The sequence below is a fragment of the Chryseosolibacter indicum genome (assembly GCF_018598585.1).
GTDB lineage: Bacteria > Bacteroidota > Bacteroidia > Cytophagales > Cyclobacteriaceae > Chryseosolibacter > Chryseosolibacter indicus.
On record NZ_JAHESD010000006.1, the window covers coordinates 1 to 115,343 of the forward strand.

Here is a 115,343-nt window from a genome sequence, read left to right on the forward strand (position 1 = left end):
TATCTACACCGTGCTGACTCGGCCCCCTAGATCTTAATAACCACACGTTTACCATATTCTTTCACGAAATTGCACACTTCCGACTTTCTTTATAGACCTTTAACTTGGGTCTTTCCCCAATATTTCTTAATTTAAATGCCTTAGTTACAGCATTTTCTGTAACCTTTTCATAATTTTTTAGTCTTACATGCAACTATTCACCCTTTATGGAGTATCTATTGTTGTGTGGATCAATGACCGAACCTTTAAAGAATAAAATATGGCCTTCTTAGAAAAACTACTCGGAAAAAAGAAACCAGAATTGAAAGCGCGTTGCCCGATTACCAAAGAGCAGATAGAAAGTGGTTTCGGATACCTGCTTACAACAGCACAGGTAGTAGCCTCGAAGAAATACTGGGATATGATCATGACTGAACCTGAAACTATATCATATTCTGTTTCTCACTTTAAAAATCAGCAAAGTGGAACACAGATGCGTACACTGATATTTGAAAAGTACAGCAACATTGAAAAGCCATGGATGATCTCAGATTCATGTATCAACCTGTTTGAAAATATAGATCGCAAGTCAGCAAAAGAAATGGCAAAGAGATGGTGGGAAAGCGCTGGCAACTTCGCTCCCGAAAATTCAGGTCCTGCTTTTAAAGCGCTTGAGCCTTCTGACTTCCAATCCTGGAAAGATTACGCTGTGTTAGAAGCAGGTAGAAGTAAAGTAATTTTAAGTTAAGAAAGCATACACTAGAATTTCTCATAGATTTAGGTTAAGAAAAGCCGTTTCTGTCCCCCAGAGCGGTTTTCTTTTTTTATAATCCACCTGCGCATTTTCCTTCAAATTCCGATGGCCTTTTGGCTACCATTATCCAACCTATAGAAGATAAGTTATAGGTAGACTAATCCAGTTCCGGTTCTTAGAGGAGTTACTTCTATAAAGTATTGTACTATAATTGGGTGACGAGAACGGTTAAACTACGCTGCACTAACTTAATTAGTCCTGTCTATAGTAAACTGCACTAACTGCTCAAGAGAGTTACGATAGGGAGACTCGGGAAGTGTTCTTAATATAGCTATCGCATCCTGGTGGTAGCTTATCATTTTCTGAACGGCATATTCAATCCCGCCCGACTTCTTCACATAAGTGATAACCTCTTTTACTTTTTTAGGCTTATTGCTTTCGTTTTTGACAATGCTGATGATCCTGCGTTTTTCAAACCAGTTCGATTTGGAGAGCGCATATATCAGCGGAAGCGTCATTTTCTTTTCTTTGATATCTATGCCAACAGGTTTTCCAATTTCCATTTCACCATAATCGAAAAGATCGTCTTTGATCTGGAAAGCCATCCCTATCTTCTCACCAAATTGTCGCATCTTCTCAATAACCTCATCACTTGAACCTGCCGAGCTTGCTCCTACAGCACAGCACGAAGCTATCAGTGATGCCGTCTTCTGCCTGATGATATCGTAATAAACATCTTCAGTAATATCCAGCCTGCGCGATTTCTCCATTTGCAACAATTCTCCCTCGCTCATCTCACGAACAGCATGAGTTACAATGGTAAGTAAATTAAAATCTTTATTTTCAACTGATAAGATAAGCCCGCGAGACAAAAGGAAGTCCCCGACCAGCACAGCTATTTTGTTCTTCCAAAGGGCGTTTACTGAAAAAAAACCTCGTCTGTAATTGGCCTCGTCAACCACATCATCGTGAACGAGTGTCGCTGTATGTAGTAACTCAATAAGCGAGGCCCCTCGAAAGGTAGATTCATTAATTCCACCACATGCACCCGCACTCAAAAAGACAAACATCGGTCTCATCTGCTTTCCCTTGCGCTTTACGATATAGCTCATAATCTTATCCAGCAGCAAAACCTTGGTTTTCATGGAAGCCCTGAACTTAGGCTCGAATTCCTCCATTTCTTTCGCTATTGGTGCTTTTATGTCTTCTAAACGTAACGGCATGCAGCGCAATAATACACAACGTTTTTTAATCCACTATAATTTTTTGCTCAGTTAAGGCTTATATATTCATTAAATTCCTGTTACTTATTGCCCATTTTCATTTCGTGTTGACTCCTACTATACCTTTATTATTTTAGAACCATGAAGTTACTTGGCAATAACTGGGATTATGTCATTTTCGCGATTATTGTCCTCATCATTGCAGTGATTGTAGGTCGTGTTCTACGATACATTATAGGTGAAGGTGTTAATGGAGCCTCCCGTAAACTAAAAATTGTCGACCAGACACAGTTCAACTTTCTGAAAAACGCTGTTGAGTTTATAGTCTATATCATTGCCTTCATTGTTATCTTCGATTCCATCCCTCAACTAAAAAATTATGGAACAGCACTTTTTGCCGGTGCTGGTGTTATTGCCGCTATCGTAGGCTTTGCTTCTCAGTCTGCGTTTTCTAATATCGTAAGCGGAATTTTTATTGTAATGTTCAAACCTTTTAGTGTAGGAGATCGGGTTAGAATAGGCCAGCTCTACCAGGGTGATGTTGAAGACATTACTTTAAGACATACAATTATTAAGGATTTTGAAAACAGAAGAATTGTTATCCCCAATAGCGTAATGAATAATGAGACCATCATTAACTCAACGCTTACGGAAGAAAAAGTGCGGATGTTTATTGAAATTGGAATCACCTACGAAAGCAATGTTGACCATGCCGTAGAGATTATGAGAGACGAGGCACTGAAACATCCTGAATGTATTGACAACAGAACCGCAGAAGAAAGGAGCAATGATAAACCACAAGTAGAAGTACTGCTTATATCATTTGCTGACTCGGCACAACAATTACGTGCCTATGTGTGGGCCAAAAACCCATCAAGTGGTTTCAATATGAAGTGTGATTTGCTTAAATCCATTAAACACCGGTTCGATATAGAGGGTATTGAAATTGCTTATCCTCATCGCATAGTTTATTTAAGAGAAACACCCACGGCTGATAAAGTACTATGACTGCAAAGCATTTGCACCTCGCTCACGTAGATGAAGTGCCAAAAGATAAGGTAATACTGGAACTCATTACCTACAATAAGGAAAAGTATAACAAAGTTGAAAAATTTTCAGTAGAAGAGCTAAGTAACAATATACAGGAAGATTGTATAAACTGGATTAACCTCGACGGTCTTACCGACACTAAGATAATTGACAAGCTTCAATCCCACTTTAAACTTCACTCACTGCTTGTTGAAGATGTCTTGAATAATCAGCGTCCCAAGTCCGAAGAGTATGATGATCATCTCTTCGTTACCATGAAAATGTTATACAAGATCAACGGACCTGACGTAGACTATGAACAGATAAGCTTTGTATTAGGAAAAAACTACCTCCTCACGTTCCAGGAAAAGGAAGGTGACTTGTTTGATACTTTTCGCGAAAGAATAAGACTTGACCAGGGAAGGGTAAGAAAAAAGCAGGCTGACTATTTGTTGTACAGGCTGATGGAAATTATTGTAGAGAGCTACTACAACGTTCTGGACAATATCGGCGAACAGATTGATGATATAGAAGATGATATTCAGCAGGAAGCTTCTCAAAATACATTTACAAAAGTTCAACTCATCAAACGAGAATTAATCTACCTTCATAAAGCACTCTATCCATTGCGGGAAGCCATTAGCCGGATTATTAAAAACGAAAGTGATTTCATCCGTGACGAAAACATCCGCTTCTTCTCCGACATCAACGATCATGTTATTCATATGATTGATCTCCTGGATACGTATAGAGACCTTGCTGCCACACTTACCGATCTGCATATTAACATGCAAAATCAAAAACTAAACGAAGTTATTCGCATACTCACCATCATATCCACCATCTTCATACCCCTAACGTTTATTGTAGGTGTTTACGGTATGAACTTCGAGTATTTTCCTGAGCTTAAATGGAAATACGGGTACTTTGCTGTATGGGGAGTAATGGCAGTAATAGCAGCCTCCATGGTAGGATACTTTAAATACAAAAAGTGGTTGTAGGTCAATATCATTCCAGATGCTATTGCTCACAACCACTTTCAATGAGTAAAGAAATCTTAGTAAAACTTAATCTACAGGTTCAGCAACATACCTGTCTATTACATCAACAAGTATTATCTGGTTCTTTATTCTTTTTACTACCGTAAATGTGTAATCATCAAAGTTTATCGTCTCACCCACGTTCGGTATCCGACCTACAATGTCGATTAACATTCCTGCAAGTGTAACATAAATATCATTTTCAGGCAGGGGTCGTGGAAGCTCCTCATTTAATGCCACCAGTGTAACAGATCCCTGAACGCGGAATTTCTTATCATCTACCCGCTCTATTAAAGGTGTTTCTGAATCATACTCATCCTGTATCTCACCCACTAGCTCTTCTAGTATATCTTCCATGGTAATTACACCTTCCGTACCACCAAACTCATCAACCACTATTGCAAATTGAATGTGCTGCTTCTGAAAATCCTTCATTATATCGATAAGCTTCTTGTTGGAAGCGATATAGTGCGCGGGGCGCATAATATCCTCTATCTTCATCTCCGAACCGTTTATCAGTTTAGGAAGAAGATCTTTGGTAAAGATAATACCAACAATATGGTCAATGGTACCTTCATATACCGGTATACGGGAGTACCCATTCTCCAGAATCTTATCTATACTTTGAGCTATCGGCAACGACTTGTTAATACCAAATACATGCGTACGTGGCACCATTGCCTGCCTTGCAGAACGTTCTGCAAAATCAAACGCATTTCTGATGATCTCATACTTTCTCGCTTCAATAACACCGCTTTTCTTTCCCTGCTCTACCATCATCCTCAGCTCTTCAGGTGAGTGAACCTCTGCTTCCTTTAGAGGAGTAATACCTATTAACCGAAGTATAAAGTTGGAAAATCCATTAAGAATAAATATAAAAGGTTTGAACAACCAATAGAAAATATTCAGAGGAGCTGCCAACCAAAGCGTTGTACTTTCAGGTCTTTGTATTGCAAAAGATTTTGGGGCAAGTTCTCCGAAAACAATGTGAAGTATAGTGATAAGAACAAAAGCAGAAGGCACTGCTATTTTATGTGCAGTTTCGACATCAAGCTCAACCCCAAAGAAATGCAAGGTTCCTATCAAAATATCAGCAACAACAGACTCCCCTACCCATCCTAATCCAAGACTTGCTATAGTTATTCCTAATTGTGTAGCAGAAAGATAAGCATCAAGGTTATTTACTATGTTCTTCGCAAGGCTGGCCATCCGATGACCTTCTTTTGCTTTCAGATCCAGCTGCGAAGATCGCACCTTTACTATCGCAAATTCTGCCGCAACAAAGAAAGCATTGAGTATAACAAGAAATAATGTAAAAAGAATACTAATTAACATATAGCAAAATAAAAAGGGCTGCTAATAAACAGCCCTATAAATATCATCAAAATCTGAGAATATCAAAGACGCTTCTCAAGCTCATCAATTTTAGCCTGCGCTTCATTCTTCCCTAAAGAAAGAGCTTTCTTATACAACTCAACCGCCTCTTTAAATGTTTCCTTCTTCTTTCTAGGGGCAAGTTTTGTCCGGTTAGCCGCTTCTTCTACAGCCTGAGCCCGTGTGTAATAAGCATCTGCTTCGCTTACTTTAGATTGAATCATTAACTCTTGTACGCGTGCTTCAATAAGCGCAAGCTCTTGCGCCTTTGCATCAATCTGTGCCTGCTTGTCTGCTATCTCTGCTTCCTGCAAACCAACTGTATTGATTAGGTTTTCATTCTCGCTTCTGTATTTCTCAACTTGCTCTTGCAGCATAGCAATCTCCTGCGTACGTGTTTCAAGATCAGCTTTTAGTTTCTTGATAGTTTTAGAGAATACACTGCTGTTTGCTTTTGAATCCTTTAACGATTTCTCTAATTCAGCAATCTTTCCTTGTGTTTCTTTCACATAAGAGTTAAGGTCTTTCATACGGGCAGAATAGTCGCCGTAGGTTGTACCTTCTACCATATTAACACGAAGTAGCTGACGGCTGGCATCAATGGAATCCATCAATGTGCCTACTTCTGTTAGCGTTTCAGCCATTCTCTGGCTAGTTTCAAGTTGTTGTCTTAGGGAGTCTACCTCGGTACGTAATTGTTCTTTTTCCTTAGTATCGCAGCTTACAATCATTCCAGCTACTGAAAGCGTTAAAACAAGCTTTTTAAGCATATCCTATTTGAATTTGGGGTTATGAAAGGCAAAAATACGGGATTTTAAGATAACGAACGGTTAAGTCATCTAAAATAATAAGTAACCGTCGCTTAAGTGCATTTCGTTTCTGTTAGAGCCTCAAAATCAACATTCTAATGAAATCATTTTGCGATTGATTAAACGCATTTAAATTTGCCACCGTTTAACAACTAAGTATTTAGTATACTGAATGCCCAACTTAATTACCACGCGTATTGCTGATCTGGGCAAACCTCGGGTTATCGTTATTGGAGGAGGTTTTGGAGGATTAGAAGTAGTTAAAGGACTACAAAAAACTCAAACTCAAATCGTACTTTTCGATAAGTACAATCACCATACTTTTCAGCCGCTTCTTTATCAGGTTGCCACTTCAGGGCTGGAAACAAGCTCGATCGTCTTCCCATTTAGAAAGCACTTTTCAGGAAATACCAATTTTCATTTCAGGTTGGCGGAAGTCCAGTCCATTGACGCTGAGAAAAATTGCATAGCTACCTCTATAGGTACTATAAAATATGATTACCTGGTGTTAGCTACCGGAGCAGAAACTAATTTTTATGGACTTAAAGATGTTGAGCAGCATGGCTATCCCATGAAAACCATCATTGACTCCATAAAACTTAGAAACATCATTATCAGAAACGTTGAAACAGCACTATTGATTGAAGATAAGGAGTTAATGAACAGTTACCTCGATGTAGTAATTGTTGGAGGGGGACCAACAGGTGTAGAGCTGGCAGGTGCTGTTGCTGAATTAAAAAAATATGTATTTCCTAAAGACTATCCTGAGTTAGAGCTCGGCCACATGGACATTCATCTGATTGAAGCAACACCCCGTTTGCTCAATGGAATGTCAGACATTGCCGGAAGGAAGTCACTTGAATACCTGCAGGAGATGGGCGTTAAAGTTCATCTCAACTGCGCCGTGAAGTCTTACGACGGCCATCAGGTTGTTTTTAATACAGGCGAGAAACTCATCAGTAAAACTTTAATCTGGGCAGCGGGTGTTAAAGGAAACCCTGTTGATGGGTTAAACGCCGAGAGCCTGGGAAAAGCATCACGTATAAAGGTAGACGAATTTAATCGTGTAAAAGGTTATAACAACATCTTTGCTATTGGTGACGTGGCCCTGATGGAAGGCGATCCCCTCTATCCAAACGGACATCCGATGATGGCACCTCCTGCAATGCAGCAAGGTAAACTGGTCGCCAAAAACATTAAAAGGCTAATGAATAATCAGTCTTTAAAAGCATTCCGCTACAAGAATAAAGGAGCAATGGCTACCATTGGTCGAAATAAAGCTGTAGTCGACCTTAAAACACTCAAGTTTCAGGGCTTCTTTGCCTGGTTGGTCTGGATGTTTGTACACCTCATCTCAATAATTGGATTTAAAAATAAATTCTTTGTTTTTATGAATTGGCTGTTAAGCTACTTCTCATATGACAAGAGTAACAGATTGATTATAGCGCGACCCAAAGACGGAGTCCAGTAAAATGAATGAGGCAAATAGTTATAATAAGCATCTAACACCACTTTCAGCTGCAGGTGTTTTAATATCCCTGGGAATAATTTACGGGGACATTGGGACATCTCCAATTTATACTTTCCGCTTTATTGTCGGAACGCAGGTCATTACCAAAGAATTGATCTATGGAGGTCTTTCCTGTGTCTTCTGGACTTTAACCCTCATCACAACTGTAAAGTACGTCTACCTTGCATTAAGTGCTGACAACAAAGGCGAGGGTGGAATCTTCGCTTTGTATGCGTTGGTGAGGAGATACAAAACTTCCTGGGTTATCTATCCGGCGATCATTGGCTGTGCTACCCTCATTTCGGATGGGTTCATCACACCTGCGATGAGTGTTACTTCGGCTATAGAAGGACTTAAAGTTCTTTACCCTACAATTACCACCAATACGATTATAACAATCGTCATTATTATTCTTGTGCTGCTGTTTGTTTTCCAGCAATTTGGAAGTGGTGTAGTAGGCCGCACCTTTGGCCCCATTATGCTGTTGTGGTTCGGTTTTCTCGCCGTAACAGGACTTGCCCACCTTGTTCATAAGCCTGAGATATTAAAGGCGATAAATCCTGTTTATGCTTTCGATCTTCTTGTAAAATATCCGGGTGGTTTCTGGATTCTCGGTTCAGTGTTTCTTTGTACTACGGGTGCTGAAGCAATGTATTCAGATCTCGGCCACGTAGGGAAAGGTAACGTAAGAATAAGCTGGGGTTTTGTAAAAGTAGCGCTTCTTTTAAGCTATTTCGGCCAGGGTGCGTGGTTGCTTGAACATGAATCAAAAGTGTTAGGTAATGCCATTCCATTCTTCGAAATACTTCCGCAAACAGAAGCATTTCTTATTTTCAGTGTTTTACTGGCAACGCTGGCCACAATAATTGCCAGCCAGGCTTTGATATCCGGAACATTTACGTTGGTGAATGAAGCCATGAAACTCAAGCTATGGCCTGCTAGTCGTGTTCGCTATCCAAGCCAGGTAAAAGGACAAATCTATATTCCAGCCATTAACTGGATCCTCATGCTGGGATGCATTGGTGTTGTACTCATCTTTAAATCTTCACCACGCATGGAGGGAGCTTATGGTCTCGCCATCACCTTTGATATGCTCATGACTACATCTTTGCTGATGTATTATTTCTCGATATCAAGAAAGTCTACATTCCGGGCGCTCACACTCGCAATTGTATTTTTTTCCATTGAAGGCGCGTTTCTCATTTCGAACCTTAATAAATTTCCTCATGGTGGGTGGTTCACCTTCACCATCGCTTTCCTGTTCTTTGTAATGATGTACATTCTTGTACACGCACGGAAGCTACGCGATCGCCATACAGAATTTGTTGATTTGAAGCATTACGTAGGAATGATTCAGGATCTGCAAGCCGATACAACGGTACCTAAAGAAGCAACGAACCTTGTATTTCTTGCAATGGCAGATACCAAGCGTTATATAGATTCAAATATCATTTACTCGATCTTTAAGAAAAGGCCAAAACGAGCCGATGTTTATTGGTTCCTGCATGTTGATACAGTTGATAGTCCGTTCACCAGTAAATATGTAGTTGATACTATTATCCCGAAGAGGTGTTTCTTTGTAAGAATAAAACTAGGTTTCAAAACAGATCATCGTGTTAACCTCATATATAATAAGGTTTTACACGAGATGGCCGACTCAGGAGAAATAGATCTTACAAGTCCCTATCCCTCACTACATAAGTACAGTATGATGGCCGATTTTAAATTTATCATACTCCATTCGTGGGCTTCTTCAGACAGTGAGATTTCTAATTTCGATCGTCTTATTATACAAGGTTACAGGGCACTAAAAAAATATAGCCTTTCAACAGAAGAATTATACGGTATAGAAGCTGCCAACCTTGAACTTGAAAAGGTTCCTATACAGGTTGGGCCACAGGCAAAAGTAAAGATAAAACGAGAGCGCGAGGGTTAATGCTAGAACAACCTAATCAGCGGCCTACTCGTAAACGGCGAGAATGCCCATGGGATAGAAAGAAATATGATCACCAAAGCAATGGTAAACCAGATGGCCATGGTCTTAAACTTCTCCTTATCCGTTTGCCTGCGTTTGGTTTTAGAAGAGCCTATTGTAACAATTATAATGGCTATGACCATCATGGTAATATGTTCCATTCCAAAAAACCGGATATGGCGCTCGTGCACTGCGTGACTAAAGTTATGCAGGAAGTAGTCTACTACAGGACTCACCAGGTACAACCACACTCCTATTCCAACCTGGATATGTGCAATAGTTACCGCTGTTATTCTGATTGTATCATCAAACTTCAAATATCTGCGATTGGATAACCATCCTCTATAAGCATTAATAACAGCAATAAGCAAACTTACTAACACCAGCCAGCGAACCAGGGAGTGCGACGCTAAAAGCGGTAAATACATCATGACAATAATTCTTCAATAAGCAAATTAACTTTCAATATCATTAAGAGAAAAAACAAAACGCATCATTTCTGATTTTTTATTGTTACACTTACTCCCTTTCTTAATGTATTATGTATTTCTGCAATGGTATCCACATAATGGATAAGATCATCTATCTCCTGCTGCGAGTTACCTGATGATTTTACTTTAGTTTCATATACAATATTAGAACCTGGCTCTCCCTCTTTACCAAAATTGCCCGACACAAAAACTTCTACTGAGTCAATAATCATTTTTCTCTTTGCAGCCTCACGGTAAATATCATTGCAAAAGCACGTGGCGAGTGACAAGAACAATAGCTCACCGCCATTCACAGAAGAACCGTAGCCTTCTGTCTTTCCGGGTATTGTTATCTTTTTTTCATTATTATCTGTAGAGACAGTTATGTTGTTCTCGCGATAACTATTTTTAATGGTTGCAGTGATAATCATGGTAAGGGTCTTTGTTTTGATGATAGCTAAGGTCGGCAATTAATTGTTTCAAAACCATGCTGATACAAAAAAACCGATGCGGATTGCATCGGTCTTATTAAAACATCTTTCTAAAGAATTACCTATTGGCAATCAAGGCACATCCATTCAACAACACCAGAGCCTGAACCAAAACGTTGCATGGTGTATTTTTCAATATCAATAAGGAAACCAATGCCCCCGGCATCTGCATTTTGTGTACAGCATCCGCCGCAGTCTGAGTCAGCACACATGTCATATACTTTTACATCGATTTGCCGTGTTCCCTGTCTTAGACGTAGAGTCTTCAACCGATACGCTCCGGCATCTCTTGAATGCACTGCTGCAATGTTGTTTGCCATTACCCAGCTCTCTGGTTGCTTACCTGACACAAACGCGAACTGGCCTGCCCAAGTACATCCGTTGTACTTAATACACTCTTCACTATTAGGATCAGGGTAAGACTCAAAGTTGGTAAGGTTAGCACGGCGCCATGTTCCATCTACCGGAGGTTGTGTAGTAGTTGTACTGGTTGAAAATTTCTCCCACGCGTCTGCAACGGTTCTGTTACATGTCATGGCGGTAGTTCCATTCTCTGACGAAATGTACCTGTTGTTATTACCTCTGAATGAAACGGTATTATCAGCATTGTTCACTAACGTGAATTTCTCCCAGTCTCCTATGGTTGTGCGATTACACGTAATGGGCTGTGTTCCGTTCTCTGATGAAACATATTTACCCATACTCCTAAGGGCTACTTTCCCATTACCTGCGTCAACAATCGTGAATTTCTCCCATTCATCAGCTACTGGTCTGCTACAACGCATAGGCTCTGTTCCGTTTTCACTGCTTACATACAATCCATTTGGACCTTTCAGGGTAACTGTTTCATTAACAGCTACACGACCAGCTGCCTTAAACTTCCCCACATTATCCTTCGTGTAGTCACTACCCTCTTCCAGTTTAATTGCATCATCAGGATTTACCTTTTCATTACAGGCAAATAAAACGGACAGGATTGCCATGAATGCAAGTCCCTGCCATGAAATCATAAGTTTCTTCATAAGTTTGATAACGTTATTGGTGGCTTACTAATATTAATTACAGTTTCTCACTGTATGGGTAATTAAGATGTGGGAACCGTTGTTGTTTATCAAACTACTTTCGACTATTGACATCAGTCAATTATTAAATGGCAAGGTAAAATTATTGAAAGGTAATTCAGGCAGCTATTATGTATATACCATGCGTTGCAACACTTAGTTCAGCTCACAGCTTACCTTACTATTTTGCTATTTACGTTGAGCAATCATGTAAACATGACTTAACGGATATTGATCAAGTTCAAGGTGCCTACACAGGCAATCATTATCAATGATCACCTTCTGGTTGCCTTCTATTCCTATAGTACTGTAATAAAACTTGTCGTTGTGCCAATCGCTCTCATGCTCTCCATAATCATCTCCAAAGGTATGGATGAGAATACCTCCTCGTTCGAGCATATTGCATAGCTTTGTGAGAACAGGAACGTGCATCTTAAAGGGTAAATGAAAGAGGCTGTCCCAAGCAACAATCAGATCATACTTCTTTTCGGACTGCCAGGTACAAATGTCTCCTACAACAAAATCAACATCGGGATGGTTTGCTTTCGCGATGCTGATCATGCTTTCCGAAACATCAATCCCTGTTATCTTAAATCCCTCTTTCAGCAACTCGGTAGTAATTCTTCCTCCGCTGCCACAGCCCACGTCTAAGGCAGTACCGTGATTTTTGCAATAGCGAATGGCCCTCTTCACCTGTGCAAGACCATATTCTGAATGAATATGTGTGCTACTCCACCAATGGGCAATCTTGTCATATTTTTTACCTGTAAGAAGAGGCTCCATACACTAGGCTTCATTTTCCTTTAAGGGATGTCTAAAAAACACAACAGCAAAGCATACTGCAAAAACAATGTAAGCAATTGTCGGGATAAGAAAATAGCTATTATTGATTGAGGTATAGCCTTTGAGTAAAGCGAGACTACCTATAGTAAAATGAGCAAGGTTACCGATAGCAATAGGCCTTCCGTAAATCCCTCCAATTAAATTTGCCTTTGCTGTCCAGTTCACCATAGCAAAAGCAAAATACAAAGCTCCTAGTATTTGTACAGTGAGCACTTCTGTTTGAACAGGTGTTGTTTTATTAAAATACCCAAGTAGCTCTTGTGGCAAAAATGAAAGAACAATTCCTGCTACTCCCATTACCACAGCACTTAAGGTCATCAATATTTTTGTATTCATTATACTTGCTAATCAATAATTTAAAATTCACCTATATCCACGTGGCTGTCCAGGCTAATATTTTTGAAGCCGGAAGAAAGAGTATCTGGGCCAGCAGCGTACCAAGCAGCCGTGCAATCATTGTATAAACAATGTGTTTTTTGAAAGTATCCTGAGAACATGTACCCAGAATAACATCATCCGTCATTGAGGACAGATATGGATCAATAAAGGTAAACAGGATGATGGTGGCAAACCCATTGATGAATGCTGACAGGTTGCTGGCTGTTGTTCGGTAATCAGGATTTGAATAGGAGGCATATACAGCTGATAAAACCCCTATGGTAAGAATGCCTACGGCCACTACATTTAGAATAAATATCTTCCAGGGAAAATCACGATCGAGCTTTATACCGGTGATATTCTCCTTATTTGGCATCGTAAGATTTTCTCTGAAATAAATGATTCCGCCTTTGGATAGTCCGTGAAGTATCAACTTCGGGATTGATCTATGTTGACTAAAATTCATTACTGCTTTGGATAAAACACGTTGAAAGGTAGGCACCAGTAAAGCCCCAATGATGGTTCCTACAGAACAGGATAAGATAATAAGCCGAAAGAGCTCTTCATTGTGCGATACACCATTCTTTATATCATTCTCTACCGTCTTGGCAAGCAGAGGTGCCTGAAACCCGTTGGCGGTTCTTGATATAAGGACAAGAATGTTAAACAACGCAAATGAGATGGCTACCCGTCCGGTGCGCACGCCTACAATTCGCACTGCATACGAAAGGGTACTTATAAGGTTAATTACAAACGTTAAGACCAGTACGATTACTACCTGAGTACTCATTTACTTCTTTTGAGCTATAAGTTTAACATATTTATAATGCCCCTACAATTATAATATTGCCTTATCCTGGGCAGAGGCCTGTTTTCCCCTAGCTCAAAAATAGAATAGCACCAGGCAACCAGTCTGCCTAGTGAAAAATATTTCTACCTTTTTTAGGTGTTTTTAACCCGTGTTTTTCAATTCATCTTTTTGAAAAGTAGCGGTTATCCTCGGGATATCTACGGGATATCCTGGGGATATCCTGCGGTTATCCTGCCAACAAGGTGGGAATATTGTCTGAATAAGGGTTAAAGCGGAAAGAATTAGGAATATACTATTCGCGGATAGCGGAGCGCTTTCCTTCAAGCTATATGGAAGCTGTGAAAAAACAAAAGCTTTTAAATAGCATGGCTGTTCGCAGGCACTATTTAAAAGCTTTTTAAATTAAGCTAAATACGATTAGTTATCGAGGATAGTAAACTCCACCCTTCTGTTTTCTGCTTTACCCGCCGCTGTTTTGTTAGAAGCTACAGGTTTGTTAGAGCCATATCCTTTTGCAGACACACGGCTCTTGTCAATTCCTTTACTTACGATAAAATCGGCCACAGCCTGTGCCCTGCCTTGCGACAGCTTCTGGTTCGAAGTTGCATTTCCAACATTATCAGTATGCCCAGCTATTTCAATTTTTATCAGTTTGTTGTTGTCCAGGAAGTCTGCTACCCTTTCAAGTTCTGCATATGACTCCTTCTTCAATACTGATTTTCCTGCGTCGAAGAAGATGTTCTTAATCTTGATTGACTGCCCTACTTCAACGGGAATAACAGCCAGGTCTTTTGAAATCTTTAAATTTCCTGACGCAGAGGCCAGGTCAATGGTTTCGAAGACAGGATAGAATCCTGGTGCTACTACGCTCACTACATAACTTCCTTTAAAAGGAAGACGAAGCTCATAAATCCCCGTAAGGGTATCAATTTCAGGTACTGCAGCTTCAAATCCTTCAACCACAATTTTTGCGTTCTTCAGGTTTTCTATTTTACTCTTTGTTTTGGAATTGATAACTACACCAGAAATAATCGCCATCTTTTCTTCCAGAACAAATAAGTCTGCGTTGATTTCTTTATACTCATTTACAGAAGATAAATCTACTGTCTTTGCAACCGACTCATGCTTTGCAGCTTGCAATTTAAACTGATAAGAAGTACCATGATTTAATTTAACTTCATAAGTACCCTGTTGAATATCGGTTTTTAATGAATCTACTACGGTATTATTAATCGTAATCTTTGGATTAAATTGGCTGTCAAGAGGCTTGCCTGTATCCTGTACAAGCAATTTACCCTTCACCAACACATAAGGGAGTGGTGTAATCCTTAGGTCAGCGTTCTGCTTGGAGAACTCTTTCACTTTAGAAACATCAATAACCGTTGCTGATGATGTATAGTTATCAACTACTGCCTTTAGCTCATATACCTGACCAAGTCGGAGTTGTATTTTGTAGGTACCTGACTCGTTATCAATAACCAAAGAATCTGGTTTACTTCCGTTGACTGTTATAGAAGCATCATGCCCTACTAACGCTGCATCTGTTTTTGAATTTCTAATTGTTCCTTCTATAACCACAACTGGGTTTTCCTCAAACAATTTGATTTGAAACAGATCGGCATTGGTTCCGCTTTTAGCAGTAGATGAAAAATATCCCCAGCTACCGGTGTTGTTCGTTTTAAAATAAGATTCCCATCCCGGTGAGTTAATGGTATCACTCAGTACAACAGGTTTCGACCATTTCTTCATCTCGTTTCCAGTACGGGTAGCCCTATAAATGTTATAATTACCTTTCTTTGCCCTGTCGCTGGAAAAGAAAAGTGTTTTGCCATCTACAGAAAGGAAAGGTGCTTCTTCATTGGCGCCACTGTTAACACCCTTGAGTTTATGGGGTCTGCTCCATCTGCCACTCGTCTTCAGACGTGTATAGTAAAGGTTGTTCTTATTGCCATTAAAAGCTTTTGAATAGCTTAACAAAATAAACTTACCATCGCCTGACATTGAAGCGCTGCTTCTCATCCCTCTGTTCTTCTTAGAAAGTTTACTCACTTTAAGCTTCTCCGGTGAAGACCAGCTTTCTCCGTTTTTGCGTGAAACAGATAAACCGCGCTTCTTCCAGATATTTCCTTTCTTATTATATATTCCGTTTAAAAGAAGCGTATTGCCATCTGCTGAAACAGACAAAACAGAATTATACCTTCCAATATTCAACTCATGAATTCTTGATGGCGTGCTCCAGATGCTATCACTTACCCTAGACGCATACCATATATCCTCGCTGTCATCACTTCCAAACTTATTCTCCGGATGGTTTACACGAACAAAGTATAATGCTTTTCCATCGGAAGAAATTACCGGGTTAATTTCATGATAATCAGAATTAACAGACGGCCCCAGGCTTTTAGGCATAAATGAAGACTGTGCGTTTGCAATGCTAACAAGCAAAACAAATCCAATTAATAGCGTAAATCTCATCTCTATTTATTTTTAGGATAGGGTTGTTTTTCCTGTACCTTGTCTCTTCCAAAAACGAAGTTGATACCGGTGCGAAAAGTGAAGTATTGTAAACTGTTAACATAGCCATTTAAATTCTTATCAGCCATTAACATAAAAGGCGCACGAAGAAGATTGTCACCAACAAAGTAAATCTGAATTGGTGCAAAGTTTAGAGATAGCCCTGCCCCAATATTGTTAAATGAATTATTGGTAATCGTATAACTCAAGGATGTAGCAACCCTTCTACCAAATTCTTTGTTTAATGAAGCAGTGAAGCCTGTCATAAGTCTTCCTCTGAAACGCTCTGCAAAAATTAACGCACCTGCCGTCAGTGTCTTCTTCAGCTTGTAAGTACCTGTGATATACATTTTAGCGGGTAACGGAGTACGATAACTTCCGATACGACCTTCTTCGAAATCAAACTTAGCTTCCAGTGAATCTGATAATTGACCTTCGTAATCATCATCGCCATCATCGTCGTTAAACAGCCTATCCAGGTCCAAACCTTCAAAGGTATATTGTGCCTTTAAAGGGTCCAGGCTGTAACCATACAAATCGTTCTTCCATTTAATAGCTCCAAGGTCCAACAAGCTAAGTCCAACAGTAAGTTTATCATTTACTTTGTATGTAGCACCCAGATCAACTGCAAAGCCGTTGTTACTTGTAAAGTCTCTCCAATTGTCTTCTACTTCGTAATCAATATCAGAATCTTCAAAGTTATGAATACCTGACGTGCGGATATCGGCATCTCCTGTAATTGTCATCGCATACTCTTCCGACATCGAAAGGTTAAATGCTGCGCGTTGTGTAGTAGCGTTTGCAATACCCTTAAGAAGTTTAAATCTCGCGCCAACGGTAAGATCTTTATTAACCGTATACGCTGCCCCAGCACCTATTTCTACATAACTTGTTGTTTCCACCTTAGGTGATAGGGTAGCAGTGCTGTTCACGTACTGGTTTGTGCCTTTAATGATGCCGAAAAAATCTTTCGGCAACATAAGTCTGTTATAGACCTTCGATGATACATTAAAGGTGAGGTAAAGCCTTGCATTAGCTTTCAAGCTTACACGCAATAGCTCTGCTGAAAGATTCGTGTTGATATAATTCTTTTCCCGTAGTGATGAATTCAATTTATCAAGATCAGCAACACGGGTGTCACCCTCTTTCATCACCACATCGTTATACGAAAATCCGTTATTGGAGTACTGCATGAACACTGACGAAAATGGCAACCCAATAGAGAATTTGTATTCCGGTTTAAAGGCAGGGTTATAATAAGTAACCTGTGGCAAACTAGACATGAAGGGCATTGTGCCTTCAACCTGTGCATAGGAAACACTACCTAACGGAAGTATAAAGCACAAAAGAAAAACAAGCTTTAGTAAATTGTATTTCATAACTCTACCTCCAGTTTCAACTTGGCTTGTAAACCAATGTTGATGTTAAGTTTATAATCGGACTTGAACTGAACATAATTTTGTGAACCGTTTGCTTCTTTAGCAGTGTTCATTACTGCCTTAATAATGAGTTGTTGCGCATCGAAGAGCTTCTTAAGTTTTGTATCGCTTAGTGGAATGTTGGTATCTGAAATACCCGCCTCTTTTAACTCGCCTGTTGCTGTTACTGTACTAGGTTTTATGACTGATGTTTTTCCCTCTGCAAAAAGTGAATCGGTGATGATGCCGTGGTCATTTGCGAGGTAGATCTGAAGCACAGCGTCGAGCGGTAATTGATTTGTTGCCTTAATGCGCATTGAAGCGCTTTCTATCTCCGTCTCCTCTGCATCCCCCAGGTCAATATCCATGGTATCACTGATGATGATGTTGTTCGCTTTGGCATACAACGGCAATTCTGCACGTACATTGATGCGCAGCTTGCTCGTATCGGCCAGGAAATTTAATGGAAGTAACGGATCAAACGGATTTTCGATGTTTCCATAGCTAATACCGTATTTGATAGACTCAGGAACAAAGTCAAATATTTCTTTTTCATTTGATACATTTGCTTGAGTAGCTGCAGACCCACCTAAAAACGGAGCGCTTTTAATATTAACCGTACTTCCGTTTACATCTCCACCTTGGAGAAATAGAATAGGCATTTCCTGACCATCATTGCTTATTGCTTCCAATGGACTAAGAAAAATTTTGACGGGTAGTCCATAATCTGACGTAACAGTAAAAGACAACCTAGGATCTCCAAAAGCTACCTCAGCGTCATTTAATGAACTACCAAAAGGTGTAAAACTTATGGTCCGTTCACGTACAGTGTTCGATGGTGTTATTTCACCTAAATAACCTTTAACATATTCGTAATCAATAGAACGGAAACCTGCTTTAAAATTAATGTTTGTTGATTGGGATATTTGCGTTGCTGTTGGATGCGGTCTTTCAAGCAGTTTGACAGTTGCATTAAACTTATTATCATTAAGAATAGCAATATATCCTTGCAATGATATTACTACTTGTTCTGACGCGTTTACTCTCTTCACCAGAGACACTCCGTCTTTTTTGAAATCAGGAAGTGTGACTTCAAGTTCGAGGTAGTCTGTCGCCGGGCTGTAAGGACTGAAATTAAGATCAAGCACTAGTTCAGTACCTTGTTTAAATTTGATTTCTTTTATTAATCGTGGATTGAAATTAAAATCAAAGGGAACATTTTGAGAACGTATCTCTCTTTCTGTTGTTCTTGCAGCCATCGTCTGCACGGGAAGGGACGGAGAAAGCTGTTGTGAAAACTCCTTATCTGGAAATGTTACATGGTCGCGTATGTCCGATAGCTCTTGTGTATCATCGTACAACAGATAGACCAAACCATCGGGGTATACACGAACATATTCAGGTTGTGTAAGCAGATCGCTGATTGAAAGATCGCCAGAGGCTAAAGGAAGCGCCATATCTGACGTAACTTTTACCTGGTCGAGTTCGTATTCATCAGAGTTCAAGATTTCATCTCCGCAGCCGACAAGCAGGGAGGCAAAGAAAAAGACGGACACGGCAAAGAAAACCGGCCCCTTCATTGTAGGGTTCTTCATTCTCTAGTGGGGTTCAATAAATAATCAGGCTATAATATAACCTGAATAACTCAACCACAAAGAACCAGAATAAATGCTATTAGCCCAAACGTTTAAAATTCGTTTTGTCTCAAATCCTTACATAGAAAGTAAAATTACTCACTAATGGGTATTTAAGAAGTAGGGTAATTTGTAAGAATTTCTTATAGCTGCTGTTTTACAGCTTTTAAAAATCTGGGCAAGGAATCATGAGCTTATCTGCAGGAGGTTTACGTGGATTACGCATTGGCCATGTATACACGAGGCTGAACTCATGCGCGCCACCACTGCCAATACCTAATCTGGATACTGTATAGTCGAAGCTATAACCGATGTTAATTGCATCCTTTGCTCCTAACTTTGTAAAGCCAAGTAGTAGTACGATGGATTCATTGTTCACGAAACCTTCTACATTTTTGAAAGGAACGCCGCGATACCATGTTCCGAGGATGAGGGGTTCAAAAGTAAAGTAAAGTCCTAAGTCCATCTGATCAAACTCTCCCTGATGCCTGTATTGAAAGGCAGGTGCAATACTTCGTTCTGCTACACGGGAATAAACACCGCTACCTACTCTTCCTGGTGTCATATAAAATTTGAAACCACCATGCAATGATAACTTCATTGGCAATCTGCTATCCTCGTCAATGAGTGATTGATTCGGTCTGTTCAAATGGCTTGCTGAAATTCCAAGCCAGGCTACTTTGGTAAAGAATACACCCCCGAAGGTCAGATCAAGAAATGTCTTGCTGAAATTGGTATTAAATGCTTCTGCCGTAACAGGATTGATAAACTCACCTGTTTGCGGATCAAACTGATCACCAAAGGTTAATTTATTGAAATTAATGTCTCTGTTATAAAGTGCTACCTGAGCACCCGGTCTGAAACCCAGGTATTCGGTTAATTGAAATTCATATGCATATTGTAAGCCAACACTAAGAGAGCGAAGCCCGGCGAGGCCCTCCATATCTCTCATGAGCAATACCCCAATCCCGCTTTTCTTATCCTCGATAAAGTAGTCGAAGTAGGCCGACATAGTGGTGAAGTTTGCATCTATTGCAGGCCATTGCGTGCGATAATTAATACCCGCGCGCGCCTGGCCTGTAGCGCCTGCAAAAGCAGGATTTAAATATAGGGGAGCTGCATAAAACTGCGAAAATTGTGGATCCTGTGCAGTTACCGCACTTTCAGTCACCAGTATTAATAAACATATCGAGAGCAGTCGCGAAAACAAAGACCACAGTTTTGATATAGACAGTGCCGGATAAAACGGTGCGCAGTCAGCTAGAGACTGTGGACTCTTAAAATTGTACATCAAGTTGAATGACTTTAAAGTATGCAATCAAAGCAAATTAACGGTTTTAGAGAAATTCAAACAAAAAATCATTGATTAGTTTAACACTTCTTCGTTGATTGGGAGGAACAAACATGCGAAATTCCTGTTCCTTCCAAGCCCTGATTTTATGTTATTCCCAATCCGTGAGGTTTAGTATCGATTACAAATCAATAACGGATAATTTTAGGCAAATTGTATACTTTAGATGAACTTGGGCGTTTTATTATAAGGTGGTGTTTAGCAAGTAACGTTTTTTTATTCTGATAATCACAATGCAACGAAATTTACTCAGTAGATTATTTTTTATCCTGGCAATTGTTTCTATCTCAACGCCTGAACTTCTCGCTCAGGATCAGACTGATCAGAACTGGTTCTTTGGCAATGGGGCACAGGGAATTCAATTTACGCGGCCGGGAGATACAGCAAGACTTGTAACCAGACCTACTGCCGCTATAGGGAGCTTTGGAGCCAATGGAAGCGCAGTTGCCTCTGATCCTGTTTCAGGTGCATTATTATTTTATACCGATGGCGTTAATGTTTATGATGCTACGCACCGACTTATGCCAAACGGGAGTGCCATCGGCGGCAATGCAAATGGAAATCAACCCGTTGTAATAACAAAGGCACCAGGCCAGCCAGGCAAGTATTATATCTTTACGAATACTGCAACCGCCACAACCGCAGGTGACATCCATTTAACCATAGTCGATTCTGCAAGTAATGGTAATACAGCATTTCCTAATACACTTCCTTTAGGAGACGTTGAAAGTAAAAACCAACCAATAACTCCTACCCCTTTGGTCAGTCAATCTCAGGCAATGATAGCTATACCCCATGAGACTGATAAAAATGCGTTCTGGCTGATAACACAAGACGCCAATACTTCAAGTTTCAGAATAACTACAATTAACGCATCAAGCATCACAGTAAATGCTGCTGTACCCATGCCTACAGGGTTTAATTTTTCTGCTGCAAACTTCACCTACCACCCTGCAACAGGAAAACTGGCAGTTGTACCTTCTGAACCGGGAAGAAATGTAATGATCATGGATTTTGATCCCGCTACCGGAAATCTGACTTTTGATCCTGCTACCGGTTTTGTTTTTAATTCAGCAACAACAGGCACTGCTGTGCCTCCAATTTATGATGTTGAATTCAGCAATACAGGAGATTATTTATATGTATCCCGGCAAGGGGATGGTGTAACGCCAGGAGGTATCTTACAATTTGACCTTACTAATCCTTCAGCTACACCTATTGCTGTAAATACCGGCACTACAGCACGCAGTTACGGATTACAGATTGCACCTGACAGTTCTATATATCATATTTATCAAACTACGGTGGGTGGTCCTTTTCTTGTCGGGCGAATTACTGATCCGGATACCGTCGCCACGGCTGCTAACTATGAGCCTACCCCTTTTGGTACGGTTAATTTTAATTCAAAGCAATTTCCGTCTTTCTTAAAGACATCGCCGCCTGATGTCGATTTGGATTTTACGTATTCCGGAACATGCGCTACCCAGCCTACTACATTCTTTCCTGAAGTAGTGCCTGGCGCCGACAGCCTCGTTTGGAGATTTGGAGACGGCACAGGAACATCGTCTAACTGGAGCCCTACCTACACCTATCAACAAGGTGGCACCTTTGAAGTTACGCTTTCAGCATATGTAAATGGCGTAAGGGTAGACTCAGTTAAAAAGCCTATTACCATAACACAATTTGATCTGCAACTGACTCTGGTGCAAGACACAACAGCTTGTAGTTGCGAGCTAAGGTACCCCAAAGAAAGAACGCCCCCTCCTCCTACTGCATACCCCAATGGACAACCATGTAATCCGTTTACACTAACAGCCCAGGCGAGCGGGCAAGCATCAGATATTCGTTGGTTTGGCCCTGCAGGGGAAATAACCGCGCTACGTGGCAGTCTTACATTAACAAACATAGATTCAGCTGGCTTTTATTATATAAAGGCAAGTGATCAAACAGGGCAGTGCTTTGCATACGCGGGTGTCAACATCAAAGAGTATGGTGTTGAAGACCCGAGAACTAACATCTGGCACTTCGGAAACAGCGCCGGGATAAATTTCAATCCTGATTTCAGACCTTCAACGGGTGCAGATGCAATACAAGGGTTTATTACTGATGGGCCGGAGGGAGTTGCTACTATAAGTGATAGAAACGGACAAGTGATTATCTCTACCGATGGCGAACAGGTTTATGATAGAGCTGGCAATCCTTTATTACCACCAACTCCGCCAGGACCAGGTTTGGGAGGAAGTAAACAATCAACACAATCTTCTTTGATTATTCCGGTAGCTTCGGATCCTACGTTGTATTACATCTTTACAACACAAAATACAGATAACTCTGTTTCAACCACAAATTACGAACTGCGCTATGCCATCTTTGATTTAAAAGCAGGAACCACAAATCCTAATGGAGCTATTATTGATCCAGATAATGACCCTTCGAACGGCGTCAGCAGTGTTCTCTTTACCAGAAGCACAGAACGAATCACAGGTAATGAGAACTGGTTGATAGCACATGAATTTGGTACTAACAATTTCCGAGCGTACCGTATTACGGGAGATGGCTTAAGTGCTCCTGTTATCTCAAGCGCTGGTTCTGTACATTCTATATCGTCAGAAGAAGAGGGCCAGGGTTACATGAAGTTAACTGCAAGTGGTCAGTTAGCTGTGGCATTAAAGAAAGATGGCAGAAATTACGTTGAGATTTTTGATTTTGATAATGCAACAGGTGCGATAACATTAAAGGAACGTGTTGATTTGAATACAACAACCGGACAAGTTTATGGTGTTGAAATATCGCAAGATGGCCAAAAGCTTTATGCCACAACACGCGGGCCGGGATCACTCCACGAATTCTATTACGACAGTACATCATCAAGTTATGTAAAAATAAATCCAGTAATAACACACAGTGCTGATTTAGGTGCTATTGAACGAGGCCCCGACGGACAAACTTACGTGGCGATTAATGGAAGCAATTCATTAGGAACAATTTCTCCAGGAGCAACTCCTCAATCTCCATCAACGTTTAATCCCTCTGGCTTCCCATTGTCACCTACAGTACCTCCTGGTCCAGTAAATCCCACCAGCACACTCGGTTTACCAAACTTCATTCAGAATATTGGCGAGCCAACACAGGCACCTACGATAGATGCTACTGGTTTATGTCATGGATTGCCAACACGTTTTACTGGTTCTGGTTCTGATCCAATAGATACTTTGATATGGGACTTCGGTGACGGTGAAGGTATGCGTGGTGCTAACCTTACAGAGGTTGAACATACGTATGATACGGCGGGCACTTATTACGTTACCTTAACTATCAGAAACCGTTGTATTGGCCCTGTGGATATTCTCAGAGATACGGTAATTATTAATCGTAACCCTGAAGCACTGAGCGGAGCAGCTCCATTGTGTAATGCAAGTGACGCTCCCCTGCAAGCCGTAGCTGCGGGAACTGATCTTTCTGATCTTACTTTCTTATGGTCACCCACCGGCGACACAACTGCAAGCATTATACCTACTATAGAAGCTACTTATGAAGTGATTGTCAGAACCACAGCCGGGTGTGCTGATACAGGTAGATACTTCGTCGGTGACCTGAGGCCTCACGTGAACCTTGGACCCGACTTGACATTATGTGAAGGCGCAGATCCACAGACTTTCAATGCAAACAATCCAGGTGCTGTTTTTGAATGGCGTATTAATGGCACAGTACAACCAGGAGAGACAGATGGTATTTTTACTTTCAATCCTAATGCACCAAGTCCTCCTAATTATCAAATCACTGTAACAGTAACGGACCCGTTTACCACCTGTGTTGCTAATGACACAGTAAATTATATTGTTAACCCCAGACCGGTATTTACAGCAATAGGTGCAAATCCTACAGCGTGCGGACTTCCCAATGGTTATATAAATTTAGACATTACTTCTCCTGGCGATTATTCTTATACAATTGGTGGTACTCCATATTCTGGTACGCTGACAGGACCAACTGGTGTTGTACCTATACCATCACCTCCAGGATTAGTCGCCGGCGCTTATGGTGTCGATATATCAAATCAAACTACAGGTTGTACCAGTACAGAGCTTGTTGCGCTTAATGATACAGGTTTTGACGTAACCATAGATGCTGTTGACGCCTGTGGTGACAACATTCAAATTGATATCACCACTGCAAACCCAGCCCAAGGAAATTATACATATAGAATAATAAACGCTGTAACATCCGAAGAGGCTACATCGGGTAATGAAACAAATGATCCTACTGCAGCGGTTCCTATCGGCACTTATGTTGCTGAAGTAAGAAATAATGCGGGGTGTGTTATTGTATCTCCTGAAACAGACATTGACGAGCAGTTTCCTCGTCTTCAAATTTCCAACTTAACTATAGATGAATGTACAGCAACTGCATCTGCTACTGCAACAGGAGCTGATACCTATCAGTGGGCAGTAGCAGCTCCAATTAATTTTAATAGTACGGCTAACCCTGTAACTCCACTACCTAATGGTGTATATGACCTTATTCTCACAGTGTCTTCCACCGTGGGAAATACTTGTCCGGCGGACACAACAATTTCAGTTGATATAAGTCAAGATCCACCTGCTGATTTAACGCAGGGAGATGCTTGCCAGGATCAGGTAACTCTTTCTGCATCACCAACAGGTGATTATGTTTACAGATGGCTGAGGAACGGTGTGCAGGTAGTAGGCGGACAACAAATCACGGTGCCTTTAGCTGACAATGGTGCTTCTTACCAGGTTGATGTTAGAAGAAGAGATCGTACTTGTTTTTCTTCTGATACCGAAACCATTATCGTCCTCGGCCTACTCACTGTAGACATCTCCAACCCTGCCACCTGCTCGGGACAAAATACACCGTTGACTGCTACTGCAAATCAAACCCCGGACTCCTATCAATGGGCTTATAACAGAGTTGCAATTCCTTCTGCTACTTCCAACACATACACTATCACTGATGGGCGCAGCGGTGTTTATCGCGTGGTAGTGCAACGATCAGCTGCGGGTAGAACATGTGTCGCCCGGGATTCTGTAAGCGTTATTGTTAACCCTAGCACGCCGGGAGGTTTAACTGATACCGGAATAATTTGTCCTGAACATACCGATCCAAGGTTTAGCGAAATAACATTAGATGCAGGTGCAGGCTTCATTGGATACAACTGGTTCAGAGGAGGACGTAATGACCCGGGCAGAACGCCACTAGGTGTAACTGACCAAACCTATACGGCGACAGAAGCTGGCGTTTACTCCGTCGACTTGCTTAATGTTTATAATTGTCCGATCAGTGACGAGACTACATTGGTAGTGGAATGTGATCCTTTAATTGTAGGACCAAATGCATTTCGCCCAGGAGGATTGAATACGGAGTTTTCACTCTTTACATTCTTTATCTCTGACCAGGATTTCGAGATCTATATTTTCAACCGCTGGGGCGAGATGGTTTACTACTCTACTCAAAGAGATTTTAAATGGAATGGCGGATATAAAAATGAAAGCGGTCGTCCTGTTCCTCCTGATACGTACACGTACCTCGTAAAATTCAAGAGTTCGTACAGACCAGAGAAAGGCGTTCAGGAAAAACGTGGTGGTGTGGTCGTACTTCGATAAAGTAATTTTTCTCTTCATTTTAAAATGTCACCCATCGTGGTGACATTTTTTATTTATGTGTGTGCGGCCACATAGATAAAAATTGCTAATTATGTAGCAACCAAACTACTTTAGAAATGCGACGACATATCTACTTACTGGGCTTCTTGCTTGTCATAACTTCGTGTGCAGTAAAGGAACCCGCAGTATCAACACAACCTTTAAGCATAGTACCCCAGCCTGTTCATCTTACACAAGGCAAAGATGAATTTGAATTTGAAGAAAATGTTCAGATTGTTGCAGTAAATGATGAGAGCAAACAAGTTGCATCCCTTTTACAGGATTATCTTAAGAGCAAAAATGTAAATACAAGCATCATTGAAAGCGGAGGAGATGAAGGATCCATCAGACTGAATATTATTCAGGCCGATTCTCTTACCAGAGAGGGATATACATTATCCGTCAACAATACAGGCGTAAGCATCAACGCCAACACAGGTGCAGGTCTCTTCTATGGTTTCCAAACACTTATGCAGATTTTATCTGACGATGGAAAAACCGTTCCTTTTGTTGAGATAACAGATTATCCGAGGTTCTCTTATCGAGGTTTACATCTTGATGTCGGTAGACATATGTTCCCAATTGATTTTATTAAAAAATACATTGATCTTTTGGCGCACCACAAGATGAATACATTTCATTGGCATCTTACTGATGATCAGGGATGGAGAATAGAAATTAAAAAATATCCAAAGCTTCAGGAAGTAGCGGCGTATAGAAAAGAAACCATCATCGGCCATGCCAGCACGGCAACAAGAGGTAATGGCGAAGCCAAATACGACGGCCAACGCTACGGTGGCTTCTATACCCAGGAAGAAGTTAAAGACGTAGTGCAGTATGCAGCAGCGCGGCACGTTACAGTAATACCTGAAATAGAAATGCCAGGGCATGCACAAGCAGCGCTTACTGCGTATCCTAACCTGGGTTGTACAGGAGGGCCATACGAGGTGGCAACAACGTGGGGTGTATTCGAAGAAGTATTTTGTGCAGGTAAAGAAGAAACATTTGCTTTCCTTCAGGATGTACTGGACGAGGTAGTGCCGTTGTTCCCTGGCAAATATGTTCACATTGGTGGTGATGAGTGTCCGAAGACACGCTGGAGAAAATGCCCGTATTGCCAAAAAAGAATTAAAGAAGAAAAACTTCAAGACGAACATGCGCTGCAGAGCTATTTCATCCAACGTATGGAGAAATACCTTAATGGTAAAGGCAAGCAAATTATTGGCTGGGATGAAATTCTTGAAGGAGGTCTGGCTCCAAATGCTACCGTTATGAGCTGGCGCGGAGAAGAAGGTGGAATTGCTGCTGCCAAACAAAACCACGATGTAGTGATGACACCAGGCCCCTGGTGCTATTTCGACAAGTATCAGGATACCACAGGAACTGAGCCCCTTGCCATAGGAGGTTTCCTCCCTGTACGTAAGGTGTATTCTTACGAACCGATACCACCATCTTTAAATGAAGATGAAGCAAAGCATATTCTGGGTGCGCAGGCTAATGTATGGACCGAATACATTAAGACATCTGACCACGTGGAGTACATGGTATATCCAAGAGCATGCGCTTTGGCTGAGGTAACCTGGACAAAGAAGGAAAATAGAGATTATGATGACTTTGTGAGACGAATGGAAACACACGTAAAGCGCCTTAGCGATTGGAAGGTGAACTACGCAAGGCATATCGAAAAAGAATTTACGTCAGAGCCTGTCGAAGCTACTGCGCAATAGACGATGAAAAGCAATTTCTGGAACAGGAGTTGCTTTTCCATTTAACCGGTTATTTATAACTTAGATGTAAATTAAAACTATGAAGTCTACATTAAAACTTTTGGTCATCGTTCTTTTCCTTGTTGCTACAACAGCAGCACAACTTATTAAGACATCACTAAACGTTACCGTTCGCGATGAAACAGGAAATACTGTTGAAGGCGCAACCGTAATGCTGTTTGAAAATGAAGAAGACTATACAAACGAAGCAAATGTTGCAGCCCAAGGTGTTACAGATGCAAAAGGATATGTAAAGATCAAAGAACTGAAGTCAATCCCATATTTTATCATTGTACGTAAAGATGATAAAGACAACGCAGGTGGCGGAGAGAAGACTGAAAAGCTTGAAGCTAAAAAGATCAACAAAGTTACTGTAGTTATTCAGTAATAACAGTCATTTACCGAAAGTGCCAGTATGTTGCGATACTGGCTCTTTTGTTTTTATAACATTACGCATTCCGCAGTCTGTTAAACTGACAAACCCTTCTCTTTAAGTTTCTCTCGCATAAGTACGCTTTTCGAGCACCTATTAACGACCAATAGTCATGAACCAGAGTAGCATCGGTCTGGCATCGGTAATGATTCTGTGAAATTTCACTGTAAATTCAATGATTCTTCTATAAAAAGGCCTTTTTCAGTAAGTTGATAGAAGGATGACAGAAGAATGGCAGAAGCAGTACTGATGCTACTCCGTTCCTTCTCCGGAACAGCCCGGTAGCGATCCTGATTCCCTTGTTCGGGAAAGACCCTTAGCCATTTTCACTCATTCTCAGGCAGAAAGACGGTTTTGTATTTTCCAGGAGATATAATTTACCGCAACTGAAGCTTGATTCGTGATTTTTTCAGACTTTCAGGCGACGTTTAGTAAAGGTACATAATAATCATGAAGACCAGGCTGGAACTTATACAAGCTGTTAAATTATATCGCTCTACATTTGAAGAAGAACTTCTTTTCAAAAAGCTGTTTATCGATCTATTAAACAACCCTCGTGCGTATCATCGCGACCACCTGCCTGGCCATATCACCGGATCAGCCTTTATTGTTGATTCATCCCGTAAGTATGTTCTGCTCACGCATCACGCAAAGTTAAACAAATGGCTTCAGCCAGGAGGTCATGCTGATGGAGACGAAAATGTTATTAATGTAGCTCTGCGCGAGGCCGATGAAGAGACAGGCTTGAAAAACCTAAGATTGATTACCGAAGAGATATTTGACCTGGATGTTCACGCGATTCCTGCAAGAAAAGATTTCCCTCAACACGATCATTACGATGTAAGAATACTTCTTGAAGGTTCAAGAGAAGAACAACTTATTATCACAGAAGAATCAAAAGACCTTGCGTGGGTTTCCATTGATGAAGCAGTGGCTTTAAGTGGCAACAACCATTCTATTGCAAGAATGGTTGAAAAAGTAAAACTGATGTAAGCTGATCTACTTAGAGCTTATCAGCAACAATCCGAAAGCAATAACTACTATCCAGAACTTATAAATGCTTATCGCCGGGATGGCAATCCATCCTAATTGCATCATTACACATAATAAAACCAGGATAACAGCAATGGCTTTAAGAATAGATCTCGTTTTGTTACTCATATTGTGGGGTAATTGAAATTTGTATTCCGTTATTGAGTTAGCTGAAGTACATAAACAGACGGCCAGTATTTTCCTGTCACCAGAAATAGTTTAGTAGTAGGATGATAGGCAATACCATTCAATACGTCGGCACGCGGGTTACGCAAAGATGCGTTCTGTGCAAGAGAAGTAAGGTCCAGACGGCCAATTACTTTTCCTGTTTTTGGATCTATCTTTAAGATACGATTTGTTTCCCATTGGTTTGCATATACATAACCATCTACATACTCGAGTTCGTTTAATTTTTTTGCGGGACTGTTCTCTTCGGTTACGTTTATAGTTTTAACAGTCTTGAGAGAAACTGTATCCACAAAGGTAAGTTTATCAGTACCATCACTCATAATCAGGTGTGTACCATCATGCGTTATACCCCACCCTTCTTTTGTTGGTAATGGAAATTCATTTATTTGTTTAAAGGTTTTAAGATCATAGACAAAGCCAACTTTACTAGTCCAGGTGAGCTGATAGATTTTATTGTTGAGAATGGTTATTCCCTCACCAAAGAATTTATCATCAAGTACAACCTTTTTGTCCGATGTTCCTGTGTTAATATCTACGATACCAATCCACGATTGTTTTTGACCTGTGCTTTCGTAAAGTTTTCCCTCGTGAATTACTAATCCTTGTGTAAAGGCATTTACATCATGCGGCCAGGTAGTTTTTACTTTGTAGGATATAGAAAGAGTGTCAACTTCGGGCTTTTCTTCTTTTTCTTTTTTACACCCTGATACCAGCAGTAAGAGGAATAAACCCGATAGTAAACCAATATTTTTACGCTGCATTATCTTTGATTAAAAACGATATCTGAGATTAAACTAAATACAAAAATGATAAAACATTCGGAAAAAACCTCGATTTACTATTCGAGCGGCGCTTAAATCCATTTTATTTATATTTGAATGCAAGAAGTAATTCTGCGTTTTTTTAACCCAGTTACAGAAATCTATTTCAAGGAATAATGGCTATACAAGTCAGCACCTTTCACGTAGCTTTAGAAACGTTCATATTCGGCATACCGTTAACCCTGCAACATGGCTGAAATTGGCAATGATATTGAAAAGGCGAAGTATCTTCTTGAACAGGGAGAGCTTGTAGCAATTCCTACGGAAACGGTATATGGCCTTGCCGCAAATGCGCTTAATGTTTCGGCTGTCACCAAGATTTTTGAAGTTAAGAACAGACCGCATTTTGATCCGTTGATAGTTCATGTTCCGCATGCGGGAGCTACGCTGCGATATGTTACCGCTATTAATGATAAAGCGAAGCAATTAGCAAACGCCTTCTGGCCTGGTCCGCTAACACTGTTGTTAGAAAAACAGCCTGTAATTCCTGATCTTGTAACTTCAGGTCTGCCTAATGTCGGAATCCGTTGTCCGGCACATCCGCTCACAGGATCATTGCTTGAGGTTTTAGATTTTCCGCTCGCAGCGCCGAGTGCTAATCCATTTGGTTACGTAAGTCCTACCAGGCCTGAACATGTTGAAGAACAACTGGGAAGTAAAATTGCGTACATACTTGATGGCGGGGTTTGTGAAGTTGGTCTTGAATCTACTATAGTCGGGTTTGACAACGGAGAGACTGTCGTATATAGAATGGGCGGGCTGAGTATTGAATCCATACAAAAAGAAATCGGAAACGTCAGAGTACAAGTACACTCCTCCTCCAACCCAAAAGCACCGGGTCAATTGCAAAGCCATTATGCACCGGGCAAAAAGTTAGTAGTCGGTAAGATTGAAGAATTGCTTCAACTCTACCCTGCGCACGAGAGCGGACTGCTTACATTTAATAAAGATTTCAATTCTCCTTATCAGATCATACTATCACCAACCGGAAAACTGGAAGAGGCGGCGCAAAACCTCTTCACTGCTTTACGAGGTTTCGATAAAATGCCCATCGAAGTTATTCTGGCTGAGTTTGTGCCCGACGTTGGCCTGGGAAAGGCCATTAACGACAGGCTTAGAAGAGCATCTGCCGGGCGGTAGTTTCACGAATATCTTTGTAGTTTGCTAAAGTAGTTCTAAACTTAGCACGTAATTGAGCGGGTTTTATAATCCAGAATCAAGTATATATTTACCGGACTAAAGAAATAAAAGTAACATGGAAAAAAAGAAGAAGGTACTTGTACTTACCGGAGGTGGTGATTGCCCTGGCCTGAATGCTGTTATACGAGGCATTGCCAAACGAGCAAAAAGAGAAAAAGATTGGGAAGTATACGGAAGTATTGAGGCTTTTAATGGTGTGTTTAGTGAACCAACAGAAATAATAAAACTGACCAGCGTAAGCACAGGAGGCATCCATGTAAAGGGTGGTACTATATTAAAAACAACCAACAAGAACAGTCCGGTTAAATATCCTGTAATCCAAAGTGATGGTACCGTGCAATTTGTTGATCGCTCTGATGAGTTGATACAAAAAATAAAATCACTAGGGTTTGATGCTGTGATAAATATTGGTGGCGATGGTTCACAAAAGATCTCTAAAGTACTTTACGAAAAAGGTCTGCCGGTTATTGGTGTTCCTAAAACAATAGACAATGATCTTTCAGCTACAGATCTGACCTTTGGTTTTCAAACCGCAGTACAAATAGCTTCAGACAGTTTTGACAAGTTAGTGACTACTGCAGAGAGTCATCATCGGGTTATGATTATGGAGGTAATGGGTCGTGATGCCGGATGGATCGCCCTTCATACTGCCATTGCAGGAGGCGCAGAGGTGTGTCTTATCCCTGAAATACCCTACGATATCAACAAAATCGTAAAGCGCATTAACATGCGTTACAAGAAAGGAAGAGGCTTTGTGAACATTGTTATTTCAGAGGGAGCGAAGCCCAAAGAAGGCACCATTACTTCCACTGCGGGGGAGAAAGGCTCTGAACACGTAAGGCTTGGTGGTGTAGCATACGCATTATCAAAACAATTAAAAGATGCAGGGTGCCAGGCAGAGATCCGCGAAACAGTTTTAGGCCACGTACAGAGAGGCGGAAGTCCTATAGCATTTGATCGTGTGCTTGCCACGTTATTCGGTGTAAAGGCTTTTGAACTGGTATTGGAAAAAGGGTTTGGACGAATGGTAGCATACAAAAACAACAACATCACATCGGTTACGCTAGAAGAAGCCACTAAGGAGTACAACTTTGTGAGCAAAGATTCTTATTTGGTGAAAGCAGCAAAAGGGCTTGGCGTTAGCTTTGGTGATTGAGCCCCATTCCTAACAGCTCAAACGTTTCCGGTAAAAAAGATTGAGATCTTTATGAACTGATTAATGATTTACTAAATTCGTCCCCGCCCAATTCAAATTATACGCTTGCATACTTGCTAAATGAAGGCATATAAAAAGGATGAAGGCGAAACAGATCAACCAAACAAAACCAGATGAAAACAATAAACGACATCAATTTCAAGGGCAAGCGAGCACTCATCAGAGTAGACTTTAATGTTCCTTTAGACAAAAGTTTTAATGTCACAGATGACAACCGCATTCGCTCTACCATTCCTACAATAAAGAAGATTTTGAACGATGGCGGTAGTTGCATTTTGATGTCGCACCTGGGTAGGCCAAAAGAAGGTCCTGAAGAAAAATCATCGTTAAAGCATGCTATAAAAACAACTGAAAAGCTTCTTGGTACTTCTATACAATTTGCTTCCGATTGTATCGGTGACGAAGCAAAGCAAAAGGCCGCGAATTTAAAACCTGGAGAAGTTCTTCTGCTCGAAAACCTTCGCTTTTATAAAGAAGAAGAGAAAGGTGATGTAAACTTTGCTGAAAAACTTTCTAAGCTTGGTGATGTTTATGTAAACGATGCATTTGGTACAGCGCACAGAGCTCACGCCTCTACAACTATTGTTGCCCAATTTTTTAAAGAAAAATGTGCAGGCTATGTAATGGCAGCTGAACTTGATAACGCGAAGAAGGTGATGGAAAAGGCTGATAAACCTTTTACAGCCATTATGGGTGGTGCAAAGATTTCGGATAAGATTCTTATCATAGAGAAACTGCTTGATAAAGTAAATCACCTTATCATTGGCGGAGGAATGGCGTATACGTTCTTTAAAGCACTTGGTGGTAATGTAGGTAATTCTTTGGTTGAACAAGACAAGTTAGATCTTGCAAAAGAACTTATACAAAAAGCAAAAGCTAAAGGTGTAGAGCTTCATTTACCTATTGATTCTGTTGTTGCTGATAAATTTGATGCGCAGGCAAACAGCAGGGTAGCAAATAATAATTCTATTGATGCAGGATGGATGGGACTTGACATCGGCCCACAGGCAGTTCACGTTTTCTCTGATGTTGTTGTAAACTCAAAGACTATCCTATGGAATGGCCCGATGGGTGTGTTCGAAATGGAGAAATTTGCTGAAGGAACAAAGAAGATAGCTGAGGCAGTTGTAAAGGCAACTGAAAAAGGAGCTTTCTCTTTAATAGGTGGAGGAGACTCAGCTGCCGCAGTTGCACAGCTGGGCTTTAGTGAGAAAGTCAGCTACGTATCTACAGGTGGCGGCGCATTGCTGGAGTACTTCGAGGGTAAAGTACTGCCAGGTGTCAAAGCACTCGAATAATTATTGAATGATATTTTAATAAAAAAGTCAGGTTGGATTCAATCTGACTTTTTTATTGCATAAGCTGCATGCCCATGACCATAAGCAAAATCGTAAAACCTATAATCATACTTATTATCTTCCTCGTCATTCCTTTCTTGATTTTAAATGGTTTATAATTCATCTAAGCAAAGCATCATCAGCTTAGATATTATTTATTGTACTGAAGGCACTGCGGTTCTTCCGCTTCTAACGCGCTTAGCAGTTGATGTAGCTTTTTTCTTTTCTTTAGATACAAGAGATTCGAGTTGCTTTACCAACTTCTTTGCTTTCTTATTAATGTTTTTTCTGGTGCGGGCACCTGTTAAAGGAGCAAACAAAAAACCTGTAGCAGTGCCAATAGCAGTACCTATAAAAAATCCTATTAATATTTTTGCAGTTGTATTCATAATTTTCGTTTTGCTCGCAAGGATATAATTATATGCCTGTTGCTGCTTAGACGATATCCATCGATGGAAACGCTGAGAAAGCAGGTGTATACCAGAGGATGTAACTGTTGTATGGGAAAAATCTCTACAGATTTACAGAATTTCTTAAAATTGCTGTCTAAAACTTCTTTCTGGAGTTACTCGAAGTAATTCGTTGATTATTAATTTATAATCAACAACTCAAAGCCCATTTTTTTCATTTTGTCGATGATTCGAATAATCAGAAACGGGCATGGCACGTCTTTCCATATTAAACTGACAAAAGGAAAAATCTAACTAAATTAAAAACAAGATTTAATATGAAAAGGAATTTGAGAAAACTTTGTTTGATGTTTTGTGCAGGCGTTGTTTCAGTGTTGGGTATATCAGAAGCACAGGCACAGGAAAGTCCGCGGGTAGGGTTTAAAGGAGGTTTAAATCTTAGTAATTTATATGTTGACAATGTTGATGACGAAAATGCAAGAGTGGGATGGCATGCAGGTATTTATACACAGCTACTATCAAGTGAAGCCTTTGCTATTCAACCAGAGATTAACTACTCAACAAAAGGAAGTGCAGTTACTTATGTAACTGGTGGAACTAACAATTTACAAATTGATCATGATCAAAAATTCAATTTAGCTTACCTTGATATTCCTGTGTTGGCAGTATTCAAATTAGGTAAAGTTGCTGAGATCCACGCTGGTCCATACTGGTCTTACTTGTTAAGAGCTGAGATTAAAAACAACAACCGCAATCCTAACAATGAATTTACAACTGTTGATCGTGACAACTTCGACAATTGGGATTACGGATTAGTAGGTGGTATTGGTTTTAACTTAGGCGATTACGCACAACTTGGTGTACGTTATAACTACGGCTTAAATAAAATTGCTGAATCAAGAGGTGCAAGAGCATTAATGGGTGATTCTAAAAACCAGGTAGCTCAATTCTTCTTAGCCTTTAACTTAAACGGCGGAAGAAGCGATGATGATTACACCGACTAATTAAAGCAAGCTGAGAAACTTAAAACCCCCTGACGATGAGTCAGGGGGTTTTCTATTTTAATACATTTAAATTATTCAACAGATAAGTAGTAGTAAGTTAACCAACCATCTATCGCACAGCGCGCGCAATTCTTCTTTGTCTTGCTCTGATTAATCTTGATTTTTCTTCGATGTCGTTTACTTCAATTTTAGGAAAGAGAAGCTTTGCCAAGAGGTAAGACGCAGAAACAAAAAGTACATAAGCACTTATTAGGGACAACACGATCATTAGAATGTTCATGGGCTCAAGGATTTGTTACTTCCAACCTTGTAAAATTATGCCAGCAATAGCAAGCGGCCTTATTTGTATTGGATTCGATTCGTTTATGTGTATCCAATCTACAGTTCCTGTAGAAAATTCCACATTTAGGAAGACTAACGAATTCGCGGTCTGCCAGCCATTATAATTAGCAACTGGCACTAATTTTTGAAATGTATTTAAAATTAAAAACCAAAAAAAGCATGAGCGATATACTTTATATTCTCGCAGTAATCCTCATCATCGGATGGATACTTGGGTTCTTCGTATTTAGCGTAGGAAGCCTTATTCATATTCTTCTGGTGGTAGCTATTATAGCTATCTTGTTAAGACTAATCAGAGGAAGAAGTGTATAACAACCGTGGGGCATTATATGAAGACCTTGTTTTAAAAAGACAAGGTCTTTTTAATTTATATCTAATTGAAATGTCTGCATTTATATTCCTTCTATTAAATAATTGAAAGAATAGTTACATTTGAAAAGAGCGACAGTAACTATTTTTCATGCTTAAATCCTTTCATGCAGGTACTAAAGAAGTAAGCTTTATTCTTGGACCATTATTATTTGTTCTCATATTATTATTCGTCCCTTCAGGCTTTGTTTCAGAGCACGCTTACAAAGTACTCGCACTAGCTGCATGGATGATTACCTGGTGGATTTCTGAAGCTGTGCCGATGCCTGTAACAGCTCTCCTACCTTTAGTGATGTTCCCCTATCTGGGTGTAATGAAAATGAATCAAGCCTCCGCCCCTTATGCTAATCCCATTATCTTTCTTTTTATGGGTGGCTTTCTGATCGCATTAGCTCTTGAAAAACATAAGCTTCATTTACGCATCGCCCTTAATCTCATAAAAATAACAGGCACATCAGGTAATGGAATAATACTAGGCTTTATGTATGCTACTGCCTTTATCAGCATGTGGATCAGCAATACCGCAACTGCTATGATGATGTTACCCATTGCTACATCGGTAATCAAGTTATTGAAAAATGAATCTGCACCTGAAAGTGAACTTACCAAAGCAGAAAAAAATTTTGCTCTTGGGCTGATGTTAATGATTGGCTACGCTGCTACTATAGGTGGGCTTGCCACTATCATTGGTACTCCGCCTAATGTAGTTTTTGCGGGACTTCTCGATGACTTCTACCATATCAAACTGGACTTTGGAAAATGGATGCTGGTAGGAGTTCCTGTTATGATCGTACTTTTGTTTAGTACCTATTTTATTATCACCAGGATTCTGTTTCCGAATAGAATTGAGAACATCAAAGGATCGGAAGAATTAATTAAGGATCAACTACAGCAATTGGGAAGGATAACAACAGAAGAAAAACGTGTAATGATTGTTTTTGCACTAACATCATTCTTTTGGATTTTTCAACAATCAATAAACTATCTTTTAGGAAAGGAATTACTGAATGACACAAACATTGCCATGAGCGGCGGGCTGTTGATGTTTGTTATTCCTGCTAAAAACGGAAAAGACAAATTTCTTTTAACATGGAGAGACACGCAAAACATGGCGTGGGGAATCCTTATTCTTTTTGGCGGGGGTTTATGCCTTGCGCAAGGACTCGAAAGCACCGGTATTATTCAGGTTGTTGGTAAAACCATTGCAGCCCAGAGCAATTACAGTATCTGGTTAATATTTATTCTTATTGTTTGTTCTGTTCTGCTTTCTGAAGTCATGAGTAATGTAGCCCTTGTTCAGATATTTGTTCCCGTCATATTTGGGATTGCGAGTGGTTTAAACGTGAATCCGATCTTGTTGGCAATGCCAGTGACATTGAGCGCTAGTATTGGTTTTATGTTTCCTGTTGCAACACCACCGAATGCCATAGTATTTGCCAGCGGCTATATTCATGTTAAGGACATGATGCGCGCCGGATTTCTACTGGATGCTGTATCCATTCTGATTATCTTATTTGCCTCTACCACCCTTGTTGAGTGGGTTTACGGTTAGGTTTTAAGAATTTACAGATTGATTAAATAATATAACGAGCATAAAGTCGTCTTAGCTTTTGAGAGGATTTAAAATTTAATATTTTTAGTTATGAAATTGGCATAAGAATATTTATGCTATAGTCGGTTATCTCTAACTATAAAAATCCAGGTGAAACGTAAAATCCTTGCTGCCCTAGTACTTGCGTTTGTCGCTGTTGTAATGGCCCTTAGCATTACACATTTCTCTTTTAACGAGATGATGAGTACTGTTAACCAACTGTCTACTCCAAATGAGAAATTGGCAAAATTAAATGCAGCGTTCGAGGAGATCACAATGCTCGACCAGCAGCAGAGAACAGAGGCGATTAAGAATCCACTAAAGCCCTACAAATACTTTCTTGATCAATCCGGATATCTTCATTCGATGATTGACACACTTCAAATGCTTCCTTGGGATACTGCTCAACTTATTCGCATAGGCAGCATGAAAGAGATTCTTGATCAACGCAATCAGCTATTTGTGTCTTATCTTAAAGTAAGAGCAGAACTTTCTGACAACCGTGAATTCTCCAAGCAACTGGATACTCTTTCTACCTTGCTTAAGCAAAGCCAAATCGCAGACAGCAGCATTATAACGACGCAGAAGAAAACCATTACCACCTACTTAAAGACAGACAGCGCAGCTGATGACACAAAGGCAGAAAAGAGCTTCTTAAAAAAACTTTTCAGCAAAAAGAAAAGCAAGCCAGCAGGGCCACCTCCGGTTAAGGTACAGGAAGAAACAAATGTTCAGATTGACACGCTAGCTATAGCACACCAGGTAATCGATATTGAGGAGATAGAGCGATTAATGGATGAGCTTGAAACCGATCAGCGCTTGCAACGTCGTAAACTTCAACAGAAAGAGCTTGAACTTATCAATGCAAATAGTCTTTTTATTAACCAATTGTTAAACATTCTGCATGAAGTCGAAAATGAAGAAGTGAGAAATATGCGCGCAAGTAATGCGGACGCTGCCAAAGTATTTCATAATGGTATCTCCAGAATGAATATTCTGATGCTCTCATTTTTTCTTGGCGCCGCCATATTGGTATATCTAATACTTGTTGATATCAGCAAAAGCAATTACTATAAAAAGCAATTAGAGAAGGCAAGAGATCACGCAGAAGAACTTAGTAAAATCAAGCAGCGTTTTCTTGCCAATATGAGCCATGAGATCAGAACACCGTTGCAATCTATTATAGGATTCGCAGAACAATTAAGGAGTCATGCCAATAAAGACCATACTGAGGCTGTAAGTGCTATTCATAGCTCATCCGAGCATTTACTTCATATTGTTAATGAAGTTTTAGACTACTCCAGAATTTCTTCAGGTAGCTTTACATTGTCTAAAGAAAAATTCAGACTGATTCAACTTGTAAAAGAAGTTGAATCAGCAATGCGAATACAGGCAGACCGCAAAAGCTTGAGTTTCATTCTTGACACTGAAAAAACTTCGGATTACAACCTTTTAGGTGACCCCTTCAGATTAAGACAAATCTTATACAACCTTTTGGGTAATGCTATAAAATTTACCCACCAAGGGTTTATAAAACTCACGGTTAAAACCATCGAGATTGATGACTGCATCCAATGCATTTTCGAAATCAAGGACACCGGAATAGGGATGACAAATGATGAGTTAAAAACCATCTTTAACCAGTTTGAACAAGCTAATTCCCAAATTACAAAAACATACGGAGGAACAGGCTTAGGTCTTACTATTGTAAAATCACTAATAGAAGTACAGAATGGTGAGCTTGAGGTAATGAGCGAACCAGGGGTTGGCTCAACGTTCAGAATTTCTCTTGGCTTTGATAAAGCTACTGAAATTCCACAACAAAAAGCACAGCACGCAGAAGCCCACTCAATTGCATTTAATGGTAAAATACTGGTAGTGGATGATGATGCCATGATTCTGAAGTTGTGTGGTTTAATACTGAAGAAGAATAACATTTCGCATACAGCGTTTAATGAAGCAGAAGATCTCTTACGCACTGTAAAAGATCCTGAAGTCAGCCACATATTAATCGACATAAGAATGCCTAAAATGAATGGTGTTGAACTATGCAGGGCATTGAAGAAAGTCTATTCGGAGGGAGTGAAGTTTATTGCGCTTACTGCGCACGTATTACCTGAAGAAAGACAGAGCTTAATCCAACAGGGATTCAATACTGTACTTGCAAAACCCTTTCATGAAAATGAATTACTTACTGCCATCGGCGTAACACCAATTGAAAAAAGATTTATTGAAGAGATGCCAGACTTCTCATCCCTTAAGAAAATGACGATGGGAGATGATGCGTTGTTTTACTCCGTCATGCAACAATTTGTTGAAGAAAGTGAATATGATATTCAGAAACTCCAATCACAGGTAGAGCAGGAAAACAAGAAAGGAATACGTGAAGTAGTCCATAAGCTTGCCGGAAGACTTGGACAACTCGGCGTACATAATCTGTCCACCAGGTTTCGTGACCTGGAACTCAGAATTGTTGAAGGAGCTGGCTATAACGAGCTAACGGATGACCTGATTGATGTTATTCAGGGCACTAAGGAACTATTGAATAGCATCCGCATGAATACGCTGGCGCATTCAAACTAATTCTTGCTATTCAATACCATACTTTTCCATTTTAAGGTAAAGAGTCTTCCTGTCAATATTTAAAATACGCGCGGCCTTTGATTTATTATAGCGTACTTCCTGAAGTGTCTTAATAATCACTTCCCGTTCCTGTGCTTCCTGCAGTGCCTTCAGGTCGTAAACCGGAGCATTTGTTTCCTTATTCTGTTCCATCGTTTTAACCCCATCAACCATTTCCGGAGGGATGACACTCATATTAACTTCATCACCTGTGGTAAGCAGTACAGCACGTTTAATTACGTTACGCATTTCGCGTAAGTTTCCAGGCCAGTCGTATTGCTGAAAAAGTGCTAATACCTCTTTATTAAACTCCTTTACTTTTCTTCCTAATTCGCGATTAGCTTCTTCCCTGAAGTAATTAAGGAACTCATACAGATCCTCTCCTCTATCTCTAAGAGGAGGTACGTCCAATTTAAATTCATTTAACCTATGATACAGATCTTCTCTGAACGTACCCTTTCTCACGCTTTCAGCGAGGTCGTCGTTGGTAGCTGTTAGAATACGAACATCAACCTTTATCTCTTTTGTACTGCCTATAGGTTGAATGATACGCTCTTGAATAGCACGGAGCAATTTCACCTGAACATCGTACGATAAGTTGCCCACCTCATCAAGGAATATGGTCCCCTTATGTGCAGCTTCAAACTGTCCCATCTTATCTGCCATGGCTCCCGTAAAAGCTCCTTTTACGTGTCCGAAAAGCTCACTTCCCGCTAACTCTTTAGAAAGTGCCCCACAATCAACAGCTACAAACGGACCCTTTGAACGTGAGCTTAATCGATGAATAGTTCGTGCTACGTTTTCTTTACCTGTGCCGCTTTCTCCTTGAATAAGTACAGACATGTTAGTTGGAGCCACAAGTCTGATGAACTCCGTAAGCTGTTTTGCGACACTACTTTTGCCTTCAACAAACGTATTATTGCTGGTAACAACAGTATTACCGTTCTCTGCAGGCTTACCCTTGTCAAGTGCCTGTTTAACCACCATGAGTAGTTCATCAGGATTAACAGGTTTAGTAATGTATTCCAACGCACCTGATTTTATAGCTTTAATAGCAGTTCTGATATCATTAAAGCTTGTCATTATTACAACAGGAATATCAGGATTACTATTTTTCATCTCCATGAGGAGATCCATTCCTGTTGCATCCGGGAGTCTGTAATCGAGAAGTACGAGGTCGTATTGCTTATTATTAAAAGCTTTAAGGCCATCCTTTCCCTTGTTTTGAACAGAAACATGATGACCGTGTTTAGAAAGGAAACCGTCAAGTATCCTGGAAAATGTTAAATCGTCTTCTATTAATAAAATGGCCGCCATTGGGCTCGAAAATAAAAAGAAAAGCTGGAAATATCCCAGCTTTTCTATATCGATTGATGTTAATTGGGTTTAACCCTGTGATTTTATTTTTGGTCGTCATTCATACCTGCATCATCCAGCTTCTTACCGTCTTTGTCAAATCTAACGGTTTTTGTTTGAGCGCCATTCTTCAGTTCAACGATGTAAATCTCCTGTGCATAAGCACCTGTAGTACTAGCACTTCCGCTCACACTTGTGGTATCGCTGTTAGTAGCATTTGTTGAACCATCAGTGTTACCAGTAGCATTTGTCGAAGCACCGTCCATTTTATAAGCGCCGCTTACCAACCAACCACGATATTCTTGACTTTCAAGTGAGCTCTTCACTTCTTCTGGCAAGTCTTGTGATTTAATTTTAACTCTGCCATCTTCCTGCATACCCATCGTTGAAGTTGGCGCCTGAGAAGACGTTGGAGATTGCGAAGTAGGGTCAGCTGGAGAAGTAGTAGATGTTGTATCTTGAGCATTTACTACCATCACTCCACCAACAAACATGCTAAGGGCGAACACTAATTTTTTCATGGTTGTATATTTTTAATATTGTTAAAGATTAATTCTCTTCTTGGGATAGATGGAATGTTATGCCACAGGGCTATTTTTAAGTACATAAGTGTTTTAGGCTTAAAACACACCCTTCCTGAACAAGACGTGTAGAATCATTCAACAACCATGTTGATAAAAATTCACGCTAAGGTTATGAAAAAGCAGCTGTTAAATATCACGCTCTTTCTTATTCCGTGCTTCTTCTATAAAATAAGCCGCACCTAAGCCGATGCCTCCGAAGATGAATATCATTGAGAAATAGCCCACTTCTTCCATGTCAAGGCTTCTGTCAAGAAGATAGCCAAGAAGAAAACCGATCCCTACTCCTATCAGCATCAGGGAGGCACGAAGTGTACCTGACACTGCGTGTGCTTTACTGAAAAAATCGGTGCTTATTCCTTTTTCTATCATTGCCATCCTTTCATCATTTTGATATTTTCTGATAAAGATGATCATGACAAATAATCCTATCGTCCCAATAATTGGGATGGAGAGTGCTAATGTACTTTCTGACATATTACTTTGTTTAATTTTGCAGCTATGACGCTTAGTGGTATTGATCTGGTTACATCAATAAAGAGAAATTGTTTTATATTTAATAATATGTAACCTCAAAAACTTTAACAGCGTCAAACGCCCGATGACGATGGACTCCGAGTATGTAGTTATAGACAGAATACTGGAAGGTGAAGCCGCTCTTTATACTGAACTTGTAGATCGGTATAAAGGATACGTGTTCACTATCGCTTATAAGATTCTGCAACATAAGCCAGAAGCAGAGGAGGCAGCACAGGATGCGTTTATAAAAGCATATCACGGACTAAAAGGATTCAACAAAGAATCAAAATTTTCAACATGGCTTTACAGAATTGCTTTTAACACTGCAGTGAGTTATAAGCGAAAGCAAAAACATCAATTCTATAGCATTGAAAATTCAATTATAACGCACCAGCAGGAAGCAGATGGCATTTTAGAGAAAACGGATAAGAAGAAGTACTTGCAGCATGCAATTTCAAGATTGAGCGAGACAGATCAATTAGCGATTTCATTGTTTTATCTTGAAGAACTCTCCCTTGAAGAGATATCTTCCATAACAGGAACAGAAGCCAATACGCTGAAAGTAAAAATTCACAGGGCCAGGATTAAAATAGCAGATGAGTTAAAGAAAATACTAGATAAGGAAGCATTAACTTTGTAATTATGAAGATGGAGGATTTTGAAATTAAAGTGTTAGCGTATCTTGATAATACAATGAGCAAAAGTGACAGGGATGCTTTTGAACAACTCATAGAATCAGAAAAGCACTTAAAGCTCAGGTTTGAAGAAATTCGTCATGTTGATTTTCTTCTGAGAAGCGAGCCTCTTCAACAGCCTCCCAAAGATTTTACAAGTAATGTTATCTCCAATCTTCATCAAAGACCAGTAGAAGCCTCCGCTATTTCTATTGTCAGAAGTCTGCTTCTACTCAGTGGTATAATCATGGTCGTAGTGATTTGCGTTATTCTTGTTACCAATGGTAGGTTTGATACCATGACCGCCTTAGTTGATCTTGGCGATTTGAATTTAGCTTCTAAATATGTTCATAAAAATCTCCCTGCTATCTCTATCGGAGGCAGATCACTTATCAATGTTATAATCTTGTTAAACCTATTATTAGGATTGCTTATTCTTGATAAGGGTATATTAAGGCCATTGTTTCAAAAGCGAATGCATGCTGGTTAATTTTGCGTTATACAGATAATCTTTATCTTGAGGAAGATTAGGATTTAAACATTGATGCAACCAAACACAGCTTTTAGAAATGCAATTGTAGCCGCGCTAGGCGGTTTTCTATTCGGATTTGACACTGCAGTAATATCAGGCGTTGAGAAATCAATACAACAGCTCTGGCATCTGGATGATTTTTGGCACGGGTTTACCGTGGCTTCGGCGCTGGTAGGAACTGTCATCGGCTCCTTGGTTGGTGGACTACCTGCGGAACGCTATGGCAGAAAAAAAGTACTTCAGTGGATCGGTCTGCTGTATCTTGTCACCTCATTATTTACTGCCCTCACCACCACATGGGAGCTCTTTGTCTTATTCCGCTTTTTAGGAGGTATTGGCGTTGGCGCGTCTTCAGTTGTAGGCCCGATGTACATATCCGAAATTTCTCCGGCGCACAGGCGAGGACGGCTTGTTGCATTGTTTCAATTTAATATTGTAACAGGTATTCTCATTGCTTTCTTATCCAACTACCTTTTGTTTGGCGTGGGGGAAGAAGCATGGAGATGGATGCTCGGTGTTCAGGCAATTCCATCACTTCTTTATTTTATTCTTGTATTCTTTGTTCCTGAAAGTCCGAGATGGTTAATAAAACATAACCGGAAGATTGAAGCTGAAAAGGTTCTTTATTCAATCGGAGAACCAGATGCAAAAGCAGCATCTTTAAGAATTGAAGATTCACTTCACTCAGAAGCCGGGCTGGCCAAAGAAAGTTTGTTTAATGGACAGTATAATAAACCTATCCTTTTTGTAGTAGCACTTGCTATGTTCAATCAGCTTTCTGGCATTAACGCCATCATGTACTATGCACCACGGATTTTTGAGATGACAGGGTTAGCAAAAGATACTGCCCTTCTACAAGCTGTTTCCATTGGTGTTACCAACATGATCTTCACATTACTAGCAATTTCAGTAATAGATCGGTATGGAAGAAAAACGTTACTCATCATTGGCTCTTTCGGAATGGTCATTTCCCTCGGCCTCGTTGCCTGGTCCTTTTACACTAAGGACTTTGGAGGATACGCGGTGATGTTTTACCTGGTAGCCTTTATTGCCTTTTTCGCCTTTTCTCAAGGTGCAGTTATCTGGGTTTTCATGTCGGAAATATTTCCAAATAGTGTGCGGGCTAAAGGCCAAACTTTGGGCAGCTTTACGCACTGGATAATGGCTGTGATTATTTCATGGGCTTTCCCGCTTATTGCAGAATCCTCGGATTTGGGAGGCTTCTACTCTTTCCTGCTTTTTGCGCTCATGATGTTCTTACACGGTGTATTTGTATGGAGGGTGTTACCTGAAACAAAAGGTAAATCATTGGAAGGAATTCAGCAGGAACTTCACATTCATTAGAAATCAGGGGAAACCTTTTGGTCTTTATCCTCTTTTACTTCAGGGCACTCGATCTTCCAATCCTTGGAAAGGGCGAGAGTGCCTTCTTTTGCTTTTTGAATCACTTCATCTTTCCTCTTTTCAAACTTACATGCAATATCTACAAACTTGTATTTTGCTCCATCAACCTTAAAGTTGAAATGACACGTGTTGGATGCCTTGTGTTTCTTCAAACAAAAAAATTCAACATTATCTCCCTGCAAGGAAGAGAAGGAAGACATTAACAATATCAGTACGAGAGCGGGCAGAACTGTGCGTGAAATGAATCTCATCTGGCAAATTAAAATGTGAAATTACAGAAACACGGATAAAAAGAAAAAGCCCTGTTTCCAGGGCTTCCGTGATTAAACTTTATCGAGATTAATATCTGTAATAGTCTGGCTTGAAAGGTCCTTGTACCTCTACACCAATATATTTAGCCTGAGATGGACTTAATTCATCCAACTCTACGCCTATTTTCTTCAAGTGAAGTTTTGCAACTTTCTCATCAAGGTGTTTAGGAAGCATATATACCTTATTCTCATACTTACCGTGATTAGTCCAAAGCTCAAGCTGGGCTAAAGTTTGGTTAGTAAATGAGTTAGACATTACAAAAGAAGGGTGTCCCATAGCGCAACCAAGGTTAACAAGACGACCTTCAGCCAGTAAGATAACCTGGCGACCATTGTTCAGGGTATAAATATCTACCTGAGGTTTAATGGTATCTTTCTGACCGTTCTTATTCAACCATGCCACGTCAATTTCATTATCGAAGTGACCAATGTTACAAACAATAGCCTTATCCTTTAATGAAAGAAAGTGACGATCCACTACAATACTGTGGTTTCCTGTTGCTGTAACAATGATATCTGCCTCTTTAGCGGCGTCATCCATTTTCTTTACAGCATAACCGTCCATAGCTGCTTGCAGAGCACATATAGGGTCAATTTCTGTTACGATTACGCGCGCACCAGCACCTCTTAATGAGGCAGCAGAACCTTTTCCTACGTCGCCATAGCCTGCTACTACTGCTACTTTTCCAGCAATCATGATGTCTGTTGCTCTTCTTATAGCATCAACACATGATTCTTTACAGCCGTATTTGTTATCAAACTTTGATTTTGTTACTGAATCGTTGATGTTGATCGCTGGCAAAGGAAGTTTTCCATTATGCATGCGTTCAATCAGACGGTGAACACCAGTAGTAGTTTCTTCAGAGATACCTCTGATACCTGGAACCAACTCTGGATAGCGATCTAACACCATGTTAGTAAGGTCACCACCATCATCCAGAATCATATTAAGAGGCTTGCCATCTTTGAAAGCAAACAATGTTTGTTCAATACACCAGTCAAATTCCTTTTCATTCATGCCTTTCCAAGCATACACCGGAATTCCTGCGGCTGCAATAGCTGCCGCCGCGTGGTCTTGTGTTGAGAAGATGTTACATGACGACCAGCTAACTTCTGCTCCTAATTCAACAAGTGTTTCAATAAGAACTGCTGTTTGAATGGTCATATGAAGACATCCTGCAATGCGAGCACCTGCAAGAGGCTTTTGTTTACTGAATTCTTCACGTGTTGCCATTAAACCTGGCATTTCAGCTTCCGCCAAGCGGATCTCTTTTCTACCCCATTCAGCAAGGGAAAGGTCTTTAACCTTGAATTTAACTTTTTGATCTACAGTCATTTTACTTCTTTTCTGGATATGATGATTACCTTCTAGGTAGGCACAAAAATAATATAAAGGATTCTAATAATCTAAAAGCGTTTAATTAGCAATGAACTATTAATTTTAAAGCTTGGTTGGGAGGTCAAATATCAAATATGAGTAAGCCGATTATTAAAGTTGCTGTAGTTTCTGACGTGGTTTGTCCATGGTGTTACATAGGGAAAAGGAGGCTAGAAAACGCTGTTTCCAGCCTTTCCGATAAGTATGATTTTGAGGTTGCATACTATCCCTTTGAGCTTAACCCTGACTTACCTTTAGAAGGTACAGATCAAAAAGAGTACTTATCGGCTAAATTTGGCGGAGAGCATGAATACGAACAAAAGACCAACCATGTTTCTCAAATTGCTGCAACAGAAGGCCTTGAATTTAATTACAATAAACAATTGGTGTCTCCAAACACCAGAAATGCGCACCGGCTTATTTTATTGGCGAATGAAGAAGGCAAACAAATAGCGCTTGTTGAAGCGCTTTTCAAGGCATACTTTACTGATGGTGTTAACCTTTCAAAAAAGGAGAATCTTGTTGACATCGCTTCATCTACAGGAATGGATAGAGAGAAAGTAAAAGATTTTCTTGATTCTGATACAGGCTTAACAGAGGTTGCTGCTGCCGAAACTGAACTTCAGAGAATTGGCATTTCAGGGGTTCCGTTCTACATCATAAATGACAAGTACGGAGTTTCTGGTGCACAACCTAGTCATGCATTTATTGAAGCTTTTGAAAACATCGGAAAGGAAATGGTCCTCGCGGGCGAGACTTGCGATGTTGAAGCGAAGAATTGCTAATTCCTATTTTTGGAAATACCGATTGCCTTCTACAGAAGGCATATCGTCAATGCATATAGAACACCAGCCTATCAAATCTAATATATTATTAGTGGTTGGTGTTTTATACTTTCAACGTACTTGTATTAGGTTTCTTACTACACCTTATACACGTTTGGATTGTGCAGCTCCATATATACTTCCGGCTTTGACACTCTTGTAAAACCGTATTTTTCGTAAAGCCAGTCTGCTGTTGATGTTAACAAAATCCAACGTCTTAATCCTTGTAGGTTCGGGTGTCCCATGATAACATCCATTAGTTTTTTTGAAAGTCCTTGACCACGATACTCATCCAATACATAAACATCACCTAAGTATGCAATAGTTGAGAAGTCGGAGATTATCCTTGCGAACCCAATTTGTTTATCCTTATGAAGTAGGCCAAAGTTTAGAGAATTGTCAATCGAAGTCTCTACTCTATCAAAAGGAATATTGTCACTCCATCCGGAATGCTTTGATAAAAAATCGTGAATGGCAACAACATCTAACTTGGTTTTGTCTGTGGTGATTAAAAAATCACCAAAAGCGTGTTCAATGATTTTCATAGTATACTTATCCGTTTTTCCTTCCAGGGTTGTCACTACACATTACTTAGCTATAAGACAGGACGTAGTTAGCTAGGCGGTTTATAATTCCTTTTTTTAGTTATAGGTGTTACAAATCAAGTTGCTTCAGCAATTGCAGTCCGTATTCCCAGCTGCCGAGGTTTGAATCTGAATTAATATGACCCGCAGGGCCAATATCAACAAGCTTACTCCCCCATGCGTCAGCAAATTGCTTAGCACGTTTTACTGTTACGTATCTGTCATCAGTACTCGTCACCGTGATAGACGGAAAGTGTAATTTTTCGAGAGGCATTGGCGTAAAGCCCGTTGTTCCAGGAGGATAAGAATCTGCTTCCGTATCACTTGGTGCGACCAATAAAGCACCTTTGATTTTTCGCTTATATTCACAGGACCAATAAGCGATGGCACAACATGCGAGACTATGTCCTACGAGAATAATCTCTTCGGGTTGATATTTTAATACATAAGAATCTATCGTAGCAATCCATTCATTCTTTACAGGATTATCCCATTCAATTTGTTCGATACGGGTAAATTGCGGAAAGCGCTTTTCCCACTGTGATTGCCAGTGCTTCTCCCCGGAGTTATTAAGACCTGGATGAATAAGAACTTTAGAATTGAAATGCATACTCTTTTATTTTGCCTTTACGAGATCTTCATGACTGATGATGGATGTCCATACGCTTGTAACGCCATTATCGATGCGTGTCCATACAGGTGCGATAACGCCTTTGTGTGCCGATATGCTATTGTAATCTCCGATAGAGACTTTTGTGGAAGGTATAAAAGGAGATTCACTGACTTTCACATTTTTAAATGTAGAACCACCATCAGTTGAATAGGCAATGTAAACATCTGTGCGCTCGTCCTCATAATCTCTTCGATCGTAAAACATCACATAGACATAACCTGAAGCCTGATCTACTGCCATCCACGGAACATATTGATGTCTTTTTGTGTTGTCGTTATTTACCTTAGTGGGTATCGTCCAATTGTCGCCACCATTAGCGGATCGCATAAACCAAATATCAGTATTATCTGCGCCGTTACGTTGGTCGGCCCATAAGAGATACAGTTGTCCTAGCGCATTTGTCTTACTGTTATTAGAAAGGAATACTGGCAAACTATTACATCTTTTATGCCCTGGAATGTTCATGTTACTACCTCCTATCTGATCGCCAACAAAAACATCGTTTGAAAGCCACATGTTTCCGCCGTCATAAGACCTGTCCAAATACATCTTTCCTTTGTTAGTCCAGACCACATACATTTTTCCTTCCATACTAATCGCCGGAAAGGCACCGGTATTGGCATTACTATCATCCAAACAATTGCCTTCTGTTTGAGATAAAGTAACGGGCAAGCTCCATTTTTTTCCATTCTTTGACCGACTCAATAAAACGTTAGAGTGACAGTCAGTACCCTGATCGCCATACTTATCGAACTGAGTCCATGCTATAGTGATATTTCCCTTGCTATCAACAACAGGCCGAGCTTTACGTTGACTTTTGGATTCATCTAATCCTATAGATTCGCCTGGGCTCCAGGTAATTCCTCCATCAGAAGATTCGTGAATTACAATATGTGCTTTAGTTGTATCACCAGAGAGATGAAAAAAATAGAAAGTACCTTTTAAATCACAAACTATTGCCGGATCTCCATAACTACCGGAAGATGAAGTCACGTTAATCTTTTGCCAATTTACTCCTCCGTCTTTAGTAGCATAGACACTACCAGAATTTGAAGCTGCGACAACGTTTAATGTGTTTCTTGGGTTGATTGCAATACAAGGCTGATTTACATGTTCCGTTTCCTGGGATTGCTCATCCAGCCTGATATTTTTAAACTGCGCCAGGGAGGTTGATGTGATGATAAGGGTTATGGAAGTAACAAGCAGTGTCAGTAGTTTCATATTTTACTTCTTAACTATGTACAATACTATATAAAACCCAACCGATCAAAAAATAATATTTCCTTAATCTTTTACAACTTATGGTTTTGTAACCTTGCTTCCCATTTAACCAGTACGTTTATGTTAAAATTATTCTTCGTCCTTATATGTATTGTTTCCTTTTACACTGCATACAATCAACCCCACGCCGACGTTGTTATTGCTTTTGGATCATGCTCAAGACAAAGTGAGCAAGAACAACTTTGGGCGGAGGTGTTAAAGCAAAAACCGAAATTATGGGTATGGGGAGGCGATAACATCTACGGCGACTCACACGATATCAATGTACTGAAACAAAAATATGATCAACAAAAGCATCACCCGGATTATCAAAAATTATTAAACGCATGTGCCGTTACTGGAACGTGGGACGATCATGATTACGGAGTTAATGATGGCGGGAAATACTTTTCTAAAAAAGACGAAAGCAAAAAGCTGTTACTCTCGTTTTTAGGAATAGGTCAGAACCATCCTGTTCACAAACATGAGGGCGTTTACCATTCCTATGTTCTGGGAAAAGGGAAACAAAAGATCAAAGTATTGAACCTCGATACCCGTTATTTTCGTGACACGCTCAGAAGGGAATTCTATTATGACGAAAGTCTAAAAGATTCAGTATCAAGGTATAAACAAAATTTAAATGGAGATATTTTAGGAGAAGCACAATGGCAGTGGCTTGAGCATGAATTAAAGAACTCAGATGCCTCCTTACATATTATTAATTCAAGCATACAGGTAATCTCGGCAGAGCATCGGTTTGAGAAATGGGCAAACTTTCCTACTGCAAGAAAACGCCTGCTTGAACTGCTTAAAAAGTATTCCCATAAAGGAATCTTAATTATCAGCGGAGACAGACACATTGCCGAGTTCTCTCAACTCCAGCAGAATGGAGACAACTACCCACTGGTCGATTTCACATCCAGTGGTTTAACGCATACTTGGAATGTAAAATCCAACGACGGCTCTACCCCTGTCGAGACCAACCGACATCGGATTAATGATATGGTTATTCAAAAGAATTTTGGAATCATCAGGTTGAACTGGCGCCGTCATTCTATAAATGTAATTATGGAGATAAGAGGCAGAAACGATCAACTCTTTCACTCTCATTCAATAGACATCCCCAAAGCGTAAGTGTCAGCCGAACTGACGAAATTTGGAGCAGTAAAGCGGCATTATTTCTCCCCAGTCTGTAGAATAATTCATCATGAATTTAAACACAAATATTGTTTGAAATGCAATTCAACGGTTAATTATCGCACTTTAACTTCAAAAAGAACCGATTAAAAATAACACAAACGTTTTATCCATCTTACGCAAATGATTTGTTCTATATGGACCAAAGGAATACAAATTCGAAAAATATGATTAAAAGGTTCATCTTAGGTTTATCCGTAGTAGGATTAATATTTGGCTGTAGCAATAAAGAGAAGGAACAAGCCCTTCAAACACAAGTAGACTCATTAAAAACTGAGTTAAGAACAAGCCAGGAAACAGCACAATCCCTTCAAGAGGTTGGTGTACTTATCGATTCAATTGATGCAAGCCGTCAGTTACTACGTACTGATATGGTAGAAGGTACATCTTATAAAGATTACAAAAACCGTTTGAAGGATATCAGTGATTATGTGAAACAAACACAAAACAAAATCGCTGAGCTAGAGAAGACTGCTAAAAATTCAAAAGTTTATGCAGGCACCATTAAACGTCTTAAAGCAGATCTTGAAGCAAGAACAAAACAAATTGCTGCATTAGAAGAAGAAGTAGCAAGAATTCGTACAGAGAACCAGTCATTGGCGAGAAATGTATCTGAACGTGATTCATTGATCAATGTAAACTCTCAAACAATTAAGATGAGAGAAGAAAGCCTGGCTGCATTAGAAACACGCGTACAGGAAATGAGCGTAGAATCTAAAAACTCTCAGGCTGAAGCATACTTCGCACAAGCTCAAGCTTTAGAAAAAGCAGCAGATCGTACTAAATTTGCTCCTCGTAAGAAGAAAGATACACAACGTGAAGCTTTAGAGCTTTACAAAATGGCACTTTCTCTTGGTAAGACAGAGGCAGAAACCAAAATAGCTGAACTTGAAAAAGATTTGAGCTAATTAACAACAACAACTTCAACATAAAGTATAAAGACCTGGTGAAAACCAGGTCTTTATTATTTTGTGAGTTAGTCGGAAAAGAATTACTTCGCTTTTTGTAATAGCTTCACGCCTGATTCACCTAAGTGCTTTACCAGAATCGACTTGTATTCTTTTGAATTAAAGTAACCACCATTAGAAGCAAAAAACTCTTCTACTACAGGAGCCCAATCACTATTCATAGGCATGATGAAACCAAATTGTTCTGAAGCCTTATCTCCTACTGGATGACGTTTTACAGGCTTTTTCATTTGAACTGCTTCAATGTAAAATGCTAAATCAAGATACGCGAAACCTGTAGGGTCAGCAAAGACTTTTTCAAGTACTTCCTGACTTGTCGTTTCATTAGACACTTTTACTGAAGGATAGTATTTCTGCTTCAAGTCAGCAATGCGCTTTTCATTAAGTGTACCCTTTGCCGTATAGGCAGTAAAGTTTGCGAAGGTTTTGGGAAGATCTTCCAGTTTTGATAAAGTAGGAACACTGGTTTGTGTTATCAGAATAGCAAAGTTGGTGATGAAGGGCTGCGTAAACTTAACTTCCTTTTTGCGTTCTTCAGTAATAGTAATATTTCCTAAACCAATTACACCACCATTTCCTGCTTTGGTCTTGTCGTACATGCCGCGGAAACTTGTTCCATCTCCTACATACTTAGAAGTAAGTTTAACCCCTTTTGCGGTATTGACCCATTTCACAAAATCATTCATAATATCAATACAGATACCAGTAAGATTACCACTCTTGTCTTTGTAGACAAAGCTCGGAGTCTCTACGTATGCGAGTGATAAAGTTCCGGATTTATTAGATTTAACATTTGCCCAGGTATCTCCTGAGTAATTCTGAGCAAAGATAATTTGGATACTTGCCACAAGAGCAAGTAAAGATGCAAGTATAGGTTTCATGGGTTGTCAATTTCACCATGATTATAGCTGTTTTATTTTGAATAATCTGTACCGCTGGTAAAAAAGGAAGCAACAATTTTATTGCACACGATTTTACCAGGAGATTTTCTCTTTATTCAAGAAAGCAGAAATTCCTCTTTGACAATCATCACTTTGTCTCGCTTTTGCATTCATTTCAGATGCAAACGTTAACGCATCGTCAAGTGATAATGACTGCACTTTTGCTATCATCTGCTTTGTTAAATTCATTGAGTATGATGAATTGGTAGTGATGAGATTAGTAGCAAAATTGAATACGTAACTCTCCAACTCTTCTGATGGCGCTACAGCATTTATAAGATTGATTGCATTTGCCTGTTCAGCAGATATCAATGTTCCGGTTAACAATAATTGTTTTGCTTTTGCCTCGCCTATTTTGCGTAGCAGGAAAACCATAACGATAGCAGGCACAAAACCTATCTTCACTTCTGTGTATCCAAATGTAGCGTCGTGAGACGCAAACACAAAATCACAAACTGTAGCCAATCCGCACCCACCTGCAAGGGCCGGACCATGTACCTGCGCTATTACTATCTTCTTTAATTGATATATCTGAAGGAACAGCTCTTTAAGATGAGATGAGTCAGCATAATTTTGTTCATAAGAAAAGCCCTGGAGTAATTGAAGATATTCAAGATCGGCACCTGCACAAAAAGCTTCTCCATTACCAGACAACACGATAATCTTCACACTATCATCTTCTTCAGCTTGTTTAAAAGCTTCCTTCAGTTCGCTTACCAACTCAAAGCTCAGTGCGTTTCTCTTTTCAGGACGGTTTAAAGTAATGTATGCAATGCGATCCTTAATGGAATATTGAAGTGTAGTCATGACTGTTTATCAAATCTATAAATATAAGCGCCCTCGTGTGCAACGGAATGTACGTCAACTTCTAGCGCTTTGGCTTGTTCCAGTATTTTTGTGCTATAGTAATAAGAATTACTGCTATCTAAAATTACAGGTGTTGTTGAACACCATGGTTGTAAGGAAGTAATTGATTCTACAGAATTATTGGCAATGACAATAAGATCAAATTGTACCGACGGGCGGTTAGTTATAAATTTCTTACTGTCGATTATCAATACCTTTTTCCCATTCCAAACTATTAGTCTTGCACCTTCTGTTTCACGACAGACTTCTTTGTTACTCGCCAGTGAAACAAACTCCGTGGCTGTGATTATACGATTTGGATTGATATGAAATTTTATCTGATCCTCATTCTTTACGAGTGTCGTATCTGTTAGAAATAATGCGTGCGTGCCTTGCTTCAGATCTACTGCTGTATGACCAGGAACCTTGTAAACTACAATAGATGAAGCGTTTAATGTAGTGAAGTAGCTGTGCCATGTTGTAGCGCTGTATACAAGAACAAGCAGAAAAGCTGGGTATATGAAAGAGAACTTTCGGTATTGAAACATAAGAATAATAAAACTTATTATTCCCGTAAGAAGTAAAGCCTGAAAGGGCGTTATGTAAACATCTTCTACCAAACTATATGGCATTAATTCTATTACTGATACAATAACGTTCATCAGCTTAATAAAACCAGTAAGAAGATATCCGAGAATATTAGCAATGGCAGGAATAACACTACATGCCAGCACCGCCAGCCCTCCGATAAGTACTGCAAATGACAGTGGTATTATTAAAAGATTTGAAAGCAGAAAATAGTTTGGAAACTGGTGGAAATAAAGAAGTCCTAATATAAAAGTACCAACCTGTGCAGCAACAGAAACGCAGGTAGCTTTCCAAACACAATCCACTACTAAGGCTGAGGGTTGCCATGCGTTGTATATGAAGGGCTGTAGGTAAACTATGGCAAATACAGCCATGTAAGATAATTGAAAACCTACGGACATGATCAGAAACGGATCATACACCAGTAAGCAAAATGCAGAGGCTGCCAGTGTATTATAAATATTTGTATCTCGCGAAAGCGCTTTAGCAATTATCAGAAAGGAAAACATAACAACTGCGCGTAATACCGAAGGAGATAAGCCTGTTATAAAAGCGTAGGCCCAAAGTATAAGGAGACTCACAACTGCAAGAAGCCAAGGTGCTCTACCCTTCTCAACAACAGGTTTTAACATGAAGAGAAGTATGGCATAGATAATACTGATATGCAACCCCGATACTGCCAACACATGCATAGTACCTGTTGCCGCATAGGCATTGAGCAGTTCATTATCAAGCCCATCGGTAACACCCAGTACCAGCGCCGCGGCTATAGCTTTTTCCTGATCTCCAACTGTAAATCGTTCTAGCGTTAGCCTCGACCATTTACGTGCGGCAATTGCGTAAGACATTAACCACGATGGCGGCTCATGTCCTATCATTGTTACCTGATGTGTTTCAAGGAAATGTTGGTGATAAATGTTTCTGAAAGAGAGGTAGCGTTGATAGTCGAATTCACCTGGGTTTGGAGGCGGTGGTACAGGCAGGGGCTTCCCTTTAATAAGCAATATATCTCCGTAATTAAACGGTATTGAAAAATCACTCTTTTTAAAATAAAGTAGTACGTTACCTTCAGCTGGATACCAACTATCGCTACTCACCTTTATAACTCGACCTTCCGCTTTCCACGACTGGCCTTTCTCCTGCGGAGCACTACTTATAACTACTGTATAAGCATCAACGGGAGTAAGAGATGAGGAAAAATGAGTACCTCGAAATATTTCTGTTTTTAACGATACATTGAGATATCCACAGACGAAAATGAATGAAAGGGCAAGGTATCCGGGATTAAAAAAGTATCCTCCTGAAACCCGGCGAAAGAAGACTAACAGGAAATAGGCGGTAGCTAGAAAGATTAACAGAGCAGACGAATAGGCAACACTTAGAAAAGCAGGAGAATATATACCCAACAGGATGCCCGCAATAAAAAAGGCTACTACTCGGATAAAGGTATAAGGTATCCACCGGAACATGGGAGGAAAGTTAATAAATCGGAATTGATAACTTTCCTCTCTGTATTCAGAATTCTATTTCTCGTCTCTTTTGGGAGCTTCTTTATTGTACGCTTCAATTATATCACGTACTAGCCTGTGACGAACAACATCTTTATCAGACAACTCAACAAAACCGATTCCCTTTACATTATTGAGAATACGCGCTGCCTCCTTTAAACCTGACTTTTGGTTGGGAGGTAAGTCAATTTGTGAAGCATCTCCGGTAACAATCATTTTTGACTCAGGTCCCATACGCGTCAGAAACATCTTCATCTGCATAGGCGTAGTGTTCTGCGCTTCGTCTAACAGGATAAAGGCGTTGTGCAAAGTTCTTCCCCGCATGTAAGCAAGCGGAGCGATTTCAATAATCTCCCGCTCCATGTAGAAGCTAAGCTTCTCAAAAGGAATCATATCGTTAAGGGCGTCATATATTGGTCTCAGGTAAGGGTCAATCTTCTCTTTCAGATCTCCCGGAAGAAAACCCAGGTTTTCCCCTGCTTCAACTGCGGGCCTGGTAATAATGATCTTCTTTACCTGCTTGTTTTTTAAAGCCCTTACAGCCATGGCTACAGAAATAAAGGTTTTACCAGTACCTGCGGGACCAAGCGCAAATACCAGGTCGTTATCTCTTACCGCGTCTACCAACTTCTGTTGATTGACAGTTTTTGGCTTTATAGGAGCGCCCTTGGTTCCGAAAAGAATCACATCTTCGTTAGAACCGTCCTGATTTTCGGGCAGCGAGTTAATTTCCTCTTCTTTCGAAACGTAAGCCTGAACATTTTCTTCCGTAACACGCCCATATTTATGGTAGTGTTCAATCAGAGAATTAAGGATATCATTAATCTGGATTATTTCAGAGGAACTTCCTTTAAGAACAATTTGATTACCCCTTGATACAATTTTACTTTTAGGGAAGGCAGCTGACAAAGAATCAATATTTTTGTTCTCGACTCCCAGAAAGTCTATGAGAGATATGTTTTCAAGGTTTACTACTTTTTCTATCAATGATATATTTTGGTTTAAATGAATCTAAAATCTTTATTTTTAGCACTCGAAACTAAACATAATAAAAGCACGCCAGCGTGCAAAAAAATTCCCTATTTACTTAAAATTTAGCTTTCAGGATGGCCATTGTTACGCTTTTGACAGATTCGGGGGAAAGTGACCATTATGTAGCATCTATAAAAGGGAGAATTATAAGCTCCAATCCGGAGATAAGAATCATTGATATATCCCATAAAATACAGCCTTGCGACATAGGACATGCGGCCTTTGTATTGCGGTCTGTCTTTAAAGACTTCCCTAAAGGTACCGTGCATTTAATAGGGGTCGATGCAACAGGAAACAAAGGAGACGTTTTTGTGGCCTTAGCATTGGAAGATCATTTCTTTGTTGGGCCTGACAATGGTTTTTTCGGGTTGTTATCCGAGCAGCTCCCTGCTCAAATTATTCAGCTTGGAGCTGATAACGCTAAAGCCACTACCTTTCCGGAAAGGGAAGTATTTGCTGCAGCAGCTGCAAAGCTTGCGAACGGCACGCCCTTAACTGAGCTTGGCAATCCGCTGCCTGCAGTAAAGAGACTTATCGATAGGCAGGTTAAAGCCACTAAAAAGCAGATCACGGGCAATGTTATACGGGTTGATAACTTCGGCAACCTGATAACCAATATTCCTAAGGTCGCTTTTGATGTATTGAGCAAAAACAAAGCCTTTACCATCCAGTTTGGGGGAGAGAAGTTCAGAAGGATCCATACCGGTTACAATCAAACTGAAGAAGGAGAATGCTTTATTCTCTTCAACAGTCTTGATCTTCTTGAGATTGGAATATACAAAGGCAATGCTTCAGAACTGCTGGGCCTCGCTTACGACAGTGTTGTTAATATCATTTTTGAAGATTAGCTTTTACCATGATCATCAGAGTTGTAAGAATGTATTTCAAAGAAGAAGGTGTCGAAAGCTTTCTCGCCACCTTTAATCTTCATAAAGAGGCTATTCGTTCTTTTCCAGGTTGTACCCATCTTGAACTTCTAAAAGACGCCAAAGACCCAAATGTATTTTCTACTTTAAGCTATTGGATTGATGAAGATAGTCTAGAAAATTACAGGAAATCAGATCTCTTTAATTCCGTATGGGGAAATGTAAAGAAGTTATTTTCAGAGAAGCCCCAGGCGTTTTCGTTGATGAAGTTTATCAAGGTGTAGCATCCTATTCCTTTTTCTTCTCGAAACTTCTGTCTCACATTGCTAATGTTAAAGGAGACTTTTGTTCACAATCTTAAACTTATAGCTTGCACTGCATGTTGAATATAACAAATGATTATGGAAGCTACCTATAGAGTACCTGCGCAAACAAGAATAGGACATGTTCATCTGAAAGTTTCTGATCTTCAACGATCTTTAAGTTTCTATTGTGATCTGCTCGGCTTTGATCTTATTACTATGTATGGCACACAGGCTGCGTTTGTCTCTGCAGGTGGCTATCACCATCACATTGGATTAAATACATGGTACAGCAAAGATGCTCCTCCTGCACCTGTTCATGCTGCAGGTCTATTCCATGTGGCTATCGTATACCCTACCCGAAGAGATCTGGCCGTAATATTTGACAGGTTAAGAAATGCACACTACCCCTTTTCCGGTGCTTCTGACCATGGCGTTTCTGAGGCGCTCTATCTCAACGATCCTGACGAGAATGGTCTTGAACTGTATTGGGACAGGCCCATGGACCAATGGCCAAGAAATGAGGCGGGTAATATTGAAATGTATACACGACCTCTTAACCTCGAAAGCCTTTTAAAAGAGCTATAATCAACATTAAGTTTACTTAACACTAAGTATTCTTCATAATTTGATAACATTGATAACACCAAATAAGCAATAGCATAATTGTATTTTTGAATAGGTAAACATCTTCGTAAATAATTGTTTGGGATTCCCCGGGCTTTTCCCCGGGGGATAGTTTTGACCTCTTCATTACTACTACCTGACAACACAGACAATACTTGCGCAAGAAGGTCTTATCACAATAAACGAAATGACCTGGGATAAATAAATCCATGGGCAGAAAAAAGAAAAGAGAAGTAGATCTGGTTATTCTTTCCGATGTTCATCTGGGCACGTATGGTTGCCATGCTGGAGAACTTCTTCGCTATCTGAAATCCATAAATCCAAAAAAACTTGTTCTTAACGGAGATATTATTGACATGTGGCAGTTTAGTAAACGCTACTGGCCTAAAACACACATGCAGGTAGTAAAGCACATTACAGGTTTACTTACCAAAAATTCAAAGATCATTTACCTTACCGGAAACCACGACGAGATGCTGCGGAAGTTTGCAGGGTTCAGGCTTGGCTCTTTTCAGATAGACAATAAGGTTATCATAAAACTTAATGGCAAGAAAGCCTGGATCTTTCATGGCGATGTTTTTGATGTAACCATGCAACATTCCAAATGGCTCGCAAAACTCGGTGCCATTGGTTATGATACGCTAATCCTTCTGAATACAATTGTGAACTGGCTGTTGACGAAGATAGGTCGTGAGCGGATTTCGCTTTCGAAACGGGTAAAAGACAGTGTGAAGTCGGCAGTGAAGTTTATTAACAACTTTGAAAAGACCGCAGCTGACATTGCCATTGAAAATGGCTATGACTACGTTGTATGCGGTCACATTCATCAACCAGAGCTGCGCAAGATTCGCACAGAAAAAGGTGAGGTATTGTATCTTAATTCGGGTGACTGGGTAGAGAATCTTACTGCCCTTGAGTATCACAATGCTACCTGGAAGATTTACCGATACCATGAAGATACATTAGCCCAATCTATAAAACTTCCGAAGAGGCTTAAAAATGATATGGACAACAATGCTATCTTTAAAGATCTTGTCACACAGTTTCTAACCATAAAGAAGTGAAAATACTGTACGCGATTCAAGGCACAGGCAACGGACACATTGCAAGAGCTGAAGACATTATACCCATTCTGCAAGAGTATGGCGACTTGCACTTATTTGTCAGCGGTGCGCAGGCAGACATCAAACTCTCCTACCCTGTTAAGTATAAATCCAAAGGGCTAAGTTTCTTCTTTGGCAAATCCGGCGGTATAGATCTTTTAAAGACTTTCAAGAACAACAGCTCCAAAGACGTTTATAAGGAGATCAAGAAGTTTCCCGTAGAGAAGTATGATATAGTTATCAACGATTTTGAACCCATCTCTGCATGGGCTTGTCGCCGGAAGGAAGTACCGTGTATTGCATTAAGTCACCAGAGTGCATTGCTGTCTCCCAAAGTACCCAAGCCAAAGTCTTATGATCCTGTTGGCGATTGGATACTGAAGAACTATGCACCTGCTAACTACCATGTTGGTTTCCATTTTTCGCAATTCGACAAAAATATTTTTACGCCGGTTATAAGACCACGTATTAAAAATGCAGAAGTTAAAACGAAACCTCATTATACGGTTTACCTTCCTGCGTATGACGACAAGAAGCTTGTTCCTTTACTGATGCGGATTCCCATCCGGTGGCACGTGTTTTCAAAACATGCCAAGAAGTCGTACCATGTAGACAAAGTATCTGTTTACCCCGTAAACAATGAAGAGTTTACTGCAAGCATGGCAACGGCAACAGGTGTATTATGTGGCGCCGGGTTCGAAACGCCGGCAGAAGCTTTATATCTACAGAAGAAGCTTATGGTTGTACCAATGAAAACACAATACGAGCAGCACTATAACGCCGCAGCGTTACAACTGCTTGGCGTACCCGTATTGAAAAAAGTTAAGAAGAAGAACATTTACAAAATCGAAGAATGGATTGAGAGTAAACAAATAATTGAAGTGGACTACCCCGACCAGACGCAGAAAGCCGTTGACATTGCTTTGAACTTTGCCAAAAAGAAGTAGGATCGTCATTACACCACTTTTATTCTTCCATATCCCCGCAATTACACTCTTGTTAATTAATACATAATGATCCAATAATCATGTATTAATTCAGGAAGGATATTTTGTGACTCCTCTATGATAGCAAAACAAAGACGGATATTGGTAGTAGATGATGACAGCGATATTGTTGAATTGCTGAAGTATAACCTGGAACGACAAGGCTTTAAAGTAAAAACTTTACGGGATAGCGATAGGGCCATTGAAGTAGCCAACTCATTTGTACCCGACCTTATAATTCTTGATATTATGATGCCGCAACCCAACGGCATTGAGGTATGCCGTAAACTGAGGACAATCAAGAAATTTGAAAACACATACATTTTCTTCCTTACCGCCAACTCCGAACCCTATTACAGAAATGCTGTGATGAACACCGGAGCCGATGATTTTATTGAAAAGGTTATCGGACTAAGGGCGCTAACGTACAAGGTAAGCGCAGTGCTTAAAAAACAATTCATTATACGTAAAGGCATTACTGAAGTCACTATTGGCCAACTTACCGTCAATAGAAAAACGAGCACCGTTACCATTAGCAATAATATAATAGCACTCAGCCCACCAGAACTGGAGATCCTGTTCTTCTTCGCACAGAATCCAAACAAAATAATAAGCACCGAAGACATGGTGCATAACATCTGGGGATCTGAAATCTATCTTTTCGACACTTCTGTTGAAGCCTGCATTCGCAACCTGCGAAAGAAAATAGGTGAAGGCATTATTGAAGACATCAAGCAAGATTGCTATAAACTCTCTGCTAAGAATGTACTTCGTCAATCCCGAGCACACGATTAAAAGCTATGGCGGAGTAAAGATCGGCGCTTGGCTTCCTGGTTCTGTCTTTCGTTTCCAGATTACATTCGTACAAGCCAAACTTATAGGTTAAGCCAAGGTTCCATTCAAAGTTATCCCAGGCCGACCAGTGGTAATAGCCCTGTACATCTACCCCATCCTGTATGGCATCATAGACTATACTCAGGTAATCTTTAATGGCAGCGACACGCTTTGTATCATCGCCCGTGCAAATACCATTCTCAGTAATGATAATCGGCTTCTTATACTGGTTCCAGTACCTTCTGATACATTCTCCCAACCCTTGCGGATAGTACTCCCACATATCGTCATGCGGCTTGCCAGACTTCGCCATCTTCTCTGGGGTAAGCAACCTTGTTATTGGAAGCGGATCGAACCCTATCCTGGCATAATAACTCATGCCGAAGAAATCAAATTTGGTAAAAAACTTCAAAGCATATTCCATGAACATATAATCATAGAACTTTGCAGGAACAACACCCATGATATTTTCACCAGCGAAGATTGTGCAATTATGCGAGATACCAACAGGTGTATCCGGATACTTGTGCTTGATATAATCGTAGACAATATCATGCGCCACGCCGATGTTGTTAAGCACCTTTTTTGCCTCGAGAATATTTCGCTTAAAGGGCGGAAATTCTGCCACCACCCAGCCAAGGCTGGTATATAAATTGGGTTCGTTAAACGTATTCCAACTGGTTACGTAACTTCCATATTCGTCTACAACCTTTTTGGCGAAATCTACCCAGAGGTTAACATTCGCTTCCTGTGACCACCCTCCTGCTTTGGCAAACCAGATTGGGTTGGTAAAATGATGAAGCACCATCATGATGGAAACATTCTTCTGCTTAAGCTTTTGAAGAAGTTGGTGATATTCTCTTTTTACAGATTCATCAAAATCGGCAAGCGGCGCCTGTTGCAGCCTACTCCACATCAAACTCATGCGATAATGCGGTGCCAGAGAGGCGATAATATCAATATCCTCATCATAACGTTTTTCATGATCCGTAGTACGGTCGAACACATGACCATCCCGTGCAACTACTCCTTGCCAGTCGTGCTCATATGCCGTCTCTATCTGGTATGCTGCGGTGCTCGTGCCAAACTGAAAGTGGCCCGGGAAGATAAGCTTCATAAAAAAGGCGCTAATTACCGTCTTTCTATCGGCATTGTAAAGCAACAAAGATTAATTGTACGTTAGGAATTTCATATTAGAAATTGGGCATTAGGGTCGAGCGTTGGGTAAATGAGAAGTAGGCAGTAGGCAACGAGTAGTTGACAATCAACGAAACCTTAAACATGAAACATGAAACCTCTAACAACCCAGAACTCAGAACCCAGAACGTTTAAAGGTTTACCCGAGGATGCTTCGACCATGCTTCGACTATGCTTCGACTATGCCTCGAGTATGCTTCGACTTTCCCTCGACTTATATTATCATTTTATTATTATATTAGCATAAAAAACCCTACTAGTATGCCTGAACAGGTTAGCTTCATAAAGATTAAGGGAACAGTAGACGGGCTGTCCTTTTACACCGCCGGAGGCCGCAGCATTGTGCGCAGAGCCTATGGTCCTTCCAAAGAGAGAATAGCCAACGATCCTAAGCTCATCCGACTTCGTGAGAATAACGTCGAATTTGGTGGAGCCTCAGCCATGGGCAAGGCCTTGCGCTTGGGTCTAATGGTCACGAAATTATATGCTTCCAGCGATCTTCCCGCAAAAGTAACAGCCCTCATGCGGTCTGTTCTTGTGCTCAACAAGGGCATCAGAGGGAAAAGAAATATTGAGCTTTCAAAACATAAGACCCTGCTCAATCACCTTGACTGCAACTCACAAACGCCATTCACCAATGTAGTGCTACCATCTTTTGAATGTTCGGGCGATAGAAATACGGCTAGCGTTCAGTATACTTTCAGGAATATGAATCCTGCTGCAGATATTCGGCCACCACAAGGTGCTACGCATTTTCAGATATTTCAAATAGCAACCACGATATCCGATTATCACTACAACGAGCCCATGGAAAGTTATAGACCTATCAACTCGCAATTGAACGAGGCAAGAGAAATCACAAACTCCAATGCTATATCCTTGTCGGATCAAAGCGTAGACGTATCATTGGTTACAACCATACCTGGTATCACCAATCTTCCTGAACACGTTTCATTGGTACATGCACTCGCCATTGCGTTTTTCAGGGAAGATAACAACGTACACTACAAACTCACCTCCGGCTGCGCCATGAAGGTAATAGGAGTATATTAAGGAATTTGGGTAGTTGACAATTTGAACCATTAACACGAGCAATACCATTTAGAAACGACAAATCAATTACAATTTCGGTTTAGCATTTTGCTTATTGCGTGTGGTGACAAGTTAAACAAACATTGCAGGCAATTTTGATAGAACTCATAATTTAAATCAAATGAGAAGTGCCATAAAGCAATTATTACCATTTATCCTCTTCTTTTCAACAAGTATAGTCTTGGGGCAAACAAGAGCTGATAGTCTAAACATGCTGGTTAATAAACTTGGACAAAAACTGCTCGACGAAAAGCAAGGGGTTGGACTTTCTATAGGAGTCTACGACAATGGAAAGTCCTACTTTTTTAATTTTGGTACAACTCAGGCTGGTAAATCCGTTACACCCACTCAGCATACTATCTATGAAATCGGCTCAATCACAAAAACGTTTGAAAGTTATATCTTAGCGAATGCTGTTATTGAAGGGAAAGTAAACTTAGATGATGACATTCGTAAGTATTTAAACGATAGCTATCCCAACCTTGAATATAAAGGGCATTATATCAAATTAATTCACCTGGCTAATACAACTTCATTGTTACCAGATTGGTTGCCTGAATTACCTACTCGAACGAAAGGCTTACAGCCCGACTCTACATTAAAAGTTAAAATTGAATTTTATAAAAAGTTATCGAAGCAAGACTTCTACAACGCCTTACATAACGTAAAATTAGATACAATACCCGGAACAAGAAGACGCCATTCCAATGCAGGAGCACAACTGCTTGCTTATATTTTAGAGGAGGTCTATCAAAAGCCGTTAGACAAGCTGATAAAGACTTATATCACTACTCCTCAAAAAATGAAGAATACTTTTTTCCTCGCAACTTCTGAGCAAAAAGGGCTTGCAACCGGGTACACCACTACCAATCATAAAGCAATTTATGAATTCAGCATGCCTTACTTTAAGTATGCCGGCGGCTTGGTAAGCACTACGAATAATTTGGTAAAATATATACAGTTACTTCTGAATAAAAACGACCCCTCATCCGTTCTTTGCTTGAAAAAAACAGCAGATATAGATGTGTCAACAGGGAAAGTTGTACCAATGAAAGCCGAAGGAATAGCTGCACCTGAAGTATATAGTACTGCTTTGAATTGGTTTAAGTACCAGCCTGAAATAAACAAATCTCAAATTTGGGCTGATGGTGGAACAAATGGTTTTAATAGTTATTTGGTTATTTACCCGTACTTAAATAGTGGGATTATACTACTTGCCAATAAATCAGATGAAGGTATTTTCAGGGCATTGCCTGGAATAGCAAATCAAATATCAAAATCGATTGGCATGAAATAAAAACTGCCCTAGAGTCAATCTGAAATCCACACTACTGTTTGTGCATCACTTTTAAAATACCTCTCAGTCAATGAAAATGCTTGTTATAATATTCCTTTCCTTGTACTGCCTGAGAGTACAAGCGCAAGTTGATTTTGCTCAAGCATTTAGCGATTGTAAGATACCCGGTAGCATAACGATCTACCATTATAACAGTAAAAAATGGTTTATCAGTGATACAAGCGATGCAAAAATGGAAACATTGCCTGCCTCAACATTCAAGATCATTAATTTACTTATTGCACTGGAAACCGGTACCATTAAAGACGAAAATGCGGTCGTAAAATGGATAGGAAAAACAGATACTACGCTTTACGGATACAGACCTGATATATATAGGGACATGACAGTAAAAGAGGCTTTTGAGTTATCTGCCGGATGGGTTTTTATCGAACTCGCGAAAAGGATCGGAAAAGAAAAATACTTGCAATACCTAAAGAGGTCTAATTATGGCAATTTAAATTTAACTGAACAAGGAGCAGACTTTTGGAACTTCGGAGCATTTGCCATTTCGCCTATAAACCAAATTGATTTTCTGGTTAGAGTTTACAAAAATCAACTGCCCTTCTCAAAAAGAAACATAGGTATCTTGAAACGAGTAATGATTGCCGAAAAGGCAAATGGCTATACAATCAGGGCAAAAACTGGCTGGACGAGATGGGAAGGAAATGACATTGGATGGTGGGTTGGCTACGTGACCAATAAAAAGGATGTTTTCTTTTTTGCTACACGAATTATTAAGAAACGCTCCGATATAAATCCAGAGTTTGGAAATTGTAGAAAGAACATTACAAAATCTGTTCTCAGACAGCTCAATGCAATCAACTAGGCGAACGCATAACAAAAGTGTCAATATCATCATAGTTTTTCAAATGCACTTAAACTTAGCGTAATACAAATAAGCATTATTGGAAGTCAAAAAATATATTAAACCCTATAACATTAATATTAAATACTCCGACATTCCATTGATGACAATTGCTTTAAGGTATCGAAGCTATTATGTTCATTAAGATATTAAACACAATAGCTAGCCTTAATAACCGACTTGTTGGATCTTACCAAAGCATTTAAGACATGAAAAAGAAGAAAATGAAAAATTTAAAAAACCTGTTATTTCTAGGGATTGTATTGTTTGTAAAATTAAACGTATCGGCACAAACATCACCATTACGCTTCGGAATTAAGACCGGGTTAAATTTATCAAGTGCGACAGTTCATGATGCCACTGGCACAAACTCAAAAACCGGGTACCACATTGGGGGCACATTAGAATATTCATTTTCTCAGAAGTTTCTCATAAAATCAGGTCTGCTTTTTTCAACCAAGGGGTCTAAGATAGACCAACTTAACGCAAGCTCATACATCCCTTCGCCAATTGACGATACACATACATTTAATGCTTCCTATTTAATATTGCCTCTACACGGGGCATATAGGCTTAACGTAAATAACACAGTTGACATAGTACTTGGAGCTGGGCCTTACTTTGGATATGGCATTGGAGGAAAAACAACGCAAAAATTAAATAGTGGTTCCTGGAGTAATGGAAGTACAGAAAATGAATGGAAAACCTTTGGAAGTGGCGTTTACGATGAGAATCGAAATTGGCTGCATGGTACAACATTAAAGCAGCTAGATATCGGCATTGGTGCTACTCTTGATTTTGAGTATCAGAATTTTGTTTTAGGCATAGGATATGAACAAGGGTTAAAAAACATTGCGACACAAGATAGCTACTACAAGCCTCAATACAAAAACAGGGCAATTCAGGCTTCTATTGGATACAAACTATAACAACGTTAAACTTTGCCCAAATACATCTGCCCCTCAACAACGATAAACCAAATTGGTAGAACTTTCTGATGGTATACGAATATAAAAATTGGCAAAAAAGACTTATAAAGAAATGAGGTAATGAAAAAAAGTACATTGATAGAAATGAACAACGTAGGTATCGTTGTAGAATCACTCGATAATGCAATTTCTTTTTTTTCCGAAATAGGACTGAAACTAGAAGGACGAACTATGGTTGAAGGTGAATGGGCAGGACGAGTAACAGGACTTGGAAACCAATCGGTAGAGATTGCCATGATGGTTACTCCCGACGGACACAGCCGACTTGAACTTTCACGGTTTCTTACCCCTCGTACGATAGCAGACCATAGGACTGCCCCAGTGAATTCTTTGGGCTATCTCCGTATCATGTTTCGGGTTGATAATCTTGACGAATTGCTATCCAGACTAGCGAAGCATGGTGCCGAAGTCGTTGGGGAAGTCGTTAATTATGAGAACATTTATAAGCTTTGCTACATTAGAGGGACAGAAGGGCTTCTTGTCGGATTAGCCGAACAACTAGACCCTTCTTCTCAATAATTGACCATTGCATCAACTTTACAACTTCATTCAGAATACTATTGCCGCATTTTACCATTAAGATTGTCGCATTAGTACTTCATTAAAGCAAGTTTGCTTATAATCTTTGTATCTGTTATACATTATAAAATATGAGAAAAGTAATTTCATTTATGCATATCTCCCTTGATGGTTTTGTAGCAGGACCAAACGGAGAAATGGATTGGATTAAAGTTGATCAAGAAATCTTTGACTATGTCGGTAAACGGATAAGCGAAGGAGATACTGCATTATACGGGCGGGTAACGTATCAGATGATGGAAAATTACTGGCCTACTGCAGGAGAAAAGCTAACAGCATCAAAGCACGACATCGAACATTCAAAGTGGTATAAAAAGGTTCACAAAGTTGTTTTATCAAAAACAATGAACAATCTGAGTTTGCCTAACACTACAATTATTAGTGATAACCTTTCACACCAAATTAAAGAAATCAAACAACAACCTGGTAAAGATATCTTACTTTTTGGCAGCCCTACTGCAACACATGCTCTTATTCAACTAAACTTAATTGATGGCTACTGGCTATTCGTTAATCCAATTGTACTTGGAAGGGGCATCCCATTGTTTGTAGACATTAAAGACAAAATCAAACTACAACTTTTGCCAACTACCCGGCAATTTACATGCGGAGTTACTGAGTTGAATTACGCAGTAGACAGATAATAACAGCAACGAGCAACCGCATAGCATGTACCAATAGGTGTAGGGGTCAACAATCTGCATTTCAGAAACATTTTGACTACGAAAAATACCAATCTGGTTACTTATTTCACCCAACCGAATATGACCTTTGCATAATAACGATAAGGAGAAAGTTTATGCAAAGTATAAAAGGAAAAGTAGTTGCTATTACAGGAGCGAGTAGTGGTATTGGTAAAGTTACAGCAATAGAACTGGCGCAGCATGGTGCAAAAGTTGTATTAGGAGCAAGAAGAACTGAGCAATTGGAGATGACTGTTGAAGAAATCAGGAACAATGGAGGTGAAGCTGTTTTTTCAAAAACCGATGTAAGCAACAAAACGGACTTGGTGCGCCTGGTAAATCTGGCGGTTGAAAAATTTCAAAAACTAGATGTTATTATTAATAATGCAGGCGTAGCCCGGCTTAGCAGGATAGACAACCTTGATGTTGACGGCTGGGACGAAATGATTGACATCAATATAAAAGGTGTTTTATATGGAATGGCAGCGGCAATTCCCGTTTTTAAACATCAGCAATCTGGTCATATCGTTAATATCATTTCAACGTCAGGAATAAAAATTTCACCAACCCAAGGCGTATATGCAGGAACAAAAAATGCAGTGCGTACCATTGCAGAAGCATTTCGACAAGAGTCGGACGGCAGCATAAGAATAACAGGAATCTCACCTGGATATATAAAAACAGATTTTGCTGTTAAAAGTGTAAAAACAGAAGCGATGAAAACGTCTATCGCACAGGTAGTGGAACAAATGGCTATCGATCCGAAAGCTGTGGCTAATGCTGTAATTTATGCTATTAGTCAGCCAAACGATGTCGAGGTAGGAGATATTGTTATTCGTCCTGCAAGACAAGACTGATATATGTAGAAACGTTGGTTTATTTATTTATGCACAACCATTCAGAAATTCTTCATATTGAAAGCATCTCGCAGTTGATGCATGAATTGCATCTACCAACACCACTACATCCATTAATTGCACTGGTAAATTACAACGATGCCCCGGTAGAGATGCTGAGAAAAGGACAAAAAATAACCATTGATTTCTATAAAATTTCATTCAGACCTAACTTCCGCGGACAGACAAAATACGGTCAAGGGTACTATGACTTTAAAGAAGGTGGATTGGCTTTCCTGAAACCAAAGCAGGTTGTATTTTCACCTGAAGACACGCAAGGTTATGAAGGCTTTGCTCTATACTTCCATCCCGATTTTATACGAAATTATCCTCTGGGAAATTCGATAAACCAATATGGATTTTTTTCGTATAGTGTTTCCGAAGCATTATTTCTATCTACAAAAGAAAAAGAGGTAATAGCCAACTTATTTACTTCTATAGGAAATGAATTGGGAAACAACATTGATCAATTCAGCCAGGATATTGTAGTATCACAACTCGAACTCTTATTAAATTATAGTAACCGTTTTTATAATCGTCAATTCCTTACACGAAAACCGTTTAACAACGATATTATAAATACATTAGATCAACTACTGAATAACTATTTTGAAAATGGAAACGGATTGAAAAATGGTGTTCCGTCCGTACAATACATTAGCACACAATTGCAACTATCCCAGCGCTATTTAAGCGATATGCTTAGATCATTAACGGGGCTAAACACACAACAATATATCCAAAATGCAATTATTGAAAAAGCGAAGGAAAAATTATCGACAACCACATTTTCTATAAGCGAAATAGCTTACGAGTTGGGTTTTGAACATCCACAATCCTTTAGCAAATTATTTAAGGCAAAGACACAACTTTCTCCATTAGCTTTCAGACAATCATTTAATTAAAAACTTTCCAGAACGTATTATGATTCATCATCAAATGTTAATAGCAAGATTTGTAGTATGAAGAGTGGCCTATTAACAATAACTCTTGCTAACTATCTTTCTTTTCCCTTCCCTTACTCAGATAGCGCCTGACAGGTACGTCATAGAACACCATGGCAGCATAGGCTGCAACGATCAAGAAAACGACACCCAATATGACGATAAAGACTAGTTCATTAGTCAAAGGCTTTTTACTTGTAAAGTAACTTCCAAAAATCCATATAGCTGCATAATGCGTCATATATAGTGGATAAGATATATTACCAGAAAATTGACAAACCTTTTTCAACCTAGGTGACAAGATAGAACCGGCTCCGAGGGAAACCATCAGCGGAAAATAGAAGAGTACAACAAGTGTCTCTGTTAGCCAATTCCAATCAGACCAAGGCATGATAAAGGCAAAAAACAACAAAATAGACAGGCCCGCAAACCCAAGATTGTTTTTAATAATCCAATTAGAACGATAAAGAAAGAGACCTGCTAAAAACGAACAAGCTACACGCGCACCACCGTCAAGAAAATTATCTTTTGACCATCCACCTAACAAATTGCCCGTTCTATAGCTAACGATACAAATACCAACAGCAGCCAGCATTGTTAATACTGCGAGAGAACGATTGCGGACTTTATAAAGAACCAATGCATAAAAAACATTGGCAACATATTCCCAAAAAAGCGACCAAGCTGGAGCGTTTAAGGCAAAGAGGTTAAAGAAACGTTCTTCCATTAATGGAAGAGGAATAAGAAAAACGGAGCAAACAAAAAGCAAAGCAAGTGCTCTTATGTCGTAAGCGGAGGATAATGCAAAAGGATCAAAAAGAAAACCTAGTAATCCTACGACAGAGCCCAGAACAACCAAAGGGTGTAATCTTATTAACCTTAACTTAAAGAATTCTCCTAGTCCAATTTTTGGTAAGCGGCCATCATAGGCATACCCAATAACAAAGCCAGATAAACAAAAGAAAAAATCAACCGCCAAGAAACCATGCGCTATAAAGTTTTTACTAAAGTCAGGGAACACCCATTCCATAAAGTGAAAAATAACAACAGCTAGCGCTGCAACACCTCTTAACCCATCAAGGATCTCGAAATGGTGTTTCGTTTTCAAAAGATCAGGGCTTGATTTTATTGGGTTCATCAATTTAGAAGCGAGGTAAATGCAAAACAAAACACATAAGTACAATGTTTTCACCATGGTAATAGAAATGCTAAATTAAAAGAAAGTGGCTCCGTTACTGCGTATTTTTTTGTAAGTTTCGACAGCTTATAAGATTACACAATTTCGACTGGTTGTTATTGAACTGTATGCAACGGATTATCATAGGACTATTTATGTGGTCATGCTGTTTATTTACCTTTGGGCAGACCACAAGTAATTTAAGTCTTAAAAAAGAGTTAGACAGCATTTACACTGCGGATCAAAAATACAGACAACTTCTCTTCTCAGGTTTAACTAGAACTAAAGCGGACTCCGTTGCAGCTGTCTACAAAATTTCAAAAGAAGAACTTCCTGATTATCTGATGAGAAAAATGCAGGAAACAGATTCTTTAAACTTAATAAGGATTGAACAAATCATACAACAATATGGCTATCCTGGTCAAAGTTTAGTAGGTACCCCTACCAACGAAGCTGTCTTTTTTGTTATCCAGCATTCTCCTAACATTGAAAAACACTTGCCCATGATAAAACGAGCAGCTGATAAAAAAGAACTTCCTTTTAAACTTTATGCTATGATGCTTGATCGTTGGCTCATGTACAAAGGTGAAGAGCAGATTTATGGAACGCAAGGAAAGGGTTTAGAAACGATGAATGCACAAACTGGTAGAAAAGAATTTAAAATGATTATTTGGCCTATAAAAGATGCTCCCGGTGTAAACAAAAGAAGAAAGGAGGCAGGTTTTGAACAAACAGTAGAAGAAAATGCTAAACGTCTTGGTATTGAATATAAAGTGTTTACGCTGGAAGATGTAAAGAAAATGCAGAGTCCTAATTAAAAAGTCCGACTGTAATAGAAGGAAATAATTAGGATTATTTTATTGCAATTAACGGTGGTAACAGATCGAAAAATAAAAAAGATTTAAACAACAAACGGTTCAAGCTTAAACTTGAACCGTTGACATTTAACTTAAGTAAATACTTCGATTTATTTCTCTCTATTACTTTTTGTTGTGTTTTGCGTAAATGGGGCTCAGCCATTTTTCAGCCGGTTCATATTTGCTAGCGCTCGCCCATTTTATTCCTCGTTTCAGCATTTCGATCGCATCAGGTTTCTCTTTGATATGATCTAGGTTATGACCGATAGAAGTATAAAACACCCTCCCCTTCCCATGCATTTTCTTCCATGTAACGGGCATAACACAACCATCAATCCACGAATTAATCTTGCCGTTAAAACGTGTAGTAGCAAGTACTTTTACATTAGGATCGACATGCATATAATATTGTTCGCTCTTCATTGCAAAATCTTTTAACCCTTTTGTCACCTCATCTTGATGATCGATGATGTTCACTTCATAATCTACATAGTTACCTGGATGTGCCACCCACTGGCCACCTGTCATATATTGGTAATCTACATTGTTTCTGAAGGCATCACACAGGCCCCCGTGCCATCCTGTAAGGCCTGTGCCATTTTTCTCAACTGCTTCAATCAAGCCTTTCTCCTGTTCTTTAGTGATTGATGACATTGTATAGATTTGTATAACCAGGTCTATTGAATCCATTAAGGATTTGTCTGCATATGGATCAAGCGTCGGAGAAGTTGTAACCTCTGCTCCCTCCTCCTTAAGCCAGGTAGTGATATAATCAAAATACTTTTGCGGTTCATGGCCATCCCACCCACCATAAGTAAACAATACTTTTCTTCCCTTTAAAGAAGGAAGTTGAGCTGAAGATAAGTCATTGTCTTTTGCATGCGCAAAACCACTGCCAGCAGCAAGCCCCGCGACACCGAGCGCCGTAGCAAGAAAGTTTCTTCTCGAATTCATAGCATCATAATTGGTTTAGTAAACAGCTTTAAAATAGTAAATACTTTTGATGGATGCTAACTTCAAATTCAGGTTAAACTTCTGCTATTTCTTTGATACTGTCATTTCGATAGAAATAGAGATTGAAATGAAAAAAGCATATTTATCTAACTAAGAAACGAACTTCACAACTGTCACTGTCAGGATCGGTATCGAACGTTTTTGTCCAGATTTGAACGTGCGTAATTTATCGATACGGGTAAAATCGATCAATTTCAAGTTCTAAGTATTGGCATAGTTCTTAACATTACAATGCTCAATCTAGCATACAGTCATCGGAAGTGAATACGATAGGCACGAGTTCTAGATTACAATTATCATTTAATGTGAAGGAGAAAGTTCGCGCCAGAATAATAAGCAACGTGCTACCGATTCTCAAGCCGGTCATTAACGCATAAAATAGACAAGTAAATAATTACGTATGTTTAATAGTTACTTAAGGATTGGATGGAGAAACCTTGTGAAAAACAAGCTTTTCAGCGTGATCAACATCAGCGGAATGGCCATAAGCATGACTTCATTTCTCATCATTTCATTGTTTGTTTATGATGAATTAAAATTCGACAAACACATTGAAGATGTTAATCTTAAATACCGCATTTTTAATGAACATTTCAGAGAAGGAAGAGACTTTGCAATTATCCCCGCTGTTATAGCCCCAACACTTGCAGCAGAGTATCCGGAAGTCGAATACTTCACACGATTTATGAATCTTTATACCCCTCCTCTGTTTGAGGTGCGAAATAAAAAATTTACAGAAGACAAGGGAGGGTTGGCAGATCCTAGCTTTTTTAAAATGTTTAGCCTTGAGCTTATCGAAGGGAACGCCAATAATGCATTAAAGAAGCCTAATGAAGTTGGCATAAATAAAACACTGAAGGAAAAATATTTTGGTGAAAGTAGTGCGCTCGGTCAGAGCATTAAGATCAACGGTGAAGACTATAATGTTACTGCTGTATTTGAGGATTTCCCTAAACATACCCATCTTGATTTTAATTATTTAATTGCAATGGAAGAATTGGCTACGGCCCGTCCTGATAGAATGAGCGATTGGGGTTGGAGCGGAATGGTCACTTATATTAAGTTAAAGCCCGGTACCAATACTTTGTTGCTTGAATCTAAAATAAAAGATATCGCAAGAGGTAAAGCAGATGAAGAGGATTTCTACACCCCTCATTTAATGCCCTTGAAGGATGTGCATCTTCACGCTTATAATCAATCCTGGGATGTAGCAAGAAGGGGGAACATTCAAACCGTTTATGTTCTTATTGCCACAAGTATATTTATATTAGTTATTGCAATTCTCAATTTTGTAAATCTCTCAACAGCTCGCGCTGTCAGTCGGGTAAAAGAAGTTGGTTTACGCAAAGTTGTAGGAGCTGTTCGTATTCAACTCATTTATCAGTTCATTAGTGAATCAGTTATTATTGCATTTATCGCTTTAATAATTGGCGTAACCTTGGCGAGTGCCATACTACCTTCATTAAATTCATTCGCTGACAAAGACATTCCAGTCCATATCTTTCTTGAACCACAACTTGTTGTTGCCCTAATGTCCTTGGCCATTCTAACTGGAATTGCTGCAGGGTCCTATCCTGCATTCTATATCTCGGGTTTTAGACCGGCAAGTATTCTAGCTAATAGGCTGTCAGGTGGTTCCGAAAGCACCCTGCTAAGGAAAGGTTTAGTCGTGCTTCAATTTGTTCTTGCTTTCTTCCTTATTGTAGCGTCCCTCACCGTATCACAGCAATATAACTATATGCGAAATACTGATATGGGATTTAACAAGGATAATCTTATCGTGTTACAGCTCAGAGGTGAGATGTTTGAACGACTTGAGACTACCAAGCAAACACTTGTAAACCATCCTAACATTTTAAGCGCTACATTAGGTTATGGACTACCTGGAGAGGCATATGCAGGTGAAACAATTAAAGACAAGGCAACAAATAAGGAGTACAGTGTAAGTATGCTTACAGCAGACCATGATTATGTGAAAACTGTAGGACTTGAGCTTCTTGCAGGACGTGATTTTTCAAAAGAAATAGCTACAGATGAGCAACAAGCCTTTATTTTAAGTGAGTCTGCAATAAAGATGTTGGGTTATGACAATCCAGAGGATGCGCTACAGCACGAAATAGATTGGCAATATGGAGATTCATTAAAAAGAGGGAAAGTAATTGGTGTAGTTAAAGATGTTCAATTAAACAGCATGCGTGAAAGTATCACTCCCGTTGTACTTCATATATTTAAATCGTCATATTCATCCGTAACCTTGAGAATCAAGCCAACCGATGTTTCAACTACCCTCTCACACCTGAAAAAATCCTGGAGTACTCTTACTGCGGAGTGGCCCTTCGAGTATAAATTTTTAGATGACAACTTTGACAAGATGTATAAATCAGAGGAAAAACTAAACACGCTATTTTCATTCTTCACAGGCTTTGCGATCCTGGTTGCGTGCGTTGGTCTTTTAGGGTTGGTGATATATACTACCTCACAGAAATACAAAGAAATTAGCATTCGTAAAGTCTTGGGCGCCGGAGAGGGGACGCTGGTAATTCAACTTGCCAAAAATTATATGTTGTTATTATGTGTAGCTTTCTTCATTGCAATTCCTTTTAGTTACTACGCAAGCTGGAGGTGGCTTCAGGAATTTACATATCGAATTTCTATTACTCCTACGCTGTTTATTAAAGCAGGACTGTTTATTATGGTGATATCGCTATTAACAGTGGGCTTGCAGTCATTAAAGGCAGCAAGAGCTAATCCTGTTGACGCGTTAAAAGAACAATAAGTTAATAAAGTAGGATTTCAGATATAAAAGACATGGGTGTCCGCAGTGAAATCCCAAATAGTCAGCACTTAGTCGCATTACCCCTCATAGAATGCCGCATCCGAACCTACTAAGCTTGCACGCACAATAAATATATTTGTAAAAAATATTATGAGTATGAAAACGGTGCTTGCAAAAAATGTCGATGAGTACATTGATGGCTTTCCTGAAGAAATTCAGAAAAAGCTGAAAGATATGCGTGCAACAATAAAGAAGGCTGCACCAAATGCGGAAGAAGCGATCAAATATGCTATGCCTACTTTAGTCTTGCATGGTAACCTAGTGCACTTTGCAGCATTCAAAAACCATATTGGTTTTTACCCTGCTCCTTCTGGTATTGACGCATTTAAAAAAGAACTTTCTGCCTACGAAAGCAGCAAAGGAGCAATCAGGTTTCCAATGGATGCACCGCTTCCGCATACTTTAATAACAAAAATTGTTAAATTCAGAATTAAGGAAAATCTTCAGAAAGCTAAAGACAAAAAGAAATAGCAAAGGACACCGTCGTCAGATTTGTCAATCGCTGTTCCTCGTAGCATGTAAACATAAAAAGCGCCCGCGGGGGCGCTTCTACTAACAGGGTTTAACAAATATCTTACATAGCAGGGCGGTCGTTTTTCTTTTGTTTAAAACGACTTAAGTAATTTATTTCTTCTTCTTTGTATGGTGTACCATCAGCACGGAAAATATCGTGAAACCACAATGAAGGTTCACCTGCGTAACTAACGGTCCATGAATCCCAAGGATAACTTGTTTGTGTTTTACCCGCAACAAGTCCCCAGTTATAGCCACTTACCTTATGCTTTTCAAATATTGGGATGATGCTCTCAAACGTATTATTGAAACCACGCGCCATATACTCGGTACAAAGTACGGGCCTGTTGAAGCGTTGTAGTTTTATAATTCTGCGCTCCATTTCCTCGGGAGAATCATAGTTGTGAAATGTAATTACATCAGAACTTTCTAACATAAACTGATCAAGTTCTTTGATTTCATTTTCAGTCCACTCTCCTACCCAAACACCTGAAGTAAGCGGTTGAGATGGATTTACTTCACGAGCCCAGGTAAATACTTTACGAAGCAACACAAGTGCTAAATCGGCTTTGTCTTCAGGCTCATGAGCGCCATAGGAGGCAATATTTCTATTACATGGCTCATTGTATAGATCCCATACGTGAATGCGTTTATCATTAGCGAAATGCGTCAGCACGCCCTTCACATAATCTTCGAGTTCATTATGCCTTTTTGGATTTTTCAATACTTCGAGCCCGGGACTTTGAAGCCATCCAGAGTTATGGACACCCATCTTATATTCACGTTTCCCTGGCTCAGGAAATGGATTCCATACGCTGTCGAATAACACGAACATAACACCAATACCATGACTGTCTGCAATGCGTAAGAATGTTTCCATTCTATTCAGCAAACCTTGGGAATCGTGCTTCCACAATAAGTCGTGAAGGAAAACACGGATTGAATTGAAGCCAAGATTTGCAGCCCATCCCAGTTCTCTTTCTATGGTAATAGGATCAAAAGTTTCGGATTCCCACATCTCGAGCTGGTTAACAGCCGTCGATGGAGCATAATTACAACCTAAAAGCCAGCCTTTTTCTTCATACCATTGGTTAGCTTTTAATTCAGACCATTGTCTGTCAGCAAAAGCCGGCAGACCTTTAACCTTTGTTGATTTCATATTTACTTGAGGAGATTCTGATCAATTGAAAATTTATCAGATAGAGTTGTTCTATATTGATTGGTTTACCTAGTTGTCTATTAATCAAGTCTCAATTTCTGTTACGAATAACGAGCAAGAGTTTAATAATTAATTAACGTTTCAAAACTCAACAAAATCTGTGCAGACTTCAAGTAGGATCAATAAAAAAATATAAGAGAGGTAAGATTTACGCTACAATGTAAACAACCAAGCAGCATTAAACCCAATGAATATATCACAGGGTAATCTTGAATTTTTAATGCTGCTTAAGAAATAGCTGCAAAATGAAAAATTATTACCAATAATGACAAATCATAATGACAGATGTGTTCTTTCAGCAGACTATTCCATGACAGAACAGCCACTCTAACTATAACCGCATATCAATACAAGTCAAATAGTAATGGTAACTATTAAAAGATAATTTAACCGTTTATGATTTCTCCTCCATTTGGATGCAAAACCTGCCCAGTCATATAAGAACTGTCGCTGCAAGCAAGAAAGAGATAGCTAGGAGCTACTTCAGCTGGTTCTCCTGCTCTTTCCATAGGAGCATCACTTCCGAATTTAGAGACCTTTTCGGATTTGAAAGATGATGCAATCAACGGAGTCCATATTGGTCCAGGCGCAACACCATTAACTCTTATCTTTCGTTTGACCAGATTTGCAGCCAGGCTTCTCGTAAAACTAACGATAGCTCCCTTTGTTGAGGCATAATCAATTAGTCCACCACTGCCCCTATAAGCAGTAACAGATGTTGTGTTAATAATGCTTCCGCCGGAAGTTATTGAAGGAAGGGCGTACTTTGTGATCCAGAAATATGAAAAAATATTGGTAGAGAAAGTTTTTAAGAGTTGTTCTGTGGTAATGTCTTCCAGTTTCTTTGACTCATAGTGTATAGCTGCATTATTTACTAAAACATCTATTTTACCAAACTTTTTGACCGTTTTCTCAACAGCTCGCTTACAATTCGTTTCCTTACTAAGGTCTCCAGGTATAATAATACAAGTGCGACCTTTTTCTTCTACCAGCAATTTTGTCTCTTCCGCATCTTCGTGTTCATTTAAATATGCAATGGCGATATCAGCACCTTCTTTTGCAAATAATAAGGCTACTGCTCTTCCAATTCCGCTATCTCCACCTGTTATCAATGCAATCTTCCTATGTAATTTACCCAATGGTTTTTCTTCTGGGACGGCATCAGGCTTAGGAGTCATTTTAGCTTCTTTGCCCGGGCGACTTTGAACTTGCTCTTTACGCAGTGGCCTTTTTTTACCTCCTTTTTGCATATCTTGTTAAATTATCTTTCCGCGCAATCTTCTTTTAAGGCAGGCTCATTTGGTGTTTCCTGCCATACTTCATTTTCAAATAATAACCGATATTCTTCCTGCCACCAACCAGGTTCTGACATTACCGAATGAACGTATTCTGGTTCCTCCGAAAGTCGGCTTATATACTCTGCTAGCGGTGTAGGTGAGGGTGTACCTGAACTCATATCAAATGCTCCAGCTTCGTAGTCCCCGCCATCATTAGTCAGCAAGCGATTCCAACCATAAGACCCAAGCATAGCCCAAGTAGTGAGAGCACGAAGGTCTACTCCTTTGTTAATTAGTTCAATACAAGTATTACGTATCTGCCCAAACCATCTGATCTTGTTATCCTCATCGCAATTGATATGTACCTCTGTTAGAACCAAGGGAATATGATAGCGTTCCCATACTTCGGATATCAGTACTTTCGGGCCTGAAGTTTCACTCAACCGGATACGAACAGCTTCAACATCGGCATACCGTAATTTATTGTTGCCGCCTAGCTTCTCAGGTGGATATTTAGAAATGTTTTCGTCTAGGTATCTTTCAGAGGTAGCATAATAGTCCAAACCAATAATATCAGGAGGGCAATGATTTTCCTGAAAAAAGACGAAATCACCTTCGCTCATACCGTTCGCCATTAAGTAATTAGCCATAGTATGATGTTTATTTACCTTTCCGCACAATAAATCGTAAGTCAGCCAGCGCCTCTGATTTTCAAAATCTGCCTGGTACCGCAACAGTGGTGTACTGTATACCTTGGCGAGGTCTTCAGTTTGTATCAGTTTAGCATGCGGATTTACTTCCCGTATTGCTTTCATTGAAAGCACTACACCTTTCAATTCATTTAGTAAAGCCCGTACAAATGACTTATCATCTTTCTGATGAGGAAACCAGAACCCATACAAGCAGCAAAAGCGAGCTGTCGTGAGCGGTTCATTTACGGGTGTATAATACTCTATCCACGGATACCTCAATGCAACTTGTCTTGCAAATTCCGCAAGCCTGTTCGGAAATTCAGGGTGAAGTATATCTGCATATAGCGGACCACTGCCATGGTGAACAAGACCAGCAATGGGTTTTATGTTAGATGATTTAAGTGCCTTTAAAGCCCTGTCAGTAAAGGTCCAATCTATAGTAGAATCCATGCGGGGCTTAAGCCTTTCCCAAATAATGGGATACCGCATGGATTGAATACCGAGTTCAGAAAACAATGCTATATCACTTTCTATCCTCTGGTAATGATTATTATACTGTAACTGATCAAAAAAATTATCTCCTACCCTATTATACGAACACTCTATACCTCCCCAAATTTCAGGTAGTTTGGAAAACTTTTTCTCCATTAACATGTTTCTCTGATTGCTGTTGCGATATCTTATCAAACAAAGCCAAAGACTGCGCAACGACCTGGTCCATATTGTAATACTTATAAGTAGCAAGACGTCCCGTAAAGTATGTATTAGTCATTGCATTAGCCAATTGCTGATACTTCTTATATATCTCAGCATTCTCAGGCCTTGGGATCGGATAATAAGGATCTCCCTCTGCCTTGGGATACTCATAAACTATTGACGTTTTAGGATGCTTTTGGCCAGTCAGATACTTAAATTCCGTGATCCTTGTATAAGCATGCTCATTAGGATAATTTACTGTACCTGTTGCCTGGAATACTTCCGTATCCAGAGTTTCAAACTTGAACTCCAATGATCTGTAAGGAAGTCTTCCATAACAATAGTTAAAGAAGCTATCTATTGGTCCTGTATAAATCAGAAACTTGTAAGGTATAACATCAATAATTTCTCTATAGTCCGTGTTCAACATGATCTTGATGTTCGGATGCGAAAGCATTTTTTGAAACATTTTAGTATATCCATGCAATGGCATTGCCTGAAATGTATCCGTAAAATAACGATCATCTTTATTAGTACGTGTCGGAACACGAGCTGTTACAGAAGCATCAAGCTCAGAAGGATCGAGATCCCACTGCTTACGCGTATAGTATTTAAAGAATTTCTCGTATAGTTCCTTTCCTACTTTACTAACAACCACATCTTCTGAAGTCAGAATTTTATCTTTCTTCTCAGCCTTTGATTCAAAGAAAGCTTCAAGTTGAGAGCAATCGAGGTTCAAGTTATAGAGTGTATTAATCGTTGTAAGATTAATTGGAATAGGCACTAACTGGCCATCTACACTAGCAAGAACTCTATGTTCGTACGGTCTCCATTGAGTAAATTGACCTAAATAGTCAAATACTCTCTTGGCATTAGTATGAAATATATGCGGCCCATACTTATGGATCAGTATTCCATCTTTGTTATAATAGTCATATGCATTACCTGCAATATGATCACGCTGATCAATGATCAAAACTTTTTTGTCAGCAACACTCGCCAACCGCTCGGCCAGAACACTTCCTGCAAACCCAGCACCTACTATTAAATAATCAAACATACACTTGTTCTTTTACACTTGTCATTCTTTGTTTTTCGTTCAGCTTTCTAGTTATTAGATACATCATCTTTTGCCATGTCTTATCCCATGAATTTTGAGAGAGTAGATCGTCAACATTGTCAAGCCACTCTTCTCTGTCATGATTCTCAAGTTCTAATGAAACAACCCTAACAAATTCTTCAGAAGTACCTGCAATGTTTACAAGCCCATGTCTTCCATACTGACGGATGACATCTATAATTGGTGTTGAAACCACAGGCTTACCTGCAGCCAAATACTCAGGTGTTTTAGTAGGACTTATATAACGAGTGGATTCATTATGTGCGAAAGGCATCATAGCAACATCCCATCCTGAAATATAGTCCGGTAATTCGCTATAGGGCTTCATTCCCAAGTAGTGGATATTGGTAAGATTTGGTAATGAGTTTGGATCTATCTTGGTTACAGGCCCAATCATTACAAAATGCCAATCTGGTTTCCGTTTTGCTACTGCTTCAACTAAATCGAAGTCCATTCGCTCATCTAATACACCAAAAAAACCAATTCTTGGATGTGGAATGGAAGCCTGATCTTCTGGATCAGCGCTATAAGTTCGCGCTTTGTTAAAGTGAGGTACATCTATACTACTCGGAAACGCATGCACATCTGGATGCTTATGTTTCTTAGCTTCGTACAAGCTATATCCCCCGGTAAATACCAAATCCGCCTTACCAAAAAGTTCGTTCTCTTTTTCTCTGAGTCCGTGAGGAGCAAACTTAAAAGCCGACAACTCATCCATACAATCGTAAATAATGATAATTGGATTGAAGTGGTCTGAAAAAGCCAATGACATTGGTGTGTAGTACCAGAAGAAATAGTTAACAATTTCCTTTTCCAAAAAGAATTTGGTAAACAACTCGCGTTGTTGAGAGACATTGATATCATCACTGTTTCCTGGTGCCAGGTGAGGAACAAGCACCCAGATATTTTCTATTGGGTTATTTACCTCTAAAAAGCTATCGCCAGAAGCATCATGTATGGGCTCTTCAACAAAAAAAACTCTTCCGTTCTTCGCATATCGGCTCATTAGATGCTGGGGTCTCTGGTAGACAAAATTCCAGCGTAAATGAGAGAAGCACACAAGATCAGTAGAAGTGGTATTTGGCATAGGACTCAGTATTTTATTCGGTCAAATATTGATATTTCTATGCCATTAAAACATTTATTGGTTTATCAAGGAAATTTCGAAACTTTTTACTTTAATGTGTAGAAAAATACACAATACCTTTGCATTTGCTTGTAGAAAAATGCAACAAGGGGTTAAAAAAACACCGGAATAATAACCAATTAGTTATGTATACATCGCGCACAAAATATCCTAAACAAAATTAACCTTGTCTTACACAACGTACTGGCTATCTTAATCAAGCGGCGTTTGTATTGAGGTGAAAGCAGTTTGCGAATTAATATACGCATCCAGGTGATTTAGTATTTTTAGATATATTACTTCAGCATTCTTTTTAAAATTCCTAAAACCCATTAAGGGCATTAATGACTTTAAGACTATCCCAATCTGTCGGGCTGTTATCACCTGTTTCAAATCTTTTACGCCTCTTAAAATCGCTTTTTACTTACAGAAAGCACTCTCTTAAGTCTTGTTTTGCTAAATTAGAAAGTTGTAATACTTAAACATTTAAATTCTTATTTAATGTAGCTCTCTGACTCATTTAATATTTCGGCTAGTCACCAACTCCTTTTTACCGCAATATCGAATGCTCTTCCGCAGCAATCGTTACGTCTTAATTTCTCCATAGAACATTTACCTAAAAATCTACGTTGATGAACAGCACTATCATTCGTCTGACAAATCTCTTCATTATCCTCACTGCTAACAGAGTTTCTTTTTTGTTCTTTATACTGCTTTATGGTGATCCAAATCTAATAAAAAGGGACAAGTACCATTGTTCTAAATACGCATTACCTAATTATTCCAGCTCGTCCAATTACAGAACTTCTAATCATTTACAAGTAGGAATAACAAAACGGCAGTTAATTGCAAGATGTTGCACAACGTACTCAAAATCAGAATTATAAATTAAAATCACCAAAGGCACCATATTTTCCTTTTAATAAACAGAAAATATTAGCGATGGCAACAGCAACCAGCAAGAAGAGAAAAGTAACTGCATCTAAAGCGCCTCAAGCACTAAAGCCTATTGTTGATAAGCAAAAAAATGAAAACAACGTGGATAACAAAAGGATGCGTTCTGTAAGAAGTAGCGGAAAAGAAAAGCTAACTTCTTATATAAAACCAATGCTTGCTACTTTACATGACAAACCTTTTGATGATGATAAGTGGATTTTTGAAATTAAGTGGGATGGATATAGAGCAATAGCTGAGGCAAGTAAACAAGGAGCGGTTAAGTTGTACTCAAGAAATGGTCTATCGTTTTTAAAGCTCTACCCTAAAATAGCCGATGCTATTTCTTCTATTAAAGAAGATGTAGTTTTTGACGGCGAGATTGTTGTGTTTAACGAAGATAACAAACCCGATTTTCAAAAATTGCAACAATATGATATGCATCGCTCCTTGCCAATACTTTATTATGTTTTTGATTGCTTGTCATACCAAGGAAAATCAATTAAGCATCTTCCCCTTATAGAAAGAAAAAAAATAGCGCAGTCTATAATACCAAAAGGTAGCATCATACGGTATTCAGACCACGTAGAAGGTGAAGGCAACAGCTTCTTCGAGCATGTGCTGAAGATGAACCTTGAAGGTATGATTGCCAAGAGAGCCGACGGCACTTATCTTGAAGGAAAAAGATCAAAAGACTGGCTGAAGATAAAAAACCATAATACTCAAGAAGCCATTATTGCAGGATATACTGCTCCTCGAGGTAGCCGCACACTTATAGGAGCGCTTGTACTGGCGATTAAAGCAGGTGGAAAGCTGAAGTACGTTGGACATACTGGAACAGGCTTCACAACGGACATTCTCAAGGAACTTTATAAAAAACTTCAGCCTCTTAAACGACTAAAATCTCCATTTGATTATAAGATTCCTGTAAATGGACAAGTTACATGGGTCGAGCCTGAACTTGTATGTGCAATTAAGTTTTCTGAAATAACAGAAGATGGAATTTTACGCCATCCGGTGTATCAAGGTTTACGTATCGATAAATCAGCTGATGAAACGACTTCAATAGATGCACCTATTCATGTTGAAAATTCCATAAAAGACAACACCGCAAAGAAAAATCAGAAGCAAAAATCTGAAACCATCAAAATCAACGGCCATGAGTTAACCATTACTAATAAACAAAAGGTTTACTGGCCTTCGGAAAAAATCACAAAGGGAGACGTAATCAACTACTACAATAGTATACATAAGTACATTCTGCCTTACTTAAAAGACAGACCTGAATCTCTACGAAGAAACCCTAACGGAATAAAGGATGAAGGCTTCTTTCAAAAGGATGCGGGAGATTCAATCCCGAATTGGATAAAGACTTCTGCAATTGAGGCCGAGAGCGCACATAAAATGGTTGACTATATTATTTGCAACGACCTTGCTACACTGCTCTATTTGAACAATCTAGGTTGCATTGAACTGAATCCATGGAATTCAAGATTAAATAAACTTGATCATCCCGATTATATGGTGCTTGACCTTGATCCCTCAGAAGAAAATACCTTTGACCAGGTAATTGAAACTGCGCAAGTTGTTCATGATATACTTGAAAAGGCAGGGGCACAATCGTACTGCAAAACATCAGGAGCCTCGGGACTGCATATCTATATTCCATTACATGCAGCTTATACTTATGAAGAAATAAGGGCGTTTGCCGAAATTATCGCGCGTCTTACGGAAGAAAAGCTACCCAAGACTACCACCGTGGAACGTGCACTTAACAAGCGAAATGGAAAACTCTATCTCGATTACCTGCAGAACAAGAAAGGACAAACACTTGCGGCGGTTTATAGTGTGCGACCAAAACCTGGTGCAATTGTTTCAACGCCCTTGTTATGGAAGGAAGTAAAGCCCGGGCTACATCCCTCTCAATTTCACATTTTCAACATACAAGAACGCCTGCAAACACACGGCGACCTGTTTGCAAGTGTCTTAAAAGATAAAATCAATGTAAAGAAATGCTTGAAGAATTTAGGAATATAATTAAGAATACTTATGAGTCAACAAATAATTTCAGGAACAAATCAACAGTCAGGAGTTTTAACTTCAGGAGCTAATATATCCTACTGGATAGATTCCGCTGAGCCTATTCTATTTACTCCCCTTAACGAAGATTTGCTAACAGACGTAGTAGTTGTTGGTGGAGGGATATCAGGATTATCAATAGCATATTGCTTATGTAAAGCAGGGCGTTCTGTTGTTGTTATTGAAGATGGAGCTATCGGCAGCGGTGAAACAGGAAGAACGACGGCGCATATAGTTAATGCATTGGATGATCGGTATTCTGAGATTGAATCAATGTTGGGAGAACAGGAATCACGTTTAGCAGCAGATAGCCATACAGCAGCTATAAACTTTATAGAGCGTGTCGTTAAAGAAGAAAACATTGACTGTGATTTCAAAAGAATTGATGGCTATTTATTCCTTCATCCTAGTGACGAGATCAAGACATTAGAGGAAGAACTTGATGCTACAAGGAGGGCAGGAATTCCTACTGAATTACTACCAAACGTTCCGGGAGGCATTCATGCTATGGGACCAAGTTTGCGCTTTCCCAGTCAGGCACAATTTCACCCAATGAAATATTTAAAGGGGCTTGCAGATGCAGTCATCCGACTTGGAGGAAGAATTTATACAGAGACAAGGGCTACGGAATTCAAACAACAAATAGTTGTAGCCAATGACCATACACTTACTGCGAATTATGTTGTTGTAGCTACCAATACTCCGGTAAATGACATTGTTACCATGCATACCAAACAACATCCTTATCGCACTTATGTCATTGGCGCATTGGTGCCAAAGGGGATGCTTGAGTATTCACTTTGGTGGGACTCAGGAGACATGGATTCCAAGTGGGTCACGGATCCTTATCACTATGCAAGGTTACAACCTTATAATGAACAGTTCGACTTGTTAATTGTTGGAGGAGAAGACCACAAAACGGGACAAGCCGAAGAAGAAAATATTCCGGAGGAGAACAGATATTCAAACCTAATAAGCTGGACACAGCAGCACTTTCCTCAGGTTATCGATATTGTTTATCATTGGTCTGGTCAGGTAATGGAACCCGTAGATGCACTCGCATTTATTGGAAAAAATCCTGGTGATAAAAGTACGTACATCGCCACGGGAGATTCGGGAAACGGCATGACCCATGGCACTATATCTGGAATGTTAATCGCTGACTTGATTCAGGGTATAGAAAATCCATGGGAGAAGATTTATGATCCCTCACGCATTACTGCGAAGGCTACCAAGGAATACCTTACAGAAGTTAGCAACATGACAGTTCAATATCTCGATTATCTAAGCCCTGGCGACATAAAAACCATCAATGAATTGGAACCAAACCAGGGGGCAATTATGAATCTGGGTGTAAAAAAGGCTGCGGTATACCGTGATGAAAAAAATGTACTGCACACTTATTCAGCGATATGTCCACATCTTGGTTGTGTTGTTCAATGGAATGGAAGTGAGAAATCATTTGATTGTCCATGTCATGGCTCAAGGTTTACCACAGAAGGAAAGGTAGTTAACGGGCCAGCGAAGAGTGATTTGAAAAAGATTGTGATTAATTGAGATCCTTTTAAATGATAGAAGAACGGGATACAAAGCCTGTTCTTCTATTATTGCTACTGCCACCTCCGATCATAAAAACCGCAAAGTAAATATAAATGTTACGTTTAGATTAATGCAGTAGGAGTAGCAAACTGTTGACTGAGCTAACTTTTTACTATCTTTCGAGACCAGAAGCTACGATCTTGCGATCTTTATCTATTTTATTTCTTCTCATTGCTATCGCCACTACTTTGCAGGCACAATCAGTATTTGTAAGGCAAGGAGTAATTGATTTGAGACAATGGAATTTTAAAGAGCAGGGAAATGTACATCTGAACGGAGAGTGGGGATTTTACATGAGCCAGCTTATACCTCCCGATAGCTTTCCTGCAATATCAAATGTCCAGGATTACATCTATTTTCCTTCAACATGGAATGAGAGTTCAAAATCGCTGCAACCTGGCAAGGGCTACGCTACCTATCACCTGACAGTGCTCCTATCAAAACCACAGCAACTCACCCTTGAAGTTCCGCATTTTTACTCAAGCTATGCGTTATGGATAAATAAGAAACTTACTTCCAGTAACGGCATTGTTGGTCGTTCGAAGGAAACATCGATTCCTCAATGGCTTCCAAAAACCGTTTCCATTCCAGTTTCAGATGACACGCTTGACATTGTAATTCATGCCTCCAATTACAGACATGCAAAAGGTGGGGTAAGACAAAGCATTATTATCGGATTGCATGAAAATTTAAACTTTAAACGAAATGTAGCTGTAAACAGTAATATAATACTAATCGTTTTATTAGGATGTTTGTCAGGAGCGTTTCTGTTCACGTATATCTTCTACAAAAGAAATATTACATCAATTTACTTCTCCCTGCTTTGTTTTACCTGGGCTATACGCGCAATATTCTCAAATTTGTATATCTTAACAGTAAAGTATCCTGAAATTCCGTGGGAGCTCTGTGTCAAAATTGAATACATTACGTTATATCTTGCAATGGTATGGGCAGTATTCTTTTTGTCAAGTCTCTTTCCTGAAGATGTAAATACCTTATTCAAATACTTCTTTATTGGCTGCAATATTATTTTTGTTTTGTGCACAGTCTTTACAGAAGCTTCTCTTTATACGCAGTTCTTACCGGTATACCTATCTTTCACGCTTGTTTTGTTACTGTATTCAATTTACGTTTTGGTAAGAGCTGTAGTGTATGAACGGGAAGGTGTATGGTATATTGTAAGCAGTGTCATGTTAGGCATAAGCGTATTCACTTACGATCTCATTGCCTACCAAGGATGGGCTTTCTTTAACTCGATTATAACCAATTTTGGTTACGCCGTTATCTTTATCCTGTTGAGTATGTGTTTACTCTATCACATCGGGATGCTTAAACGAACCGTGCCATCTCAAGATATTCTAACTTTTGATGACTTATACGGAGGCAAGCCATCTCAAAAGAACGTAATGTAATATGACCTCACCGGATTTACCCCTCCTTTCTTAGCACCTGTAATGGCGGCGTGTTAATTACTTCGCGGAGGTTTATCCATCCTATTAGCATGGTAAGAAAGATTACACTAAAGCTTATTACACCTATCTCCTTCCAATCGAACGCAAATTTAATTTCGAAGAAAAAGGTTGTCAGCAGATAACCACCTGCCAGTGAAAGTACCATTCCTGTAAACGCGGAAAACAATCCGAGATAAGCATACTCAATGAGGGTAATTTTGGTGATTTGGCTAGTCCGTGCTCCTACCGTGCGTAATAAGACATTCTCCTTAATTCTCAAAAATTTACTATTGATTACAGCCCCTGCAAGTACAATCAGTCCCGTAATAATACTGAACAATGCAAGAAACCTTACAACTAATCCAAGTTTATCAAACAGCTCGTTTACTGTACTTAAAATAAGTCGCAAGTCAATCAGGGAAACGTTGGGGAACTGAAGGATAAGCTGCTGCTGAAAATTATTCGCTTGCTGTTGTTCCTTGATCCTTGTTGATGTTACGTAAAACTGCGGAGCATTTTCAAGCACTCCTTTAGGAAAGACAAATATAAAATTAGGAGGATCTTTAGGCCACTCAACTTTTCTTACTCCCGAAATAAATGCCTTTAATGGCACACCCTGAATATCAAATACGAGTGAATCTCCAATCGTAACTCCAAGGTTTTCTTCCATGCCTTCTGATATCGTCACCCAAACAGAATCCTTGGACTGCTTTTTACTGTGCAATTCTCCTTTAATAAGTTCTTCCGAATTATGGAGGCTATCCCGATAGGTTACCCTATACTCACGTGTTAATGCCCAGTTAGGAATTTTATCGGTTGTATCCTTTTGCAGTACTTCTACTGATTTTCCCTTTACCTCACTTAACCTGCAAGTAATAATAGGTACAACCTGGTTAACCTCAAGGTTGTTCTCTTTCATTAGTTTTATAACACCTTCTCGTTGATGTGGTTGAATGTCAAAGAGAATTGTATTAGACTGGTTCTCTCTTCCTGTAAACTCTACCTGGCTTAACATACTCTGCTCTACAATATTTAAAGTAGAAATAATGAAAGCACCCAAGCCAATCGTTACCATTAGCACTCGGGTTTGATTGTTTGGTCTGAATAACCCCGAGAGAGAGTGTTTCCAAATAAATCCTGCGTTGTAAGGGAAAAATTTTCTGACCAGGTAAAGAAGTGCTATGGCAACAAGTGTGAGAAAGCCAAGAGCGACGATCAAACCCAGAAAGAAGTATACCCCGGTAAGAATACTTTGTGTTTGATATGCAGCAAATGCGATCGGAAACAAGGCAATACAGATAATGGCTACTACCTTTGTTTTTGAAACTATTCGTTCGGGACTAAAATCTGATCTTAGCACCGACAGCGGTGGAACAAACCTTACAGCCACTAAAGGAAGGATGGAGAAAAGTATTGAAATTACTGCACCGATAAGCACACCCATTCCTACTGACTTCCAGGAAATGCCTGTTGAAATCTCAAATGGAACAACACCTTTTAATAGGACAGGGATTAGCTGTTGGATTCCGATACCTATTAACGACCCCACTATACTACCTAATAGGCCGAGGACGAAAATTTGTATAAAGAAGATATTAAAAGCTTGCCAGCCTGTTGAACCAATACAACGCAGCACTGCTACCTCCTCGCGTTTTTCTCTTGCATAAATATGAACTGCACTGGCTATGCCAATACATCCCAGCACCAATGCTACAAAAGCCAGCAGCGAGAAGAATTTATAAACAGAATTAAAACCTTCTCCCAGACCTTCTCTCCGTCCTTCTATGGTCTCATAAGAGTAACCATTCTTCCTGATAAAAGGCTTAAAATTGTTTAAGGTTTGTGTAGTTTCTTCTTCCGAACTTGTTTTAATGTACTGCTTGAAGTTAACCCTGCTTCCGTACTGAATTAATCGTGTTGAATCCAGTTCATCCATAGAAATGTATACAGAAGGAGTAAAGGTACTTGTTATTCCCCCTCCTCCTGGAATTTTGGCTACAACGCCGGACACCTTGAATACACTACTGCCTATGCGAAGGGAGTCGTCAGAACTAACCTCATACTGACTCGCAAGAGACTCATCCAGCATGGCAAATTTACCAGTCTTAATTTTGCTGTATGCGTCGGCAGGCTGTGTTTCTACCTTTCCATAAAAAGGAAAGTCTCCTTTGAGAGCTACTAATCTTATTAAGCGCGATTGTCCATTGTTCAAAAACAAAACCATAGATGCCATATCTGCTTCTGACGCTTGTGGCAATTGAAGTGAATCAAATTTGGCTTTTAGTTCCCCTTCGAATTTCCTTTCGCCATTAATTACCAGATCGGCACCCAGAAGTTCTTTTGCATTGCTATTGATATCGTTCTGCAAAGAGTTATTCATCGAGTCTAGCGCCACTACTGCAGCTATTCCTACTACAAGCGCAGCTACAAACAGCACCAGGCGCGAAAAGTTATGACGCGCGTCGCGCCATGCCATACTCCATACCCATCTATCTTTGAATATAGACCTATTCTTACGCTTGATCTTGATTACGTATTCAATCATTTATTTCACGTCCGCTTAATAACTAATGCTGTATTTAATTCTGACTTAATAGTTCGAAGCTACTCTACCTACAACATCGTCAACAAGCTTGCCTCCTCGCATTCTAAGAATGCGTTGCGTGCGTTGAGCAAGTTCAAGGTTATGAGTTACGAGCACAAGCGTTGTTCCCTGTTCCTTGTTCATGCCAAATAGAAGTTCAGTAATGTGATAAGCATTCTCCTCATCAAGATTTCCTGTAGGTTCATCAGCAAATAGTATTTTAGGATCGGTAATAAATGCACGCGCCATAGCTACCCTTTGTTGTTCACCTCCTGAAAGCTGGCTGGGATAATGGTGAAGTCTCCCGCTTAAGCCTACACGATCCAATAATTCTTTTGCCTTCGGCATTACATTTCGCTCACCTCTTAGCTCCAAAGGGACCATCACATTTTCTAGCGCTGTTAATGTAGAAAGCAATTGAAAGTTCTGGAACACGAAGCCGACGTATTGATTACGGATGTATGCCCGATCGTCTTCGTTCATCGCGTTAAGTTTAAAACCCATTAGAGAAACAGAACCGCCTGAAGCTACATCAAGGCCTGCACATAAACCTAGAAGCGTTGTTTTACCGCTTCCGGAAGGGCCAATAATTGAGATCGAATCGCTTTGTTTAACAGAAAAAGAAATATGGTCGAGCACCATCAATTCTTTTTCTGCAGATCGATAAATTTTAGTTAGGTTTTCAGCTTCAAGTACGGCTTGTGACATGGTTTTTGCTTAAGATAGTAACTTTTTAAAGCGTATATCAGTTAAAATTGTTTCAACAGTATGGTAAAAGTTAAACTGTTTACACGAATGGTCGCAAAAACACTGCTATTTATTTCAATACTCTTTTTTATTCAGGCTTCAGACAAACCAAAAGTGATCTTATTTTATGGTGATAGTCTTACTGCCGGCTACGGCCTGTCGCCCGAAGAAGCTTTTCCATCTCTAATTGAACAACAATTGATAAAAAGCGGGAAGCCAACAAAGGCGGTTAATGCGGGATTAAGTGGTGAGACTTCAGCAGGAGGATTAACAAGAATAGATTGGGTATTGAGACAGCCCATTGATATTTTTGTTCTTGAGCTAGGCGCCAATGACGGACTACGTGGTCTCCCTTTAGAACAGACCAAAAAGAACCTTCAAGCGATAATAGATAAAGTAAAAAGTAAATATCCGCAAACAAAAATTGTTATTGCTGGAATGATGGTCCCTCCAAATATGGGCCCGGAGTATTCATCAAAATTTAAGGACCTTTTCCCCGCGTTGGCAAGGCAGAACAAAGCAGTCCTTATCCCCTTCCTTCTCCAGGATGTGGCAGGAAACGAAAAATTAAATCAGGCGGATGGTATTCATCCAAACCCGGAGGGCCACCGTATTGTTGCTAATAACGTTTATAAAGTACTGAATCCCCTTTTGTAATCACATCTTGTTTTAAAAAAAACATAACTTGTTAAGCCATTACCCCTCGCTTGATGTGTTTATTACGGCAACCTGTTCATGTTTAGGGAAAGATAATGACAAGTCGCTATAAGGGTGTATAAGGTTGGAACCGAAGAAATAGCTGATTTTGGGAATAAGCAATCGCAGAACACCATCATCAGGTATACGCAAATAAAAGAAAGTTTACTCCTCCCTAGAAATATGACAGTTCAGGTGTTGTCTCTAACTGCTACACTTGAACTGCACTGTTACTCAATTATTCAAATACTCAATTATTCAAATCTGAGTGACTCAATCGGGTCAAGTTTTGATGCTTTATGAGCCGGATAATAACCTGATAACAACCCTACTCCCACACACACAATCATACCGATAGACATCCACAACCAAGGAATAACAAAGGAGTTTATGCTCATTATTTTAGCAAGCAGGTTCCCTATCAATATCCCAAGTATTATCCCTACAATACCACCTAAAAGGCAGACTACAATTGCTTCAATTACAAACTGCTGCCTGATTCGCGCTGGTGTAGCTCCCAATGCCTTCCTTACCCCTACCTCCCTTGTTCTCTCTGTTACGGAAACAAGCATGATATTCATCAAAGCGATAGAAGCACCTAGTAAGGTAATAAAACCCACACCGAACCCTGCGAAACGCAGACCGGAAGTAATGCTTTCTAGCTCCTGCGCCAGGGTCTCACTTTTTTCCAATTCAAAAGAGTTTTCTTTGCCAACAGCGTCACCCCTTATTCTACGCATCACGCCAGTAGCTTCTCCCATGGCATTTTCCATTTGCGAAGGGTCTGAAATACCAACGGTAAGTGTATAAGACAGACCATTCCCCTGAGCTAGCTGATTAGCCTTTACAATAGGAATTATTACCATGTTGTCATAATTATCCTCAGCAAGCTGCCCCTTTTCTTTAAGCACGCCAATAACCTTAAACTGAGCCCCGAGAAACGTTATCTTTTGCCCTACGGCATCTTCATTACTTTTAAAAAGCGTTGAATAAATTTTGTATCCAATTACAGCCACCTGCGTTCCATATTCTACTTCGAATTTTGAAAAACCCCTGCCACGGTCAAATTCCAGTCCCTTAATAGAAAAGAACTCCTCATTAGCACCATCAACAGCAACATTAGGATTCGTTTTGTTAGATAGCCTCTTTACCTCCGCCACCTGGGAAAGATTGGCCGATAAACTTATTGTAGAGGTAACAGGATATTGATCAATGAAACGAAAAGTCTCGTTAAGTCTCAACGGCGGGTAAGTTTTCTGGATAACCCCCTGCGTGTTCGTACCTCGGTTTACTTTTGAGGTAATATCAAAAGTGTTAACGCCGAGTGTTGCCAGGCTTTCTGATACCGAATGCTCAATTCCATCAACGGTTGTGAGCATGCCCACCAAAGCCATTATACCAATCGCAACAATTAAAGCGGTTAATATGGAACGCAGCAGGTTTGCCTTTACGGAATTAAGCCCCTCTTTTATATTTTCGATGAAATCCATGCAGAAATGATTAAATTATAAGGTACAGCTATTGAACGAATTAAATATTTAAAGCATTAACACAGTTTTCAGAACAATACTTATCCGCTTATACGTTGATAAAACATAACAAAATGTTACACACAAGGTCGGATTTTTTATTAAAATGATGAATTGGCAGATTATTTTCGGTAATTAAAGCATTTAAAGCTGGGTAACTTATGAAACTGGTGGCAGGATTTAGTTCGATAAGAAAGGCAATACTACTGATATTTCTCTTTTCATTTTCACTTTTGAAAGCAAACTCCATATTAATTCCTATGGATGCCAAACAGACTAACCACCTTAAAGCATACGGAATTGCCTATTGGATTTTAAGAAATGAAACAGAAGTAGAGTGGCTGCTCAATTATCGGGGAGGAAGTTTTATGGTAAAGTTTCATCCGGCAATACAAAATGAGTTGGTGATAAGGGGTGTCAGTTTCGAAGTCATTTCAGATGCGCAAGCCAACCAGATTCTTACCGAGATAGCAAGCCCGGCATTAAACTATGACGTGATGAAGCTGGAAAAGTATCCGAAGATTGCAGTGTACTCGCCGAAAACAAAACAACCCTGGGACGATGCTGTTACCCTTGTTCTCACCTATGCCGAAATTCCTTACGACGTTATTTTTGATGATGAAGTAATGAATGGTGCGCTCCCGAAATACGATTGGCTTCACCTGCACCACGAAGATTTTACAGGGCAATACGGAAGGTTCTACGGTAACTACAGCAACATGCCCTGGTATATTGAACAAGTAAAGGAAGCAGAAGACCTCGCCAGAAAGCATGGCTTTCATAAAGTATCTCAATTGAAACTTGCCGTCTCCATGAAAATAAAAGAGTTTGTATCGGGAGGCGGTTTCCTCTTTGCCATGTGCTCTGCTACCGACACCTATGATATTGCCTTAGCGGCAGAGGGTGTTGATATCTGCGAACGTATGTATGACGGGGACCCTGCTGATCCTATGGCACAGGAGAAACTGAACTATGACAAAACGTTAGCCTTTACAGATTTCAGGTTGATGAGAGATCCATATGTCTATGAATTTTCGGATATTGATAATCAGCCTAACGAAAGAGGTTTGCGGCAGGACAATGACTATTTTACTATTTTTGAATTCTCAGCAAAATGGGATCCTATTCCTACTATGCTTACCCAAAATCATACGAAGGTAATTAAGGGATTTTTTGGGCAAACTACAGGCTTTAAAAAGCAACTGATTAAACCAGACGTGCTCCTTATGGGCGAGAACAAAGAGATTAAGGAAGCAAAATACTTGCATGGGGTATTAGGAAAAGGATTCTGGACCTTTTATGGCGGACACGACCCTGAAGATTACCAGCATCAGGTTAACGAAGAGCCTACTGACTTACATCAACACCCTAACTCACCAGGTTACAGATTAATTCTTAATAACATCCTGTTTCCTGCAGCAAAAAAGAAAAAGCAAAAGACTTAATTTGCGTTCGGAGAGTTATTGTTAAAAAAAATCGGTAGGATAAAACAAGTTTAATGCATTCTATCAGGGCGGGTTCCAAGGTTTTTCATGATCTCTGCCTCTTGAGCCAATAGCTCACGCCAGCGTTTATCGACTACCTCTTCGGCAATATAAGTTTTAGCCAGTTGAAGAAAGTTCTTGTAATGACCGGCTTCTGAAACCATTAGCTCATAATAGAATGTCGACAAGCCAGGGTCCTCGATATTCTTCCAAAGGATTTTGAAACGTTCGCAACTCCTCGCTTCTATGAGCGCGTTTAATAGCAACTTCTCTAAAAGCTGTTGCTCACGGCTACCACCCGTTTTTACTACTTTCTGTAATGCATCGACATATTCATCTTTTCTTTGCCTGCCAAGAGAGAAACCTCTTTTACGCAATTCTTCAAGCACTCTTTCAAAATGACTCCATTCTTCTGCAACAACCGGTGTTAGCATTTCAACCAGTTTATCCTTTTCAGGATACTGAATAATAAGCGAGATACATGACGATGCAGCCTTTTGCTCGCAATAAGCGTGGTCTATCAATATCTCTCCAATATTCTTTTCTGCAACATTTGCCCACCTTGGATCTGTAGGTAACTCTAGCCCTAATGTAAATTTATCTTTAGCTTCCATAAGATAAAGCTTAATCGTAGAACGACCAGTCGAAGCCAAAATCAATAACGTTTCGCTGGCCCGGATAATCAGGAGTTGGAAAATAACCTGTTTTTTGGATTACCTGCATCAGGTTATTGTATTTAACAAAAATTCTACCCCGTTTGATCTTCGCATTGATGAAAGGCTCAACCTGCGGAAAATCTTTAACTTTAAAATCATCCTGGTTATAGAACTGCATTAAGGCAGGTTGATAGGCGGGTGCATAGTAGGCTGTATTCCAATGTAAATCTACTCCCACATGAATATCAAAATTGCCATTGAAGTGAATACCCGAATAGGCAAGTTGCGCATTAACAAAAAGCTCAGGAACCCGAATTGCATCGTCTGCATTCTCCAGCAACCTGGTATAAACCACATTGTTGCTAATAGTAAAACGCTTAAAGAAAGTAATGGATAACCTGTATTCAGGAGAGAATATGACTTGAGAACCTGATGATTGAACTGGTGTTACAAGGCCGGACTCCCTGTTCTTTTCAAAAAAGGAGTAGTTCTTTAACCTTGTAAAAGTAAGGCCAGGTGAAAGGTTAAAAACTTTTGATTTGTAATGAAGAAAGCCGTTTATCTGGCTGCTTTGAATATCTGAGAAATCATTACTCCATTCATTATGTGAACCTCTGTAAAACTGTTGCAGGAAACCGGGCTGATACTGCATTTGCTTCAGCGACGCCTCAAACCATTTACTTGCTATTCTACCCTCTATACGATAGTTGCCAAACTGGTTTACTTCAGCCCATCCATTAATATAACCGATAGAATCAAGCCGGAGCTCCATTCTACCTCCCAAAATACTTTCATTCGCCACAGGTTTAGGATCTGTGTTCATTTCACCATGCAAAGCATGGTTGTAAGTCATGCTGTAATGCTTAATAGCATAATACCCATTATAAAAGAGCTTCAGCAGATTTCCTTTTATACCAAATTCATTTCTTACCGTCTTAAATTTCGACTTATCGTAGGTGCTATCATTCGAAAGTAACCGCTTACCCAACAGTCCTTCTTGGCTGTCATCAAACAAATTGAAGAACATAGCACGCTGTCTGTATCTATCGAAAGTATGATAAGCTTGTAAGGCTTTTCCGGCTTTCAACTCCTGATGGAAATGTAGATTCATTCGAAGATCACTGGACTGAGCATTTGTAAGCCATATCGGTGGATCTTCCTGGAAATAATCCTCAAAGGTTGGGTCACTCGTTTTCACACCACCTGACTCGTAGGTCTGGTGATACATTCTTCTATAGCTTGCAAAAATACGATAGACACTATCTTTAGTATGAAAGGCGGTATAGATGTCATAGTAGTTACTTCTTACTGCCCTGTCACCTTTACCAGTGCGTTGCGGAATCTGTTTATCAATAAAAAGCCCCCTATAGTTTATACCAAAATTCCACCGTGACGAGATGTTACGGCTGAATGTTACTTTAGTTAATGACCTGCCATTTCCTCCCAGTATCACGTTCATATTAGAGTATGGCGACTTTGTATCGAAGTAGCGCATCCTGTCATTATCCCAGTAGAGATCGTAAACGTGAAACCCTGAGCGTACGCCTATAACTTTTGGAACCTGATAATAGATTGGCTGAATTGCTGTTCCGATAGTACCTAGGTCCTGATAAAGGTACCCGTTTCGCTGTACGTAGTTAAACCGGTGAAAATTCCGGATCAGCGTATCAATAGGGTAAATAATGTTTCTGTTATAGAATACATCTTCTTCATAGTAATACCTGGAGGTGTTGGGCCCGTATACCTGCTTGGTAGTATCGTCGATGACGCGCGAACCCCTACGTTTTGGTGAGTCTTCAGAACTTTGATTTTGAGATGTATTATTCCCCCCGGAAGGTCTACGTATAGGTCTGTTCTGCCCCAGAAGTTCAGGAGCAACCAACACCAGTAAAGCGATAAGCCAGAAAAATTTTTTTATAAACACGTGCAAAAATAGATGATCAGTTTTGGGAATAACACTAGAGCGAGGTTTTTTTTAGGATACATGCTGCTTAACTACGCTCAGCACCATTTCATCAAAATCCTTTCCATTTTTTAAGAATTCAGACTGAATAGGCAAATAAAAAAAAGGAATATAATCATATGCATAGGCGAATGGAGGAGAATCAAGCTTGGCAGCATCTTTTTCGGTGGTAAGCACCATAGCGTTTTCCTTTTCCGCGAAGGCGGTAATTTTCTTTAGATCTTCGTTTGTATAACTGTGATGATCCGGAAACAAAAAGTGATGGATAAGCTTGAAATGCTTTGCAACGTAATCTTCAATGGGTTTATGATTGGCAATGCCGGTAACCAGGATTACCCGTTCATCAATCTTACTATAGGTATTTATAGCTACAGGATCACCATATCGAATTACGGAGAAAAACACCGGCTTGCTGGTATACTGCCTGATCGACTTTTCTATTTCCAGCATTTCTTCGTTGCCAAGTTCTGGCGGGCATTTGGTTACTACAACAACATCGGCTCTGTCGATGCCCCTTCTCGATTCCCGTAATCTCCCAACGGGCATCAACCAATCTTTTGTAAACAGATTATTATAGTCCGTAAGTACGACCTGAAAGGAAGGTTTTACTTTACGGTGCTGAAAAGAATCGTCCAACAAAATAACTTCGGTCTCTTCGGCCTGATCGATTATAAAGGGAATAGCTAATGCGCGTTCCTCACCTACGCATACCTTCACGCTTTCGCCAAACTTCCGGTACAACTGAAAAGGCTCGTCACCTATGGTAGACGCAGAATCTGTATTAGCTGCTATGCGAATGCCACTGGTTTCACGTCCGTAACCCCGGCTTAAGGTAGCTATCTTGTAATGCTTACTTAAAAGCCTTATAAGGTATTCGATCATGGGTGTTTTGCCGGTTCCGCCTACAGCCAGGTTTCCTACACTTATTACAGGCAAATCGAATGATGCCGAGGGTTTATAACCTCGTTCGTAAAGGCTGTTCCTGATACTGGTTACCAGATCAAAAAGCACAGCAAATGGAAAAAGTAAAAAGCGAAACATTACCGCAATTTAGCTGGATTGTAAGAAATAATCCCAAAATTGTCATTAGGGCAAGAAAGTATAAACTTCAGGTGGCAATGGTTCATTAAGCGATTAATGGGTGCCAATCAACCATTAGTAACCCATTAGAGTGCCTGGGAAGTGCCTGCGGTTAATCCCTGGCATCCTTCGGTCAAAATGCTTCTGACCCAACATCACCGCAGGCACCCAGGAGGCATTTCTAAGGCATTCTAACGCTATTCTATTGCTAGTCAATACGTTAATTCTATTTGGAAAAACAGCTACCGAAGAAAATATGAACCGGTATTCACAAGAGAATCTTACCGAGGTATGGCCTAATGGCACCATTAGAAATTCTTCAATAATAACATTTAAGATTAGCGGTAGTAGTGGATTGGGCGAGCGGGAGAAGTTTCTTCAAAAAGGAATGACAAAATCGGCTGGTTAAATTTGATTTCACCTGAATCTACAGCTAGCCTATACCCAACCTATACCAATGCCCTATCTCGCAATCTTTAAATATAAGAGCTGAGGTAACTAAATAGGAATCTCATGCTGCATACAAAACATTTATTTTTCAATAATTTTACTCCATCATTAGAGCTTTCATGACAGAACTCAGGATTAAGGATGTAACAGACTACCTTGAAATACTTGCCCCACGTTCTTACCAGGAATTGTATGACAACTCAGGCTTGCTTACGGGTAGTCGTGAAGAAACGGTAAGCGGCATTTTAGTAACGCTGGATTGTACAGAAGCTGTAATAAAGGAAGCCATAAGCAAAAGCTGTAACCTTATTATCGCCCACCACCCCATCATCTTTAAAGGATTAAAAAAGCTGACCGGAAGCAATTACATTGAGCGCACCATCATTGAAGCCATCAGAAATAACATCGCCATCTATGCAATTCATACCAACCTGGATAATGTACACACCGGCGTTAACAGAAAGATCTGCGAAAAAATAGGTCTTACCTCACTAAAGATACTTTCACCTAAAAACAATGTACTTACCAAGCTTGTAACCTTTATTCCGAAAGAAAATACAGAGGCAGTTTTAGATAGCATTCACCGTGCAGGAGCCGGTCAGATCGGCAACTACAACAATTGCAGCTTCAGAGTTGATGGCGTAGGTACGTTTAAACCGAATGAACAGGCTCGTCCGCATATCGGAACGCAGCATCAGCAAGAATATGTTAATGAAACACGTGTTGAAGTTATTTTTCCCTCCTATCTTCAATCGAAGATACTAAAAACCTTGAAGGAGAGCCATCCTTACGAAGAAGTTGCATATTATTTAACAAGCTTAACCAATGAAAATCAGGAAGTTGGTTCTGGCATGGTAGGAGAACTTGAGCATTCTGAGGAACCAATGGCATTTCTAAAGCGTTTAAAAATCAGTATGAATCTGGAAATAATCAGGCATACCCATCTGATAGATAAGCCTGTAAAAAGAGTAGCAGTGTGCGGAGGATCTGGAAGTTTTCTTCTTCCCCAGGCAATTTCCGCAGGAGCTCAAGTTTTTATTACCGCAGATTTCAAGTACCACGAATTCTTTGATGCCGACAGCCATATTATCATTGCCGACATAGGGCATTATGAAAGTGAGGTTTACACCAAGGAACTTTTACAGGAGGTTTTAACAAAAAAATTTCCTAATTTTGCGATCAATTTTTCAACTACCGTCACGAATCCAATAAGTTACCTGTAAATAATGGAAAATCAAACAATTGCCCAGAAACTAGAAGCACTTGTAAAACTTCAGTCAATTGATTCAAAGATTGACGAGATTAAAAAATTAAGAGGCGATTTACCTGACGAAGTTCAGGATCTTGAAGATGAAATTGAAGGGTATAACACCCGCTTGCACAGATTTGAGGCCGAACAAAAGGACCTCGAGGAGAACATAAAGAAGCATAAAGAAGGGATAAAAGAAGCGGAAAAGCTAATCAAAAAATACACAGAGCAACAAAAGAACGTACGCAACAATAGAGAGTTCGATGCCATTACAAAGGAGATAGAACTTCAGGAACTTGAGATTCAAATTTGCGAAAAGAGAATCAAAGAGGCGAAAGATCAGATACAGGCTAAAAAGGACGAGATTGAAAAAACAAATGCACTGATCAGCGAACGTGGCGACCACCTAGATAACAAGAAAAAAGAACTACAGGGCATAATGTCAGAAAGCGAAGAAGAAGAAAAGAGACTTCTTAGCGAACGTGAAAAAGCTACCAAAAAGATTGAAGATAAGCTTTTAAAGTACTATGAACGATTAAGAGGTAGCTTAAGTAATGGATTGGCAGTAGTTCGTGTGGTGCGTGGTGCAGCAGAAGGATGTAATATTGTTATTCCTCCCCAAAAGATTGCCGAAATCAGAGAGAAGAAAAGAATTGTAATAGATGAGCACTCTGGTCGTATCTTGGCTGATGTAGACGTAGATTCACTTGACGAAGGCGATAAGCCGAAAGCTAACAAGACGGTTGCCCCTCCTACTACAAGTCGCAGAAAGAAAGTTGAATAGAACTATCTTAAAGAATATTTTAATAAAGGTAAGCCTTATGGCTTGCCTTTTTTTATGTGTATCCTATAGCATAAAAGCCAATGACCTTACCCTCGACGGCAATAATGAAAAAGCCTATAAACATGTACTAAATCTCGAAGTTGAGGAGGCAAGGACCCTGCTTCAGGATCCTAAAACAATTGCTGACTTTTATATTCTTTCGCTCGCTGAAAGCCTTGAATTACTGGTTACAGAAGATGCCAGTGTATTTGATGTTTACGAAGATCGATTTGAATCAAGACTTGACAAGAAAATCAAAGGCACTGAGGCGGCACATCAATTCCTTCAGGCAGAAATGCGCCTACAGTGGGCTTTTGTGTATCTGAAATTTGGTCATGAGTTCGACGCAGCCTTAAGCTTAAGAGAAGCTTATAAAATAGCTGAAGAATGCCAAAAAAAATATCCGTCATATCTACCCATCCTTAAAACGATGGGGTTATTAGAGGTGATCGTTGGCGCTGTTCCGGAAAAATACAATTGGGTGCTAAGCCTCATGGGACTGAAAGGGTCCATTGCAAATGGGCTACATGATCTTTCAACCCTAAAAGAATCAGATTCACCACTCGCATTTGAAGCAGACTTGCTGCATGCATTAATCCAGGGATTTATATTTCAGAAGCCAGAAGCTGCGCTAAATGAAGTAAAGTTCTTGTTGGATAAAAGAACTGATAACAGATTATTGAATTTTCTTGGGGGAGCCCTTTACTTAAAGAATTCAGACAGTGAATTAGCCAATATACTTTTAACCAGAGTATCTCAATCCCGAAAAGGTATTCCGGTTTATTATGCAGATTACTTAATCGGCGAAACTCTTCTTCACAAAGCTGACTATGCCAGAGCAATCTCCTCCTACAAATGGTTTATTAGAAATTATAAGGGGCAGAATTATATTAAGGACGCCTACTATAAAATAGCACTTTGTAATTGGCTAGCTGGTAATAAAAGCGAGGCTCTCATGGCTTTTCAAGAAGCTAAAATAAAAGGAAAAGAATCTTCAGAAGCTGATAAATATGCAGCAAGAAGCCTTGCCGATAACGAGTTACCCCATGTAAAACTATCCAAAGTCAGGTACTCCACTGATGGTGGATATTATGCAGAAGCACAACAACAACTCATTTCCATAACCGAGGCTGAAATTCCATCTCAGAGAGACAAGACCGAGTACCGATATCGCAAAGCACGCCTGGCACATAAGCAAAACCAGCTTGATTCGGCAAAAGCCTTTTATAAACAGACCATTGAAGTTGCAGGCAATGAACCGTGGTATTTTGCTCCGAATTCCTGTCTTCAGTTAGGATACATCGCCATGTCCGAGAACCGCTTAGAAGATGCAAAATCTCATTTTAAGCGAACATTAGAATATAAAAAGCATGAATACAAAAATAGTATTGATGCGAAAGCAAAGAGTGCACTCGCTCAGATACCTCGTAAATGATGGGTATCGTTATACCTTTCTACCTGAAACATTGTTCCGGTAAAATTTAAAAGATAGAGGCAAAGGTTGGTATGCTCAAACATATCCATGCAGCGCAAAGGGTAGTTTAAGAGATGGCACAAGAGTATGCGAATAGCACGGCCGTGCATACAAATAAGAATTGTTTTCTCGTTGGTATGCTTCATAATAAAATCGACAGCGGGTTTCATTCTTTTAATAACATCATCGGGGCTTTCACCACCCTGAAGGCGGTGTGAAGTGTTACCAAGCTGCCACTGCTCCAGCATGTGGTGATAATATTGGTCTTCCTGTGGTGTAATACGATGTCCCTCCCTAACTCCCCAACTAATTTCGTTGAGTCCTACAAGCGGATCGTGTGGAATACCAAGATCTATAAATTGTTGTACTGACTGCTGGCTTCTCTTTAGCGCAGATGTATAAACTTTATCAAAAGGAATATGCTTGTAGGCTTCAAAAAAAGCCCGGGCTTGCCTATGACCAAGCTCATTGAGATCGGTGTCAACACCACTGCCCTGAACGATGTTTTTAAGATTAAAATCTGTTTGACCGTGACGGATTAAGTAAACTTTTTTACTGTTCAATTTTGCTTTATTTTAGGCCCGCCTTTCGGACTGGCAAATTATTCCTTCCCCAAGGGTCGTCTGCGCGTTAGGCAGCCGCAAAAATAGATAAATAGTTGATTCCGCTATCTAATCGAAAATTAAAACATGTCAATTTTCAGAACAGGCCTGACAGTAGAAGCATTAAATAAAACGTCTAAAAATACCCTGGCAGAACAACTTGGAATTGAATTTATCGCAATTGGTGCCGATTTTATTGAAGCAAAAATGCCGGTAGATCAGCGAACTCATCAACCTTTCGGACTGTTACATGGTGGAGCTTCAGTTGCGCTTGCTGAAACCCTTGGCAGTATTGCCGCCTATAGTTGTGTTGATATAACCAAATATTATTGTGTCGGTTTGGATATTAATGCAAACCATATCAGGGCAGCTAAAACAGGCTATGTTAGAGGGGTAACCAGACCAATTCATATGGGTAGAAAAACTCATGTCTGGGAAATTCGGATTACCAATGAGCAAAACGAATTGATTTGTATCAGCCGCATAACCATAGCCGTGTTAGACATAAAGAACTAGTGCAATTATAATGGACACAACGCCTCCTGTTTTTACGCTAAAAAGATCCTCTGATACCGAAATACTCACTACGATACTGAATGAAGCTTCTGTCAATGAATTCCCTTTTGCGCTTTGGCGACTTCCGAATACCACAGTTAAAAACCTAATTATATCAAACCAGTACCAAAAGCTTACTGAAAAACCTGTTATTGAAGAATTAAATACCGGATTTATCTTTGCTCCATTCGATAAGAAAAAGGAAAAGATCTTTCTTCCTGCCGACTACTTCTTTCGATTTGAAAATGGGCAACTAAAACCTCCTTCTACTCCTTTAGAAATATCATCCAATACCTGGTTGGAAAATTTTAAACCTGCAAAAGACGGGATTAATTATAAAATCGCTTCCTACAATAAGCAACTGTCCTTTCAATCTGTGCCGTTAGACTATATTGAATTGGTGAGGAGTGGTATTGCAGAAATACAAAATGGAAGTTTCGAAAAGGTGGTTCCATCTCGCACTAAGCACGTGCCTCTACCAGATGATTTTGATATTGTAAAAGCTTTTGAAAAACTTTGCAGCGCCTATCCTCACGCACTTGTATCGTTTGTAAATATTCCGTCAGTCGGAACGTGGCTCGGGGCAACACCAGAGGTGCTGGTATCTGTAGAAGATAAAACAATCTTCAGAACGGTTGCACTTGCAGGAACCCAACGTTATAAAGAAGGAATGAATTTAAAGTCCATTGCATGGACACAAAAGGATATAGAAGAACAAGCACTTGTTGAACTATATATAATCAGTTGTTTTAAAAAAATCAGATTACGTGAGTATGAAGAACATGGCCCTAAAACTTCTATTGCAGGCAATCTAATCCATTTAAAATCTGATTTTATGGTAGACATGAAAGCCACAAACTTTCCTCAACTGGGTTCTATCATGCTAGACCTGCTCCATCCCACGTCGGCAGTATGTGGTATGCCGTTGCAACCTGCTACTGACTTCATTAAGCAACGGGAGGGATATGACCGTTCTTTTTACGCAGGATACCTTGGCCCTGTAAACATTGACAGCAATATCAATATCTTTGTGAACCTTCGTTGTATGCAGATATTTAAAACTGATGCCATTCTTTATGCGGGAGCAGGAGTTACAATAGATTCTATTCCTGAATTAGAGTTGGAAGAAACCGAGATGAAATTTAACACACTACTAAACGTTGTTTTCCAGGATGCGATTTCAAGCCATTAATGACATCGCAGAAATATGCGCCAGAAAAGGTGTTGAACACGTTGTGCTTTGTCCTGGCTCCCGTTGTGCTCCGTTAACTCTTGCTTTTACCCGTCATCCCGATATTCTCACCAGAACTTTCAGTGATGAAAGAAGCGCAGGATTTATAGGAATGGGTATTAGTCAGCAAACCCGAAAGCCAGCCGTATTGGTTTGTACTTCCGGATCTGCCGCATACAACTTCGCCCCTGCAGTTTCTGAGGCATTCTTTAGTGAAATTCCATTGATTGTTTTTACTGCTGACAGACCTTCGGAGTGGATAGCGCAGCATGATGGTCAGACAATATATCAGCAGAACATCTTTGGGCTCCACGTAAAGAAATCTTTCAACTTACCCCAGGATTATGACCATGCTGACAGTTTGTGGGCTATCAATCGTATCATAAACGAAGCTATAAATCTTGCGCAGCAAGAGCCTAAGGGTCCCGTACATATTAATACACCTTTTCGCGAACCCTTATATCCCGCCAAAGAAGAGTCTACAACGTATAGCGATAATATACGCATTATTGAAGACCATGTAGCTTCTTATGAGTTAATAGAAAGGGATAAAGAATTTATAGGTAGTGCCTTTCAGAAATATAAGAACATAATAATAGTAGCAGGTCAACATGATTATGATAAGAGCTTACAGGACGCATTGCTTACCTGTGCAATTCAACATCATATTCCTGTAATTGCCGACATTATTTCTAACCTGAATGATACAGACTATCCTATCAAACATAGTGATCTATTCTTGGGGCAAGCTACTGATGGTGTTAAAAAAACACTACAACCTGACTTACTCATCACGTTTGGAAAATCGCTGATATCCAAAAATCTCAAGGTCTTCCTGAGAAATTATGCTCCAAAGGCTCATTGGCATATTCAACCCGGAGGAGTGACTGCAGATACATTCAAGAGCGTGACCAACATCTTCCATACTTTTCCTGTAGACTTTTTTAAGTTTATTGGATCAAAACAACGTGAGGAGACCTTTGAGAGTCAGAAACAATACAATTATGGAAAACTTTGGGAGATAGAAGAGCGAAGAGCTATTCGATGCCTTTCAGAATATTTTCCTCAACCTGAGCTTAGTGAGCTTGAACTGGTTCAACAAATCCTAAGTCAGATTCCTTCAAGAAGCACGTTACACGTAGCTAATAGCATGAGCGTACGATACGCTAATTTTATTGGCCTCGCAGACAAAAATGAAATTAAAGTTTATGCAAACAGAGGAACCAGTGGTATTGACGGATGCACGAGTACCGTCGTGGGCCATGCTTTAACAAGCAACGGACTTCACGTCCTTATAACAGGAGACCTTGCGTTCTTCTATGACCGCAACGCCTTCTGGCACAACTATGCTTTACCTAACCTGAGAATTGTTTTGCTGAACAATCACGGAGGGTTAATATTTAATATGATCGATGGCCCTGCATCTCAACCTGAAGCACCCGAATACTTTATAACTCATCAAAAACTTAACGCCCAAAAGCTTAGTGAGGAGTTTGGCTTTGAGTATCTCAAGCTGGACAATAAAAGAAAAATGAAGAACTTTGTTAAGGATCTTTTTGAAACAGATAATAAGACGAAAATTCTTGAGCTGGAGTCCGACCTTCAACTCAACAAGACCATATTTGAAAACCTGAAATTGAAAATCAAAAAAAGCTATGAATCTTAAATATCCGTGGAAACCTGTAAAAGAATATAAGGAAATTCTATTTCATAAGTTTGAAGCGATTGCGCGTATTAGTATTAACAGACCACATGTTCATAATGCGTTTACTCCGCTTACCGTGCAGGAGATGATTGATGCCATGAATATTTGTCGTGATGATGCTGATGTAAGGGTCATTATATTAACTGGTGAAGGTGGAAAAGCATTTTGCAGCGGAGGAGACCAGAGTGTGCGTGGCCATGGCGGATATGTAGGAGAAGACACTGTCCCTCGTTTGAATGTTCTTGATCTTCAAAAAATTATCAGGTCAATACCAAAGCCCGTCATTGCAGGAGTTGCAGGCTGGGCAATTGGTGGAGGTCACGTATTACATGTTGTTTGTGATTTAACCATTGCCGCAGAGAATGCAAGGTTTGGACAAACAGGTCCAAAAGTAGGAAGCTTTGATGGTGGATTTGGTGCGTCCTACCTTGCTCGCATTGTAGGTCAGAAGAAGGCACGCGAGATCTGGTATCTATGCGACCAATATGATGCAAAAGAAGCCCTTGACATGGGACTTGTAAACAAAGTCGTCCCTCTTGAAGCATTGGAAGAAACATATGTAGAATGGGCACGAAAAATTATCACGAAAAGTCCGCTTGCTATCCGCATGTTGAAATCTTCATTTAATGCCGAACTTGACGGTCAGGCTGGTATTCAGGAATTAGCAGGAAACGCAACACTCTTATATTATTTGAGCGAAGAGGCGAAAGAAGGAAAAAATGCCTTCCTTGAAAAGCGCGATCCAGACTGGTCTAAATATCCTAAATTTCCTTAATCATAATCTAAAATGCTCAAGGCTGCAACTTTGGGGTTCCTATTATTATGTATCACTGGTATGACGGGCTATTCGCAACAGTATATGCATTCTACTTCAAAAGTGTATGTTTTAAGATTAAAACCTCATGAGGATTTAAAAAAGGCAATTATGACTTTTGCCCGGGAGAATAACATCAAAGCGGGAATCATACTCACATGTGTTGGAAGCCTTGAGCAATTTAATATAAGGTATGCCAATCAACCTAATGGCTCGAAGAGCAATGGACACTTCGAGATAGTTTCACTTGTGGGTACATTCTCTGATTCTTCAAGCCATATCCACATTTCCATTTCAGATAAAACCGGAAAGACCTTGGGAGGTCATTTGCTGGATGAGAACCTGATATACACTACAGCTGAAATAGCAGTAGCAGAAATCACTGACGTGTCTTTTTCAAGAGAAACCGATTCAACTTACGGATACAAAGAGTTAGTCATTTCACCGAAAAAAGATTGACGGGCTATGCAGTATCCTTATCAGTACATATGGGTTAATGGACGGAGTGTCTTATTACAAGACATTCAAGAAGGCAAGTCAACTGCTTTTACTGAAGCTGAAAGAAACGCATTTGACTTTATACGATCATGGTTAAGTGATGCTTCAGTATTTGAACTTACTACCAGTGGTTCTACTGGAACACCAAAAAAGATTTCGATAAAAAGAAGTCAAATGCAGACGAGTGCAAGGCTTACCGCTCAAGCACTTAACTTAAGAAGTAATTACAACGCGCTCATTTGCCTTGATACTAAATTTATCGCTGGCAAAATGATGGTGGTTCGATGCTTTGAGTTGGGGATGAAAATGTTTTTCGTAGATCCATGTTCAAACCCTCTTGTACAAATCCCTATTGATAGAACAATTGATTTTGCTGCCCTTGTCCCCTATCAGGTTACAAGCATCCTTGGGTCAAAACATCCACATTTACTGGATACAATGTTGACTTGTATTATAGGAGGAGCACCACTGGATGAAGAGACAAAAGAAAAAATTAAAGCTTTCAGTACAAGCATGTATATAACTTATGGCATGACTGAAACAATATCGCATATAGCTTTACAAAAAATTAATGGTAAAGAAATATTGGACTATTACACTACCCTTCCTGATATAGTGATAAACACAGATTCAAGGGGATGTCTTGTAATAGAAGCTCCTCACCTTGAGGAAAGAATCATCACAAATGATATAGTAGATATAATAGATTCACGAACATTCAAGTGGGTAGGCAGATGGGATAACGTAATCAACAGCGGAGGAGTAAAAGTATCCGCGGAGTTACTTGAGCAAAAGATTGGTCAAATATTTACACGATTACACATCAATAATTCATTTTTTATTTACGGTGCGGAAGACAAAAATTTTGGAAGTCGAGTCATATTGGTGGTTGAAGGAAGATTCCTTAACATAGACCAAGAAAGCCAAATAGTTCACGCGTTACTTCATTCGTTTTCAGCTTATGAAAGACCCAAGGAAGTGTATGTAACTTCTCTTTTCCTTAAAACAAAAACTTTAAAAATTAATCGTCAGGAAACTTTTAAGTCAGCTGAACTGTATCTAAAAATTTCCGCCTAACTCGATTGCGCTTACAGCTGGTTCACAAATTCGCTCTTACGCCCGTAAGGTTGGTATCAAAATTTATAAATCGTAGGCAGTTGAAATAAATGTCTATATAGTTGGCTTTAAAGGATCACTGCTAGACGCATGACTTTAGGGCTCAAATTTAAACCTGGTGAACGAATGAAAAAGGTCTTAGTCATCGAAGATGACGCTCCTTTATGCTGGCTTTTAGGTAAAATCTTGGATCGAAAGTACGAGGTTATTGTAATGAATAACGGTATGGAAGCCTGGTCATGGCTAACTGATGGTAACATACCAGATCTTATCATTACAGATCTAAAAATGCCTTCAATGGATGGTGTCGAGTTGTTAGAGTATCTTAGTAACAGTGGTTTGTTCAGAACCATTCCGGTGATAGTTCTCTCTGGAGATGATGATCCGGTAAAACGGCTACAATGTCTTGAATTAGGGGCATTTACCTATTTTGTCAAGCCATTCGAGCCTCAAGCATTTCTAAAGGAAGTTGAACGTGCCTTAACGTTCAATGATCAAAACGTTCCTGTTAACAAATAAAATAACTAATTCTATTTATGGATTTAGCAATACAAGCTCCTTCTATACAAGAGGCGCAATCTGTTACTCTCGATGAAGCAAAGCGAAGTGCTGGTGTTTACACCAGACGTATTTTAAAGATAGAAACATTTTCCTCAACCCCTGAGTCTAATCATATTCAGGATAATACCTACTTTTCAACTGTATCAACAAAGTTAGCCATTGAGATAATTTCAAATGAGCTTGATGGAAACATCTCAGCTGTACTTTTAAACCCTGACTTTATCGATGACGACATTGCTAAGCTTAGGGAAGTAACTCGGGCACAGGCAGTTCCTTTATTTGTTTATACTACGAAATTTAATCAAGATGCAAAAGAAGCAGCTTTAAAAATAAGTGCTGATGACTATCATTACGGTGCTATCAGCACTGGGCTTTATAAAAGAATCGATTTTGTAAAGAAGATTAAGGCATATAAAAAACAACGAGGCGCTGCTCCGTATACAACGCTTTCTGTAGATGCCGTTCCTCAAATAAAGTTATGGTCGTTAAAGCGGGCGTTCGATATTGTTGTTTCCGCCTCAATATTATTGGCCCTATCTCCTCTTTTATTATTGATAGCTTTGATCATTAAATTGGAATCGAGAGGACCAATATTCTACATATCCAAAAGAGCTGGTACCAATTACAGAATATTCGACTTTTACAAATTCAGATCAATGCGTGTTGGCGCTGATAAGGAGTTACAGAAATTGGCTCACCTAAATCAGTATGGACCTAAAAATGCCTTCTTCAAGATTAAAAATGATCCAAGAATTACAAAATTCGGTCAATTTTTAAGGAATACGAGCCTTGACGAAATACCTCAGTTATTCAATGTACTGATTGGGGACATGTCCCTTGTAGGAAACCGTCCACTGCCGCTATATGAAGCGGAGAAATTGACGAAAGACCAAATTGCTTGGCGTTTTCTTGCTCCTGCCGGTATAACAGGACTTTGGCAGATCACAAAACGCGGAAAAGAAGATATGTCAGAAGAAGAGCGCATCGCACTCGATATGGAGTATGCTATGAAAAACTCCTTCTTACTGGATATCAAAATTATGTTGAAGACAGTGCCTGCGCTTCTTCAAAAAGAAAAAGTTTAATTATTAAAACATATTCAGTCGCTGGAGCACCAGCGACTGATCCCTTTAAACTACTTCATCCCATGTATTTCATCGAGTTACTCCTGCTCGCTTACTTTACTTACGTTACATTATACTCCTTTTTCCTAAGCTTTGCAGCTCTTTTCTACAAAGCGAGAAAAGCTCGGGAGGCAGATTATAAAAGTAAAATAGCCGTTCTTATTCCAGCTTATAAAGAAGACGGCGTTATAGTTGACGTAGCATCACAGGCACTAAAACAAAATTATCCTGGCAATCGCTTCGACGTTGTAGTTGTAGCCGATTCTTTGAAGCCAGCAACCCTTGTACAGTTGAGAAGGCTACCTATTACAGTTGTTGAGGTTTCTTTTGATAAAAGTACTAAAGTCCGGGCGCTTAATAAAGCAATGGAAACACTTGGAGACACTTATGAATGCGCTGTAATCCTTGATGCAGATAATATTATGGAACCCCAGTTCCTAAGAAAAATGAATAACCTTTATGCATTGGGTTATAAAGCCATCCAAGGAAGAAGAGCACCTAAAAATGAAAATACAGAGATGGCGCTGCTGGATGGGTTGAGTGAAACCATTAACAATTTTATCTACCGGCAGGGTAATGTCGCTGTTGGCTTGTCTTCGTGTATCAACGGCTCCGGGATGTTTTTTGAGTATAAGACTTTCAGGGATGTGATGTCTTCTATGGACGCTGTTGGTGGATTTGATCGGGAACTTGAATACAAGCTCATAGAACAAAACATGGGTGTATACTACGCTAAAGATGTAGTAGTATACGACGAGAAGGTAGAAAATGCAGAAGTATTTGAAAAGCAACGGACAAGATGGATTTCAAGTCAGTTCGTTTATCTAAAAAAGTATTTCGGAAAAGGTATCAGCAAGCTTTTCAAAGGCAACTTTGGATATTTTAATGCAACTGTTTTACGAAACATCCAACTACCCAGGCTGATGAACTTAGGCCTGCTCACGTTTATCACTTTCCTAAGTATTGTGTTATCTACCTATGTTGAAATAACACCATGGGTATGGCTTAGCCTCCTTTTCCTAAACTTCCTGGCAATGATGTTTGCTATTCCAGGGCGTTTATATAACAGAAATTTGTTGAAGTCGGTGTTTATGGTACCAGCGATATTCTGGAGAATGTTTTTATTGATGTTTAAGCTTAAGGGAGCTAACAAAAGTTTTATTCATACTCCTCATGGTCATGTAGGACATACTGAATCTAAGAACATATGAGCTCAACAAGACCGGCTGTTTCCATTATTACAATCAATTATAATCAGCTTCAGCATACATTAGATCTGCTGGCATCACTTGAACATGTTACTTATCCTAACGTAGAGGTTATTGTTGTTGATAACTGTTCTGTTCAGGATCCTACTGCAGAAATTAAAAGGCTGTATCCTAAAGTAACGGTTTTACGAAGTGAAACTAATCTTGGGTTTGCAGGCGGCAATAATCTAGGTATCCGATCTTCCAAAGGAGATTACCTGCTTTTTCTTAACAACGATACAGAAGTAGATCCTGGATTTCTAGAACCGCTGGTTGAAATGTTCGAGCAACATCCTAATGCTGGCGCTGCTTCATCCAAACTTATCTATTATAACTCTGGCAATACCATTCAGTATGCTGGTAGTACCATGTTGAATCCATTTACTGGAAGAAACAAAGTTATCGGTTGGATGGAAAAAGATAATGGACAGTATGATACATTACGGGAAACTGCATTAGCACATGGGTGCTCTATGATGGTGCCGCGTAAAGTAATCGAGCAGGTGGGCCTGATGCCTGAGCTCTTTTTCCTTTATTATGAAGAGATAGATTGGTGTCAAAGCATTAAGCGTGCTGGGTTTAAGATATACTTCGTACCACAATCAAAGGTATTCCACAAAGAGTCAATGTCGGTGGGGAAAAAATCAACATTAAAAACATATTACATGACGCGGAACCGGCTCTTGTATATGCGACGAAATTCCGCTGGGTTGCATAAAACACTTGCTCTGCTGTTTTTTATGTTTTTCTCATTCCCTAAAAACCTTATTACATATTTGAAACAGAGAGAAACCGATCATATCAAAGCATTTTGGAGAGGTTGCGTTTGGAATTTAACACATCTGTCAAACGGTAATAAGCTATTTGCGTAACAGAAGATGATTATGAGAATCGGGATTGAAGTCCAACGCCTATTTCGGAAACAGAAATTTGGTATTGAAACATCGGCTTTGCAACTTATTAAAAAACTGCAACAGAAGAACCCTTCCTGTGATTTCGTTATTTATGCTAAAGATGATGCTGATAAGAACTGTCTTCACGAGTCAGATAATCTGAAAGTAAGAACACTAACAGGTAAAGTATTCTTTGATTTCGAGCACGTATTCTTACCACTTGCTGCGAAAAACGACAGGGTTGACTTATTACATTGTACAGGTAATACAACTCCCTATTTCTCTTCCGTACCTATAGTACAGACCCTTCATGATGTGATATTCATGGATCCAATCGCTAAGACGGATTCATTATATCAGCGTTTCGGTAATCACTACAGAAGGAAGGTGGTTCCGGTTGTAACACCTAGAAGCGCATCCGTTATTACCGTGTCTGAATATGAAAAGAAACGCATTGTAAGTCGTTTAAATATTGATGAGCGGAAGATCAAAGTTATCTATAATGGCATTGATGAAGATCGCTTCTGCATTAAAGA

103 protein-coding genes (1 of these 103 running past the window's edge) are annotated in these 115,343 nt (G+C 39.7%); 59 read left to right on the forward strand and 44 right to left on the reverse strand.

The window, feature by feature from the left end; genetic code table 11:
• Positions 1 to 259: 259 nt before the first annotated feature.
• Positions 260 to 727 carry a hypothetical protein gene (locus tag KK060_RS04245; RefSeq protein WP_254152447.1) on the forward strand — a complete coding sequence of 156 codons (468 nt, stop codon included), beginning with the start codon at positions 260 to 262 and terminating at the stop codon, positions 725 to 727.
• Positions 728 to 981: 254 nt separating this feature from the next.
• Here the strand turns inward: KK060_RS04245 and KK060_RS04250 are convergent, their stop codons facing one another.
• Positions 982 to 1,956: a polyprenyl synthetase family protein gene (locus tag KK060_RS04250; RefSeq protein WP_254152448.1), complete on the reverse strand. Its 975-nt coding sequence runs from the start codon at positions 1,954 to 1,956 to the stop codon at positions 982 to 984.
• 141 nt (positions 1,957 to 2,097) lie between these two features.
• Between KK060_RS04250 and KK060_RS04255 the strand changes: the two genes are divergently transcribed.
• Together KK060_RS04255 and corA are read left to right on the forward strand one after the other, a co-directional pair.
• Positions 2,098 to 2,964: a mechanosensitive ion channel family protein gene (locus KK060_RS04255; RefSeq protein ID WP_254152449.1), complete on the forward strand. Its 867-nt coding sequence runs from the start codon at positions 2,098 to 2,100 to the stop codon at positions 2,962 to 2,964.
• Positions 2,961 to 3,986 (forward strand): magnesium/cobalt transporter CorA, encoded by a 1,026-nt coding sequence (gene corA / locus KK060_RS04260; protein WP_254152450.1) that lies wholly within the window; start codon positions 2,961 to 2,963, stop codon positions 3,984 to 3,986. The genes KK060_RS04255 and corA overlap by 4 nt, the downstream gene beginning before the upstream one ends.
• A 66-nt stretch (positions 3,987 to 4,052) precedes the next feature.
• On the opposite strand, the gene KK060_RS04265 is transcribed toward corA, so the two are convergent.
• Positions 4,053 to 5,360 (reverse strand): hemolysin family protein, encoded by a 1,308-nt coding sequence (locus KK060_RS04265; protein WP_254152451.1) that lies wholly within the window; start codon positions 5,358 to 5,360, stop codon positions 4,053 to 4,055.
• A 62-nt stretch (positions 5,361 to 5,422) separates the two neighbouring features.
• Entirely contained in the window at positions 5,423 to 6,169 is a 747-nt protein-coding gene (locus KK060_RS04270) for a hypothetical protein (RefSeq protein ID WP_254152452.1), read from the reverse strand.
• Positions 6,170 to 6,380: 211 nt separating this feature from the next.
• Here KK060_RS04270 and KK060_RS04275 point away from each other — a divergent pair, with 211 nt between their 5' ends.
• Complete coding sequence (locus KK060_RS04275; protein ID WP_254152453.1) at positions 6,381 to 7,679, forward strand: NAD(P)/FAD-dependent oxidoreductase; 1,299 nt, start codon at positions 6,381 to 6,383, stop codon at positions 7,677 to 7,679.
• Between the two features lies 1 nt (position 7,680).
• The gene (locus tag KK060_RS04280) at positions 7,681 to 9,654 is read left to right on the forward strand and encodes a KUP/HAK/KT family potassium transporter (protein WP_254152454.1); all 1,974 of its coding nucleotides are present in this window, start codon (positions 7,681 to 7,683) and stop codon (positions 9,652 to 9,654) included.
• 2 nt (positions 9,655 to 9,656) lie between these two features.
• Here KK060_RS04280 and KK060_RS04285 read toward each other — a convergent pair whose 3' ends face one another.
• The 10 genes from KK060_RS04285 to KK060_RS04330 form a co-directional block, all read right to left on the reverse strand.
• Complete coding sequence (locus KK060_RS04285) at positions 9,657 to 10,124, reverse strand: hypothetical protein (protein WP_254152455.1); 468 nt, start codon at positions 10,122 to 10,124, stop codon at positions 9,657 to 9,659.
• Between the two features lie 62 nt (positions 10,125 to 10,186).
• Positions 10,187 to 10,594 (reverse strand): OsmC family protein, encoded by a 408-nt coding sequence (locus KK060_RS04290; protein WP_254152456.1) that lies wholly within the window; start codon positions 10,592 to 10,594, stop codon positions 10,187 to 10,189.
• Between the two features lie 122 nt (positions 10,595 to 10,716).
• On the reverse strand, positions 10,717 to 11,676 hold the full coding sequence (locus tag KK060_RS04295) for a fascin domain-containing protein (RefSeq protein WP_254152457.1): 960 nt from the start codon (positions 11,674 to 11,676) through the stop codon (positions 10,717 to 10,719).
• 228 nt (positions 11,677 to 11,904) lie between these two features.
• Positions 11,905 to 12,498: a class I SAM-dependent methyltransferase gene (locus KK060_RS04300; protein WP_254152458.1), complete on the reverse strand. Its 594-nt coding sequence runs from the start codon at positions 12,496 to 12,498 to the stop codon at positions 11,905 to 11,907.
• A gap of 3 nt (positions 12,499 to 12,501) precedes the next feature.
• A complete protein-coding gene (locus KK060_RS04305) occupies positions 12,502 to 12,894 on the reverse strand; it encodes a hypothetical protein (RefSeq protein WP_254152459.1) in 393 nt (130 codons plus the stop codon).
• 31 nt (positions 12,895 to 12,925) lie between these two features.
• A complete protein-coding gene (locus KK060_RS04310) occupies positions 12,926 to 13,726 on the reverse strand; it encodes a lipid II flippase Amj family protein (RefSeq protein ID WP_254152460.1) in 801 nt (266 codons plus the stop codon).
• A 438-nt stretch (positions 13,727 to 14,164) separates the two neighbouring features.
• The gene (locus KK060_RS04315) at positions 14,165 to 16,222 is read right to left on the reverse strand and encodes an OmpA family protein (protein ID WP_254152461.1); all 2,058 of its coding nucleotides are present in this window, start codon (positions 16,220 to 16,222) and stop codon (positions 14,165 to 14,167) included.
• A gap of 2 nt (positions 16,223 to 16,224) precedes the next feature.
• The gene (locus KK060_RS04320; protein WP_254152462.1) at positions 16,225 to 17,640 is read right to left on the reverse strand and encodes a DUF5723 family protein; all 1,416 of its coding nucleotides are present in this window, start codon (positions 17,638 to 17,640) and stop codon (positions 16,225 to 16,227) included.
• Complete coding sequence (locus tag KK060_RS04325; protein ID WP_254152463.1) at positions 17,637 to 19,274, reverse strand: hypothetical protein; 1,638 nt, start codon at positions 19,272 to 19,274, stop codon at positions 17,637 to 17,639. The genes KK060_RS04320 and KK060_RS04325 overlap by 4 nt, the downstream gene beginning before the upstream one ends.
• Positions 19,275 to 19,479: 205 nt before the next feature.
• On the reverse strand, positions 19,480 to 20,523 hold the full coding sequence (locus tag KK060_RS04330; protein WP_302180007.1) for a PorP/SprF family type IX secretion system membrane protein: 1,044 nt from the start codon (positions 20,521 to 20,523) through the stop codon (positions 19,480 to 19,482).
• 374 nt (positions 20,524 to 20,897) lie between these two features.
• On the opposite strand from KK060_RS04330, the gene KK060_RS04335 reads away from it, so the two are divergent.
• From KK060_RS04335 to KK060_RS04350, 4 genes are all read left to right on the forward strand, one after another.
• Positions 20,898 to 26,288, forward strand: a complete 5,391-nt coding sequence (locus KK060_RS04335; protein WP_254152465.1) for a PKD domain-containing protein — start codon at positions 20,898 to 20,900, stop codon at positions 26,286 to 26,288.
• A 116-nt stretch (positions 26,289 to 26,404) separates the two neighbouring features.
• On the forward strand, positions 26,405 to 28,054 hold the full coding sequence (locus tag KK060_RS04340) for a beta-N-acetylhexosaminidase (protein WP_254152466.1): 1,650 nt from the start codon (positions 26,405 to 26,407) through the stop codon (positions 28,052 to 28,054).
• Positions 28,055 to 28,133: 79 nt separating this feature from the next.
• Positions 28,134 to 28,481: a carboxypeptidase-like regulatory domain-containing protein gene (locus KK060_RS04345; RefSeq protein ID WP_254152467.1), complete on the forward strand. Its 348-nt coding sequence runs from the start codon at positions 28,134 to 28,136 to the stop codon at positions 28,479 to 28,481.
• Between the two features lie 495 nt (positions 28,482 to 28,976).
• Positions 28,977 to 29,519 (forward strand): NUDIX hydrolase, encoded by a 543-nt coding sequence (locus tag KK060_RS04350; RefSeq protein WP_254152468.1) that lies wholly within the window; start codon positions 28,977 to 28,979, stop codon positions 29,517 to 29,519.
• 6 nt (positions 29,520 to 29,525) lie between these two features.
• Here the strand turns inward: KK060_RS04350 and KK060_RS04355 are convergent, their stop codons facing one another.
• Together KK060_RS04355 and KK060_RS04360 are read right to left on the reverse strand one after the other, a co-directional pair.
• Positions 29,526 to 29,687: a hypothetical protein gene (locus tag KK060_RS04355; RefSeq protein ID WP_254152469.1), complete on the reverse strand. Its 162-nt coding sequence runs from the start codon at positions 29,685 to 29,687 to the stop codon at positions 29,526 to 29,528.
• Positions 29,688 to 29,716: 29 nt separating this feature from the next.
• On the reverse strand, positions 29,717 to 30,508 hold the full coding sequence (locus KK060_RS04360) for a glutaminyl-peptide cyclotransferase (RefSeq protein WP_254152470.1): 792 nt from the start codon (positions 30,506 to 30,508) through the stop codon (positions 29,717 to 29,719).
• 249 nt (positions 30,509 to 30,757) lie between these two features.
• Between KK060_RS04360 and KK060_RS04365 the strand changes: the two genes are divergently transcribed.
• The 3 genes from KK060_RS04365 to KK060_RS04375 all read left to right on the forward strand — a co-directional run bounded on the left by KK060_RS04365 (position 30,758) and on the right by KK060_RS04375 (position 34,282).
• Positions 30,758 to 31,708 (forward strand): L-threonylcarbamoyladenylate synthase, encoded by a 951-nt coding sequence (locus tag KK060_RS04365; RefSeq protein ID WP_254152471.1) that lies wholly within the window; start codon positions 30,758 to 30,760, stop codon positions 31,706 to 31,708.
• Between the two features lie 115 nt (positions 31,709 to 31,823).
• Positions 31,824 to 32,924, forward strand: a complete 1,101-nt coding sequence (locus KK060_RS04370; RefSeq protein WP_254152472.1) for a 6-phosphofructokinase — start codon at positions 31,824 to 31,826, stop codon at positions 32,922 to 32,924.
• 173 nt (positions 32,925 to 33,097) lie between these two features.
• On the forward strand, positions 33,098 to 34,282 hold the full coding sequence (locus KK060_RS04375; RefSeq protein WP_254152473.1) for a phosphoglycerate kinase: 1,185 nt from the start codon (positions 33,098 to 33,100) through the stop codon (positions 34,280 to 34,282).
• Positions 34,283 to 34,476: 194 nt separating this feature from the next.
• Here the strand turns inward: KK060_RS04375 and KK060_RS04380 are convergent, their stop codons facing one another.
• Positions 34,477 to 34,710 (reverse strand): YtxH domain-containing protein, encoded by a 234-nt coding sequence (locus KK060_RS04380; RefSeq protein WP_254152474.1) that lies wholly within the window; start codon positions 34,708 to 34,710, stop codon positions 34,477 to 34,479.
• 338 nt (positions 34,711 to 35,048) lie between these two features.
• Between KK060_RS04380 and KK060_RS04385 the strand changes: the two genes are divergently transcribed.
• The gene (locus KK060_RS04385) at positions 35,049 to 35,735 is read left to right on the forward strand and encodes a porin family protein (RefSeq protein ID WP_254152475.1); all 687 of its coding nucleotides are present in this window, start codon (positions 35,049 to 35,051) and stop codon (positions 35,733 to 35,735) included.
• 109 nt (positions 35,736 to 35,844) lie between these two features.
• Here the strand turns inward: KK060_RS04385 and KK060_RS04390 are convergent, their stop codons facing one another.
• Entirely contained in the window at positions 35,845 to 36,015 is a 171-nt protein-coding gene (locus tag KK060_RS04390) for a hypothetical protein (RefSeq protein ID WP_254152476.1), read from the reverse strand.
• A 221-nt stretch (positions 36,016 to 36,236) separates the two neighbouring features.
• Here KK060_RS04390 and KK060_RS04395 point away from each other — a divergent pair, with 221 nt between their 5' ends.
• The 3 genes from KK060_RS04395 (at position 36,237) to KK060_RS25150 (ending at position 40,620) form a co-directional block, all read left to right on the forward strand.
• Positions 36,237 to 36,389, forward strand: a complete 153-nt coding sequence (locus tag KK060_RS04395) for a lmo0937 family membrane protein (protein WP_254152477.1) — start codon at positions 36,237 to 36,239, stop codon at positions 36,387 to 36,389.
• Between the two features lie 148 nt (positions 36,390 to 36,537).
• Complete coding sequence (locus KK060_RS04400; RefSeq protein ID WP_254152478.1) at positions 36,538 to 37,998, forward strand: SLC13 family permease; 1,461 nt, start codon at positions 36,538 to 36,540, stop codon at positions 37,996 to 37,998.
• Between the two features lie 150 nt (positions 37,999 to 38,148).
• Positions 38,149 to 40,620 (forward strand): ATP-binding protein, encoded by a 2,472-nt coding sequence (locus tag KK060_RS25150; protein WP_254152479.1) that lies wholly within the window; start codon positions 38,149 to 38,151, stop codon positions 40,618 to 40,620.
• 6 nt (positions 40,621 to 40,626) lie between these two features.
• On the opposite strand, the gene KK060_RS04410 is transcribed toward KK060_RS25150, so the two are convergent.
• The 3 genes from KK060_RS04410 to KK060_RS04420 form a co-directional block, all read right to left on the reverse strand.
• On the reverse strand, positions 40,627 to 41,976 hold the full coding sequence (locus KK060_RS04410) for a sigma-54-dependent transcriptional regulator (RefSeq protein WP_254152480.1): 1,350 nt from the start codon (positions 41,974 to 41,976) through the stop codon (positions 40,627 to 40,629).
• An 83-nt stretch (positions 41,977 to 42,059) separates the two neighbouring features.
• Complete coding sequence (locus KK060_RS04415; protein ID WP_254152481.1) at positions 42,060 to 42,536, reverse strand: hypothetical protein; 477 nt, start codon at positions 42,534 to 42,536, stop codon at positions 42,060 to 42,062.
• Positions 42,537 to 42,725: 189 nt separating this feature from the next.
• Positions 42,726 to 43,073 (reverse strand): DUF6249 domain-containing protein, encoded by a 348-nt coding sequence (locus KK060_RS04420; protein WP_254152482.1) that lies wholly within the window; start codon positions 43,071 to 43,073, stop codon positions 42,726 to 42,728.
• Between the two features lie 130 nt (positions 43,074 to 43,203).
• On the opposite strand from KK060_RS04420, the gene KK060_RS04425 reads away from it, so the two are divergent.
• From KK060_RS04425 to KK060_RS04435, 3 genes are read left to right on the forward strand one after another with little or no spacing between them, the layout of a single operon-like run.
• A complete protein-coding gene (locus KK060_RS04425) occupies positions 43,204 to 43,755 on the forward strand; it encodes an RNA polymerase sigma factor (protein WP_254152483.1) in 552 nt (183 codons plus the stop codon).
• Between the two features lie 2 nt (positions 43,756 to 43,757).
• Positions 43,758 to 44,279, forward strand: coding sequence for an anti-sigma factor family protein (locus tag KK060_RS04430; protein WP_254152484.1), 522 nt, complete (start codon positions 43,758 to 43,760; stop codon positions 44,277 to 44,279).
• 51 nt (positions 44,280 to 44,330) lie between these two features.
• Positions 44,331 to 45,665 (forward strand): sugar porter family MFS transporter, encoded by a 1,335-nt coding sequence (locus tag KK060_RS04435; protein ID WP_437124570.1) that lies wholly within the window; start codon positions 44,331 to 44,333, stop codon positions 45,663 to 45,665.
• Here the strand turns inward: KK060_RS04435 and KK060_RS04440 are convergent.
• Both KK060_RS04440 and ahcY read right to left on the reverse strand, forming a co-directional pair.
• Positions 45,662 to 45,976 (reverse strand): hypothetical protein, encoded by a 315-nt coding sequence (locus KK060_RS04440; protein ID WP_254152486.1) that lies wholly within the window; start codon positions 45,974 to 45,976, stop codon positions 45,662 to 45,664. The genes KK060_RS04435 and KK060_RS04440 overlap by 4 nt on opposite strands.
• Positions 45,977 to 46,064: 88 nt before the next feature.
• Positions 46,065 to 47,372: an adenosylhomocysteinase gene (ahcY, locus tag KK060_RS04445; protein ID WP_254152487.1), complete on the reverse strand. Its 1,308-nt coding sequence runs from the start codon at positions 47,370 to 47,372 to the stop codon at positions 46,065 to 46,067.
• 137 nt (positions 47,373 to 47,509) lie between these two features.
• Here ahcY and KK060_RS04450 point away from each other — a divergent pair, with 137 nt between their 5' ends.
• Positions 47,510 to 48,199, forward strand: a complete 690-nt coding sequence (locus tag KK060_RS04450) for a DsbA family oxidoreductase (protein WP_254152488.1) — start codon at positions 47,510 to 47,512, stop codon at positions 48,197 to 48,199.
• Between the two features lie 137 nt (positions 48,200 to 48,336).
• Here the strand turns inward: KK060_RS04450 and KK060_RS04455 are convergent, their stop codons facing one another.
• The 3 genes from KK060_RS04455 to KK060_RS04465 form a co-directional block, all read right to left on the reverse strand.
• Positions 48,337 to 48,819: a GNAT family N-acetyltransferase gene (locus KK060_RS04455; RefSeq protein WP_367397459.1), complete on the reverse strand. Its 483-nt coding sequence runs from the start codon at positions 48,817 to 48,819 to the stop codon at positions 48,337 to 48,339.
• 73 nt (positions 48,820 to 48,892) lie between these two features.
• Positions 48,893 to 49,432: an RBBP9/YdeN family alpha/beta hydrolase gene (locus KK060_RS04460; RefSeq protein WP_254152489.1), complete on the reverse strand. Its 540-nt coding sequence runs from the start codon at positions 49,430 to 49,432 to the stop codon at positions 48,893 to 48,895.
• A 6-nt stretch (positions 49,433 to 49,438) separates the two neighbouring features.
• Entirely contained in the window at positions 49,439 to 50,716 is a 1,278-nt protein-coding gene (locus tag KK060_RS04465; protein ID WP_254152490.1) for a sialidase family protein, read from the reverse strand.
• 120 nt (positions 50,717 to 50,836) lie between these two features.
• Here KK060_RS04465 and KK060_RS04470 point away from each other — a divergent pair, with 120 nt between their 5' ends.
• Together KK060_RS04470 and KK060_RS04475 are read left to right on the forward strand one after the other, a co-directional pair.
• Positions 50,837 to 51,889, forward strand: coding sequence for an alkaline phosphatase D family protein (locus tag KK060_RS04470; protein ID WP_254152491.1), 1,053 nt, complete (start codon positions 50,837 to 50,839; stop codon positions 51,887 to 51,889).
• A gap of 230 nt (positions 51,890 to 52,119) precedes the next feature.
• On the forward strand, positions 52,120 to 52,860 hold the full coding sequence (locus KK060_RS04475) for a hypothetical protein (protein ID WP_254152492.1): 741 nt from the start codon (positions 52,120 to 52,122) through the stop codon (positions 52,858 to 52,860).
• An 83-nt stretch (positions 52,861 to 52,943) separates the two neighbouring features.
• Here KK060_RS04475 and KK060_RS04480 read toward each other — a convergent pair whose 3' ends face one another.
• The 4 genes from KK060_RS04480 to KK060_RS04495 form a co-directional block, all read right to left on the reverse strand.
• Positions 52,944 to 53,801 carry a substrate-binding periplasmic protein gene (locus tag KK060_RS04480; RefSeq protein ID WP_254152493.1) on the reverse strand — a complete coding sequence of 286 codons (858 nt, stop codon included), beginning with the start codon at positions 53,799 to 53,801 and terminating at the stop codon, positions 52,944 to 52,946.
• Between the two features lie 93 nt (positions 53,802 to 53,894).
• Positions 53,895 to 54,668: an enoyl-CoA hydratase/isomerase family protein gene (locus tag KK060_RS04485; protein WP_254152494.1), complete on the reverse strand. Its 774-nt coding sequence runs from the start codon at positions 54,666 to 54,668 to the stop codon at positions 53,895 to 53,897.
• Positions 54,665 to 56,764: a ComEC/Rec2 family competence protein gene (locus KK060_RS04490; RefSeq protein WP_254152495.1), complete on the reverse strand. Its 2,100-nt coding sequence runs from the start codon at positions 56,762 to 56,764 to the stop codon at positions 54,665 to 54,667. The genes KK060_RS04485 and KK060_RS04490 overlap by 4 nt, the downstream gene beginning before the upstream one ends.
• 54 nt (positions 56,765 to 56,818) lie before the next feature.
• Positions 56,819 to 57,790, reverse strand: a complete 972-nt coding sequence (locus KK060_RS04495) for a PhoH family protein (RefSeq protein WP_254152496.1) — start codon at positions 57,788 to 57,790, stop codon at positions 56,819 to 56,821.
• A 119-nt stretch (positions 57,791 to 57,909) separates the two neighbouring features.
• Here KK060_RS04495 and KK060_RS04500 point away from each other — a divergent pair, with 119 nt between their 5' ends.
• From KK060_RS04500 to KK060_RS04525, 6 genes are all read left to right on the forward strand, one after another.
• A complete protein-coding gene (locus KK060_RS04500) occupies positions 57,910 to 58,683 on the forward strand; it encodes an SAM hydrolase/SAM-dependent halogenase family protein (RefSeq protein ID WP_254152497.1) in 774 nt (257 codons plus the stop codon).
• 8 nt (positions 58,684 to 58,691) lie between these two features.
• Positions 58,692 to 58,985, forward strand: a complete 294-nt coding sequence (locus KK060_RS04505) for a putative quinol monooxygenase (RefSeq protein WP_254152498.1) — start codon at positions 58,692 to 58,694, stop codon at positions 58,983 to 58,985.
• Between the two features lie 117 nt (positions 58,986 to 59,102).
• A complete protein-coding gene (locus KK060_RS04510; RefSeq protein WP_254152499.1) occupies positions 59,103 to 59,591 on the forward strand; it encodes a VOC family protein in 489 nt (162 codons plus the stop codon).
• A gap of 248 nt (positions 59,592 to 59,839) precedes the next feature.
• Positions 59,840 to 60,694, forward strand: coding sequence for a UDP-2,3-diacylglucosamine diphosphatase (locus tag KK060_RS04515; RefSeq protein ID WP_254152500.1), 855 nt, complete (start codon positions 59,840 to 59,842; stop codon positions 60,692 to 60,694).
• Complete coding sequence (locus tag KK060_RS04520) at positions 60,691 to 61,680, forward strand: glycosyltransferase family protein (RefSeq protein WP_254152501.1); 990 nt, start codon at positions 60,691 to 60,693, stop codon at positions 61,678 to 61,680. Before KK060_RS04515 ends, KK060_RS04520 begins: the two co-directional genes overlap by 4 nt.
• A 117-nt stretch (positions 61,681 to 61,797) precedes the next feature.
• On the forward strand, positions 61,798 to 62,514 hold the full coding sequence (locus KK060_RS04525; protein ID WP_254152502.1) for a response regulator transcription factor: 717 nt from the start codon (positions 61,798 to 61,800) through the stop codon (positions 62,512 to 62,514).
• On the opposite strand, the gene KK060_RS04530 is transcribed toward KK060_RS04525, so the two are convergent.
• Positions 62,477 to 63,670: a glycoside hydrolase family 1 protein gene (locus KK060_RS04530; RefSeq protein WP_254152503.1), complete on the reverse strand. Its 1,194-nt coding sequence runs from the start codon at positions 63,668 to 63,670 to the stop codon at positions 62,477 to 62,479. The genes KK060_RS04525 and KK060_RS04530 overlap by 38 nt on opposite strands.
• Before the next feature lie 341 nt (positions 63,671 to 64,011).
• Between KK060_RS04530 and KK060_RS04535 the strand changes: the two genes are divergently transcribed.
• From KK060_RS04535 to KK060_RS04570, 8 genes are all read left to right on the forward strand, one after another.
• Complete coding sequence (locus tag KK060_RS04535; RefSeq protein WP_254152504.1) at positions 64,012 to 64,803, forward strand: hypothetical protein; 792 nt, start codon at positions 64,012 to 64,014, stop codon at positions 64,801 to 64,803.
• Between the two features lie 160 nt (positions 64,804 to 64,963).
• Positions 64,964 to 66,139 (forward strand): serine hydrolase domain-containing protein, encoded by a 1,176-nt coding sequence (locus tag KK060_RS04540; protein WP_254152505.1) that lies wholly within the window; start codon positions 64,964 to 64,966, stop codon positions 66,137 to 66,139.
• 70 nt (positions 66,140 to 66,209) lie between these two features.
• Positions 66,210 to 67,007 (forward strand): penicillin-binding transpeptidase domain-containing protein, encoded by a 798-nt coding sequence (locus tag KK060_RS04545; RefSeq protein WP_254152506.1) that lies wholly within the window; start codon positions 66,210 to 66,212, stop codon positions 67,005 to 67,007.
• Positions 67,008 to 67,255: 248 nt separating this feature from the next.
• The gene (locus tag KK060_RS04550) at positions 67,256 to 67,975 is read left to right on the forward strand and encodes a porin family protein (RefSeq protein ID WP_254152507.1); all 720 of its coding nucleotides are present in this window, start codon (positions 67,256 to 67,258) and stop codon (positions 67,973 to 67,975) included.
• Positions 67,976 to 68,095: 120 nt separating this feature from the next.
• Entirely contained in the window at positions 68,096 to 68,554 is a 459-nt protein-coding gene (locus tag KK060_RS04555) for a VOC family protein (RefSeq protein WP_254152508.1), read from the forward strand.
• A gap of 131 nt (positions 68,555 to 68,685) precedes the next feature.
• Positions 68,686 to 69,258 carry a dihydrofolate reductase family protein gene (locus tag KK060_RS04560; RefSeq protein ID WP_254152509.1) on the forward strand — a complete coding sequence of 191 codons (573 nt, stop codon included), beginning with the start codon at positions 68,686 to 68,688 and terminating at the stop codon, positions 69,256 to 69,258.
• Positions 69,259 to 69,413: 155 nt separating this feature from the next.
• A complete protein-coding gene (locus tag KK060_RS04565) occupies positions 69,414 to 70,154 on the forward strand; it encodes an SDR family oxidoreductase (RefSeq protein ID WP_254152510.1) in 741 nt (246 codons plus the stop codon).
• A gap of 29 nt (positions 70,155 to 70,183) precedes the next feature.
• A complete protein-coding gene (locus KK060_RS04570) occupies positions 70,184 to 71,098 on the forward strand; it encodes an AraC family transcriptional regulator (protein WP_254152511.1) in 915 nt (304 codons plus the stop codon).
• A gap of 88 nt (positions 71,099 to 71,186) precedes the next feature.
• On the opposite strand, the gene KK060_RS04575 is transcribed toward KK060_RS04570, so the two are convergent.
• The gene (locus tag KK060_RS04575) at positions 71,187 to 72,275 is read right to left on the reverse strand and encodes an acyltransferase family protein (protein ID WP_254152512.1); all 1,089 of its coding nucleotides are present in this window, start codon (positions 72,273 to 72,275) and stop codon (positions 71,187 to 71,189) included.
• 167 nt (positions 72,276 to 72,442) lie between these two features.
• On the opposite strand from KK060_RS04575, the gene KK060_RS04580 reads away from it, so the two are divergent.
• Positions 72,443 to 73,132 carry a DUF6624 domain-containing protein gene (locus KK060_RS04580; RefSeq protein ID WP_254152513.1) on the forward strand — a complete coding sequence of 230 codons (690 nt, stop codon included), beginning with the start codon at positions 72,443 to 72,445 and terminating at the stop codon, positions 73,130 to 73,132.
• A 162-nt stretch (positions 73,133 to 73,294) separates the two neighbouring features.
• On the opposite strand, the gene KK060_RS04585 is transcribed toward KK060_RS04580, so the two are convergent.
• Positions 73,295 to 74,125, reverse strand: coding sequence for a ThuA domain-containing protein (locus KK060_RS04585; protein ID WP_254152514.1), 831 nt, complete (start codon positions 74,123 to 74,125; stop codon positions 73,295 to 73,297).
• Between the two features lie 460 nt (positions 74,126 to 74,585).
• Here KK060_RS04585 and KK060_RS04590 point away from each other — a divergent pair, with 460 nt between their 5' ends.
• Positions 74,586 to 76,961 carry an ABC transporter permease gene (locus tag KK060_RS04590; protein ID WP_254152515.1) on the forward strand — a complete coding sequence of 792 codons (2,376 nt, stop codon included), beginning with the start codon at positions 74,586 to 74,588 and terminating at the stop codon, positions 76,959 to 76,961.
• A 156-nt stretch (positions 76,962 to 77,117) separates the two neighbouring features.
• On the forward strand, positions 77,118 to 77,492 hold the full coding sequence (locus KK060_RS04595) for an iron chaperone (RefSeq protein WP_367397460.1): 375 nt from the start codon (positions 77,118 to 77,120) through the stop codon (positions 77,490 to 77,492).
• A 103-nt stretch (positions 77,493 to 77,595) separates the two neighbouring features.
• Here KK060_RS04595 and KK060_RS04600 read toward each other — a convergent pair whose 3' ends face one another.
• The 5 genes from KK060_RS04600 to KK060_RS04620 all read right to left on the reverse strand — a co-directional run bounded on the left by KK060_RS04600 (position 77,596) and on the right by KK060_RS04620 (position 83,625).
• Positions 77,596 to 78,693, reverse strand: a complete 1,098-nt coding sequence (locus tag KK060_RS04600; protein WP_254152517.1) for a glycoside hydrolase 5 family protein — start codon at positions 78,691 to 78,693, stop codon at positions 77,596 to 77,598.
• Positions 78,694 to 79,139: 446 nt separating this feature from the next.
• Entirely contained in the window at positions 79,140 to 80,003 is an 864-nt protein-coding gene (locus KK060_RS04605) for an SDR family oxidoreductase (RefSeq protein WP_254152518.1), read from the reverse strand.
• An 11-nt stretch (positions 80,004 to 80,014) separates the two neighbouring features.
• A complete protein-coding gene (locus KK060_RS04610) occupies positions 80,015 to 81,370 on the reverse strand; it encodes a family 1 glycosylhydrolase (RefSeq protein WP_254152519.1) in 1,356 nt (451 codons plus the stop codon).
• Positions 81,342 to 82,478 carry a UDP-galactopyranose mutase gene (gene glf, locus KK060_RS04615; RefSeq protein ID WP_254152520.1) on the reverse strand — a complete coding sequence of 379 codons (1,137 nt, stop codon included), beginning with the start codon at positions 82,476 to 82,478 and terminating at the stop codon, positions 81,342 to 81,344. The genes KK060_RS04610 and glf overlap by 29 nt, the downstream gene beginning before the upstream one ends.
• Complete coding sequence (locus KK060_RS04620) at positions 82,471 to 83,625, reverse strand: glycosyltransferase family 1 protein (protein WP_254152521.1); 1,155 nt, start codon at positions 83,623 to 83,625, stop codon at positions 82,471 to 82,473. Before KK060_RS04620 ends, glf begins: the two co-directional genes overlap by 8 nt.
• A 981-nt stretch (positions 83,626 to 84,606) precedes the next feature.
• Between KK060_RS04620 and ligD the strand changes: the two genes are divergently transcribed.
• The 3 genes from ligD (at position 84,607) to KK060_RS04635 (ending at position 89,687) form a co-directional block, all read left to right on the forward strand.
• Positions 84,607 to 86,634 (forward strand): DNA ligase D, encoded by a 2,028-nt coding sequence (gene ligD, locus KK060_RS04625; RefSeq protein WP_254152522.1) that lies wholly within the window; start codon positions 84,607 to 84,609, stop codon positions 86,632 to 86,634.
• Positions 86,635 to 86,646: 12 nt separating this feature from the next.
• Entirely contained in the window at positions 86,647 to 88,233 is a 1,587-nt protein-coding gene (locus KK060_RS04630; RefSeq protein ID WP_254152523.1) for an FAD-dependent oxidoreductase, read from the forward strand.
• 182 nt (positions 88,234 to 88,415) lie between these two features.
• Positions 88,416 to 89,687, forward strand: coding sequence for a 7TM diverse intracellular signaling domain-containing protein (locus tag KK060_RS04635; protein ID WP_254152524.1), 1,272 nt, complete (start codon positions 88,416 to 88,418; stop codon positions 89,685 to 89,687).
• 16 nt (positions 89,688 to 89,703) lie between these two features.
• Here the strand turns inward: KK060_RS04635 and KK060_RS04640 are convergent, their stop codons facing one another.
• Complete coding sequence (locus KK060_RS04640; protein ID WP_254152525.1) at positions 89,704 to 92,271, reverse strand: ABC transporter permease; 2,568 nt, start codon at positions 92,269 to 92,271, stop codon at positions 89,704 to 89,706.
• 45 nt (positions 92,272 to 92,316) lie between these two features.
• Complete coding sequence (locus tag KK060_RS04645; RefSeq protein ID WP_254152526.1) at positions 92,317 to 93,018, reverse strand: ABC transporter ATP-binding protein; 702 nt, start codon at positions 93,016 to 93,018, stop codon at positions 92,317 to 92,319.
• A 60-nt stretch (positions 93,019 to 93,078) separates the two neighbouring features.
• Between KK060_RS04645 and KK060_RS04650 the strand changes: the two genes are divergently transcribed.
• Entirely contained in the window at positions 93,079 to 93,714 is a 636-nt protein-coding gene (locus KK060_RS04650) for an arylesterase (RefSeq protein WP_254152527.1), read from the forward strand.
• A 293-nt stretch (positions 93,715 to 94,007) separates the two neighbouring features.
• Here the strand turns inward: KK060_RS04650 and KK060_RS04655 are convergent, their stop codons facing one another.
• Complete coding sequence (locus tag KK060_RS04655) at positions 94,008 to 95,243, reverse strand: ABC transporter permease (protein WP_254152528.1); 1,236 nt, start codon at positions 95,241 to 95,243, stop codon at positions 94,008 to 94,010.
• Between the two features lie 200 nt (positions 95,244 to 95,443).
• On the opposite strand from KK060_RS04655, the gene KK060_RS04660 reads away from it, so the two are divergent.
• Positions 95,444 to 96,727: an asparagine synthetase B gene (locus KK060_RS04660; protein WP_254152529.1), complete on the forward strand. Its 1,284-nt coding sequence runs from the start codon at positions 95,444 to 95,446 to the stop codon at positions 96,725 to 96,727.
• Between the two features lie 50 nt (positions 96,728 to 96,777).
• Here KK060_RS04660 and KK060_RS04665 read toward each other — a convergent pair whose 3' ends face one another.
• The 3 genes from KK060_RS04665 to lpxK are packed head-to-tail and all read right to left on the reverse strand — an operon-like array spanning position 96,778 to position 100,426.
• Positions 96,778 to 97,380: a MiaE family protein gene (locus KK060_RS04665; protein ID WP_254152530.1), complete on the reverse strand. Its 603-nt coding sequence runs from the start codon at positions 97,378 to 97,380 to the stop codon at positions 96,778 to 96,780.
• A 10-nt stretch (positions 97,381 to 97,390) separates the two neighbouring features.
• Positions 97,391 to 99,346: a putative porin gene (locus KK060_RS04670; protein ID WP_254152531.1), complete on the reverse strand. Its 1,956-nt coding sequence runs from the start codon at positions 99,344 to 99,346 to the stop codon at positions 97,391 to 97,393.
• Positions 99,347 to 99,397: 51 nt separating this feature from the next.
• Positions 99,398 to 100,426, reverse strand: a complete 1,029-nt coding sequence (gene lpxK, locus KK060_RS04675) for a tetraacyldisaccharide 4'-kinase (protein ID WP_254152532.1) — start codon at positions 100,424 to 100,426, stop codon at positions 99,398 to 99,400.
• Between the two features lie 295 nt (positions 100,427 to 100,721).
• Here lpxK and KK060_RS04680 point away from each other — a divergent pair, with 295 nt between their 5' ends.
• The 4 genes from KK060_RS04680 to KK060_RS04695 all read left to right on the forward strand — a co-directional run bounded on the left by KK060_RS04680 (position 100,722) and on the right by KK060_RS04695 (position 104,422).
• The gene (locus KK060_RS04680; RefSeq protein WP_254152533.1) at positions 100,722 to 100,874 is read left to right on the forward strand and encodes a hypothetical protein; all 153 of its coding nucleotides are present in this window, start codon (positions 100,722 to 100,724) and stop codon (positions 100,872 to 100,874) included.
• Positions 100,875 to 101,034: 160 nt separating this feature from the next.
• Positions 101,035 to 102,138, forward strand: a complete 1,104-nt coding sequence (locus KK060_RS04685) for a Nif3-like dinuclear metal center hexameric protein (RefSeq protein ID WP_254152534.1) — start codon at positions 101,035 to 101,037, stop codon at positions 102,136 to 102,138.
• Positions 102,139 to 102,141: 3 nt separating this feature from the next.
• Positions 102,142 to 102,948: a zinc ribbon domain-containing protein gene (locus KK060_RS04690; RefSeq protein WP_254152535.1), complete on the forward strand. Its 807-nt coding sequence runs from the start codon at positions 102,142 to 102,144 to the stop codon at positions 102,946 to 102,948.
• Between the two features lie 37 nt (positions 102,949 to 102,985).
• Positions 102,986 to 104,422 carry a tetratricopeptide repeat protein gene (locus KK060_RS04695; protein WP_254152536.1) on the forward strand — a complete coding sequence of 479 codons (1,437 nt, stop codon included), beginning with the start codon at positions 102,986 to 102,988 and terminating at the stop codon, positions 104,420 to 104,422.
• On the opposite strand, the gene KK060_RS04700 is transcribed toward KK060_RS04695, so the two are convergent.
• Positions 104,404 to 105,024 (reverse strand): histidine phosphatase family protein, encoded by a 621-nt coding sequence (locus tag KK060_RS04700; RefSeq protein WP_254152537.1) that lies wholly within the window; start codon positions 105,022 to 105,024, stop codon positions 104,404 to 104,406. The genes KK060_RS04695 and KK060_RS04700 overlap by 19 nt on opposite strands.
• 126 nt (positions 105,025 to 105,150) lie before the next feature.
• Here KK060_RS04700 and KK060_RS04705 point away from each other — a divergent pair, with 126 nt between their 5' ends.
• From KK060_RS04705 to KK060_RS04755, 11 genes are all read left to right on the forward strand, one after another.
• Positions 105,151 to 105,579, forward strand: a complete 429-nt coding sequence (locus KK060_RS04705) for a hotdog fold thioesterase (protein WP_254152538.1) — start codon at positions 105,151 to 105,153, stop codon at positions 105,577 to 105,579.
• 10 nt (positions 105,580 to 105,589) lie between these two features.
• Entirely contained in the window at positions 105,590 to 106,810 is a 1,221-nt protein-coding gene (locus KK060_RS04710) for a chorismate-binding protein (RefSeq protein WP_254152539.1), read from the forward strand.
• Entirely contained in the window at positions 106,791 to 108,515 is a 1,725-nt protein-coding gene (gene menD / locus KK060_RS04715; RefSeq protein ID WP_254152540.1) for a 2-succinyl-5-enolpyruvyl-6-hydroxy-3-cyclohexene-1-carboxylic-acid synthase, read from the forward strand. Before KK060_RS04710 ends, menD begins: the two co-directional genes overlap by 20 nt.
• Entirely contained in the window at positions 108,505 to 109,329 is an 825-nt protein-coding gene (gene menB / locus KK060_RS04720) for a 1,4-dihydroxy-2-naphthoyl-CoA synthase (protein ID WP_254152541.1), read from the forward strand. Before menD ends, menB begins: the two co-directional genes overlap by 11 nt.
• 12 nt (positions 109,330 to 109,341) lie before the next feature.
• Positions 109,342 to 109,827 (forward strand): PPC domain-containing DNA-binding protein, encoded by a 486-nt coding sequence (locus KK060_RS04725; RefSeq protein WP_254152542.1) that lies wholly within the window; start codon positions 109,342 to 109,344, stop codon positions 109,825 to 109,827.
• A gap of 6 nt (positions 109,828 to 109,833) precedes the next feature.
• Positions 109,834 to 110,943: an AMP-binding protein gene (locus KK060_RS04730; RefSeq protein ID WP_254152543.1), complete on the forward strand. Its 1,110-nt coding sequence runs from the start codon at positions 109,834 to 109,836 to the stop codon at positions 110,941 to 110,943.
• Between the two features lie 165 nt (positions 110,944 to 111,108).
• Positions 111,109 to 111,501 carry a response regulator gene (locus KK060_RS04735; protein ID WP_254152544.1) on the forward strand — a complete coding sequence of 131 codons (393 nt, stop codon included), beginning with the start codon at positions 111,109 to 111,111 and terminating at the stop codon, positions 111,499 to 111,501.
• A 17-nt stretch (positions 111,502 to 111,518) separates the two neighbouring features.
• Entirely contained in the window at positions 111,519 to 112,628 is a 1,110-nt protein-coding gene (locus KK060_RS04740; protein WP_254152545.1) for a sugar transferase, read from the forward strand.
• 62 nt (positions 112,629 to 112,690) lie between these two features.
• Entirely contained in the window at positions 112,691 to 113,878 is a 1,188-nt protein-coding gene (locus KK060_RS04745) for a glycosyltransferase family 2 protein (RefSeq protein ID WP_254152546.1), read from the forward strand.
• On the forward strand, positions 113,875 to 114,786 hold the full coding sequence (locus KK060_RS04750) for a glycosyltransferase family 2 protein (protein ID WP_254152547.1): 912 nt from the start codon (positions 113,875 to 113,877) through the stop codon (positions 114,784 to 114,786). Before KK060_RS04745 ends, KK060_RS04750 begins: the two co-directional genes overlap by 4 nt.
• A gap of 12 nt (positions 114,787 to 114,798) precedes the next feature.
• A protein-coding gene (locus tag KK060_RS04755) for a glycosyltransferase family 4 protein (protein ID WP_254152548.1) crosses the window boundary here: on the forward strand, positions 114,799 to 115,343 show its 5' end (the start). It continues 634 nt past the right edge of the window; only the first 545 of its 1,179 coding nucleotides appear in the window; its start codon is at positions 114,799 to 114,801; its stop codon lies off the right edge, out of view.

Excerpts from the sequence above, each read along its gene's own strand:
- KK060_RS04245 (WP_254152447.1), top strand. The coding sequence starts at position 260 with ATGGCCTTCTTAGAAAAACTACTCGGAAAAAAGAAACCAGAATTGAAA.
- KK060_RS04250 (WP_254152448.1), bottom strand. The coding sequence starts at position 1,956 with ATGCCGTTACGTTTAGAAGACATAAAAGCACCAATAGCGAAAGAAATG.
- KK060_RS04255 (WP_254152449.1), top strand. The coding sequence starts at position 2,098 with ATGAAGTTACTTGGCAATAACTGGGATTATGTCATTTTCGCGATTATT.
- corA (WP_254152450.1), top strand. The coding sequence starts at position 2,961 with ATGACTGCAAAGCATTTGCACCTCGCTCACGTAGATGAAGTGCCAAAA.
- KK060_RS04265 (WP_254152451.1), bottom strand. The coding sequence starts at position 5,360 with ATGTTAATTAGTATTCTTTTTACATTATTTCTTGTTATACTCAATGCT.
- KK060_RS04270 (WP_254152452.1), bottom strand. The coding sequence starts at position 6,169 with ATGCTTAAAAAGCTTGTTTTAACGCTTTCAGTAGCTGGAATGATTGTA.
- KK060_RS04275 (WP_254152453.1), top strand. The coding sequence starts at position 6,381 with ATGCCCAACTTAATTACCACGCGTATTGCTGATCTGGGCAAACCTCGG.
- KK060_RS04280 (WP_254152454.1), top strand. The coding sequence starts at position 7,681 with ATGAATGAGGCAAATAGTTATAATAAGCATCTAACACCACTTTCAGCT.
- KK060_RS04285 (WP_254152455.1), bottom strand. The coding sequence starts at position 10,124 with ATGATGTATTTACCGCTTTTAGCGTCGCACTCCCTGGTTCGCTGGCTG.
- KK060_RS04290 (WP_254152456.1), bottom strand. The coding sequence starts at position 10,594 with ATGATTATCACTGCAACCATTAAAAATAGTTATCGCGAGAACAACATA.
- KK060_RS04295 (WP_254152457.1), bottom strand. The coding sequence starts at position 11,676 with ATGAAGAAACTTATGATTTCATGGCAGGGACTTGCATTCATGGCAATC.
- KK060_RS04300 (WP_254152458.1), bottom strand. The coding sequence starts at position 12,498 with ATGGAGCCTCTTCTTACAGGTAAAAAATATGACAAGATTGCCCATTGG.
- KK060_RS04305 (WP_254152459.1), bottom strand. The coding sequence starts at position 12,894 with ATGAATACAAAAATATTGATGACCTTAAGTGCTGTGGTAATGGGAGTA.
- KK060_RS04310 (WP_254152460.1), bottom strand. The coding sequence starts at position 13,726 with ATGAGTACTCAGGTAGTAATCGTACTGGTCTTAACGTTTGTAATTAAC.
- KK060_RS04315 (WP_254152461.1), bottom strand. The coding sequence starts at position 16,222 with ATGAGATTTACGCTATTAATTGGATTTGTTTTGCTTGTTAGCATTGCA.
- KK060_RS04320 (WP_254152462.1), bottom strand. The coding sequence starts at position 17,640 with ATGAAATACAATTTACTAAAGCTTGTTTTTCTTTTGTGCTTTATACTT.
- KK060_RS04325 (WP_254152463.1), bottom strand. The coding sequence starts at position 19,274 with ATGAAGAACCCTACAATGAAGGGGCCGGTTTTCTTTGCCGTGTCCGTC.
- KK060_RS04335 (WP_254152465.1), top strand. The coding sequence starts at position 20,898 with ATGCAACGAAATTTACTCAGTAGATTATTTTTTATCCTGGCAATTGTT.
- KK060_RS04340 (WP_254152466.1), top strand. The coding sequence starts at position 26,405 with ATGCGACGACATATCTACTTACTGGGCTTCTTGCTTGTCATAACTTCG.
- KK060_RS04345 (WP_254152467.1), top strand. The coding sequence starts at position 28,134 with ATGAAGTCTACATTAAAACTTTTGGTCATCGTTCTTTTCCTTGTTGCT.
- KK060_RS04350 (WP_254152468.1), top strand. The coding sequence starts at position 28,977 with ATGAAGACCAGGCTGGAACTTATACAAGCTGTTAAATTATATCGCTCT.
- KK060_RS04355 (WP_254152469.1), bottom strand. The coding sequence starts at position 29,687 with ATGAGTAACAAAACGAGATCTATTCTTAAAGCCATTGCTGTTATCCTG.
- KK060_RS04360 (WP_254152470.1), bottom strand. The coding sequence starts at position 30,508 with ATGCAGCGTAAAAATATTGGTTTACTATCGGGTTTATTCCTCTTACTG.
- KK060_RS04365 (WP_254152471.1), top strand. The coding sequence starts at position 30,758 with ATGGCTGAAATTGGCAATGATATTGAAAAGGCGAAGTATCTTCTTGAA.
- KK060_RS04370 (WP_254152472.1), top strand. The coding sequence starts at position 31,824 with ATGGAAAAAAAGAAGAAGGTACTTGTACTTACCGGAGGTGGTGATTGC.
- KK060_RS04375 (WP_254152473.1), top strand. The coding sequence starts at position 33,098 with ATGAAAACAATAAACGACATCAATTTCAAGGGCAAGCGAGCACTCATC.
- KK060_RS04380 (WP_254152474.1), bottom strand. The coding sequence starts at position 34,710 with ATGAATACAACTGCAAAAATATTAATAGGATTTTTTATAGGTACTGCT.
- KK060_RS04385 (WP_254152475.1), top strand. The coding sequence starts at position 35,049 with ATGAAAAGGAATTTGAGAAAACTTTGTTTGATGTTTTGTGCAGGCGTT.
- KK060_RS04390 (WP_254152476.1), bottom strand. The coding sequence starts at position 36,015 with ATGAACATTCTAATGATCGTGTTGTCCCTAATAAGTGCTTATGTACTT.
- KK060_RS04395 (WP_254152477.1), top strand. The coding sequence starts at position 36,237 with ATGAGCGATATACTTTATATTCTCGCAGTAATCCTCATCATCGGATGG.
- KK060_RS04400 (WP_254152478.1), top strand. The coding sequence starts at position 36,538 with ATGCTTAAATCCTTTCATGCAGGTACTAAAGAAGTAAGCTTTATTCTT.
- KK060_RS04410 (WP_254152480.1), bottom strand. The coding sequence starts at position 41,976 with ATGGCGGCCATTTTATTAATAGAAGACGATTTAACATTTTCCAGGATA.
- KK060_RS04415 (WP_254152481.1), bottom strand. The coding sequence starts at position 42,536 with ATGAAAAAATTAGTGTTCGCCCTTAGCATGTTTGTTGGTGGAGTGATG.
- KK060_RS04420 (WP_254152482.1), bottom strand. The coding sequence starts at position 43,073 with ATGTCAGAAAGTACATTAGCACTCTCCATCCCAATTATTGGGACGATA.
- KK060_RS04425 (WP_254152483.1), top strand. The coding sequence starts at position 43,204 with ATGGACTCCGAGTATGTAGTTATAGACAGAATACTGGAAGGTGAAGCC.
- KK060_RS04430 (WP_254152484.1), top strand. The coding sequence starts at position 43,758 with ATGAAGATGGAGGATTTTGAAATTAAAGTGTTAGCGTATCTTGATAAT.
- KK060_RS04440 (WP_254152486.1), bottom strand. The coding sequence starts at position 45,976 with ATGAGATTCATTTCACGCACAGTTCTGCCCGCTCTCGTACTGATATTG.
- ahcY (WP_254152487.1), bottom strand. The coding sequence starts at position 47,372 with ATGACTGTAGATCAAAAAGTTAAATTCAAGGTTAAAGACCTTTCCCTT.
- KK060_RS04450 (WP_254152488.1), top strand. The coding sequence starts at position 47,510 with ATGAGTAAGCCGATTATTAAAGTTGCTGTAGTTTCTGACGTGGTTTGT.
- KK060_RS04460 (WP_254152489.1), bottom strand. The coding sequence starts at position 49,432 with ATGCATTTCAATTCTAAAGTTCTTATTCATCCAGGTCTTAATAACTCC.
- KK060_RS04465 (WP_254152490.1), bottom strand. The coding sequence starts at position 50,716 with ATGAAACTACTGACACTGCTTGTTACTTCCATAACCCTTATCATCACA.
- KK060_RS04470 (WP_254152491.1), top strand. The coding sequence starts at position 50,837 with ATGTTAAAATTATTCTTCGTCCTTATATGTATTGTTTCCTTTTACACT.
- KK060_RS04475 (WP_254152492.1), top strand. The coding sequence starts at position 52,120 with ATGATTAAAAGGTTCATCTTAGGTTTATCCGTAGTAGGATTAATATTT.
- KK060_RS04480 (WP_254152493.1), bottom strand. The coding sequence starts at position 53,801 with ATGAAACCTATACTTGCATCTTTACTTGCTCTTGTGGCAAGTATCCAA.
- KK060_RS04485 (WP_254152494.1), bottom strand. The coding sequence starts at position 54,668 with ATGACTACACTTCAATATTCCATTAAGGATCGCATTGCATACATTACT.
- KK060_RS04490 (WP_254152495.1), bottom strand. The coding sequence starts at position 56,764 with ATGTTCCGGTGGATACCTTATACCTTTATCCGAGTAGTAGCCTTTTTT.
- KK060_RS04500 (WP_254152497.1), top strand. The coding sequence starts at position 57,910 with ATGGCCATTGTTACGCTTTTGACAGATTCGGGGGAAAGTGACCATTAT.
- KK060_RS04505 (WP_254152498.1), top strand. The coding sequence starts at position 58,692 with ATGATCATCAGAGTTGTAAGAATGTATTTCAAAGAAGAAGGTGTCGAA.
- KK060_RS04510 (WP_254152499.1), top strand. The coding sequence starts at position 59,103 with ATGGAAGCTACCTATAGAGTACCTGCGCAAACAAGAATAGGACATGTT.
- KK060_RS04515 (WP_254152500.1), top strand. The coding sequence starts at position 59,840 with ATGGGCAGAAAAAAGAAAAGAGAAGTAGATCTGGTTATTCTTTCCGAT.
- KK060_RS04525 (WP_254152502.1), top strand. The coding sequence starts at position 61,798 with ATGATAGCAAAACAAAGACGGATATTGGTAGTAGATGATGACAGCGAT.
- KK060_RS04530 (WP_254152503.1), bottom strand. The coding sequence starts at position 63,670 with ATGAAGCTTATCTTCCCGGGCCACTTTCAGTTTGGCACGAGCACCGCA.
- KK060_RS04535 (WP_254152504.1), top strand. The coding sequence starts at position 64,012 with ATGCCTGAACAGGTTAGCTTCATAAAGATTAAGGGAACAGTAGACGGG.
- KK060_RS04540 (WP_254152505.1), top strand. The coding sequence starts at position 64,964 with ATGAGAAGTGCCATAAAGCAATTATTACCATTTATCCTCTTCTTTTCA.
- KK060_RS04545 (WP_254152506.1), top strand. The coding sequence starts at position 66,210 with ATGAAAATGCTTGTTATAATATTCCTTTCCTTGTACTGCCTGAGAGTA.
- KK060_RS04550 (WP_254152507.1), top strand. The coding sequence starts at position 67,256 with ATGAAAAAGAAGAAAATGAAAAATTTAAAAAACCTGTTATTTCTAGGG.
- KK060_RS04555 (WP_254152508.1), top strand. The coding sequence starts at position 68,096 with ATGAAAAAAAGTACATTGATAGAAATGAACAACGTAGGTATCGTTGTA.
- KK060_RS04560 (WP_254152509.1), top strand. The coding sequence starts at position 68,686 with ATGAGAAAAGTAATTTCATTTATGCATATCTCCCTTGATGGTTTTGTA.
- KK060_RS04565 (WP_254152510.1), top strand. The coding sequence starts at position 69,414 with ATGCAAAGTATAAAAGGAAAAGTAGTTGCTATTACAGGAGCGAGTAGT.
- KK060_RS04570 (WP_254152511.1), top strand. The coding sequence starts at position 70,184 with ATGCACAACCATTCAGAAATTCTTCATATTGAAAGCATCTCGCAGTTG.
- KK060_RS04575 (WP_254152512.1), bottom strand. The coding sequence starts at position 72,275 with ATGAACCCAATAAAATCAAGCCCTGATCTTTTGAAAACGAAACACCAT.
- KK060_RS04580 (WP_254152513.1), top strand. The coding sequence starts at position 72,443 with ATGCAACGGATTATCATAGGACTATTTATGTGGTCATGCTGTTTATTT.
- KK060_RS04585 (WP_254152514.1), bottom strand. The coding sequence starts at position 74,125 with ATGAATTCGAGAAGAAACTTTCTTGCTACGGCGCTCGGTGTCGCGGGG.
- KK060_RS04590 (WP_254152515.1), top strand. The coding sequence starts at position 74,586 with ATGTTTAATAGTTACTTAAGGATTGGATGGAGAAACCTTGTGAAAAAC.
- KK060_RS04595 (WP_367397460.1), top strand. The coding sequence starts at position 77,118 with ATGAAAACGGTGCTTGCAAAAAATGTCGATGAGTACATTGATGGCTTT.
- KK060_RS04600 (WP_254152517.1), bottom strand. The coding sequence starts at position 78,693 with ATGAAATCAACAAAGGTTAAAGGTCTGCCGGCTTTTGCTGACAGACAA.
- KK060_RS04605 (WP_254152518.1), bottom strand. The coding sequence starts at position 80,003 with ATGCAAAAAGGAGGTAAAAAAAGGCCACTGCGTAAAGAGCAAGTTCAA.
- KK060_RS04610 (WP_254152519.1), bottom strand. The coding sequence starts at position 81,370 with ATGGAGAAAAAGTTTTCCAAACTACCTGAAATTTGGGGAGGTATAGAG.
- glf (WP_254152520.1), bottom strand. The coding sequence starts at position 82,478 with ATGTTTGATTATTTAATAGTAGGTGCTGGGTTTGCAGGAAGTGTTCTG.
- KK060_RS04620 (WP_254152521.1), bottom strand. The coding sequence starts at position 83,625 with ATGCCAAATACCACTTCTACTGATCTTGTGTGCTTCTCTCATTTACGC.
- ligD (WP_254152522.1), top strand. The coding sequence starts at position 84,607 with ATGGCAACAGCAACCAGCAAGAAGAGAAAAGTAACTGCATCTAAAGCG.
- KK060_RS04630 (WP_254152523.1), top strand. The coding sequence starts at position 86,647 with ATGAGTCAACAAATAATTTCAGGAACAAATCAACAGTCAGGAGTTTTA.
- KK060_RS04640 (WP_254152525.1), bottom strand. The coding sequence starts at position 92,271 with ATGATTGAATACGTAATCAAGATCAAGCGTAAGAATAGGTCTATATTC.
- KK060_RS04645 (WP_254152526.1), bottom strand. The coding sequence starts at position 93,018 with ATGTCACAAGCCGTACTTGAAGCTGAAAACCTAACTAAAATTTATCGA.
- KK060_RS04650 (WP_254152527.1), top strand. The coding sequence starts at position 93,079 with ATGGTAAAAGTTAAACTGTTTACACGAATGGTCGCAAAAACACTGCTA.
- KK060_RS04655 (WP_254152528.1), bottom strand. The coding sequence starts at position 95,243 with ATGGATTTCATCGAAAATATAAAAGAGGGGCTTAATTCCGTAAAGGCA.
- KK060_RS04660 (WP_254152529.1), top strand. The coding sequence starts at position 95,444 with ATGAAACTGGTGGCAGGATTTAGTTCGATAAGAAAGGCAATACTACTG.
- KK060_RS04665 (WP_254152530.1), bottom strand. The coding sequence starts at position 97,380 with ATGGAAGCTAAAGATAAATTTACATTAGGGCTAGAGTTACCTACAGAT.
- lpxK (WP_254152532.1), bottom strand. The coding sequence starts at position 100,426 with ATGTTTCGCTTTTTACTTTTTCCATTTGCTGTGCTTTTTGATCTGGTA.
- KK060_RS04680 (WP_254152533.1), top strand. The coding sequence starts at position 100,722 with ATGAACCGGTATTCACAAGAGAATCTTACCGAGGTATGGCCTAATGGC.
- KK060_RS04685 (WP_254152534.1), top strand. The coding sequence starts at position 101,035 with ATGACAGAACTCAGGATTAAGGATGTAACAGACTACCTTGAAATACTT.
- KK060_RS04690 (WP_254152535.1), top strand. The coding sequence starts at position 102,142 with ATGGAAAATCAAACAATTGCCCAGAAACTAGAAGCACTTGTAAAACTT.
- KK060_RS04695 (WP_254152536.1), top strand. The coding sequence starts at position 102,986 with ATGGCTTGCCTTTTTTTATGTGTATCCTATAGCATAAAAGCCAATGAC.
- KK060_RS04705 (WP_254152538.1), top strand. The coding sequence starts at position 105,151 with ATGTCAATTTTCAGAACAGGCCTGACAGTAGAAGCATTAAATAAAACG.
- KK060_RS04710 (WP_254152539.1), top strand. The coding sequence starts at position 105,590 with ATGGACACAACGCCTCCTGTTTTTACGCTAAAAAGATCCTCTGATACC.
- menD (WP_254152540.1), top strand. The coding sequence starts at position 106,791 with ATGCGATTTCAAGCCATTAATGACATCGCAGAAATATGCGCCAGAAAA.
- menB (WP_254152541.1), top strand. The coding sequence starts at position 108,505 with ATGAATCTTAAATATCCGTGGAAACCTGTAAAAGAATATAAGGAAATT.
- KK060_RS04725 (WP_254152542.1), top strand. The coding sequence starts at position 109,342 with ATGCTCAAGGCTGCAACTTTGGGGTTCCTATTATTATGTATCACTGGT.
- KK060_RS04730 (WP_254152543.1), top strand. The coding sequence starts at position 109,834 with ATGCAGTATCCTTATCAGTACATATGGGTTAATGGACGGAGTGTCTTA.
- KK060_RS04735 (WP_254152544.1), top strand. The coding sequence starts at position 111,109 with ATGAAAAAGGTCTTAGTCATCGAAGATGACGCTCCTTTATGCTGGCTT.
- KK060_RS04740 (WP_254152545.1), top strand. The coding sequence starts at position 111,519 with ATGGATTTAGCAATACAAGCTCCTTCTATACAAGAGGCGCAATCTGTT.
- KK060_RS04745 (WP_254152546.1), top strand. The coding sequence starts at position 112,691 with ATGTATTTCATCGAGTTACTCCTGCTCGCTTACTTTACTTACGTTACA.
- KK060_RS04750 (WP_254152547.1), top strand. The coding sequence starts at position 113,875 with ATGAGCTCAACAAGACCGGCTGTTTCCATTATTACAATCAATTATAAT.